The organism is Salinibacillus kushneri (assembly GCF_900111405.1).
Classification (GTDB): domain Bacteria; phylum Bacillota; class Bacilli; order Bacillales; family Alkalibacillaceae; genus Salinibacillus; species Salinibacillus kushneri.
In genome coordinates, this window is sequence record NZ_FOHJ01000004.1 from 115,343 (window position 1) to 230,685 (window position 115,343).

General features: G+C 36.9%; 120 protein-coding genes and 1 riboswitch (2 of these 121 running past the window's edge). Of the genes, 83 read left to right on the forward strand and 37 right to left on the reverse strand.

Annotation, left to right across the window (positions count from 1 at the left end; translation table 11 throughout):
* The 20 genes from BMX63_RS07175 to BMX63_RS07270 form a co-directional block, all read left to right on the forward strand.
* On the forward strand, window positions 1-1,128 hold the 3' portion of the coding sequence (locus tag BMX63_RS07175) for a long-chain-fatty-acid--CoA ligase (protein ID WP_093133426.1). The gene continues 456 nt to the left of window position 1, outside the view; only the last 1,128 of its 1,584 coding nucleotides appear in the window; its start codon lies beyond the left edge, outside the window; it ends in the stop codon at window positions 1,126-1,128.
* A gap of 58 nt (window positions 1,129-1,186) precedes the next feature.
* Window positions 1,187-2,362 (forward strand): acyl-CoA dehydrogenase family protein, encoded by a 1,176-nt coding sequence (locus BMX63_RS07180; protein WP_093133428.1) that lies wholly within the window; start codon window positions 1,187-1,189, stop codon window positions 2,360-2,362.
* A gap of 45 nt (window positions 2,363-2,407) precedes the next feature.
* Window positions 2,408-3,172, forward strand: coding sequence for a 3-oxoacyl-ACP reductase FabG (fabG, locus tag BMX63_RS07185; protein WP_093133431.1), 765 nt, complete (start codon window positions 2,408-2,410; stop codon window positions 3,170-3,172).
* A gap of 26 nt (window positions 3,173-3,198) precedes the next feature.
* Window positions 3,199-3,648 carry a MaoC family dehydratase N-terminal domain-containing protein gene (locus BMX63_RS07190; protein WP_093133434.1) on the forward strand — a complete coding sequence of 150 codons (450 nt, stop codon included), beginning with the start codon at window positions 3,199-3,201 and terminating at the stop codon, window positions 3,646-3,648.
* Window positions 3,645-4,046, forward strand: a complete 402-nt coding sequence (locus BMX63_RS07195) for a MaoC/PaaZ C-terminal domain-containing protein (protein ID WP_093133436.1) — start codon at window positions 3,645-3,647, stop codon at window positions 4,044-4,046. The genes BMX63_RS07190 and BMX63_RS07195 overlap by 4 nt, the downstream gene beginning before the upstream one ends.
* Before the next feature lie 103 nt (window positions 4,047-4,149).
* Window positions 4,150-5,355: an acyl-CoA dehydrogenase gene (locus tag BMX63_RS07200; protein ID WP_093133439.1), complete on the forward strand. Its 1,206-nt coding sequence runs from the start codon at window positions 4,150-4,152 to the stop codon at window positions 5,353-5,355.
* Window positions 5,356-5,375: 20 nt separating this feature from the next.
* Window positions 5,376-6,149, forward strand: a complete 774-nt coding sequence (locus tag BMX63_RS07205; protein ID WP_093133441.1) for an SDR family oxidoreductase — start codon at window positions 5,376-5,378, stop codon at window positions 6,147-6,149.
* Between the two features lie 44 nt (window positions 6,150-6,193).
* Complete coding sequence (locus tag BMX63_RS07210; protein WP_093133444.1) at window positions 6,194-7,366, forward strand: thiolase family protein; 1,173 nt, start codon at window positions 6,194-6,196, stop codon at window positions 7,364-7,366.
* A 20-nt stretch (window positions 7,367-7,386) separates the two neighbouring features.
* Window positions 7,387-8,442, forward strand: coding sequence for a phosphotransferase family protein (locus BMX63_RS07215; protein ID WP_093133447.1), 1,056 nt, complete (start codon window positions 7,387-7,389; stop codon window positions 8,440-8,442).
* Window positions 8,443-8,464: 22 nt separating this feature from the next.
* A complete protein-coding gene (locus BMX63_RS07220; protein ID WP_093133449.1) occupies window positions 8,465-9,235 on the forward strand; it encodes a 2-phosphosulfolactate phosphatase in 771 nt (256 codons plus the stop codon).
* On the forward strand, window positions 9,222-10,004 hold the full coding sequence (locus tag BMX63_RS07225; protein ID WP_093133452.1) for an enoyl-CoA hydratase/isomerase family protein: 783 nt from the start codon (window positions 9,222-9,224) through the stop codon (window positions 10,002-10,004). Before BMX63_RS07220 ends, BMX63_RS07225 begins: the two co-directional genes overlap by 14 nt.
* 116 nt (window positions 10,005-10,120) lie before the next feature.
* Window positions 10,121-10,984 carry a branched-chain amino acid ABC transporter permease gene (locus BMX63_RS07230; RefSeq protein WP_093133456.1) on the forward strand — a complete coding sequence of 288 codons (864 nt, stop codon included), beginning with the start codon at window positions 10,121-10,123 and terminating at the stop codon, window positions 10,982-10,984.
* Window positions 10,984-11,970, forward strand: coding sequence for a branched-chain amino acid ABC transporter permease (locus BMX63_RS07235; protein ID WP_093133459.1), 987 nt, complete (start codon window positions 10,984-10,986; stop codon window positions 11,968-11,970). The genes BMX63_RS07230 and BMX63_RS07235 overlap by 1 nt, the downstream gene beginning before the upstream one ends.
* Before the next feature lie 14 nt (window positions 11,971-11,984).
* Window positions 11,985-12,749 (forward strand): ABC transporter ATP-binding protein, encoded by a 765-nt coding sequence (locus BMX63_RS07240; protein WP_093133460.1) that lies wholly within the window; start codon window positions 11,985-11,987, stop codon window positions 12,747-12,749.
* Window positions 12,742-13,449 (forward strand): ABC transporter ATP-binding protein, encoded by a 708-nt coding sequence (locus BMX63_RS07245; RefSeq protein ID WP_093133463.1) that lies wholly within the window; start codon window positions 12,742-12,744, stop codon window positions 13,447-13,449. Before BMX63_RS07240 ends, BMX63_RS07245 begins: the two co-directional genes overlap by 8 nt.
* A 60-nt stretch (window positions 13,450-13,509) precedes the next feature.
* A complete protein-coding gene (locus tag BMX63_RS07250; RefSeq protein WP_093133465.1) occupies window positions 13,510-14,679 on the forward strand; it encodes an ABC transporter substrate-binding protein in 1,170 nt (389 codons plus the stop codon).
* A gap of 221 nt (window positions 14,680-14,900) precedes the next feature.
* Entirely contained in the window at window positions 14,901-15,470 is a 570-nt protein-coding gene (locus BMX63_RS07255) for a DUF4256 domain-containing protein (protein WP_093133467.1), read from the forward strand.
* Between the two features lie 131 nt (window positions 15,471-15,601).
* Window positions 15,602-16,177 carry a histidine phosphatase family protein gene (locus BMX63_RS07260; protein WP_093133469.1) on the forward strand — a complete coding sequence of 192 codons (576 nt, stop codon included), beginning with the start codon at window positions 15,602-15,604 and terminating at the stop codon, window positions 16,175-16,177.
* A gap of 34 nt (window positions 16,178-16,211) precedes the next feature.
* The gene (locus BMX63_RS07265) at window positions 16,212-16,736 is read left to right on the forward strand and encodes a GNAT family N-acetyltransferase (protein ID WP_093133471.1); all 525 of its coding nucleotides are present in this window, start codon (window positions 16,212-16,214) and stop codon (window positions 16,734-16,736) included.
* A gap of 365 nt (window positions 16,737-17,101) precedes the next feature.
* Window positions 17,102-17,908 carry a glycosyltransferase family 8 protein gene (locus BMX63_RS07270; protein ID WP_093133473.1) on the forward strand — a complete coding sequence of 269 codons (807 nt, stop codon included), beginning with the start codon at window positions 17,102-17,104 and terminating at the stop codon, window positions 17,906-17,908.
* 37 nt (window positions 17,909-17,945) lie between these two features.
* Here the strand turns inward: BMX63_RS07270 and BMX63_RS07275 are convergent, their stop codons facing one another.
* The gene (locus tag BMX63_RS07275) at window positions 17,946-18,953 is read right to left on the reverse strand and encodes a metallophosphoesterase (RefSeq protein WP_093133476.1); all 1,008 of its coding nucleotides are present in this window, start codon (window positions 18,951-18,953) and stop codon (window positions 17,946-17,948) included.
* A gap of 146 nt (window positions 18,954-19,099) precedes the next feature.
* Between BMX63_RS07275 and BMX63_RS07280 the strand changes: the two genes are divergently transcribed.
* On the forward strand, window positions 19,100-20,356 hold the full coding sequence (locus BMX63_RS07280; protein ID WP_093133478.1) for an NAD(P)/FAD-dependent oxidoreductase: 1,257 nt from the start codon (window positions 19,100-19,102) through the stop codon (window positions 20,354-20,356).
* Window positions 20,357-20,738: 382 nt separating this feature from the next.
* Here the strand turns inward: BMX63_RS07280 and BMX63_RS17995 are convergent, their stop codons facing one another.
* Window positions 20,739-20,936: a hypothetical protein gene (locus BMX63_RS17995; protein WP_177167232.1), complete on the reverse strand. Its 198-nt coding sequence runs from the start codon at window positions 20,934-20,936 to the stop codon at window positions 20,739-20,741.
* 99 nt (window positions 20,937-21,035) lie between these two features.
* Here BMX63_RS17995 and BMX63_RS07290 point away from each other — a divergent pair, with 99 nt between their 5' ends.
* The 5 genes from BMX63_RS07290 (at window position 21,036) to BMX63_RS07310 (ending at window position 24,924) form a co-directional block, all read left to right on the forward strand.
* Entirely contained in the window at window positions 21,036-21,914 is an 879-nt protein-coding gene (locus BMX63_RS07290) for a gamma-glutamylcyclotransferase family protein (protein ID WP_177167233.1), read from the forward strand.
* 204 nt (window positions 21,915-22,118) lie between these two features.
* Window positions 22,119-23,102, forward strand: coding sequence for a ring-cleaving dioxygenase (locus tag BMX63_RS07295; protein ID WP_093133482.1), 984 nt, complete (start codon window positions 22,119-22,121; stop codon window positions 23,100-23,102).
* 33 nt (window positions 23,103-23,135) lie between these two features.
* Window positions 23,136-23,300, forward strand: a complete 165-nt coding sequence (locus tag BMX63_RS18000) for a hypothetical protein (RefSeq protein ID WP_177167234.1) — start codon at window positions 23,136-23,138, stop codon at window positions 23,298-23,300.
* Window positions 23,301-23,318: 18 nt separating this feature from the next.
* Window positions 23,319-23,654, forward strand: a complete 336-nt coding sequence (locus BMX63_RS07300) for a redoxin domain-containing protein (RefSeq protein ID WP_093133485.1) — start codon at window positions 23,319-23,321, stop codon at window positions 23,652-23,654.
* Between the two features lie 610 nt (window positions 23,655-24,264).
* Complete coding sequence (locus BMX63_RS07310) at window positions 24,265-24,924, forward strand: DUF3889 domain-containing protein (RefSeq protein ID WP_143060125.1); 660 nt, start codon at window positions 24,265-24,267, stop codon at window positions 24,922-24,924.
* 40 nt (window positions 24,925-24,964) lie between these two features.
* Here the strand turns inward: BMX63_RS07310 and BMX63_RS07315 are convergent, their stop codons facing one another.
* Window positions 24,965-25,585 (reverse strand): trimeric intracellular cation channel family protein, encoded by a 621-nt coding sequence (locus BMX63_RS07315; RefSeq protein WP_093133487.1) that lies wholly within the window; start codon window positions 25,583-25,585, stop codon window positions 24,965-24,967.
* Between the two features lie 204 nt (window positions 25,586-25,789).
* On the opposite strand from BMX63_RS07315, the gene BMX63_RS07320 reads away from it, so the two are divergent.
* Both BMX63_RS07320 and BMX63_RS07325 read left to right on the forward strand, forming a co-directional pair.
* Entirely contained in the window at window positions 25,790-27,922 is a 2,133-nt protein-coding gene (locus BMX63_RS07320) for an ATP-dependent Clp protease ATP-binding subunit (RefSeq protein WP_093133490.1), read from the forward strand.
* A gap of 120 nt (window positions 27,923-28,042) precedes the next feature.
* Window positions 28,043-28,336 carry a DUF3219 family protein gene (locus BMX63_RS07325; RefSeq protein ID WP_093133492.1) on the forward strand — a complete coding sequence of 98 codons (294 nt, stop codon included), beginning with the start codon at window positions 28,043-28,045 and terminating at the stop codon, window positions 28,334-28,336.
* Between the two features lie 249 nt (window positions 28,337-28,585).
* On the opposite strand, the gene BMX63_RS07330 is transcribed toward BMX63_RS07325, so the two are convergent.
* Window positions 28,586-29,086, reverse strand: coding sequence for a hypothetical protein (locus BMX63_RS07330; RefSeq protein WP_093133495.1), 501 nt, complete (start codon window positions 29,084-29,086; stop codon window positions 28,586-28,588).
* Window positions 29,086-29,556, reverse strand: coding sequence for a hypothetical protein (locus BMX63_RS07335; RefSeq protein WP_093133498.1), 471 nt, complete (start codon window positions 29,554-29,556; stop codon window positions 29,086-29,088). The genes BMX63_RS07330 and BMX63_RS07335 overlap by 1 nt, the downstream gene beginning before the upstream one ends.
* 161 nt (window positions 29,557-29,717) lie before the next feature.
* Between BMX63_RS07335 and BMX63_RS07340 the strand changes: the two genes are divergently transcribed.
* Complete coding sequence (locus BMX63_RS07340) at window positions 29,718-30,509, forward strand: GNAT family N-acetyltransferase (RefSeq protein ID WP_093133500.1); 792 nt, start codon at window positions 29,718-29,720, stop codon at window positions 30,507-30,509.
* Between the two features lie 43 nt (window positions 30,510-30,552).
* On the opposite strand, the gene cypC is transcribed toward BMX63_RS07340, so the two are convergent.
* The gene (cypC, locus tag BMX63_RS07345; protein WP_093133503.1) at window positions 30,553-31,809 is read right to left on the reverse strand and encodes a CYP152 family fatty-acid peroxygenase CypC; all 1,257 of its coding nucleotides are present in this window, start codon (window positions 31,807-31,809) and stop codon (window positions 30,553-30,555) included.
* Between the two features lie 130 nt (window positions 31,810-31,939).
* On the opposite strand from cypC, the gene BMX63_RS07350 reads away from it, so the two are divergent.
* Together BMX63_RS07350 and scpC are read left to right on the forward strand one after the other, a co-directional pair.
* Entirely contained in the window at window positions 31,940-32,602 is a 663-nt protein-coding gene (locus BMX63_RS07350; RefSeq protein WP_425441462.1) for a LytTR family DNA-binding domain-containing protein, read from the forward strand.
* Window positions 32,603-32,731: 129 nt separating this feature from the next.
* A complete protein-coding gene (gene scpC / locus BMX63_RS07355) occupies window positions 32,732-34,243 on the forward strand; it encodes a succinyl-CoA:acetate CoA-transferase ScpC (protein WP_093133508.1) in 1,512 nt (503 codons plus the stop codon).
* A 93-nt stretch (window positions 34,244-34,336) separates the two neighbouring features.
* On the opposite strand, the gene BMX63_RS07360 is transcribed toward scpC, so the two are convergent.
* The gene (locus tag BMX63_RS07360; RefSeq protein ID WP_093133510.1) at window positions 34,337-34,786 is read right to left on the reverse strand and encodes an Lrp/AsnC family transcriptional regulator; all 450 of its coding nucleotides are present in this window, start codon (window positions 34,784-34,786) and stop codon (window positions 34,337-34,339) included.
* Window positions 34,787-35,092: 306 nt separating this feature from the next.
* On the opposite strand from BMX63_RS07360, the gene nikB reads away from it, so the two are divergent.
* From nikB to BMX63_RS07535, 35 genes are all read left to right on the forward strand, one after another.
* The gene (gene nikB, locus BMX63_RS07365; protein WP_093133513.1) at window positions 35,093-36,034 is read left to right on the forward strand and encodes a nickel ABC transporter permease; all 942 of its coding nucleotides are present in this window, start codon (window positions 35,093-35,095) and stop codon (window positions 36,032-36,034) included.
* A gap of 51 nt (window positions 36,035-36,085) precedes the next feature.
* Window positions 36,086-36,949, forward strand: a complete 864-nt coding sequence (locus BMX63_RS07370) for an ABC transporter permease (RefSeq protein WP_093134069.1) — start codon at window positions 36,086-36,088, stop codon at window positions 36,947-36,949.
* Between the two features lie 19 nt (window positions 36,950-36,968).
* Window positions 36,969-38,507 carry a glutathione ABC transporter substrate-binding protein gene (locus BMX63_RS07375; protein WP_245732765.1) on the forward strand — a complete coding sequence of 513 codons (1,539 nt, stop codon included), beginning with the start codon at window positions 36,969-36,971 and terminating at the stop codon, window positions 38,505-38,507.
* 7 nt (window positions 38,508-38,514) lie between these two features.
* Complete coding sequence (locus BMX63_RS07380; RefSeq protein WP_093133515.1) at window positions 38,515-39,516, forward strand: ABC transporter ATP-binding protein; 1,002 nt, start codon at window positions 38,515-38,517, stop codon at window positions 39,514-39,516.
* Entirely contained in the window at window positions 39,491-40,462 is a 972-nt protein-coding gene (locus tag BMX63_RS07385; RefSeq protein WP_093133518.1) for an ABC transporter ATP-binding protein, read from the forward strand. The genes BMX63_RS07380 and BMX63_RS07385 overlap by 26 nt, the downstream gene beginning before the upstream one ends.
* Window positions 40,463-40,501: 39 nt before the next feature.
* Complete coding sequence (locus BMX63_RS07390; RefSeq protein WP_093133520.1) at window positions 40,502-42,115, forward strand: gamma-glutamyltransferase family protein; 1,614 nt, start codon at window positions 40,502-40,504, stop codon at window positions 42,113-42,115.
* Between the two features lie 89 nt (window positions 42,116-42,204).
* Window positions 42,205-42,816 carry a chromate transporter gene (locus tag BMX63_RS07395; RefSeq protein ID WP_093133523.1) on the forward strand — a complete coding sequence of 204 codons (612 nt, stop codon included), beginning with the start codon at window positions 42,205-42,207 and terminating at the stop codon, window positions 42,814-42,816.
* Window positions 42,813-43,343 (forward strand): chromate transporter, encoded by a 531-nt coding sequence (locus tag BMX63_RS07400; protein WP_093133526.1) that lies wholly within the window; start codon window positions 42,813-42,815, stop codon window positions 43,341-43,343. The genes BMX63_RS07395 and BMX63_RS07400 overlap by 4 nt, the downstream gene beginning before the upstream one ends.
* Window positions 43,344-43,500: 157 nt before the next feature.
* Window positions 43,501-44,745 carry a TolB family protein gene (locus BMX63_RS07405; RefSeq protein ID WP_245732766.1) on the forward strand — a complete coding sequence of 415 codons (1,245 nt, stop codon included), beginning with the start codon at window positions 43,501-43,503 and terminating at the stop codon, window positions 44,743-44,745.
* A 176-nt stretch (window positions 44,746-44,921) separates the two neighbouring features.
* Window positions 44,922-46,073 carry a lactate 2-monooxygenase gene (locus BMX63_RS07410; protein ID WP_093133529.1) on the forward strand — a complete coding sequence of 384 codons (1,152 nt, stop codon included), beginning with the start codon at window positions 44,922-44,924 and terminating at the stop codon, window positions 46,071-46,073.
* Window positions 46,074-46,176: 103 nt separating this feature from the next.
* Complete coding sequence (locus BMX63_RS07415; RefSeq protein ID WP_093133532.1) at window positions 46,177-47,859, forward strand: long-chain fatty acid--CoA ligase; 1,683 nt, start codon at window positions 46,177-46,179, stop codon at window positions 47,857-47,859.
* 460 nt (window positions 47,860-48,319) lie between these two features.
* Window positions 48,320-49,420 (forward strand): D-alanine--D-alanine ligase, encoded by a 1,101-nt coding sequence (ddlA, locus tag BMX63_RS07420; protein WP_093133534.1) that lies wholly within the window; start codon window positions 48,320-48,322, stop codon window positions 49,418-49,420.
* A gap of 121 nt (window positions 49,421-49,541) precedes the next feature.
* Window positions 49,542-50,474, forward strand: coding sequence for an alpha/beta hydrolase (locus BMX63_RS07425; RefSeq protein WP_093133537.1), 933 nt, complete (start codon window positions 49,542-49,544; stop codon window positions 50,472-50,474).
* Between the two features lie 297 nt (window positions 50,475-50,771).
* Complete coding sequence (gene eutH / locus BMX63_RS07430; protein WP_093133540.1) at window positions 50,772-51,851, forward strand: ethanolamine utilization protein EutH; 1,080 nt, start codon at window positions 50,772-50,774, stop codon at window positions 51,849-51,851.
* A 164-nt stretch (window positions 51,852-52,015) separates the two neighbouring features.
* A complete protein-coding gene (locus BMX63_RS07435; protein WP_093133543.1) occupies window positions 52,016-52,516 on the forward strand; it encodes a GNAT family N-acetyltransferase in 501 nt (166 codons plus the stop codon).
* A gap of 17 nt (window positions 52,517-52,533) precedes the next feature.
* Complete coding sequence (locus tag BMX63_RS07440; RefSeq protein ID WP_093133545.1) at window positions 52,534-53,088, forward strand: histidine phosphatase family protein; 555 nt, start codon at window positions 52,534-52,536, stop codon at window positions 53,086-53,088.
* A 16-nt stretch (window positions 53,089-53,104) separates the two neighbouring features.
* A complete protein-coding gene (locus BMX63_RS07445; RefSeq protein WP_093133548.1) occupies window positions 53,105-53,305 on the forward strand; it encodes a hypothetical protein in 201 nt (66 codons plus the stop codon).
* Window positions 53,306-53,416: 111 nt separating this feature from the next.
* Complete coding sequence (locus tag BMX63_RS07450) at window positions 53,417-53,740, forward strand: hypothetical protein (protein ID WP_093133551.1); 324 nt, start codon at window positions 53,417-53,419, stop codon at window positions 53,738-53,740.
* Window positions 53,741-53,798: 58 nt separating this feature from the next.
* Complete coding sequence (locus BMX63_RS18835) at window positions 53,799-53,996, forward strand: DUF2197 domain-containing protein (protein WP_093133553.1); 198 nt, start codon at window positions 53,799-53,801, stop codon at window positions 53,994-53,996.
* A 434-nt stretch (window positions 53,997-54,430) separates the two neighbouring features.
* Window positions 54,431-54,820, forward strand: coding sequence for an NUDIX hydrolase (locus tag BMX63_RS07460; RefSeq protein WP_093133556.1), 390 nt, complete (start codon window positions 54,431-54,433; stop codon window positions 54,818-54,820).
* 80 nt (window positions 54,821-54,900) lie between these two features.
* The gene (locus BMX63_RS07465; RefSeq protein ID WP_093133558.1) at window positions 54,901-55,275 is read left to right on the forward strand and encodes a nuclear transport factor 2 family protein; all 375 of its coding nucleotides are present in this window, start codon (window positions 54,901-54,903) and stop codon (window positions 55,273-55,275) included.
* Window positions 55,276-55,509: 234 nt separating this feature from the next.
* Complete coding sequence (locus tag BMX63_RS07470; RefSeq protein ID WP_093133561.1) at window positions 55,510-56,193, forward strand: response regulator transcription factor; 684 nt, start codon at window positions 55,510-55,512, stop codon at window positions 56,191-56,193.
* Between the two features lies 1 nt (window position 56,194).
* Window positions 56,195-57,199, forward strand: coding sequence for a sensor histidine kinase (locus BMX63_RS07475; protein WP_093133563.1), 1,005 nt, complete (start codon window positions 56,195-56,197; stop codon window positions 57,197-57,199).
* A gap of 439 nt (window positions 57,200-57,638) precedes the next feature.
* Complete coding sequence (locus tag BMX63_RS07480; protein WP_093133566.1) at window positions 57,639-58,322, forward strand: ABC transporter ATP-binding protein; 684 nt, start codon at window positions 57,639-57,641, stop codon at window positions 58,320-58,322.
* Window positions 58,319-60,901: an FtsX-like permease family protein gene (locus BMX63_RS07485; protein ID WP_093133570.1), complete on the forward strand. Its 2,583-nt coding sequence runs from the start codon at window positions 58,319-58,321 to the stop codon at window positions 60,899-60,901. Before BMX63_RS07480 ends, BMX63_RS07485 begins: the two co-directional genes overlap by 4 nt.
* Before the next feature lie 676 nt (window positions 60,902-61,577).
* Entirely contained in the window at window positions 61,578-62,120 is a 543-nt protein-coding gene (locus BMX63_RS07490) for a site-specific integrase (protein WP_093134077.1), read from the forward strand.
* Window positions 62,121-62,187: 67 nt separating this feature from the next.
* Window positions 62,188-62,295, forward strand: a riboswitch (TPP riboswitch).
* A 91-nt stretch (window positions 62,296-62,386) separates the two neighbouring features.
* Window positions 62,387-63,079, forward strand: a complete 693-nt coding sequence (gene tenA / locus BMX63_RS07495; RefSeq protein WP_093133573.1) for a thiaminase II — start codon at window positions 62,387-62,389, stop codon at window positions 63,077-63,079.
* Window positions 63,080-63,117: 38 nt separating this feature from the next.
* Window positions 63,118-63,738 carry a thiazole tautomerase TenI gene (gene tenI / locus BMX63_RS07500; RefSeq protein WP_093133576.1) on the forward strand — a complete coding sequence of 207 codons (621 nt, stop codon included), beginning with the start codon at window positions 63,118-63,120 and terminating at the stop codon, window positions 63,736-63,738.
* Window positions 63,735-64,859: a glycine oxidase ThiO gene (gene thiO, locus BMX63_RS07505; protein WP_093133579.1), complete on the forward strand. Its 1,125-nt coding sequence runs from the start codon at window positions 63,735-63,737 to the stop codon at window positions 64,857-64,859. The genes tenI and thiO overlap by 4 nt, the downstream gene beginning before the upstream one ends.
* Window positions 64,860-64,871: 12 nt before the next feature.
* On the forward strand, window positions 64,872-65,072 hold the full coding sequence (gene thiS, locus BMX63_RS07510) for a sulfur carrier protein ThiS (protein ID WP_093133582.1): 201 nt from the start codon (window positions 64,872-64,874) through the stop codon (window positions 65,070-65,072).
* 1 nt (window position 65,073) lies between these two features.
* Window positions 65,074-65,841 (forward strand): thiazole synthase, encoded by a 768-nt coding sequence (locus tag BMX63_RS07515; RefSeq protein WP_093133584.1) that lies wholly within the window; start codon window positions 65,074-65,076, stop codon window positions 65,839-65,841.
* Complete coding sequence (locus BMX63_RS07520; RefSeq protein ID WP_093133587.1) at window positions 65,838-66,860, forward strand: thiazole biosynthesis adenylyltransferase ThiF; 1,023 nt, start codon at window positions 65,838-65,840, stop codon at window positions 66,858-66,860. The genes BMX63_RS07515 and BMX63_RS07520 overlap by 4 nt, the downstream gene beginning before the upstream one ends.
* Window positions 66,861-67,700: 840 nt before the next feature.
* Window positions 67,701-68,237 (forward strand): RNA polymerase sigma factor, encoded by a 537-nt coding sequence (locus BMX63_RS07525; RefSeq protein WP_093133590.1) that lies wholly within the window; start codon window positions 67,701-67,703, stop codon window positions 68,235-68,237.
* A complete protein-coding gene (locus tag BMX63_RS07530; RefSeq protein ID WP_093133592.1) occupies window positions 68,213-69,550 on the forward strand; it encodes a DUF4179 domain-containing protein in 1,338 nt (445 codons plus the stop codon). Before BMX63_RS07525 ends, BMX63_RS07530 begins: the two co-directional genes overlap by 25 nt.
* A 152-nt stretch (window positions 69,551-69,702) precedes the next feature.
* Window positions 69,703-70,248 carry a hypothetical protein gene (locus tag BMX63_RS07535; RefSeq protein WP_220083819.1) on the forward strand — a complete coding sequence of 182 codons (546 nt, stop codon included), beginning with the start codon at window positions 69,703-69,705 and terminating at the stop codon, window positions 70,246-70,248.
* Window positions 70,249-70,298: 50 nt separating this feature from the next.
* Here BMX63_RS07535 and BMX63_RS07540 read toward each other — a convergent pair whose 3' ends face one another.
* A complete protein-coding gene (locus BMX63_RS07540) occupies window positions 70,299-70,553 on the reverse strand; it encodes a DNA alkylation repair protein (RefSeq protein WP_093134079.1) in 255 nt (84 codons plus the stop codon).
* Window positions 70,554-70,738: 185 nt separating this feature from the next.
* Between BMX63_RS07540 and selD the strand changes: the two genes are divergently transcribed.
* The 4 genes from selD to BMX63_RS07560 all read left to right on the forward strand — a co-directional run bounded on the left by selD (window position 70,739) and on the right by BMX63_RS07560 (window position 75,888).
* On the forward strand, window positions 70,739-71,788 hold the full coding sequence (selD, locus tag BMX63_RS07545) for a selenide, water dikinase SelD (RefSeq protein WP_093133597.1): 1,050 nt from the start codon (window positions 70,739-70,741) through the stop codon (window positions 71,786-71,788).
* A gap of 308 nt (window positions 71,789-72,096) precedes the next feature.
* Window positions 72,097-73,008, forward strand: coding sequence for a phosphate/phosphite/phosphonate ABC transporter substrate-binding protein (gene phnD / locus BMX63_RS07550; RefSeq protein ID WP_093133600.1), 912 nt, complete (start codon window positions 72,097-72,099; stop codon window positions 73,006-73,008).
* A 192-nt stretch (window positions 73,009-73,200) separates the two neighbouring features.
* Complete coding sequence (htpG, locus tag BMX63_RS07555; RefSeq protein ID WP_093133604.1) at window positions 73,201-75,084, forward strand: molecular chaperone HtpG; 1,884 nt, start codon at window positions 73,201-73,203, stop codon at window positions 75,082-75,084.
* Between the two features lie 147 nt (window positions 75,085-75,231).
* Window positions 75,232-75,888, forward strand: coding sequence for an NUDIX hydrolase (locus tag BMX63_RS07560; protein WP_093133606.1), 657 nt, complete (start codon window positions 75,232-75,234; stop codon window positions 75,886-75,888).
* Here the strand turns inward: BMX63_RS07560 and BMX63_RS07565 are convergent.
* The 4 genes from BMX63_RS07565 to BMX63_RS07580 all read right to left on the reverse strand — a co-directional run bounded on the left by BMX63_RS07565 (window position 75,876) and on the right by BMX63_RS07580 (window position 79,504).
* Window positions 75,876-76,700, reverse strand: coding sequence for an MBL fold metallo-hydrolase (locus BMX63_RS07565; protein WP_093133609.1), 825 nt, complete (start codon window positions 76,698-76,700; stop codon window positions 75,876-75,878). The two genes, BMX63_RS07560 and BMX63_RS07565, sit on opposite strands and share 13 nt — an antisense overlap.
* A gap of 137 nt (window positions 76,701-76,837) precedes the next feature.
* Window positions 76,838-77,764: an ectoine hydroxylase gene (gene thpD / locus BMX63_RS07570; RefSeq protein WP_093133612.1), complete on the reverse strand. Its 927-nt coding sequence runs from the start codon at window positions 77,762-77,764 to the stop codon at window positions 76,838-76,840.
* A 269-nt stretch (window positions 77,765-78,033) separates the two neighbouring features.
* The gene (locus tag BMX63_RS07575) at window positions 78,034-78,480 is read right to left on the reverse strand and encodes a YndM family protein (RefSeq protein WP_093133615.1); all 447 of its coding nucleotides are present in this window, start codon (window positions 78,478-78,480) and stop codon (window positions 78,034-78,036) included.
* 58 nt (window positions 78,481-78,538) lie between these two features.
* Complete coding sequence (locus tag BMX63_RS07580; RefSeq protein WP_093133617.1) at window positions 78,539-79,504, reverse strand: S8 family peptidase; 966 nt, start codon at window positions 79,502-79,504, stop codon at window positions 78,539-78,541.
* A 183-nt stretch (window positions 79,505-79,687) separates the two neighbouring features.
* Here BMX63_RS07580 and BMX63_RS07585 point away from each other — a divergent pair, with 183 nt between their 5' ends.
* The 3 genes from BMX63_RS07585 to BMX63_RS07595 all read left to right on the forward strand — a co-directional run bounded on the left by BMX63_RS07585 (window position 79,688) and on the right by BMX63_RS07595 (window position 82,504).
* Window positions 79,688-80,248 carry an AAA family ATPase gene (locus BMX63_RS07585; RefSeq protein WP_093133620.1) on the forward strand — a complete coding sequence of 187 codons (561 nt, stop codon included), beginning with the start codon at window positions 79,688-79,690 and terminating at the stop codon, window positions 80,246-80,248.
* 25 nt (window positions 80,249-80,273) lie between these two features.
* Window positions 80,274-81,200, forward strand: coding sequence for an aminoglycoside phosphotransferase family protein (locus BMX63_RS07590; RefSeq protein WP_177167236.1), 927 nt, complete (start codon window positions 80,274-80,276; stop codon window positions 81,198-81,200).
* 527 nt (window positions 81,201-81,727) lie between these two features.
* On the forward strand, window positions 81,728-82,504 hold the full coding sequence (locus BMX63_RS07595; RefSeq protein WP_093133625.1) for a formate/nitrite transporter family protein: 777 nt from the start codon (window positions 81,728-81,730) through the stop codon (window positions 82,502-82,504).
* 53 nt (window positions 82,505-82,557) lie between these two features.
* Here the strand turns inward: BMX63_RS07595 and BMX63_RS18650 are convergent, their stop codons facing one another.
* From BMX63_RS18650 to BMX63_RS07615, 5 genes are all read right to left on the reverse strand, one after another.
* Entirely contained in the window at window positions 82,558-82,689 is a 132-nt protein-coding gene (locus tag BMX63_RS18650) for a hypothetical protein (RefSeq protein WP_281242735.1), read from the reverse strand.
* Window positions 82,690-82,706: 17 nt separating this feature from the next.
* Entirely contained in the window at window positions 82,707-82,928 is a 222-nt protein-coding gene (locus tag BMX63_RS07600) for a heavy-metal-associated domain-containing protein (protein WP_177167237.1), read from the reverse strand.
* Window positions 82,929-82,944: 16 nt separating this feature from the next.
* Window positions 82,945-83,436: a helical membrane plugin domain-containing protein gene (locus BMX63_RS07605; protein ID WP_093133633.1), complete on the reverse strand. Its 492-nt coding sequence runs from the start codon at window positions 83,434-83,436 to the stop codon at window positions 82,945-82,947.
* On the reverse strand, window positions 83,411-86,401 hold the full coding sequence (gene fdhF / locus BMX63_RS07610) for a formate dehydrogenase subunit alpha (RefSeq protein ID WP_093133635.1): 2,991 nt from the start codon (window positions 86,399-86,401) through the stop codon (window positions 83,411-83,413). The genes BMX63_RS07605 and fdhF overlap by 26 nt, the downstream gene beginning before the upstream one ends.
* Before the next feature lie 298 nt (window positions 86,402-86,699).
* Entirely contained in the window at window positions 86,700-87,497 is a 798-nt protein-coding gene (locus tag BMX63_RS07615) for an HAD family hydrolase (RefSeq protein ID WP_093133638.1), read from the reverse strand.
* A gap of 251 nt (window positions 87,498-87,748) precedes the next feature.
* On the opposite strand from BMX63_RS07615, the gene BMX63_RS07620 reads away from it, so the two are divergent.
* Window positions 87,749-88,138 (forward strand): ACT domain-containing protein, encoded by a 390-nt coding sequence (locus BMX63_RS07620; protein ID WP_093133640.1) that lies wholly within the window; start codon window positions 87,749-87,751, stop codon window positions 88,136-88,138.
* Between the two features lie 367 nt (window positions 88,139-88,505).
* Here the strand turns inward: BMX63_RS07620 and BMX63_RS07625 are convergent, their stop codons facing one another.
* Window positions 88,506-89,645: an MFS transporter gene (locus BMX63_RS07625; protein ID WP_093133643.1), complete on the reverse strand. Its 1,140-nt coding sequence runs from the start codon at window positions 89,643-89,645 to the stop codon at window positions 88,506-88,508.
* Window positions 89,646-89,748: 103 nt separating this feature from the next.
* On the opposite strand from BMX63_RS07625, the gene BMX63_RS07630 reads away from it, so the two are divergent.
* The 5 genes from BMX63_RS07630 (at window position 89,749) to BMX63_RS07650 (ending at window position 96,392) form a co-directional block, all read left to right on the forward strand.
* Window positions 89,749-90,624, forward strand: coding sequence for a LysR family transcriptional regulator (locus BMX63_RS07630; RefSeq protein WP_093133645.1), 876 nt, complete (start codon window positions 89,749-89,751; stop codon window positions 90,622-90,624).
* Window positions 90,625-91,080: 456 nt separating this feature from the next.
* A complete protein-coding gene (locus BMX63_RS07635; protein WP_093134082.1) occupies window positions 91,081-91,515 on the forward strand; it encodes a cell wall hydrolase in 435 nt (144 codons plus the stop codon).
* Window positions 91,516-92,000: 485 nt separating this feature from the next.
* Window positions 92,001-92,570: an SGNH/GDSL hydrolase family protein gene (locus BMX63_RS07640; RefSeq protein WP_093133648.1), complete on the forward strand. Its 570-nt coding sequence runs from the start codon at window positions 92,001-92,003 to the stop codon at window positions 92,568-92,570.
* A 459-nt stretch (window positions 92,571-93,029) separates the two neighbouring features.
* A complete protein-coding gene (locus BMX63_RS07645; RefSeq protein WP_093133651.1) occupies window positions 93,030-94,229 on the forward strand; it encodes an MFS transporter in 1,200 nt (399 codons plus the stop codon).
* Between the two features lie 216 nt (window positions 94,230-94,445).
* A complete protein-coding gene (locus tag BMX63_RS07650; protein WP_093133653.1) occupies window positions 94,446-96,392 on the forward strand; it encodes an AMP-binding protein in 1,947 nt (648 codons plus the stop codon).
* A 31-nt stretch (window positions 96,393-96,423) separates the two neighbouring features.
* Here BMX63_RS07650 and BMX63_RS07655 read toward each other — a convergent pair whose 3' ends face one another.
* The 13 genes from BMX63_RS07655 to BMX63_RS07715 form a co-directional block, all read right to left on the reverse strand.
* Window positions 96,424-97,197 carry a class I SAM-dependent methyltransferase gene (locus tag BMX63_RS07655; RefSeq protein WP_093133656.1) on the reverse strand — a complete coding sequence of 258 codons (774 nt, stop codon included), beginning with the start codon at window positions 97,195-97,197 and terminating at the stop codon, window positions 96,424-96,426.
* A gap of 173 nt (window positions 97,198-97,370) precedes the next feature.
* Window positions 97,371-98,900 (reverse strand): acyl-CoA carboxylase subunit beta, encoded by a 1,530-nt coding sequence (locus BMX63_RS07660; RefSeq protein WP_093133658.1) that lies wholly within the window; start codon window positions 98,898-98,900, stop codon window positions 97,371-97,373.
* Window positions 98,901-98,913: 13 nt separating this feature from the next.
* Window positions 98,914-99,693: an enoyl-CoA hydratase gene (locus BMX63_RS07665; RefSeq protein WP_093133661.1), complete on the reverse strand. Its 780-nt coding sequence runs from the start codon at window positions 99,691-99,693 to the stop codon at window positions 98,914-98,916.
* Window positions 99,694-100,605, reverse strand: a complete 912-nt coding sequence (locus BMX63_RS07670; protein WP_093133665.1) for a hydroxymethylglutaryl-CoA lyase — start codon at window positions 100,603-100,605, stop codon at window positions 99,694-99,696.
* A gap of 44 nt (window positions 100,606-100,649) precedes the next feature.
* Window positions 100,650-100,862: an acetyl-CoA carboxylase biotin carboxyl carrier protein subunit gene (locus tag BMX63_RS07675; RefSeq protein ID WP_093133667.1), complete on the reverse strand. Its 213-nt coding sequence runs from the start codon at window positions 100,860-100,862 to the stop codon at window positions 100,650-100,652.
* A 25-nt stretch (window positions 100,863-100,887) separates the two neighbouring features.
* On the reverse strand, window positions 100,888-102,027 hold the full coding sequence (locus tag BMX63_RS07680) for an acyl-CoA dehydrogenase family protein (RefSeq protein WP_093133670.1): 1,140 nt from the start codon (window positions 102,025-102,027) through the stop codon (window positions 100,888-100,890).
* 92 nt (window positions 102,028-102,119) lie between these two features.
* Window positions 102,120-102,731 carry a TetR/AcrR family transcriptional regulator gene (locus BMX63_RS07685; RefSeq protein ID WP_093133673.1) on the reverse strand — a complete coding sequence of 204 codons (612 nt, stop codon included), beginning with the start codon at window positions 102,729-102,731 and terminating at the stop codon, window positions 102,120-102,122.
* A gap of 119 nt (window positions 102,732-102,850) precedes the next feature.
* Window positions 102,851-103,630: an enoyl-ACP reductase FabI gene (gene fabI, locus BMX63_RS07690; RefSeq protein ID WP_093134085.1), complete on the reverse strand. Its 780-nt coding sequence runs from the start codon at window positions 103,628-103,630 to the stop codon at window positions 102,851-102,853.
* Between the two features lie 356 nt (window positions 103,631-103,986).
* The gene (locus BMX63_RS07695; protein WP_093133676.1) at window positions 103,987-104,529 is read right to left on the reverse strand and encodes a 2'-5' RNA ligase family protein; all 543 of its coding nucleotides are present in this window, start codon (window positions 104,527-104,529) and stop codon (window positions 103,987-103,989) included.
* Window positions 104,530-104,555: 26 nt separating this feature from the next.
* Window positions 104,556-104,738 carry a hypothetical protein gene (locus tag BMX63_RS18005; RefSeq protein WP_093133679.1) on the reverse strand — a complete coding sequence of 61 codons (183 nt, stop codon included), beginning with the start codon at window positions 104,736-104,738 and terminating at the stop codon, window positions 104,556-104,558.
* Between the two features lie 155 nt (window positions 104,739-104,893).
* Window positions 104,894-107,347: a DNA topoisomerase IV subunit A gene (gene parC, locus BMX63_RS07705; RefSeq protein WP_093133682.1), complete on the reverse strand. Its 2,454-nt coding sequence runs from the start codon at window positions 107,345-107,347 to the stop codon at window positions 104,894-104,896.
* A gap of 37 nt (window positions 107,348-107,384) precedes the next feature.
* Window positions 107,385-109,334, reverse strand: a complete 1,950-nt coding sequence (gene parE / locus BMX63_RS07710; RefSeq protein ID WP_093133685.1) for a DNA topoisomerase IV subunit B — start codon at window positions 109,332-109,334, stop codon at window positions 107,385-107,387.
* Between the two features lie 218 nt (window positions 109,335-109,552).
* Window positions 109,553-109,972: a CoA-binding protein gene (locus BMX63_RS07715; protein ID WP_093133688.1), complete on the reverse strand. Its 420-nt coding sequence runs from the start codon at window positions 109,970-109,972 to the stop codon at window positions 109,553-109,555.
* Between the two features lie 229 nt (window positions 109,973-110,201).
* Here BMX63_RS07715 and plsY point away from each other — a divergent pair, with 229 nt between their 5' ends.
* The 4 genes from plsY to yidD all read left to right on the forward strand — a co-directional run bounded on the left by plsY (window position 110,202) and on the right by yidD (window position 113,391).
* On the forward strand, window positions 110,202-110,783 hold the full coding sequence (plsY, locus tag BMX63_RS07720; RefSeq protein ID WP_093133691.1) for a glycerol-3-phosphate 1-O-acyltransferase PlsY: 582 nt from the start codon (window positions 110,202-110,204) through the stop codon (window positions 110,781-110,783).
* A 94-nt stretch (window positions 110,784-110,877) separates the two neighbouring features.
* Complete coding sequence (locus tag BMX63_RS07725) at window positions 110,878-112,053, forward strand: CapA family protein (protein ID WP_093133694.1); 1,176 nt, start codon at window positions 110,878-110,880, stop codon at window positions 112,051-112,053.
* Between the two features lie 144 nt (window positions 112,054-112,197).
* Entirely contained in the window at window positions 112,198-113,127 is a 930-nt protein-coding gene (gene folE2, locus BMX63_RS07730) for a GTP cyclohydrolase FolE2 (RefSeq protein ID WP_093133696.1), read from the forward strand.
* 21 nt (window positions 113,128-113,148) lie between these two features.
* Window positions 113,149-113,391, forward strand: a complete 243-nt coding sequence (gene yidD, locus BMX63_RS07735; RefSeq protein WP_093133699.1) for a membrane protein insertion efficiency factor YidD — start codon at window positions 113,149-113,151, stop codon at window positions 113,389-113,391.
* Window positions 113,392-113,566: 175 nt separating this feature from the next.
* Here yidD and BMX63_RS07740 read toward each other — a convergent pair whose 3' ends face one another.
* From BMX63_RS07740 to BMX63_RS07755, 6 genes are all read right to left on the reverse strand, one after another.
* Entirely contained in the window at window positions 113,567-113,866 is a 300-nt protein-coding gene (locus BMX63_RS07740) for a hypothetical protein (RefSeq protein ID WP_093134087.1), read from the reverse strand.
* Between the two features lie 4 nt (window positions 113,867-113,870).
* A complete protein-coding gene (locus BMX63_RS07745; RefSeq protein ID WP_093133702.1) occupies window positions 113,871-114,293 on the reverse strand; it encodes an acyl-CoA thioesterase in 423 nt (140 codons plus the stop codon).
* 185 nt (window positions 114,294-114,478) lie between these two features.
* Window positions 114,479-114,709, reverse strand: coding sequence for a small acid-soluble spore protein Tlp (gene tlp, locus BMX63_RS07750; RefSeq protein WP_093133704.1), 231 nt, complete (start codon window positions 114,707-114,709; stop codon window positions 114,479-114,481).
* A gap of 18 nt (window positions 114,710-114,727) precedes the next feature.
* Window positions 114,728-114,868 (reverse strand): small acid-soluble spore protein N, encoded by a 141-nt coding sequence (gene sspN, locus BMX63_RS17715; RefSeq protein WP_143060126.1) that lies wholly within the window; start codon window positions 114,866-114,868, stop codon window positions 114,728-114,730.
* 133 nt (window positions 114,869-115,001) lie between these two features.
* The gene (locus tag BMX63_RS17720) at window positions 115,002-115,148 is read right to left on the reverse strand and encodes an FbpB family small basic protein (protein WP_143060127.1); all 147 of its coding nucleotides are present in this window, start codon (window positions 115,146-115,148) and stop codon (window positions 115,002-115,004) included.
* A 57-nt stretch (window positions 115,149-115,205) separates the two neighbouring features.
* Window positions 115,206-115,343 carry the final stretch of a redoxin domain-containing protein gene (locus tag BMX63_RS07755; RefSeq protein ID WP_177167239.1) on the reverse strand. It continues 462 nt past the right edge of the window, so 138 of the gene's 600 nt are visible here — the last part of the coding sequence; its start codon lies beyond the right edge, outside the window — the gene reads right to left on this strand; its stop codon occupies window positions 115,206-115,208.

Consider the following 115,343-nt stretch of genomic DNA (forward strand, 5'->3'; position numbering starts at 1 on the left):
GATTGCAAATTTAATGAATTGCTGGCAGATAGGCAATTACATGTCCCGGATATTCAAATTGATCCAAAAGAAGATATTGCCGTACTGCAATATACAGGAGGCACAACAGGGCGTTCAAAAGGCGCTATGCTTACACATTATAATTTAGTGGCCAATACCTTACAAAGTGCTGCGACTTCTAAAGTAAAAACAGATGAAGGCGAAGAGAGAATACTGGCTATTTCACCATTGTTCCATGTTTACGGAATGACTAGTGCGATGAATTTGAACTTTCACATTGGCGGAAACTTGATTTTAGTACCTAAATTTGAAGTCGAACAAGTAGCACAAATAATTGAGCAGTCAAAACCAACGATTTTTCCGGGTGTGCCTACCATGTACAATGCTTTACTAAATTACTATAAAGAGCATCATTTTGATTTAAGCGTTTTAAAAACGTGTATTAGTGGGTCAGCCCCTCTTCCAGTGGAAATGTTGAACAGTTTTAATGAATTGAGTGGAACAACGGTTGCAGAAGGATATGGTCTATCTGAAGCCTCACCTGTTACTCACCGAAACCCTATTGCTGGTTTACAAAAAGCAGGAAGCATCGGAATTCCAATTCCAAATACTGATGCTAAAATAGTAGATTCTGCTACTGGTGAAGAATCAGTACCTATTGGAGAGGTTGGAGAGTTAGTCGTAAAAGGTCCGCAAATTATGAAAGGTTATTGGGGAATGCCGGAGGAAACGCAGCAGGTGTTGAAAGACGGATGGCTTTATACAGGTGATTTAGCAAGGATGGATGAAGACGGTTTCTTCTATATTGTTGGTCGGAAGAAAGAGCTGATTATTGCCAGTGGCTACAATGTGTATCCAATCGAAGTAGAGGATGTGCTTTATACACATCCAGGTATACTGGAAGCTGCTGTTATTGGTGTTCCGGATAAATATAGAGGAGAAACAATCAAAGCAGTTATTGTTTGTAAAGAAAATGCGTCTCTTACTGAAGAAGAAGTAATAGCACACTGTAGAAATAAACTTGCAGCTTATAAAGTACCACGAATTGTCGAGTTCACAGACGAATTGCCAAAAACAGCAGTAGGGAAAATTCTAAAAAGGGCTTTAAAGGAAGAAGCAAACATGTAATCTTTTTATCATACTAACTAGTTAGTATTTTATAAATATAAAACAGGGAGTGAATTAAATGGATTTACGATTAACAGAAGAGCAGAAGATGGTACAGGAAACGATTCGAAAGTTTGTGGAAAAGGAATTAATGCCGCTTGAAAATGAGGTATTAAAAAATGAGCGGGAAGGAAGACCAAGTATATCCAAAGAGAAAGAAAAAGAATTGCAATTAAAGGCAAAAGAATCAGGATTCTGGGGAATTAATACCCCTAGTGAATATGGTGGGGCCGACCTTGGACAAATGATGCAGGCGATCGTAACTATGGAAGTGGCAAAAACTTTTGTTCCATTCAGCTTTGGTGGATCTGCTGATAATATTCTTTATTACGGAAATGAGGAGCAAAAGGAAAAATATCTCATCCCAACGATTAATGGGGATAAAAAGTCCTGCTTTGCGATGACAGAGCCTGATGCGGGTTCGGATACAAGAAATATTAAAACAACAGCCATCAAAGACGGAAATGAGTGGGTCATCAACGGTGAAAAAACCTTTATCACAGGCGGAAATGAAGCTGATTTCGTAATGGTTATTGCCATTACTGATAAAGAAAAACACGCAGAAACCGGGCGTGAGGGTGTTACCTGCTTCATTGTTGACCGGGATATGGGCTGGAAATCTGAGTATATTCACACAATGGGTGAATGGGGGCCAGCTAGTCTTATTTTTGATAATGTTAGAGTTCCTGAAGAAAATATTTTAGGAGAATTACATGGAGGTTACAAGCTAGGATTAGAGTGGATCGGTTTTGCCAGATGGATTGTTGGTGCTCGAGCAGTTGGAACAGCTGAGCGTTTACTGCAAATGGCCATTGATTACGCAAAAGATCGTAAAACCTTTGGAAGGCCAATTGCTGACAGACAGGCAATTCAGTGGCAAATTGCTGATTCAGCCGTAGAAATTGAAGCAGCAAAATGGCTAGTCCTAAATGCAGCATACACATTGGATAATGGAGAAGATAATCGTCATCTCGCTTCAATGGCTAAACTCTATGGTTCAAATATGGGAAATCGTGTGGTAGACCGGGTCCTTCAAATTCATGGCGGAATGGGTTATACACGAGAATTACCTATAGAACGTTGGTATCGTGAAGCCAGATTATGGCGCATTTATGATGGTACAGATGAAATTCAACGACTCATTATATCTAGAAATCTATTAAAAGGCCATGTAAAAATTGGAGATTTCATATAAAATTAAGAATAGAACGAATATTAAAAATAGATAGGAGGAATCAAAATGAGTAATCGATTTGATGGAAGAGTAGCATTTGTAACAGGAGGCAGTCGCGGAATAGGGAAGGGGGTTGCTACGCGATTTGCTGAAGAAGGAGCAAAGGTTGCCATTATTGATGTAAATGAGGATGCATTAAATGAAACCTATAACGAGTTTCAGGAGAAGGGCTATGAGATCTATGCCAAAAAGGCAAATGTAGTCAATACTGATGAAGTAGAGTCTGCAATGGAAGAAGTTGTTTCCAAATTTGGTTCCCTTGATATATTGGTCAATAATGCGGGGGTTATTCGTGATAATCTTCTCTTTAAAATGACAGATAACGATTGGGAACAGGTCATGGACGTCCATTTAAAGGGATCTTTTAATGCTGCTCGTGCAGCACAAAAATATATGGTTGACCAAAAGTATGGCCGCATTATTAATACCTCTTCAACTTCAGCACTAGGTAACCGCGGCCAAGCCAACTATTCTACAGCGAAGGCAGGTTTACAAGGGTTAACTAAAACGTTGGCTATAGAACTTGGTAAATTTGGTATTACGGCTAATGCAGTAGCTCCTGGATTTATTGAAACGGATATGACAAAAGCAACTGCAGAAAGAATTGGCATCTCCTTTGAAGATTTAGTTCAGGCAAGCGTAAGTCAAATTCCTGTTGGCAGAAGTGGAAAACCAGAAGACATTGCTAATGCTGTTGCGTTTTTTGCTGATGAGAAATCTTCATTCGTAAATGGTCAGGTGATTTATGTAGCGGGCGGACCAAGAGACTAATGAATAATGGAAAGGAGCGCTGAGAAATGCTCAAAGATTACATTGGAAAAACCTCCAATAAAGTAAAAAATACAGTAGAACGTGGTATGGTAAAAAGGTTTGCAGAGTCTATCGGTGACTCACATCCAATCTTTGTTGAAGAAACATATGGTAAAAGGTCAAGGTCTGGTCAAAATATCGCACCTCCAACCTTCCCACGTGTATTTGAGTATGGGGAAATTGAAGGATTGCCATTGCCTACTAAAGGACTCATTCATGGCGAGGAGACCTTTCATTATGAAAGACCCTTATTAGTTGGGGAAGAAATCTATTGTTATTCAGAGGCCAAAGACTACTATGAGAAAAAAGGCAAAAATGGGCTAATGGGGTTTTTTATTTTAAAACGTTACGGTGAAGATTCTGCTGGTAAAGTCATCTTTACCGAGGAACAAACAGTCATTATCACGGAGGCTGTAAGAAAGGCGATGACCGTATGACTAGTATAGTAGAGTTAAAACCAAATGAAGCTTTGGAAGGGGTTACATTAGAGCCGGTATCAAGATTAGATCTCATAAAATACGCCGGGGCATCCGGTGATTTTAATCCTATTCACACCATTGATGAAGAGGCAACAAAAGCAGGACTTCCCGGGATTATAGCTCACGGAATGTGGACGATGGGAAACTTAGGAAAACTATTTACTCCTTATTATGAACAAGGATTTATACAGGATTTTCAGATTCGCTTTTCTGGTATGGTTTTTTTAAATGATGTCATCACTTTAAAAGCAACGGTGGAAAATCAAACGGATAAACATATGGATTTTCATGTAGAAGCCGTAAATCAGGATGATAAAGCGGTCATTAAAGGCAAGGTTCGATTTGTGACCTATTAAAATTCAACTACTCTGGCTCTTGACCTCTTATTCAAGTTATCCAGAAATCAAAAATGAATAAGGGGTCAAAGCTGAATGAAAAAATGATGCAGGAGTGTGGTTTATGAATTTTGAATATTCCGATAAAGTGAAAGAATACGAAGTGAAATTGAATGATTTTATGGAAGAGTATGTTTATCCCAATGAAAACATCTACAGTGAACAGCTGAATGAACAGAATCGATTTGCGAACATTCCCCCCATTATGGAGGAATTAAAGCAAAAAGCAAAAGAACAGGGATTATGGAATCTGTTTTTGCCAGAGAGTGATTATGGTGCCGGACTTTCTAACCTTGAATATGCTCCGCTCTGTGAGATTATGGGCCGGTCAGCGATAGCTCCTGAAGTTTTCAATTGTGCAGCACCTGATACGGGTAATATGGAAGTGCTGGTTCGCTATGGGTCACAAGAACAAAAAGATAAATGGTTAAATCCTCTTCTAGATGGTGAAATTCGATCCTGTTTTTCCATGACAGAACCTGATGTGGCATCATCTGACGCAACCAATATTCAGTCGAGTATTGTCCGTGATGGTGATCAATACATCATTAATGGGACTAAATGGTGGTCATCAGGAGCTGGGGATCCACGCTGTAAAATTGCGATTGTGATGGGTAAGAATGACCCGCAAGCTCCTAAATATAAACAACAATCTATGATTCTAGTTCCACTTGATACACCTGGAGTAAACGTCAAACGAACCTTACCTGTCTTCGGATATGATCATGCTCCACATGGTCATGCGGAAATCGAGTATAACAACGTCAGAGTACCAGCTTCCAATATGATTTTGGGTGAAGGCAGAGGCTTTGAAATTGCTCAAGGAAGGTTAGGACCAGGGCGTATACATCACTGTATGAGAACAATTGGCGCAGCTGAGCGAGCGCTGGAAATTTTATGTAATCGGGTGCAAAGCAGAGAAACGTTTGGAAAAAAACTTGCCCAGCAAGGGGTTATCCAAGAATGGATAGCAGATGCCAGAATGGAGATTGAACAAGCGAGATTATTAACATTAAAAGCGGCCTACATGATGGATACTGTTGGAAATAAAGAAGCGAAGGCTGAGATAGCTATGATTAAAGTGGTAGCACCTAATATGGCTTTGAAGGTGATTGATCACGCAATCCAGGCTCTTGGAGCTGCAGGTGTAAGCGAAGATTATCCACTGGCAGCAAGCTGGGCAAATATTCGTACGTTGCGTTTGGCGGATGGACCGGATGAAGTACATCTTCGTACAGTAGCAAGACAGGAATTGAAAAAGTACCAATAATTCAACGGGAGGATAAACCCATGCATGTAAATGAATTGTTTGATTTAACGGGTAAAACGGCTATTGTTACAGGTGGCGGCCGCGGATTAGGGCAACAAATTGCTCAGGGTTTTGCTGAAGCGGGTGCAAATGTTGTGTTGTGCTCAAGAAGGGTTGAAAACTGTGTAGAAATAAGTGAAACACTGCAGAAAAAAGGCATAGATACAATGGCGTTAAAATGTGATGTTACAAATTCTGACGATATCGAACAAGTGGTTAACAAAACATTAGAACGTTTTGGCAGAATCGATATTCTTGTTAACAATAGCGGAGCATCGTGGGGCGCACCTGTTGATGAAATGCCGTTAGAAGCCTTTCACAAAGTTTTGAATGTAAATGTTGTCGGAACCTTTTTGATGTCACAGGCTGTTGGCAAGGTCATGACTGAGCAGAAGTATGGAAAAATTATCAATATAGCATCCGTAGCCGGTTTACGTGGATCAGATCCTAAATTCATGGATGCCATTGGCTATAATTCCAGTAAAGGAGCCGTTATTACTTTTACAAAAGATTTGGCTGTGAAATGGGGTCCTAGAGGAATTTTTGTCAATGCCATTGCACCAGGCTTTTTCCCGACTAAAATGTCAAAAGTACTTATCGAGCACGGTGGGGATGAAATGCGGAAACGTACCCCGTTAAGAAAATTTGGTGGAGAAAATGATTTGAAAGGCGTTGCATTATTTTTAGCGTCAGCTGCTTCTGATTTTGTAACAGGTGAGACAATTGTTGTGGATGGAGGAACGAATGCGATGTAACTCTAAAGTCAATACCACGACTTTTTCAAAGGAGAGGGATAAAAGTGAAAAGAGATGCAGTGATTGTTTCAGCAGTCCGCACACCAATCGCAAGACATGGAGGTGCATTAGCTTCTGTTCCCGCTCATGTGTTTGGAGCAGAGGTCATAAAAGAAGCTATCAGCAGAGCTAATGTTAAGGCTGAGCAAATTGACGATTGTATTATAGGAAATGTTTTAAGCGGTGGTGGAAATATTGCCAGATTAACAGCTCTCCAAACGGGCCTATCATTAAATATCCCAGGATTAACGGTTGATCGACAATGTGGGTCAGGTATTAATGCGGTAGTTCTTGCGTCCCAGGCTATTCAGGCAGGGTCAGGAGATATTTATGTGGCTGGGGGAACAGAAAGTATGAGTCGGGCTCCTTATCTTATGGACCGACCAGATAGAGCTTACAGCCCAGTTCCGCCTAAAATTCGAAAGTCCCAGCTTTCCCCTCAAGAAATTGGTGATCCTCCAATGGGGATAACGGCAGAAAATTTGGCGGAAAAATATCATATTAGTCGTGAAGAACAGGATGAATTTGCCCTTCGAAGTCAACAACGAATGTCTCGTGCAATGGAAGAGGGGCGATTTGATGAACAAATCGTACCCATTGAAGTACCTGTAAAAAAAGGAGATGCTTTCGTATTTGAGAAGGATGAACATCCTCGACCAGAAACAACATTAGAAGGGCTTTCCAAATTAAAACCCGTCTTTAAAAAGGAGGGAACAGTTACTGCCGGCAGTAGTTCAGGCTTAAATGATGCAGCATCTGCGCTTGTTGTGATGTCAAGAGAAAAAGCAGATGAGCTAGGATTAAAACCATTAGCAACAATTCGTCAAGCTGCTGTAGCTGGTGTAGACCCCAATATAATGGGGATTGGCCCTGTCCCAGCAACTCGGAAAGTTTTAGAAAAGAGTGGCTACAGATTGGATGATATGGATTTAATAGAACTAAATGAAGCATTTGCTGCTCAGGTACTTGCTGTAGATCGAGAACTAAAGATGGATCCGAATAAATTAAATGTCAATGGTGGAGCAATTGCTCACGGTCATCCACTTGGAGCAACAGGAGCTATTTTAATGACTAAAGCCGTTTATGAATTACAGAGATCTAATGAGAAACTTGCTCTTATAACAGCATGTATCGGTGGAGGGCAAGGGATTTCTGTCATTATGGAACGAGAAACATAATAAGGAAGAGGAGGTAAAAGATGTCTGAAACGATCCCCATTCGCAAGGGAGAAGAACTGGATAAAGTGATTATTGAACCCTTTTTACGCAAACACATTCCAGATTTACCAGATGCTCCCTTGGAGATTACACAATTTAGTGCCGGCCGTTCGAATTTGACCTATGCTTTAAAGATTGGAGATTGGGAAGGAGTTCTTAGACGTCCTCCCCTGGGTCCTGTTGCACCAAAAGCACATGACATGGAGCGAGAATATACCATCCTTAAAGAAATCCATCCATATTTTTCACCCGCACCTAAACCATTCGTCTTAGCAGATTCCACAATAATTGGAAGACCCTTTTTTGTAATGGAAAGAAAACATGGCATAGTATTAGATTCCCACTTTCCTGAAGGTGTTGAGGTTACAGAAGAGCTTTGTAAACAAATATCAGAAAAAATGGTAGATACTTTGGTAAATCTTCATAGCATTGACTACAGGAAAACGAGATTAAAAGAAATGACAAAACCAGAGGGATTTTTAGAAAGGCAGGTTCATGGATGGATTAAACGGTATGAAAGGGCCAGAACAGATGAAATTGAAGGAGTGGAACAATTAACGAAATGGATGTCAGGTCACATTCCTGTCTCCCCGGAGCCAGCCATTATTCATTATGACTTTAAGTTTAATAATTCCATGTTTAACGAGGATTTTAGTGAAGTCATTGGAATATTTGACTGGGAAATGACGACAGTAGGGGATCCATTAGCAGATTTAGGCGTTGCTATGAGCTATTGGATTGAAGGGGATGATTCAAATCTATTAAAACGAGGATTAGGTGATGAGCCGATAACAGCATATCCAGGTTTTATGACTAGAAGAGAATTTATGGAGTCTTATGCAAAAAAGAGTGGTCGTGATGTTACACATATGAATTTTTATCTGACTTTTGCCTATTTTAAATTAGCTGTCATTTGCCAACAAATCTATTATCGTTATAAGAATGGTCAGACTCAGGATGAAAGGTTTGCAAATTTAAACCTTTTTGTTAAAAATTTAATTCATTATGCTTCTGAGATGGCAAGTAAGAAAATTTAAACCTGAAATTGAGGTGCTTTAAATGGGGAAAATTCATGTTTTGTTAAAAAAGGAAGAATTAAATAAAGAAAAACTGCAAGGGGATAAACTTGTTGTTGTTTTTGACGTTTTACTTGCCACCTCAACCATTACAACAGCACTACAATACGGAGCCCGTAATGTTATTCCAGTATTAAACGGGGAGGAAGCCAAGCGGGTTGCTCGTAGTCAAAAGAAAGATTCATACCTTCTTGTAGGTGAATATGAGGGATTGCCTTTAGATGGCTTTCATTCCCCGAATCCAAATGCCTTAAGAGGGAAAGTTTATGATAAGACTATGATTTTATCCACTACAAATGGGACAGTAGCTATTCGAAATTCTATTTCAGCTAAGTTTGTTTTTGTTGCTTCCCTATTAAACTCCAGATATGTAGCTGAACAATTAATCAAACATTTTAAAAATGAAACGATTATTCTGGTATGTTCTGGCTCATCAGGGTCATTTAATGCGGAGGATTTCTATGGAGCCGGGCATTTTATCCATTCACTTCATGAACAATCACATATGAACTGGACTCTATCTGATTCTGCATTTGCTGCGTATGAATTTTATAAAGGCAAACAAAATGTGAGTAAAGAAGTTCTTAAAGCATCAAGGGTAGGTCAAATGTTAACGAGATTTGGGTTTGAAGAGGAATTAGCATTTGTCTCTCAACAAGATGTTTTCCCCGTGGTTCCTTATGTTAACGATGATACGTTTGTGGTAGCGGAGCAATATCAAAAGAAAAGGAGAGAGATTCATGGTACAAACTGAAACGAAACATTTATTAGTTCAAAAATTTGATGGGGTAATGCAGCTTACGCTTAATCGACCTGATAGCTTAAATGCCTTTAGTCCTGATATGATGCTAGGCCTCAAAGAGTCAATGGAAGAAGCAAAAAATGACGATTCCATTCATGTGATTATTCTTTCTGGCGCTGGGCGTGCTTTTAGTGCGGGTGGAGATGTAAAAACAATGGGAACCAGTAATCCACTCGCAACTTATAATCATATCGGAAATCTTAATGAGCTGATTTTAACTATGAGGAATCTGGAAAAACCCATTATTGCTGCAGTACACGGCTATGCTGCAGGGGCAGGATTTAATCTCGCGTTAGCTTGTGACATGATTCTAGCAGCCGAAGAAAGTAAATTTGTCTTAAGCTTTTCTAAAGTTGGTCTCAGTTCAGACGGGGGAGGGCTTTATTTCCTTCCGCGATTAATAGGTCCTTATTTAGCTAAGGAATTATTATTTACTGCAGAACCAATTACTGCAGAGAAGGCACATTCTTTAGGGATTGTAAATCACACGTATCCCTTAGAAGAATTTAAAGATCAGGTTGAAAGATTTGCAAATAAAATTGCTGCTGGGCCATCTGAGGCATATCAATTTATTAAAAAGATTGCCAACCAATCCTATCATTCAACTTTAGATGAGATTCTGGAACTGGAAAGAATCTCACAGGCAACGATTGTTACAACAGACGGCCATAAAGAAGGTGTTCAAGCTTTTAAAGAGAAAAGAGAGCCAGATTTCAACTAGAAATGATAATTTAACACATAAATGGAAGCGTTTGCAAATAAAGAGTTAAGAATAGTTAGAGTTATACACTCTGGCCATATGCCTCCATTTATGGATAGAGAAAGGGGAGAGGTGTTTTGGATGTACTCCTTCAACAGCTTTTTAATGGGCTGACGATTGGAAGTGTTTATAGCTTAGTCGCGTTAGGATTGACTCTTGTTTATGGAATTTTACACATTCCGAATTTTGCCCATGGTGCTTTGTATATGGTGGGGGCTTATATTACCTATACGATTATGACCTCCTTGGGATTACATTATTTACTTTCAATCCTTACTTCCATTATTGCAGTTGGAATGATTAGTGTGTTAATGGAAAGACTGGTTTTTCATCCTTTAAAAGATTCAACGCCCATCCAGCATAAAGTTGCAGCGATAGGTATGCTCCTATTTCTAGAGTCGTTTGCTCAATTGATTTGGGGGGCAGACTATCAGCAAATGGAAACCCCTTTTGGGCAAGTTATTGACTTTTTTGGATTAACGGTAACGATGCAGAGGCTGATTATTGTAATTACGGCTGTAGTCGCGATGATTTTACTTTATTTATTTCTCAAAAAAACATTTACAGGAGCTACAATCATTGCGATGGCTCAAAATCGGGAAGGGGCCCATTTAGTTGGAATTAATACGAATAAGGTTGCCATGCTAACCTTCTTTATTTCAGGTGTTTTAGCTGCGCTTGGCGCTTCCCTAACCTCACCTATTAACCTAGTATTTCCGAGTATGGGGCATCTTGTGATCTTAAAGGCTTTTGTGATTATTATTATTGGGGGAATGGGCAGTATTCCCGGAGCCATATTAGGCGGTTATATCATAGGATTTAGTGAAAGTATTGGGGCAACCTATATATCGAGTGACTATAGCGATATTATTTCCTTTGCACTGTTAGTCATTATTTTAACCATTAAGCCTCAAGGGATTTTTTCAAAGGGGGGAGTATAATGGCAGCATTTTTTAATAAACGAAATATCGTTGTTGGATTCATTTTACTGGCCGTCATCTTCCCGTTTATCACCAGAAATGATTATTTTCTTCATGTTATGACGTTAGCATTTATTTGGATGATTGCCGTTTACGGATTGAACTTATTGGCTGGATATACAGGATATTTATCGTTAGCTCATGCCGGATTTTTTGCCATTGGCGCTTATGCGTTTGGTTTATTGACTGTAAAAGCAGGTTTTGGCTTTTGGCCTGCCTTTCTTTTGGCACCAATTATTACGACTGCAATGGGATTTTTGATTGGTTTAATCGCCCTTCGAACCAAAGAACACTTTTTTGCTATCTATACACTTTGCGTAGGTTATATTATTTATTTAGTAATTGATAAATGGGAGGGATTAACAGGGGGTGTAAGAGGACTTATAGGTATACCGGCTCCTTCAAGCATTGGACCTCTTACTTTATCTACTCCAATAGCTCAATACTACTTTGTTTTTGTCATTCTATTACTTGTGATTTTTGTCATTTACCGCATCATCCATTCTTTGACCGGACGCACCTTTATTGCGATCCGTAATAGTGAAGAATTAGCGCTGTCATTAGGTATATCAACTACTAAAAATAAATTAATATCCTTTGTTCTCTCCACCTTCTTCGCAGGAATAGCTGGTGTCTTGTATGCATGCTTTATTCGCTTTATTGGTCCCGATATTGGAAATCTTAACATTACCTTTGACTTGCTTACCTACATGATTGTAGGTGGAATTGGTACGATGTCAGGCCCGATTGTTGGAACCTTGTTAATTGTATGGCTATCGCAAAATCTGCAATTTTTACAGGATTACCGCATGCTTATTTTTGGACCGCTTTTAACGTTAATGGTTATTTTCTCACCGAGAGGAATCTCGGGACTCTTTGCCTTATGGTCTGCCAAACGAACACGTAAGCTAAAACCAAAGACTTCAAATGTAGAAGAACAAGCTTAACAGGAGGTGTATAGATGTTTCTTGAAACCAAACGCTTAACCAAACAATTTGGTGGGTTATTCGCAGTGAAAGATGTGGATTTCTCAATTGAAGAAGGTAAAATTAATGCCATTATTGGACCTAATGGAGCTGGTAAATCAACATTCTTCAATTTAGTAAGCGGGTTATATCGTCCTACTTCAGGGCAAGTTCTTTTTAAAGGGAAGGATATTTCAAACTTAAAGGCTAATAAAGTTGCAAAATTAGGTGTAGCAAGAACCTTTCAGACCACTCATTTATTTGAACAGGCAACGGTTTTTGATAACGTAATTGTTGGCCATCGCTTACGAACAAAAGCCAACCTGTTTGATTCGATTTTTCACACTAAGCGATTAAAACGGGAAGAGGAGCAATGTAAGGAAAAAGCCCTTGAGGTTTTACAATTTGTAGGACTGGAGCATGCTGTTGATCATTTGGTTGCAAATATTTCACAAGAAGAGAAGAAACGTGTGGCATTTGCTCTTGCCCTGGCTACTGATCCGGAAATTGTCTTTCTTGACGAGCCGACAGCAGGGATTAATCCTGACGAAACAGCAGAGTTATCTGAATTAATAGAAAAAATGGCTGAAAATGGTTTAACCATTTGTTTAATTGAACACAAAATGCAAATGATTATGAACTTAGCAGAACAAATTATGGTGTTAAACTATGGAGAAAAAATTGCTCAAGGAACGCCAGAGGAGATTAATCGTAATGAAGAAGTCATAAAAGCCTATTTGGGGGGGAGTACCAGTGCTTGATTTAAAGAATGTGTCTGTAAAATACGGAAATTTTACGGCTATAAAAGATATAAACATTCGAGTAGATAAAGGTGAAATTGTGGTACTTTTAGGTGCAAATGGTGCTGGGAAAAGTACAACGTTTCGTACCATAAGCGGCTTAAAAACACCTTTCAAGGGAAATGTGCTATTGGAAGATGACCTTATTGATAACAAGCCTCCTGATAAAATCGTAAAACAAGGAATTGTGCAATGCGCGGAGGATCGTAAGCTTTTTCCAGAAATGTCAGTGCAGGAAAATATGATGATGGGTGCTTATATACATCGTAAAAAGAAAAACAAAATTAAACAAACATTAAAAGAAGTCTATAAATTATTTCCGGTTTTATATGAAAAAAGAAAAAATCCAGCCGGATCTTTAAGTGGCGGGCAACAACAAATGCTGGCGATAGGAAGAGCGCTAATGTCTAAACCAAAGCTGATGCTATTAGATGAACCTTCTATTGGTTTAGCGCCTTTAATTGTGGAGCAAATGTTTGAAAGCATCAAGCAGATAAACAAGGAAGGTACAACGATTTTATTAGCTGAACAAAATGCTCACGCAGCGTTATCCATTGCCGACAAAGGTTATGTTTATGAAAATGGAAACATTGTAGTTGAGGGTAGTTCAAAAGAGTTGTTTGCCAATGAAGAAGTAAGAAAGGCTTATATAGGGGCTTAAAGAATCTACAACGACTTACCCTGAATAAGTTTTCTGAATATTAAAAATAGGAGGATTGTTATGAAGAAAAAGACAGGTTTTGGTTTGATTCTCTTTACCATTGTTTGTTTAATCTTGACAGCTTGTTCGGGAGAGGAAACAGGTGGAGATGGTGAAGCAGTAGTTAATATTGGCTATACCGGCCCTTTAAGTGGAGCAGCAGCCTATTACGGAGAAAATACGTTAAACGGTTTAAAAATGGCTGTTGAAGAAATTAATGAAGAAGGTTTTGAAGTGAATGGAACGACCTATACGATAAGCCTCGAAACTTTAGATGACCAGTATCTTCCGAATGAAGCTGCCGCAAATGCCAGACGCTTAGTACAAGAATATAATACTCCCATTATCTATACCCCTCATAGCGGTGGTGTAAATGCTTTGCAAGTGTTTAATGAACAGGAAAACTTTATTATTGGTGCTTACACGAGTGAACCTGCTATTACTGAAACAGGGAATACTTTAACTGTTCGAATACCACCTAGTTATGCAGGTTATGTTGAACCCTTTACTAAATATATGATGGATCGTTTTGGAAATAAATTAGCTGCATTGCCCCCAGTCACCCAGTACGGTAAGGATTGGGCAGAAGGACTAATCCCTCATTGGGAAGAGCAGGGGGGAGAAGTTGTCCATAATGCATCCATTGACTTCTCTAAGGATACAGACTTTTTCACCATATTAACAAATGCGCTCGAGAAGGATCCTGATGTTCTGTTAATAGGGGGAGCAAGCGAACCAACAGCAAAAGTAGCACAACAGGCACGTGAGCTTGGCTATGAAGGCGGGTTTATGATTATGGATCAGGCTAAATTAGATGAAATGAAAAAGGTTATGGGCGAAACCTATGAACCTTTGGAAGGCTCTATTGGTACCATGCCACTGATTAATGCAGATTACCCTGGTACTGATGAATTTGTTGAAAAATATAGAGAAAAATATGGTGAGGATCCTGGTTCTGAAGCCGGCTTTCACTATGTTTCGATGTACATCTTTGTAGAAGCAATGAAGGAAGCTGGTAACGTTGAAGATGCAAAAGTAATCTATGAAAATATTCAAGCAGGTTTAGACAGCTTACCAGAGGATAAAAAAGTATATAATATTCCAAATATCGATGAAAATGGTGGATTTGAAATCGATACACGTATCGCAGCCATTGAAGATGGAGAGATAGTACCAAAAGAAGTAGAATAGAATTTTTAAGATTGCCCAAAGCGGAAGTGGTTTTGATGATGAGGGCACTAAATGAAAGCAGGGATGCAAACGAATAATGTTTTGTATCCCTTTTTCTATATATTAGATTTATATAGTTTAATCCTTTAGAAAAATCGTTGGAATAATATGCTAAAATGGAAGGTAAGAATCTCTAACTAACGAACCAGTTTAATTAAAAAAATTAGGGATGGAGGATTAATATGACAAAGAGTAATAAAAAAGCCTTATCACAGGAACAACAAGAAGAATTACTCGGAGCATTGAAAGTCCGCTTTGAGAACAACATGAATCGCCACAAAGAGATTGAATGGGCTAAAGTCCAAGAAAAGCTGCAAGCTGATACTGAAAAACTATGGTCGCTAAAACAAATGGAAGCAACTGGTGGTGAACCGGATGTTGTTGGTTTTGATGAAAAGAAGAACGAATACATTTTTTGCGATTGTTCAACGGAAAGTCCTAAAGGTCGCAGAAGTGTTTGTTACGACCGTGAAGCGCTGGAGTCAAGAAAAAAACATAAACCTGAAAATAATGCTATTGATATGGCAACTTCCATGGGCATTGAACTTTTAACAGAAGAACAATATCGTGCGTTGCAAAACATTGAACATTTCGATATGAAAACATCGAGCTGGGTGCATACCCCCTCTGATATTAGAGAACGTGGCGGTGCCCTTTTTTGCGATAATCGCTACGGGCATGTCTTCGTGTATCACAACGGTGCCTCCTCTTACTATGGTTCCAGAGGATTCCGTGGCTTACTAAGGGTCTGAATTTTCACAAACAGCTAGGAATAGCTTTTATCTCATTCTTCTGCCCGTGCAAGTTTAATGAAGACTGTCATTTTTGTGTTAACAGAGGTAGTTTAATCAAAGAGTGATGCATTTATCAAAGGGGCGTTTTGATGGAGTTCGTATTTATAAGGCATGGACAAGGAGAACACGTTTTAAATTTACCTAAGAGTTTACATACTTCAGACCCTGCATTAACGGAGGAGGGAATCATTCAAGCCAAGAAACTAAAAAAACAGTTTCCTTTATTGCAAACAGATGTAATAGTAAGTAGTCCAATGAGAAGAACTTTACAAACAGTACAAATTTGGAGTGAAGGTATAAAATGTCAGAAAATCGTAAGCCCATTAGTATCACCACGAATGTTCCCTCAAAACCCAGAATGGCAGACACTACCTTGTGATGAAATTTTAACAAAACAAAAAGTAAAAGACGACTTTACTGATATTTACCTCGAAGAAGAACAATCAAACGAATGGTGGTTAAAAGGGATAAACACATTAACCGATAAAGAGTTTAAGGGTATAGCTGAAGGTTTTTTAAAATGGTGCAAACAAATGGGAAATAAAAGAATATATATCGTTTCTCACGATGGAACCATAACCTCGTATAAACAGTTTATTACCGGTCAAGATCTCACTAGAAATGATTTCCCTAAAGAAACTGGTTTTTTAAAAGTTAATTTCTAATATTAAAGATTACAGAACCAAAGAGGCGATTTGAATGTTACAATCCTTTGAGTCAGAAAGGCTAATTTTGCGTGAACGAACACTTGAAGATATAGAAAAATGTATTGAAATGGATCATGATCTAGAGGTAGTTAAGTATATACCGGAAATAGTCGAGCTTATAAATGGACCTCATGCAAGTTATAAAAAGCACAGAGAATTTGTAAGAAAGAGAATTGAAACTGTATACCCTAATGGATTGGGGTACTGGACGATAGAATTAAAAGACCATATTCGAGAATTTATAGGCTGGGTAATGCTCATTCCTATTGATAATATTGGCCCGGAAACTGAAATTGGCTGGAGACTAAAACGAAATCATTGGGGAAAGGGTTATGCTACCGAGGCTGCAAGAATCATTTTACAATATGCTTTTGATACCATTGAACTGGACAAAATAGTCGCTGATATCCATTACTTAAATCGAGGATCTATAAGAGTTGCTGAGAAGATTGGTTTAAAATTTGAAGGTTTAAATGATGATAATACGAATCATTATGTTAGATACTCCATCTATTAGAATTAATAGGTTTTATCTTAATTTTTGGTATTGCCCTTTCTGTGAACAGGAGGGCATTTTTAGCACCTAATGGAAGAGTGAAGTATATAATTCTAAGCTATCTTGACGTTACTTATTTTATATGAAATTTTTAACAGCAGCCTTTTGGTTGAAGAGAAGGTTAGTATTTAATTCAGGTTATTAATTCCCTATAAATCATACAAATGATGATAACCTTCAGTTTACTCGAAAATCTTGTACAGGATTGTCATATAAACCAACAGTTAAGAACTATAATATAATATAAACCTCTATTAATAAAAATCATTCGATTGGAATTGATTAGGCCTTTTTAAGTGGACAGGTATTGGAGACGTGAGGAATATATGAATATATTGGTTACCTTGAATAGAGCGTATTTAAAACCACTAAAAGTAATGCTGAAGTCTCTGTTTTTGAATAATCCTGCAGAAGCGTTTACTGTCTTTGTAATGCATACGAGTTTAACAAATGAAGAAATCAGAGGATTATCTCATTTTATAGAACAAAATGGTCATCACTTACAGGAGATTAAAATTAGTCATCATTATTTTGAAGACGCTCCTCTTATTAAACATTATACGAAAGAGATGTATTTTCGGATATTAGCTTATAAATTTCTACCCGAAGATGTGGAAAAAGTTCTGTATTTAGATCCGGATGTTTTAGTGATTAATGAAATTCGCAGCTTATACGATACGGATATCACGGATTATTTATATGCAGCAGCATACCACGACCGGGTTTCGGTAGCGCAATTAAATAAGTTACGTTTACTTCCTTACGATATTTATGCTTATTATAATTCAGGAGTTCTTCTGATGAATGTAAAATTACAAAGAGAAAAAATCGATGAGCAGGAAATCTTTGCTTTTGTTGAGCGCAACAAAATGAGGCTGATTCTTCCAGATCAGGATATCCTTAATGCTTTATATTCTAAAGATATAAAAGATATAAATGAAATCCATTATAATTATGACCCCAGATTTTATCGTTATTTTAAAGTAGCAAGTAATGGAGAGTATGATATGGATTATATTATGAAGCATACTCGTATCCTTCACTTCTGTGGTAAGAAAAAGCCCTGGGATAAAAAATATACGGGATACTTTCACGCTCTTTATAAGCATTATGAGAAAGTAGCCAATATTTGAAGATTTTAAGGCGGTGAAACAAACAAGCCAATCCTTCTTATTGGGATTGGCGTTTTTTTAATTTTAATCGGGTTTGTTCCACAAAGGATTGAATTTCCTTATCTGGTTCTATCTTTTTATGATAAGTCTTCACTACTTTCGCTTGTTTCTTTAACACATCTTTTGTTTTCAAATCAATTTGAATATCTACCTCAGAAAAAGCTTTCCCTTTTGCATAAGCTTCAACAATCAATTTATTGTCTACAACTGTATTAGCGTATTTATGATTGTGTCCGGCCAATATGACATCAATTTCATCATCTAGTTTTGGTGCCAGTTTAACGATTTCTCCAGAAGGATTTGACCCATCTTTTTTGGAAGCTGCTGATGCATGAGCAAGGACAACAATGGTTTTCACACCTTTTTCTTTTAGTTCGTGTACAGCTTTATTGATTGATTCCGTGATATTTTTAAATTTAATATCCTTAATATGTTCTTCATCAACGATTCTTTTTGTTTTAGGAGTCAAAACACCGATAAAACCAATCGGAATCCCTCTTACTCTTTTGATAATATAAGGGGGAAGAATTGGCTTTTTTGTATTTTTATGAAGCACATTTGCGACGGTATAAGGAAAATTTGCCCCTTTAAATTCTCCAGTTTGGCCATATTTACCCTCCTTAATTAAACCCATTAGTTGATTAACGCCTTCATCAAACTCATGATTTCCTACAGTGCCAACATCAAAGTGTAATTTATTCAAAAATTTAATGGTTGGTTTATCCTGTAATTTTGCTGAGATAGGTGGACTATTACCGACAGCATCTCCGGTATGAACCAGTAGTGTGTGCTTATTCTCACGTTGATACTGTTTTAAATAGGCAGAAAGATATGCAGCCCCACCAATATCTTCTTCATCGCTAGACGGGCTTTCTAATTGTCCGTGAAAGTCATTAATCCCCAATATTTTCACGGATATATTATGATTTGATTCCGCATAAGAACATATTTGCATGCCACATACTACAGTAAACGATAACATCATTACTTTTAAAAAATGTATCATTACTTACCCCCCTGGATATTGGGAATGTATCGCATTTTTAGTATGACAAATGGAGGGGACTGTTATGAAAAGATAGTGGTTTTGACTACAAAATATGTTCAATTATTGATAAAGTAATAATAGGGTTTTTTTATGAAAACTTTAGGATGATTCAAAGAAGTAAATCAAATGGAGGAAGGGGATTTATTTTGAGTAATCAGAAACCAAGAGTCGTCGTTCTGGGAGCTGGCTATGCTGGAATGATGACCACCAAAAAATTAACAAAGCTTCTACGTCCAGAAGAAGCAGAAATTGTTCTAGTCAATAAACATAACTATCATTATCAAACAACTTGGTTGCACCAGGTAGCAGCTGGAACCATTAATCAAAACCAGGTACGTATGATGATTAGTGATGTCATTGATACGAAAAATCGAGTAAAATTCATTCAGGATTCTGTAGTTGAAATTAAAAAAGATGAAAAGACGGTTATTCTTGAAAGTGGAGAATTACAGTATGACATTCTTGTTGTAGGTCTTGGATTTGAGAGTGCAACATTTGGTATTCCTGGAATGAAAGAAAATGCCTTTTCAATACAAACGATTAATTCAAGTCGTCTCATTTACGACCATATTGAATATCAGTTTTCACGTTATAAGAATGAAGAAGGCAATAATGAGGATTTATTAACCATTTTAGTAGGTGGATCAGGATTTACAGGGATCGAATATGTTGGAGAGCTTACGGAAAGTGTTAAAAAATTATGTAAGAAGTATGACATTCCTCGTTATAAAGCACGTATCATCAATGTTGAAGCAGCTCCAAGCATTCTTCCAGGATTTGATGAGGAATTGGTTTCTTATGCAAAAGCATCATTGGAAGCTCGTGGGGTTGAATTTAGAACAGGTACAATGATTAAGGAATGTAAGGAAGATGGCTTTGTAGTTGGTGAGGATGAAGAAAAAATCAAAGCTGGAACCGTGGTATGGACTGGTGGTGTACAAGCCAATTCCATATTGGGAGAATCAGGCTTCGAAATTACAAAAGGAAGAGTAACGGTCAATAATGATTTACGTGCCCCAGGATATAGAGATATCTTTATTTTGGGTGACTGTGCATGGGCAATGGATAAAGAAAATGATCGTCCATATCCCCCAAATGCTCAAAATGCTATGCAGCAGGCGGATACTGCAGCGTACAATATTAAATCCTTAATTTATGGTGGACCTATGCAGGAATATCAATTTGATAATAAAGGAACTGTTGCTTCACTTGGTGGATCTGAGGCTATTGGAACGGTATTTGATCGCCAGCTATTTGGTAAACCAGCCAAAACCATGAAAAATGTGGTAGATAACCGGTATTTATTCCTATTAGGTGGCCCACGATTAATACTTAAAAAAGGAAGGCTTAAACTCTTTTAAACTTAGACACAATATCTAGGAGGGAATAAAGATATGAAAGGGAAACGTACGTTTTGTTTAACATTGATTTCGCTGATTTCTACAGTCTTTTATGTACTTGTTTCTAGAGAAATCGAAAATAACAGGGATTTTCGTTAAATAAAAAAATACGCATACCATATTTTTCTGGTATGCGTATTTTTTTGGAATTTAATCGATGTAATTTACCAAAGTATGTATGATAAAACCAATATTAGAAAACCTAAAAAAGTAAATCAGATATTACTTAGGAGGTTTTCTTTTATGGCACAAAATCAACAACCACAAGCACAACAGGCTCAGCAGGCTGTGCAACAGGCTCAACAAGCTGTACAACAAGCTACCCAACAGGCAAATCCTCAAGCTATTCAAGCTGCCTAGCAACAGCTGCAACAAGCACAACAACAAGTTCAACAAGCTCAAGCATCAGCTCAGCCTCAACAGCAGCAACAATTTCAACAGGCTCAGCAGCAATTGCAACAAGCAACTCAACAGCTGCAGCAGGCCCAGCAACAGCAAAATAATCAACAACAATAAGTTGTCTATAACAAGGATGATTCAATTTCGAGTCATCCTTGTTTTTTTACATCAACTCCCTTGAATGTTTTCTGAAAATTGTCTATTATCCATATATATTAAAACATTTCACGGGGGTTTAGTTATGACAACTATGCATCATGTATTTGTTTACGGAACCCTTCGTAAACACGAACGAAATGAACATTATCTTTTAGGCGATAACTGTATAGCAACACAAGCATGGGTGTTGGGAAATCTTTACGATACCAAAAGAGGATATCCAGCTGTTATAAGAAACAGCCACAACAGAGTATATGGAGAAATTTATGAGGTTTCTTCAGATAAGCTGAAGTTATTGGATCAACTGGAAGGCTATGTAGGTAATGAGAGAGAGAATCATTACAATCGAGACACTGCAAAAGTCTATACCGATCAAGGTTCTATGAATGCCATTATTTATTTATATACAGAAGAACAGGGAGAAAAATTGGAAAAAATTGATTCAGGTAATTGGAAATGTCATCGCTTGTTGGAACATAGAAATGATTTTCTTTATTTGGCTTACGGGTCCTGTATGGACCATGAAAGATTTCAGATAGCCGGAGTCAATCATCTGTTCCAGGAAATCATGGGATGCGGAATTGCGAAAAATTTTACTCTGGAATACCGTATTCAGCGTCCTGATGGAGGAAGAGCTGATATGGTAGAAGTATATGATAACGATTGGGTTGAGGGAAAGGTTTATAAGATTAATCAACAAGCTTTACATTATTTAATGAAAAGAGAAGGGGTAGCATCGGGTTTATACAGACCAGCTTTTATTGATGTAGAGATTGAAGAGGTACTTTATCCGGATGTCTTAACATTTTTAGTCAGCAATAAAGAGTCAGAACTGGCTCCGCCTGAACATTACGCCAAAGAAATTCTCCGCGGGGCACATCCTTATGTCAGTAGAACCTATTTTAATAAACTTAATGATAGATTGAGGTCTCACTTTAATATGGATATACGAATGGAATAATTGATTATAGCTTGATTAAGAAAGAAATTAATAGAACAAACCTATAAGGATAAAGGACTGGTCAGAAAATTATCTGTATCAAAGAAACCGTAATGGTTTTGACACAATGAAGGAATCATGATATATTTATTTCGAATTAGAGATAATAGATTTTAAGATAGTAGGTTTAAATGATTATTAATGGTTTTAATGGGGGGTATAAGCATGAACGGTATAAAAGGAATGCACCATGTGACAGCAATTACAAGCAGCGCTGAAAAAAACTATGAATTTTTCACCTATGTATTAGGGATGCGGCTGGTCAAAAAAACAGTCAATCAGGATGATATTCAAACCTATCACTTATTTTTTGCTGATGATGAGGGGAATGCAGGTACTGATATGACTTTCTTTGACTTTCCAGGTATTCCAAAAGGGGTGCATGGAACAAATGAAATCTATAAAACGTCTTTTCGTGTACCTTCGGATAAGGCCTTGGATTATTGGGTAAAACGATTCAATCGCCTGGATGTAAAACATTCAGGAATTAAGAAACAATTTGGTGTGAAGACTCTTTCCTTTGTAGATTTTGATGATCAGCAATATCAATTAGTGTCTGACGAAAATCTTGATGGAGTGGAAGCAGGAATTCCTTGGCAAAAAGGTCCTGTTCCATTAGAATATGCAATCACGGGATTGGGGCCCATTCACGTACGTGTAGATCAGTTTGACTACTTTAAAAAGATGATGGAAAAAGTTCTTCTCTTTAAGGAAATTGATCAGGAGGGTTCGTTACATTTATTTGAAGTAGAAAAAGGGGGAAATGGAGCGAGAGTGATTGTAGAATATAACACTATTCTTCCTCAGGCAAGACAAGGTTACGGAACCGTTCACCACTCAGCTTTTCGTGTTGAAGATCGGGAAGTATTAGAAGAATGGATTGATCGTATGGGGAAATTTGGTTTCCGTACATCAGGTTATGTTAATCGTTATTTCTTTGAATCATTATATGCTAATGTAGCTCCGCAAATTTTATTTGAATTTGCTACGGATGGACCTGGGTTTATGGGTGATGAACCGTATGAAACGCTTGGAGAAAAACTTTCCCTGCCACCATTTTTAGAATCAAAACGGGAAGAAATTGAAAAAATGGTACGTCCAATAGATACAATTAGGAGTACGAAAGAATTTACAAAGGAGTATGAATAGTTTCCTATGACAGGAAGGGGGTATTTTATCGCAATGAGAAGGAAGGTAACTGCATTATTATTTGTAATCATAATGCTTTTAGAAGCATGTGCACCGGCAATTGATGATCCGATTACATTGCAAAATCATGCAAGCGAGGATGTGACGATTCCGGGAAACAAGCCTGTATTGTTTTTCTTTATAACCACCTACACCTGAGGACTTTGTCAACAGCAGCTGGTGCAGCTGCATAAAAACCTGGACAGACTTCATAATCTCGATATGAATGTAGACACATATATAATTAGTAAAGATACTGTTGAAGAGCAGAAGATTCTATACGATGAGATTAACCGAGTATTCGGTGAAAGCTTACCAATTATCTCAGACCCAAATCTGGAGGTTATTGATAAGATGGGAATGAAAAATGGGGATGTCGCTTATCGTGGTTATGGAATGTTAGATTCTGAAGGAAATGTTATTTTCCAGACAAAGAATGATCATTGGGGAGAAGAGATAGATCAAACCTTAAATGACATTGAAGAGCAATATGAAAACTTTACGGAAAAATAGTTGTACAAGTTCATAACAATATGAACCGTTTTTCAAGTGTCTTCGATTAAAGAAAACTGACGCGTTTTTATTTGCGTCAGTTTTTTTGTTTTTATATATTTTGTTGGTTGCTAAATCAATAAGCATCTATTTCTTTTTAAACTCAGGAATTAGAATTTTCGTAAATTTAGTAACAAAAGGGGGAGAGTATAAATGAAGGTGATTCATTTTGTTTTTATCATTTCGTGTTTCGGTCTTCTCGTCTCATTTAACTAGCGGGTTATAAAAAAGGAGATATTGTCATTGACTTTGAGGAACGGTATTTTAATCATAAAGAGTATATAATGGCTATTATCAATTTTTTGGAAGATGAGGGAAGAGAGGTTTATTACAAAGGAAACAGCATATTTACCATCGACAATCAAACGTATTTATTCATTGAAAGGAACGTTAGTGTGGGAGGAGTTCCACTTCAAAGAACTATACTCAGACTTAAAAATTAACCTTCACAATGTTTGGATACTTTCTGGCACTGTATTATTTACAAGAACTGCTAAATACCTGTCACAAGTCAAACACCCACATACATACACTAGAAAAGAGCAGAAGAATTACGACAGGAGGAGAAAATATGTATACAAATATTCCTTATCGATTTGTTCCTCATACTCATCCACACTATTATTCGTATCCTTATGCACCATCCCCGTATGATTCAATACAAAGTGTACCAGCCTCCTACATGAATATAGAACGGCAGCAAACTATCCAGGGACAGGCAACTTGGACAGACGGAGGACAGGTTACGAAGTGTGGCATTCCATGGTCTGCGAATGAGTATATGACTGCAGCAGTCAGTCAAAATTCACCCTATCGCTGTGGGCAAATGTTAAAAATCGTCAACCCAAATAATCAGAGACAAATAATTGTTACCATTGTTGACCAAGTTCAAGGGTATCCAGTGAATCGTATCAATCTCCATAGAAGAGCCTTTGAGACATTGGGAGCAAACCCTCAAGTAGGCGTTTTAGACATTCAGATCACACCTTCACCCCAGATAGAAGAGGAAAAATGGGGGAAATATTTATTAGAAGTGACACAGACTGCTTACCCAAACTATAATGTGACCGATTATCAATCAGTAGAAAAAACACAAATTTCCAATACACAAATAAGAGAAGTTTATGATTATTATCTGCAATCGCCGCAAGAATTGATAACAGTTCGAGGTACAGTTGTTTATAATCCCAATACCAACCGGGTAACTTCATTTGATATAAGGGAAATGTAAGAACTGAAAAAGCTTGATTCCCAAATTCGAATCAAGCTTTTCACATATTTACATCCTGCTGATTTTTAATTGTTCGGTGAGGAAGCTTCCAATTATATTTGACTGTTAACATCCTGAGTGTAACTACTGAGATAAATAAGAAATATATTCCCCACGTCTGGTTTACAGCACCAATACCAATTAATAGACCTGAAAGCATAGCCCATGCTCCATATATGTCTTCTCTTAAAACTACCGGTTTCCTTCCAGCTAGTAAATCCCGGATTATACCGCCTCCGCTTCCAGTAAGAAGGGAAGCCATAATGATGGCACTAAGAGGATGATTCATTTCCGTAGCGTACAATGCTCCTAAAATAGCAAAGGTGGATAGACCGATAGCATCTGTAAAGGTTCCCCATTTTCCCCATTGTTTTAAAGCACCCATAGGAAATAAAAAAACAAATGTAATAACCGTAATGGCCATTATAAACAAGGGGCCTTGATCCCAAATCTCTGAAACGGGAATACCTATTAATAGGTTACGGATGGTTCCTCCCCCAAATGCCGTTACCATTCCTAAAACATATACTCCTAAAATATCATACTCCTCTTCTAAAGCTACAATAGCCCCACTTATCGCAAAAGCAATAGTACCAATCGCATTAAATATCTCCCATGTCATTTTTATGAAGTCCTTTCTTAATTGATGACTTATTTATCGTAACACAGTGGTTATTCTCTTTACACTATTATTTTAAGAGGGACTTCCAGCTTTACAAAAATTTCCATAAACAAATATCTTGAAAGTCAAAAAAGGTCAAACTATAATAAAGGTGTAACGTCAAAAAAGGTCAAAGAAAAGAAATCTCAAAAGGAGGTTTTATTGATGCTTTGTGATATTTGTCAGGAAAATGAAGCAAAGATTAATGTCTATACACAAATGAATAATGAAAAGAAAACTATTAAAATGTGTCCATCATGCTTTGAAAAAGAAAAGGCAAAACATAAAATGCCATCAGACTTTGGAGGTGGCATAGGATTCCCATTTGATGAATTGTTCAAGGGAATGGAAAATGCAAATGGTTCATCCTTTGCTATGAAACAATCTGCCCACACTCAATCACAGAATGGTGGCAATGGTGTTCTTGATCAATTTGGTCGTAATGTTACCGATCAGGCGAAAAATGGAGAAATAGATCCAGTGATTGGTCGTAACAAAGAAGTTGAACGAGTTATTGAAATTTTAAATAGACGTAACAAAAATAATCCTGTACTTATTGGTGAGGCAGGTGTAGGTAAAACAGCCATTGCTGAAGGACTGGCTTTGAAAATGATAGAGGGTGATGTACCATCTAAATTATTGGATAAAGAAGTATACGTAATGGATGTTTCTTCCCTAACTGCTGGTACAGGTGTTAGGGGATCCTTTGAAGAACGTATGAAGGCAATCATTCAAGAATTGCAATCTCGTCAAAATGTGATTCTATTCATCGATGAAGTACACCAGATCGTCGGGGCAGGATCAGCTGAAGGTTCCATGGACGCTGGTAACATTCTAAAACCAGCACTTGCTCGTGGGGAATTACAGATTATTGGAGCAACAACTCTTAATGAATACCGCCAAATCGAAAAAGACCCAGCCTTAGAACGTCGTTTCCAGCCTGTTATGGTGGAGGAACCGTCTCTTGATGCAACGTTGGAAATTTTGAATGGTCTTAAATCACGCTATGAAGAGTATCATCAAGTGAAATTTACCGAAGAAGCGTTAGAGGCCTGTGCCAAGCTTTCAGATCGGTATATTCAGGACCGATTCCTTCCAGATAAAGCGATTGACTTGTTAGATGAAGCAGGTTCTAAAGTAAATCTCTTATCAGAAGGTACAGAAAAGACTGCTATTCAAAAGAAAATCAATACCATTCGTAAACAAAAGGACAAGGCTACGAGTGAAGAACGCTATGAAGACGCAGCAAAATTACGTGACCAGGAAGCTGAGCTTGAAAAGCAATTAGCAAATGATATTCAAGAGGCTGGTGTTGTTGATCAAGCTTTTGTTACAAGCCTAATTGAAGCCAAAACAGGCATTCCTGTTGGTAAACTTCAGGAAAATGAAAAAGTGAAAATGAAGCATCTTGAAGAGAATTTGCGTTCAAAAGTAATTGGTCAGGATGAAGCTGTACAAAAAGTAGCTAAAGCCATTCGTCGCAGCCGTGCAGGACTAAAATCACAATCCCGACCTATTGGATCTTTCTTATTTGTCGGTCCAACCGGTGTCGGAAAAACAGAGCTATCTAAATCACTTGCTGAAGAAATCTTTGGGTCAAGAGAAGCGATGATACGTCTTGACATGAGTGAATATATGGAAAAACACTCTGTTTCTAAATTAATCGGTTCACCTCCTGGATATGTTGGTCATGATGAAGCTGGTCAATTAACCGAACAAGTACGTCGCAATCCTTATAGCATCATTTTACTTGATGAAATTGAAAAGGCACATCCTGATGTTCAGCATATGTTCTTGCAAATTCTTGAAGATGGACGTCTTACAGATAGCAGAGGCAGAACCGTAAGCTTTAAAGACACTGTACTCATTATGACAAGTAATGCTGGTGTTACAGATAAGAAAGTCACAGTTGGCTTCAATACTGTAGGAGAAGATTTAGAAAAGGAAAGTCATATATTAGAATCACTAGGCTCATACTTTAAACCTGAATTCTTAAATCGATTTGATTCCATTGTTGAGTTTAATGAACTACAAACAGACCATTTATTAGCGATTTTAGACTTAATGCTAAATGATTTAAGAAATCAATTACAAGAACAGCAGGTTGAAATCAGTATGGACCAAATGGCTAAAGAAAAATTAATTGAATTAGGATATCATCCTGCCTTTGGTGCTCGTCCTCTTCGTCGAGTTATCCAGGAACAAGTAGAGGACAAAATAGCCGATGTACTCCTTGAAGAGAACGCATCAAAACAACTTACAGTAACTGTTGAGGACGATAAAATTGTTGTAAAATAAACTTGCATTAGAGGTTGACCCAAACCGGCGAGGGGAGGGTCAATCTCTTTTTTTATCGGCAAATTTGTGATATAAAAAAGAACATATAATGAGTATAATAGAATGGGAGTGAAGAAAAATATGAAAAAAGTTTTGCTTGATGACTTAATCCTAAATGCTGAAACACTACAATGTAAGAAGGTTCAGTTAAAGGGAAAAGAATTACATAAACTTATAGTGGATTTTAAAGTGAGAAGTGAGGATTATCATCACGTGACTACAAAACTTTATGAAAATGATTTTATAATAAAGATTCCGGAAGAAAAATTAGAGTTTTCCGGGACCATTCATAAGTATTCTACTTCAATCACAAATTTATATGAAGTGGGTGCGGTTGGAGACTATCATCTGGAATTAGTCGAAAAGCCCTCATAATGGTTGATGTAAGGAAGATTTTTAAGCCTTCCTTACATTTTTTAATGGAGGTTAGAGTAGTAAAAATAGCCATCCGAAGTATGCTCTGGGACAAACTTAAAAAAACTCTATTCCTTCCCAATTCAGAATCGTTCTATCGTTAAAACTTATTGAAGAATCAGACATTTGGTTTATAAATATCAAATAAAAAGTATAGATGTAAATGGAGGTACAGATTCTCCTATTTATAAAAGAGGCTGGAAAAATGACTCATTGTTTATTCTTTAAAAGATAATAATGGTGTTTGATAAAGTAATAAAATAACATAGTCATAATTTGTATAACAAAGTACATAGGAAAGGAATAAGTCAAACGCCATTCATGATAATTAAATACATCAAAATAGACGTTTACACTTTCAAAACCGATAGCTATAAAAGACCATAAGATTATATATCCAATCTGCCAGTAATCTCTTATCTTAAATTTTTCAAGGAAATAAACAAAAAAATAGGAAAAAGGAGCATAAAAGATATACACTAATAAATCAAATAGTTCATAACTTCCTGTATCCATTATGTCATAATAGTTTACAGCCGGAGAAGCCATCATATGATCGGTTACTCGGGCGCATATAATAGCAAATAACATGACTAAAATGACCATACTTAACGGAAATCGCTTAGGAAAAAGAATAACAAGTGTATAAGTTATGACAACTCCTATGATGATGAACCATTCATTCTGGTCAAAATTTTCTGGTAATGTCATTAAATAAATATTCCTTCCTTTTGTAATAGATGCTTAAACAGAAGATGAAGGAAACGAATGACAACTAAGAGGACCAAATAAGTCAAAATCGTTTGCCAATATGCCCACTTATTATAGGAAATAACATCCCAATAGATCATTACTCGCTGAATGATAAGTAAGACTCCTAAAAACAAGAGAAGAATAAGACTTTTTTTATAAAGAGAACGAAAAGTGTTCAACAAATTAAAATACCATAAGCAAATTAGCGGAATAATAAACTCATAAATCCGGTAAATAATAAACAAATCTGTCTCTTCCGAAATAGACCATACTTTTAGATTAATGTAATAAATGGCTGTATATCCTGTAACGCAGAAGAAAATCAGCATATAAAGGAAACTATTTTCAAGGGCATTTAATTTCTTTTTGGCAATAACAGAAGCCATTAGTAAAATAAGGGTAAAAATGATTGTTATAATAAGTTTCATATCATCAACTCACACTACAACATTATGTTCTCTATTTATAGTTTGTACGCCAGATTCATTTTATTCTCTAACGTAAATAAAAAATTCATAAATTCCCCTTGTAAAATATAGAAATTCTGGTAATATTAAAACAATTTAATTTAAAAAGGGGTGAGGAATCCGTGATACGGGCACTGACGGAAAAAGACAGAGATATTTGTTTAGCTTTTGTTAATGAAAAGCCGGCAGAAAATTTATTTATTATAGGGGATATTGAAGCATTTGGTTTTCAGGAAGAGTTTCAGGACTTATGGGGGGACTTTGATGAACAAGGTCACTTGCAATCTGTATTATTAAGATATCGACAAAATTATATTGTCTACGCTCCCGGTAAATTTGATGCGCAAGGAATTGCACGCCTAATTGATAAAGATAAGCGTCCTGATAAAATAGTTTCAGGAATATCATCTATTGTGGAGAAAGTGGTTCCTCACTTACAACAAAAACCAAATCAAACAAGGGAGACATATTATGCTAAATGTGAAGCGTTACAGGAAATACAAATCCCTGATGTTGAAGTGAAAAAGGCTAATATAAATGATGTCCCTCGTATCGTTGAACTTCATAGACAGATTGCTGATTTCCCTAATAGAGATCCAGAAGGAAAAAGTATTATTCAGAACATGGAAGCAGGGGTGTCCCGGACTTTTTATATTGAGAATAAAGACCATATGGTTTCTTCAGCCATGACAACGGCAGAGAACCAATTTTCCGCAATGGTCATCGGCGTTTGCACACTGGAAGGATACAAAAAAAGAGGCTATGCAAGTGCATGTATGACGGTTTTATGTAAAGAATTGCTAAGTGAAGGGAAGCATTTATGTCTTTTTTATGATAACCCTGAAGCAGGGAAAATCTATAAAAGACTTGGATTTGTTGATATAGGCAAATGGGTTATGAGTGAGTTTCGATAAAACGAATAAGGGCTGATATCTAAAAATCAGCCCTTACTGTTTGTTATTTCCTCCTTACCTTTGTCATAATAAATCCACTTTTGGGTAACGTTGGCATTTCATCTAATGAATAGTTTAAATCCTGAGCAGGAACTTCATAGTCGATTTTGTTGACTAAAAAGTCAAGGCTCACTTTCAACACTTCAATGGTAATACCTTCTCCAGGACACCGATGCCCATTAGCAGGGTCACCGCCACCTTGGGGGATAAAAGTATATGGGTTTTCTTCCCAATTATTAAAATGGTTCGGATTAAACTGATTAGGATTTTCCCATATTTGCTGATTATGATTGAGGCCATAAATGTCTAAAAGAACGAGTGTGCCTTTTTTAAAATCATAATTTTTCCAGGTGAAATCCTGTTTGACTCTTGCTCCGAGAAACGGTCCAAATGGATAAAAGCGTCGAACTTCATTGGTAAACATCTCGAGCTCTTTCATTCCACCTGACTGAAGCCAGTTTTTAGTTTCAGGATTTTCATGTAACGCAACAGCGGAGAAGGTAATATAAGTTGAAATAGCAACAATAGGTCGAATAACATTAAGCAGTTCGATAGCTGCTTTTTTAGAATGGACTATCTGGTCATTATGGTCTTTATAAAAGGCCATAGCATAAAGAGCTGACTGTGGTTCAGCAGTCAAGTTACCAGCCCGAACCTCATCAATGATTTTCTTCATCCAATTTTCTGTACGATTTCTTGCTGATCTTCCTTTCCAATGCTCTGGACCTACCCGGCCAAATGCATAAATCATCGCAATTAAATCATCGGCAATATCTGACACTTCCTCCTCTTGCAAAGGAACACCAGCCCACTGACAAGCTATCCGGCATAAGATCACCTTCATTTCCTCAAACAGAATGATTCTATCAGCTAACTCCCATTTTGATACCATTGACTGAAGTTCTTGCGTCATTAGTTCGGATATCCGTTTTTGCTCAGGAACGGTCATGAGAGAAAGATACTGATTTTTAAGCTTTCGATGCGCTTCACCATCCATTCCTTGTATAGCTCCTACCCCAAATAAGGTTTGTTGTATACGATAGGGGGCTGCCCATTTACGCTGAAATCGATTCGGATCATAAAAAACTTTGACAGCATCAGCCCCTGACATACAAACCACCTTTTTCCCAAGTATCCTTGTCTCGAAAATATCTGAATCATATTGCTCAACACGATTTTTAATGAAAAGATACCCATCCTGTAATAAGGAGAGGCTGTGATCAGGTCCTTGCTCTTTAGGGATATGCTCATTTGACTCCATGTTAGCTCGACTCCTTTTAAAAGTTTTTCTATTCATTAGCGTTTCCCAAATCTTTTCATATTTACGTTATAATAGGGATTAAAAAAAGCTTCTGGAATTTTTCCATTTGTAAACAATTAAAATGGACATCATGGAGGAGGAGATATACTTGGAAAAATTCACAATAGATTCACTGCTCAATGTTTTTGGTGAACTTTTTTCAGATGAAGTATCCATAGCGGTATCAAACACAAAAGAGTATATTTACTACCGGCCTAGTAAACGAATTGATTTAAAGATTTCTGCTGGAGATCCTATAAAAAAAGGAACGATAACCGATAAGGCATTTTCAACCGGACAAAAAGTTTCAGAATTTATAGATCGTAATGTTTTTGGTATTCCTTATCATGGTATGGCTGTACCTTATTTTGAAGGTAATGCTATTGTTGGGTGTGTAACAGCTATCTATCCCGCATTAACCGAGGGTAAATCTGTAATTACGGTCAAAACCCTGGATGGATGGAAGCCTATACCTTTTGCTGATGTGATGTTTTTAGAGGTTCGAGACAGAAAAACTTATGTATTTACTGATAAATTTACGGGCGTACATAATAAGGCTTTACAACAATTTGAATATATTCTGCCAAGGGAAACCTTTATTCGTTGTCATCGTTCTTTTATTGTTAATGTCCATCATATTAAGGAAATTTATCCAGATACACATTCGACTTTTGTTTTAGAAATGAAAAATGGTACTTCCATTCCGGTCAGTCAATCTTATTCCAGTTATTTTCGAAAACTTTTAGGATTTTAAAAATATTCTAGGTTAAACAAAAATCTTATGCTTTTAAACACGATTTTTCTGACCCTCTTCAAAAATCTCAATAAAGCCCTTTCATAAGTTAAAATATTCTTAAAGTTAAGACTGAAGGGGGTTGAATTCATGGAAAGCAACTATGAGCGCATAATGGATCCTCAGCTGCAAAAGAGAGTTGTTTCAGCAGATGAAGCAGCTTCCTGGATTCAGGATGGCATGACGCTTGGTTTGAGTGGTTTTACACGTGCTGGTGATGTGAAAGCGGTTCCGACTGCCCTGGTAAACCGAGCTGAAAAAGAATCATTTAAGGTTAATGTCTTTACAGGTGCATCTTTAGGTTCAGATATCGATAAACTTTTTGCTGAAGCTGGAATTATAAATAAAAGACTCCCTTTTCAAGCTGATCCAACTATGCGAAAGAAAATCAATCAAGGGGACCATTTCTTTGTAGATCACCATCTATCACATACTGCAGAATTCATTAGGGGGAATGTGATCGAAGCAATAGATTACACTGTTTTGGAAGCGGTTTCTATAGAAGATGGCATGGTGATTCCAACTACATCAATTGGAAATTCACAAATTTTTGCTGAGCAGGCTAAAAATATTATTATTGAAATTAATTTAGCCCAATCAGAAAAACTAAAAGGGGTACATGATATATATAGTTTAGAAAAACAGGGAGAACGTTCACCGATTCCATTAACAAATCCAAGTGACCGAATAGGGACAATCGGAATTCCAATTGATCAAGACAAAGTTAAGGGAATTGTTTTTACGAACCAAACGGACTCACCGTCTACGATAGTGGCACCAGATGAACATACCCAAGTAATGGCAAACCACCTAATAGCTTTCTTACGCAATGAAATTAAGGTTGGAAGATTAACCAATCGTTTAGCCCCCATACAGTCAGGAATTGGATCTGTTGCCAATGCCGTGTTACACGGTATGGTACATTCCGAATTTGAGAATTTAGAAGTTTATTCAGAAGTTTTACAGGATGCAGTATTTGATCTAATTGATGCAGGAAAAGTGAATATGGCTTCATGTTGTTCCATTACACTATCCGAAGAAAAAATGAAACATGTTTTTCATCATTTTGAGAAGTATCGTGACAAATTAATTATGCGCCCCCAGGAATTATCAAACCATCCTGAAATTATTCGTAGACTCGGCCTTATTTCCATTAATACAGCATTAGAATTCGATATTTACGGAAATGTAAATTCAACACATGTTTTAGGTACGAAAATGATGAACGGAATTGGGGGATCGGGAGATTTTGCAAGAAATGCTCGTTTAGCTATTTTCGTTACGAAGTCTATTGCAAAAGGCGGCGATATTTCTAGTGTTGTACCTTTTGTATCTCATGTCGATCATACAGAGCATGATGTTGATGTTGTGGTTACAGAGCAAGGCTATGCGGATTTACGAGGCTTAGCACCGAGAGAACGTGTGGAACTCATTATTGAAAGATGCGCACATCCAATGTATCGAAAACAGCTGTGGGATTATTATTATGAAGCCTTATCAAATGGCGGACAAACGCCTCATATCTTAGAAAAGGCTTTTTCCTGGCATACAGCTTTTGCGGAAAAGGGAACGATGCAGGAAAAAGTTAAAGAAAACGTGTAATTTCAGAAAACTGCCTGGTATCTTAAGATACCAGGCAGTTATGTTTTGATGAGAATAGTATGGTTTAGAAGGAACACAGGATAGACGGACAGGTTAAAGCTTAAGCCCATTTCTACTTTTAAAACGGCGTAAAAGGATATTACTTTCCACTCTTGTAATCCCTTTCAAACTATAAAGCTCCTCATTTATAAAATTTTCCAATTGGGTAAAATCATCTACTAAAACATGTGTATGTAAGGTACTGGGACCTGTCATTTGGTAACAGCTTGCTACGCTCGGGTTATTTGCTAAATTTTCCGCAACTTCTACCAGACTTCCAGGCTCACAATCTACCTCAAAAAAAGCTGAAACGGTTTTACCAACCTTTTCGCTATTTACCACACAAGAAAATTTTTCAATAATTCCCTCTTCGATAAGATGATTGACGCGAGAACGTACAGCTACACGGGAAATTTTAAGTTCTTTACCGATATCTGTGTAGGATCTTCTTCCATCAGCTATTAATAGGTCTAAAATTTGTTTATCAATTGTATCTAATTGCATTTTGTCCCCCCTTAATAAAGAACTAGACCATTGGTATGACAGATAAATTATACTAAAGATTTTGCTAATCCGTAAATAATTATTAGAAAACAATGAATTGGGCAAAAAATTATATTTTTTTGTAAAAAACCCTTTCATTTTTCAGAATATTGCATTATAATTTCAAATATTACATAATTATTCAAATGTTAAGTTAATTCAAATAATTGATTAACATTTGAATATATTAATACCTCGCTTTTAATGTAAAGAAATTAAAAACGAGAAAGCACTTACATATTTTATTCTAAAAAAGGGGGGGAGAATGTGCTTGGTCTGATTGTCAGAAGGTTTTTTCAACTACTTATTCTGCTGATTGGTATTTCTTTAATTGTTTTTATGAGTATGCACCTGGCTCCGGGTGATCCAGCTGCCATTATCGGAGGACCAACAGCAAGTGAATCGGACATGGAGGCTATTCGAGAAGATCTAGGTCTGAATAAACCAGTCCTTGTACAGTACTTTGATTATATGAAAGGAGTAGTACAAGGAGACCTTGGCTATTCCTACCAAACAAATCAGGCTGTAACAGCTGCTATTATTACCAGATTTCCAAATACCTTTAATTTAGCTATTGCCAGTATGATTGTCGCTGTTGTGATTGGTGTTATTGCAGGAATTATTTCAGCTATTAAGCAAAATTCGTGGTTTGATCTTTCAAGTACAACAATTGCTCTAGCTGGTATATCAATTCCAAATTTTTGGTTAGGTTCCATGTTAATTCTCGTTTTTTCTGTAACATTAGGATGGTTACCTGTTGGAGGATTAAATGCACCTTTTTATACGTTAGAGGGTATGAAGCAATTAATTTTACCTGCTATTACACTTGGTACAGCTTCGGCAGCTATGATTGCAAGAATGAGTAGATCAACGATGCTTGAAGTTGTTCGATCGGACTATATTCGAACAGCAAGAGCCAAAGGTGTTAAAGAAAAATCAGTTATATGGCTTCACGCGCTAAGAAATGCCATGATTCCGGTGATAACTGTAATTGGTGTGAACTTTGGATCCTTGCTGGGGGGAACCATTATTACAGAACAGGTTTTTGCCATTAATGGAATTGGGCGACTCATGATTGACGGAATAGCCTCACGCGATTTTCCGGTTGTACAAGGAACCGTGTTACTTGTCGCTGCGTTATTTGTCATTGTTAATTTAATTGTTGATATTGTGTACGCAATGGTTGATCCAAGAATTAGCTATGAGTAGAAAGAGGGTGAAAAAGTGGCATCAGAAATCGTAACGGAGCAACAAGTGAAAATGAAACCTAAAAAGAAAGAAAGTCAGGTTGTCCAGGTCTTTCGTAAGCTTATTAAAAATAAGCTCGCTGTCTTTGGTTTAATGATTATTACACTTCAACTATTAATGGCTATCTTTGCACCCTTTATTGTTGCCTATGAACCAGATGAACAAATTTTAGAGGCCACTGAATTACCTATAGCTTCAGAAGGACATTGGCTGGGAACCGACAATTATGGCAGAGATATGTGGACAAGGCTTGTATATGGCGCAAGAATTTCTCTTGTTGTAGGTATAATATCTGTTGTGATTGGTTTAGCTGGTGGTATTACTTTGGGATTACTTGCGGGCTATTATAAACGATTAGATGGAATAATCATGCGATTTGTTGATTTATTATTCGCATTTCCAGGTATTTTGCTGGCGATGTTAATTATCGCAATGTTAGGAACCAGCATAGTAAATGTTGTTATCGCGATTAGTATATGGTCTATACCGGGATGTGCGAGAATCGTTCGCGGCAGTGTATTGTCTGTAAAAAAGCAGGAGTACATTTTAGCTATGAAATCACTTGGTGCTAAAGATTCCCGAATCATTATAAAACATATACTGCCAAACTGTGCTGCGCCTATTATTGTTTTTGCAACAATGCGTATGGCAACAACGATTTTATCTACTTCCGCATTAAGCTTTTTAGGGCTGGGTGCTCAACCACCATCTCCTGAGTGGGGAGCGATGATTTCAGCTGGCCAGGATTATATGTGGACATCACCGCATATGACAATCGTTCCAGGAATTGCCATCATGCTTGTTGTTTTTGCATTTAATGTAGTTGGTGACGGACTTCGTGATGCATTAGATCCAAATATGGAATATCCGGAATAATGGAAGAGGGGGAATAACAATGAATAACAAAATGAAAGTATTCTTATTTATATTACTATCGGTTGTTCTCGTAACAGGCTGTAGTAATCCATCAAATTCAGATAACGCCAGTGAAAATGGTGAAAAAGCACAAGAAATAACCTATGCTAGTACTTCAGACGTTGTTGGGTTATCTCCAATCGATACCAATGATTCTGTATCGAATAATATGATTAAACAAATCTATGAAACCTTATTTACAAGAAATCCAGAGACAATGGAGATTGAACCACTATTAGCCGAATCCTATGAAAATCCAGATAAAAATACTTGGGTTATAAAATTAAAAGAAGGCATTACGTTTCACGATGGTACTGATTTTAATGCGAAAGCCGTAAAATATACATTTGATCAATTTGTTGATCCTGATCGTGCCGCACCCAGGGCATCTTTATTAGAACCAATAAAATCAGTAGAAGTAAAGGATAAATATACCGTAGTCATTCATACGAAATATCCATATGGCGCCCTGCTTGCAGCACTATCACATCAAAACGCAGCGATTGTAAGCCCACAAGCAGATAAAGAAGGCGATTTAAATAAGAATCCTGTAGGAACCGGACCATTTGTTTTTGAGGAATGGGTTCAAGGTGATCATGTCACATTGAAGGGAAATCCTGATTATTGGCAGGGACAACCAAAACTAGAAACCGTTACTTTAAAGGTTGTTCCTGAATACTCAACGGCTGTTTCTATGTTGGAGACAGGGGAAGTTGATTTTATTGATGGGTTGCCTTCTGAGCAATTATCGCGCATTCAATCTATTGAAAATGCAGAGATTCAAAAACAAGCCGGAACGCCTGTCTATTATTTAGGATTTAATATGGAAAAAGAACCATTTAATGATTTAGCATTTCGTCAGGCTATAGCTCACGCGCTTAATACCGACGTCTATGTGGAACAATTAAATGGTTTAGGTATTCAAAACGATAGTATTGTAGGCCCGAAAGTATTTGGCTATAAGGAAGAAGCTAAAGATGCAGGATATGATTATGATCCAGAAAAAGCAGAACAAATGCTGAAGGATAATGGTTATGCTGATCAGGAAATCACCTTATTGGCAGCAAATACAGGCAGCTATTTAAAAATGGCAGAAATTGTTCAAGCGCAGTTATCCGAAATTGGTTTAAATGTGAACATTGAACAAATGGAATGGGGTACATTCTTAGATACGACAAGAGAAGGTAATTTTGAAATAACCTTTATGGGATGGACGAACAGCACAGGTGATGGAAGCGAGTTGCTCTATCCAAATCTCCATTCTGACAACATAGGGGGGTCTAACCGCTTAAGATATAACAATGAAGAATTTGATCAATTAGTTGATGAATCTCGTACAAATGTTAATGAGGACGAGCGCTTGGAGAGTATTCACAAAGCTAACATGATTGCCATTGAAGATGCTGTGATGATTCCAATGAATCATGGCGTGGTATCAGCTGCTTATCTAGACGACGTTAAAGGCTTGAAAATAGATGCTACCGGACAATGGAAACTATATAGCGTTAGTAGAGAGTAGGGTTAGAATGGAACAATTACTGGATGTTCAAAACTTAAAGATTCAATTTCGAACAGGTGAGGGGAAACTCTCCCCTGTTCGTGATATTTCCTTTCAGGTTCATAAAGGGGAAACCCTCTGTATTGTTGGAGAATCTGGATGTGGAAAGAGTATTACCTCATTATCACTAATGGGATTATTGCCTGCTAACGGTGAAATCGCTGAAGAATCTTTCATTAAGCTGGATTCTGATGAATTAACCGGAAAATCACAAGATGAGCTTCGCAAGCTTCGCGGAAATAGGATGTCTATGATTTTTCAGGAACCTATGACCGCTTTAAATCCTGTGTTTACGGTTGGCTACCAGTTAAGAGAACCATTATATATCCATCAAAAGTTAAGCAGAAAAGAGGCGAACCAAAAAGCTGTGGAATTACTGGATAAAGTCGGCATACCTGATCCGAAAAAAAGGGTAAAGCAATATCCTCATGAATTAAGTGGTGGAATGAGACAGCGTGTTATGATTGCCATGGCTTTAGCTTGTAAACCTTCTTTATTAATAGCAGATGAACCGACGACTGCTTTAGATGTTACCATTCAAGCACAAATTCTTGATTTAATCGAGGATTTAAAGCAGGAAATGGATATGGGGATTATTTTTGTTACCCATGATATGGGAGTGGTAGCCGAAATCGCAGACAGAGTAATGGTTATGTATGCTGGAGAAGTGGTTGAGATAGGTGAAGTAGAAGAGATTTTTAATCATCCTAAACACCCTTATACTCAGGGATTACTGGCATCTGTGCCAAATGTTGAAGATGACGAACATACCCTTGAGTCCATTCCAGGTACATTACCGAATGTAAATGAAAAAATTGAAGGTTGCCGTTTTCATCCTCGTTGTCCATTGGCGACAGAGCAATGTCGCAAACAAGCTCCACCGATTTTCCATGTAAATGAAAATCATACTTCAAAATGCTGGTTACAAGAGGAGGCAAACATAAATGACAAGTCAACCACCACTTCTTGAAATTAGAGATTTGAAAAAATATTATCCAATCAAAAGCAGTATTTTAAAACGTACTTCAGGGAATGTCAAAGCAGTTGAAAACATAAGTCTTGATGTCTATGAAGGAGAAACGCTTGGCGTTGTGGGCGAATCCGGTTGTGGTAAATCGACGTTTGGACGAACAGTTCTTGGTCTTGAAGAATTAACAGAAGGAACGATTTCATTTAAAGGTGAAAATATCGGGGGACTGTCCGAAAAACAGTTAAAGAAATTTAAAAAAGAAATGCAGATGATTTTTCAAGATCCATTTGCCTCCCTCGATCCTCGTCAAAGAATTGGGGATGCGATTGAAGAAGCTTTCATTATTCATACAAATTTGTCTAAGAGAGAACGTGAAGAACGGGTTCGGAAGTTATTAACTGAAGTAGGATTAAAAGAAGAATATTATGAACGCTATCCACATGAGTTTAGTGGAGGGCAGAGGCAGCGGATTGGTATTGCCCGGGCTATTGCTCTTAATCCAACCTTTATTGTATGTGATGAAGCTGTTTCAGCCCTTGATGTGTCCGTTCAGGCTCAAATTATTAAACTATTAAAGAAATTACAAGAGTCTCATCAATTGACCTATTTATTTATAGCTCATGATTTGGGAGTAGTCCGTCATGTATGTGATCGTGTTCTCGTGATGTATTTAGGAGCTGCAGCTGAATTGGCACCAGCAAATCAATTATATAATAATCCTTTACATCCCTACACAAAAGCCTTGCTATCTGCTATACCCAGACCAATTCCCGGGAAAAAGAAAGAACGGATAAAATTAGAAGGAGACCTTCCTAATCCGTCTAATTACCCAAGTGGTTGTCCCTTTCACACACGCTGTCCTTTAGCAACAGCAAAATGTAAAAATATAATCCCTGAATGGCGTGAAGTGGAAAAAGGACATTTTGTTGCTTGTCATGAAGTGTAATATAGAAAGTAAACTTATTGCCAAGAAAGGAATTTGATGATGAAAGCATTTGATTATTTGAATTATCCCTATGCTTCTCAGCGTATGACAACAGTTGCCAATCGTGGTATGGTTGCAACATCTCAACCTTTAGCAGCTCAAGCTGGACTTGATATTTTGAAGCAGGGAGGAAATGCCATTGACGCAGCCATTGCCACAGCTGCCGCATTAACCGTCGTGGAACCGACATCAAATGGGATAGGAAGTGATGCCTTTGCTTTAGTATGGACTAAAGGGAAGTTGTACGGATTAAATGGAAGCGGGCCATCTCCTAAATCTATCTCTATTCAAAAAGTAAAGAAAAAAGGGCATCGTAAAATGCCTGCATATGGATGGATTCCTGTTACCGTTCCAGGAGCACCTGGGGCATGGGCAGAATTATCGGATAAATTTGGAGTATTGCCATTCAAAGAAATCCTGAAACCTGCCATCGATTATGCAGAAATTGGCTATCCAATCTCTCCAACCCTGGGAAAGTTCTGGAAAAAAGCTTATAAAAAATATAAAGAGGTACTGGATGGTGATGAGTTTAAACATTGGTTTGACACATTTGCCCCCAATGGAAAGGTGCCGGAAATTGGGGAAGTATGGCAATCAAAGGGTCATGCCAATACGTTAAAATCAATCGGGCAAACAAAAGCCAAATCATTTTATGAAGGGGAAATTGCCAATCAGATTTCAGCCTTCTCCGCAAAGCATGGTGGATTCTTAACCAAAGAAGATCTTGCTTCCTATCAACCAGAGTGGGTAAATCCGATTTCTGTAAACTACAGAGGATATGATGTTTGGGAGATTCCTCCGAATGGGCAGGGTTTAGTTGCACTAATGGCATTAAATATCTTAAAAGGATTTTCGTTTACGGAAAAAGAAGCTGCGGATACATATCATAAACAAATGGAGGCTATGAAACTTGCATTTACAGACGGTCAAACTTATATTACAGAAGAAAAGGATATGAAGCATTCTGTTAATAAGCTGCTAAATGATACATATGCGGAAGAACGTCGAAAATTAATAAGGAATGAGGCTATCACTCCAGAGCCAGGTCAACCACTTAAAGGAGGGACCGTCTATCTGGCAACAGCTGATAAAGAAGGAAATATGGTATCCTTTATTCAAAGTAACTATATGGGATTTGGTTCTGGTTTAGTTGTACCGAATACTGGGATTGCTTTGCAAAACCGCGGACATAACTTTTCGCTTAATCCTTCGCACGATAATGCATTAAAAGGAGGAAAAAGGACATATCATACGATTATTCCTGGCTTTTTAACAAAAAACGGAAATCCTGTTGGTCCATTCGGTGTCATGGGAGGTTTTATGCAGCCTCAAGGACATGTTCAAGTACTGATGAATACAATTGATTTTCATTTAAATCCCCAGGCTGCTCTAGATGCACCGAGGTGGCAATGGATAGAAGGGAAAATGATAGCCGTGGAATCTACTTTTCCATCCCATATTGCAGAATCCCTGGTTAGAAAAGGTCATGAAATTCAAGTGCAATTGGAGAAAGGGGCTTTTGGCCGAGGGCAAATGATATGGAAAGACAACGAGACAGGTACACTATACGGAGGGACGGAGTCCAGAACGGATGGCACCATTGCTTCCTACTAAGAAATACAATCTACCATCTATCGTCATTTCGAAATATAGTATCACAACTTGATGTGTGTGTCTAATTTGTTCGTTCGGAGGTTTTATTTATGACACAATGGCACCTTTTTTTAGCCTTTTTCCGTGTTGGAATATTCGGCTATGGGGGAGGTCCATCGTCCATTCCTCTTGTACAAAAGGAAGTTGTAGAAAAATATAAATGGTTGGATGATGAAGAATTTGCCAATATTTTAGCGTTAGGGAACTCTTTACCAGGACCTATTGCAACCAAAATGGCAGGCTATATCGGTTATCGGGTTTCTGGTATTTTGGGAATGGTTAATGCGGTTTTAGCGACCATCGTTCCTACTATCTTTTTAATTATCATATTGCTGACTTTCTTATCATCATTTAGTAATTTGGCCTGGGTAAACGGTATGACAGAGGCGGTAGTTCCTGTTGTAGGGGTAATGCTGGCATTACTAACCTATGGGTTTATTAAAAAATCCCATAAAGCAAACGGATGGCTTATAACTATAGGATTGCTTATCGCTTCTTTAATTCTTATTGAATGGCTCGGAGTTCATCCTGCTATTCTGATTGCCGTTATTTTGCTATATGCTCTTTTCAAACCAGCGAAACAAGAAGAGTCAGATGATAAAAAGGGAAAACAGGAAACAGCAAATGAGAATAAATCAGCAGAGAAAGGACAGTCTTCATGATCTTATGGGATATATTTGTAGCCTTTTTTATTCCCGGTATCCTTGGTTATGGTGGTGGTCCTGCATCGATTCCTCTTGTGGAAAATGAAGTGGTGGATCGATTTGGCTGGATGACAGTAAATGATTTTAGTGAAATGCTGGCTATGGCCAACGCATTACCAGGTCCTATAGCAACCAAGATGGCGGGCTTCATCGGCTTTAATCAGGGAGGAATTCCGGGAGCTATTATTGGTGTATTAGCTATCGTTGGTCCATCTCTTATTTTAATGATTACGTTACTCAATGTATTCGTAAAATTTAAGGATTCTCCTCGTGTAAGAAGGCTTACGGCATTAATTTTGCCGACGATTGCTATTCTACTCGGGATTATGGCCTTTGATTTTTTCCATACTGCTTTTGATGGGTCCGGGATATGGCATACACTATTTCTATCAATTGTAAGCTACATTTTATTGGAGAAGGTGAAGGTACATCCAGCCTTTGTTATTTTAGGGGCATTAGGATATGGGGCACTCTTTTTAGGATAGGCTGTTAAAAATAGGTAATGATTTCCGCTCCAGGCAACTTGGTAGAAAATCAAAAGGGAGGCTTTAACACAATACTGGGATAAAAGAATATACAGGTTTTAAAATCACCACCAATGATAAATACTTATAGAGAGTATCCGTTATAGGTGGTGATTTTTTGATTGGACGTATTTTGCTGATAACTTTCTTGATGCTACCTAATTTAACAACAGTTATTTCGGCTAATGAAAAAGCAGTCGATAAAGATATAAATGCAGCTTTTATTCGTGATAGCGATTTATGGCTTTATCAAGATAATAAGGAAATACAAATTACTGATACAGGAAATGTGTTTGGACCACAGTGGTCACATGATGGGAAATACATCCTTTATCAAAAATCTTCACAAACAGACCAAAATAATCGAACCAAGAATGAAATATGGGTTTATCATATTAAAACCGGAAAACAGAAAAAAGTTTTTTATGATGGACAAAATCCCAAGTGGGCACCACATAAAAATCTCATCGCCTTTCAAAGTGATGAAGTGTTAAACATTTCTGATCTGGATCGATTCTACAATATTGAGCTTGGGGTTAACAGCTATCAATGGTTGCCAGATGGAAGTGGTTTTCTTCTGTCATCACAGGCAGATTTATTACCAGATGGTTGGACCAGTCCGATTATTTATAAAAAGTATTTAACAAGGCCGTTAAGTAAAGTACAGATACATAAGGATATTGAACGATTATTAACTATCCCCAAAGAAATAGAGAAGGGTGGACAATCTATTTTATCGATTGGTGCGAACCACATTGCCTTTTCACCTAGTGGAAAATGGTCATCGATTATCATTTCTCCTACTGCATCATGGTCCATGGATAGCAATATGCTAACTTTGATGAATCGTAATGGATCTCATTTTGAAGTTCTTGATGAAGTCATACTTGGTGTTGGAAATCCGAAATGGGCACCAGCTGAAGACAGACTTGCGTATATTGCAGGTGGTGGCAGGATTGTATTAGGATTTAAGGATAAAGACTTAAAGATAAAAGAAATGCCTGTAAATCAGTCTTTAACACCCAAGAATTATGCGGAGCTTGATTTTACTTGGATAGATAATCAATCTCTTGTAACTTCCCGAGTAGAAGAAAAGGAATGGTCAAATGAACCACGAGAACATCCATTAGCCAAGCTTAACTATATTGATTTGAAGCAGGATCAACAAAAGACGTTGACAAATCCACCGGAAAAATATGGGGATTATAAACCTACGTATATCCCCTCTAAACAAACGCTTGTATGGTTTCGGGGAAAGTCATTAACCGACACAGATAAAAATGTCTGGCTAGCTGATCAAAAAGGGAAGAATCCAGAAATTTGGCTTGAAAATGTGGAAGATATAGCTATTTTTACCCCATAATGCCTGTTGCTTACTTTATAGCACAGGATACAACTGTTCGTGCATTTAGTGAGAATTTCTTAAGAAAGCGGAAATGTTTGTCGAAATATTCAAATATCAATTTGACTAAATTTCACTACCAGTGATAATATGAAGATATATGTAAGCGTTTTCTGAAAAGAGGGGGCCTTGAAGAAATGAATTTTGGTAATGAAGTTCAAGCTATGGTTTACCAACAAGCGGAAGAAAGTATTGTCCCGCCATCATATGAAGAACTTGAGCAAAAGGCAAGGGAACATTTAGATTCAAAGCCTTATGATTATGTGGCATCTTCGGCAGGCGCTGAAATAACGAAAAGACAAAACAATCAAGCTTTTGAAAAGTGGCAGATCGTTCCAAGAATGCTTCGCGATACATCCGAGCGAGATTTGAGTATTGAATTATTTGGCAGGAAATTACCCTTTCCTCTCTTGTGTGCACCAATTGGCGTTCAGTCCATTGTTCATCCTGAAGGTGAACTGTCCAGTGCGAAAGGGGCAGCAGCAATGAATATACCCTTTATTTCCAGTACAGCATCTACATATAGTCTTGAAGAAACAGCTGAAGTCATGGGGAATAAAGATAAATGGTTCCAGCTTTATTGGAGTCGTGACCGCGAGATTGCAGCCAGTATGGTAAAGCGTGCAGAGGAGGCTGGCTATAATGCTATCGTTATAACGCTGGATACCCCTATGATGGGCTGGAGAGAAAAGGATATTGATCATGCCTATTTGCCTTTTCTTCAGGCGAAAGGAATTGGAAATTATTTGAGTGATCCTGTGTTCTTATCAAGATTAGATGAACCTCCAGAAAAGGACATGATGTCTGCCATTATGCTATGGTCACAAATTTTTGGTAATCCTGCATTGACATGGGATGATTTAGATTTTATAAAAGCACAAACGACTCTGCCTATTATTTTAAAGGGAATTTTACATACAGATGATGCCAAGCTTGCTGTAGAACATGGTGTTGATGGAATCATCGTCAGTAACCATGGTGGAAGACAAGTGGATGGTGCAATTCCTGCGATAGATGCATTAGCAGAAGTTGTCGAAGTAGTAGGTGATCGTGTACCAGTTCTTATGGACAGCGGAATACGAAGAGGTTCAGATATGCTTAAAGCATTAGCACTAGGAGCAAAAGCAGTTTTAATAGGCAGACCCTATATGTATGGTCTGGCCTTGGCAGGGGAAGCAGGGGTTAAACAGGTTTTGCGTAATCTCATCGCAGATTTTGATTTGTCTATGGCGTTATCTGGGAAGAAATCGACTCAAGAATTAAATCGTGACCTGCTGAGGAAAAAATAGGAATGCCTTTCCTTTGGTTTTCGTACGTATATAAAAAGGGATTTATAAAGAGATAGATTCCTGTTTTATGATACTATAAAAAATATTTTAGAGAGGTGAGAGGATGTACCAAAACCATTTTAAATTTTGGCCCAGTCGCTTAACAACCTCATTAGATATTCCCCAAACAACACTTTATGAAAATCTGGAAATGACGGCAAAAAAATATCCTGACAAACCAGCATTTTATTATTATGGAGGTTATTTAACCTATGAAAAAGTACTAAAACAGGTATACGGTTTAGCAGGTTACTTAGAACAGAAATTAAACGTTAAACCAGAGGAACCCGTCCTTTTATTTATGCAAAATTCACCCCAATTTTTTATTGCTTACTACGCAATCCTACGAGCAAGAGGGATGGTTGTCCCCATCAACCCTATGAGCACTTCAGAAGAGCTTTCCTTTTATGTAAAAGATTGCAGCATTCAGACAGCTATTATTGGTCAGGAGCTGATAGAACAAGTAGATCCTTTACTTGATAGCACTAGTTTAGATCATGTAATCGTAGCTACTTATTCTGATTATATAGGATCCATAACTGACACAGAGGGAATCCCAAAAGAAGTATTGGCAGACAAAATACCCTTAACACGTGAATTTTACTCTGTGTGGAGCAGTGTATTAGAAGCTGGTTTTCAGCCATCAACCTATCAAGGAAAGCCAGATGAAAAGGTTGTACTCCCCTACACATCCGGGACAACCGGTCAACCCAAAGGCTGTATTCATACGAACGAAACGGTTCAAGCCAATACAATTGGCGCCTTTCATTGGGGAAATGTTACGAGCAATTCGGTTAGCTTAGTGACTTTACCACTATTCCACGTAACAGGTATGGTCCACAGTATGCATACTCCTGTATATGCAGGTGCTACCATGGTAATCATGACACGCTGGAATCGGGATAGTGCTCTTCAATTCATCCAAAAATATCGTTGTACCCACTGGGTTATTATTAGTACTATGGTGGTTGACTTTTTAGCCAATCCTGCTGTAGATGATTATGATATTTCCTCTCTATTAAGTATATCAGGCGGGGGCGCTCCTTTACCTGAAGCAGTTGGAGAAAAATTGTATGAGTTAACTGGACTATATTATGTTGAGGGATATGGTCTATCCGAAACGATATCTCAAACTCATTTTAACCCACCTGATCGTCCAAAACTGCAATGTTTAGGTGTTCCATCATTTGATGTGGACGCTCGAATCGTGGACACATCGACACTGAAGGAACTGAATACAGGGAAAATTGGTGAGATTGTGGTTCATGGTCCGCAGGTATTTAAAGGCTATTATAATCGCGAAGATGAAAATGAAAAAGTGTTTATTGAAATAGACGGCAAAACATTTTTTAGAACCGGGGATATTGGCAGAGTAGACGAAGAGGGTTATTTCTTTATAGTCGACCGGTTAAAACGTATGATTAATGCATCGGGTTATAAGGTGTGGCCGACAGAGGTAGAGTCCTTGCTTTATAAACATCCCGCTATACAACAAGCATGTGTAGTCGGCATTCCTGATGAAAGAAGAGGGGAATCAGTGAAAGCGTTTATCATTTTAAATGAAGAGTACAAAGAAAAGGTTTCTGAAGATGAAATCATGGAATGGTCAAAACAGCAAATGTCAGCTTACAAGTATCCTAGAGTGATTGAATTTACAGATTCCTTTCCAACCACCAGCAGCGGGAAAATTTTATGGAGAAAATTACAGGAAAAAGAATGGAAAAAGGTGAAAGGGGCTAAATCTTAGCGCCTGTTTATCAATAAAGAATGGAAAGCATGGATTGAGAAACGTCAATCCATGCTTTTTTAATGGTTATAAGGATGATAAAAGGGATTTTGGTAGATAAAGATAATTCAGGAATGGCTATGTCAAGCTCTATTGCCGGTCAAATAACGAGTGTACCGATTAAATAAATGATAATTTTTAAAAGTAACCAAAATTTTTTTGAATGAACGGTTCCTTCGTATCTTATTTTCAGTACTTTTGATAAAATAATGAATAAGGAACACGAAAAATAAATGATACATAAATAAATTATAAAAACATACACGACCTATTCAATATTATTCCGGTAAATGACGGTATTTATCTTCATTGAAGTGAAGAAGGATATAGAAGATTTATCATTTATAAACCATAAAATAAAGTCATTACCTATAAACGTATGTAAAATATGAGTTGTGTGTATGATGATGGAGGGAATAACATGTCTACAAAACGAAGAGTTGGAATTATTTTTGGTGGAAAGTCCGCCGAGCATGAGGTATCTCTGCAATCAGCCAAAAATATTGTTGATGCCATTGATCCTGAAAAATATAATGTAACACTTCTTGGTATTGATAAAGACGGGAAATGGCATATAAATGATCAATCTCATTATTTATTAAATGAAGAAAATCCGAAGCTTATTCAATTAAATAAATCCAATGAACATGTAGCCATTGTTCCAGGCGAAACCAATCAACAGCTCATTAACGCAAGTGGTGAAGTTAGTCTGGAACAGCTAGATGTTATTTTTCCGATTGTTCACGGAACTTTGGGGGAAGATGGAAGTTTACAAGGGATGCTTCGGCTAGCTAACATCCCCTATGTTGGCACGAATGTATTAGGTTCTGCACTCTGTATGGATAAAGATATTGCCAAACGTTTATTAAAGGATGCAGGTATTAATGTAGCAAAATCGATAACGGTTAAAAGACGTGAGAAAGAGGCACTTAATTTTCAAAACATTAAAGAAAAAATAGGATTGCCGTTTTTCATTAAGCCTGCCAATCAGGGCTCGTCTGTTGGAGTTAGTAAAGTGAACACAGAACAGGAATTTAAACAAGGCATGGAAGATGCTTTTACGTATGATCACAAGGTTCTGCTTGAAGAAAATATAGACGGAAGAGAGCTGGAGTGTTCTGTACTAGGAAATGACGATCCGGTGGCTTCACTGCCAGGTGAAATCTTACCTCAAGGAGATTTCTATTCTTATGAAACCAAGTATATTGATGAAAGTGGCGCTTTATTAGAAGCCCCAGCCAATTTAGCAGATGATGAGATTAAAAACATTAAAGAAACAGCAGTTCATGCATTTAAGGCACTTGAATGTGAAGGAATGGCACGAGTTGATTTCTTTATGCAGAAAGACGGTACATTAGTATTAAATGAAATCAATACTTTACCTGGCTTCACAAAAATTAGTATGTATCCAAAGCTTTGGGAAATTAGCGGCATCCCTTATTCTGAACTCATAGACCGTTTAATTGAATTGGCTATCGATCGACATGAGCAGGATGCACAACTAAAAAGCTCTATTGACTAATCAGTCAGGAAAGCGCGTTTCTCTAATCGAAGCGTGCTTTTTTAGATTCGAAATTAAAATTGCAATTTTTACATAAATCTGACAAAATATAGAGAAATATCATATGGTGGGAGCGAGTCAATTGCGGGAAGTACGCTTTGTAGAGTTACAAAAGAAACTATTTTATCATTTTGAAAAGGGAGACTTTGAACGTTCCTTGGAGATTATTCAAACAGCACACTCGGAATTTCCGGATCGGATTGATAAAACAAGTTTCTGGAAATGCTGTCTGTTATCTGTACAGGGAGATTTAGAAGGAGCGGTTGCAGAGCTTCAGTATGCCTTGAATAAAAACTATTGGTGGAACCCTCAACTATTGCTTCAATATCCTGATCTTAAGCCTCTTTATCATCATCGGTCATTCAAAAATATCGTAGAAGAGTGCCAATGTATTTTGGAGAGGGAGAGGGAGAAAGAAAAAGCTTCAGCAAAAATAATGACAATTGGTAATACCAAAGCGACCAGTAAACTTCTCATCCTGCATTGGCGAGGATCAAATATAAAGGATTTTTCACCTTTTTGGCTTGAGAGAGATGACATAACACATTATTCTTTCACCTTTCTACAATCTTCACAGCTTTTTGGTTATAACAGTTATTGCTGGGATGATTCAGCGATTGCCCGTTGTGATCTTCAACAGTCAATCGAAAAAATGGACCATAATGAAAATCCGGTAATTATAGGAGGAGCATCTCAGGGGGCAGCTTTAGCTATAGAGCATGCATTATTACAGGAATTATACACCTTTAAAGGTTTTATTGCCGTTGTACCTGCTATTAAGGATATAAATCGCTTTGAGGACATTTTAAAAAACCAAAGGCCAAACAATATGAAGGGTTTTATCATCACCGGAAAAAAGGATCATTACGTTGAAGCAACAAAAAAGTTTTGTTCGCTGTTAGAAAGGTATCATCTGCCTTTTAAACTTGTGGAAATCAAAGGATTGGGACATTTCTTTCCAGATAACTTTCAGAGTCTTTTAAGAGAAGCCATTGAATATATATCCAAGGAATGAGTGATGGCAACTTAAAAAATGGATCCGGAATCTATCAAATTCCCTGGAAAATCTATTATCACAGAAATTGATAGTATCAAGCTTAAATAAAAACTAACGGACTTTTATAAAACGCTTTCTTTACAACTTTAATATAGACAAATTAGGATTCAATTAAGAATAAGTATACAAACGTGTTTGAAGCCCTTCATAATAAATTCTATGAAGTCTAATTCAAAATGCTTGGTCCATGTTCTTGATAATATAATACTTTTAAAGAATTTTAGATTTAGAAAAATTAAGAAACGGAGAAACACAATGGGTATAAATGACATCATTGTAATCATCGTAGTCTGCTTTCTTATGTTAGGTGCAGTCGATCATATTATGGGAAATAAATATGGATATGGGAAGCAATTTACGGATGGCTTTATGGCCATGGGTACTCTTACTTTGGCCATGGTCGGCATTATCTCGCTTGCACCGGTAGTGACTAAAATATTAACACCTGTGATCACGCCGATTTATACATTTATTGGGGCCGATCCAGCTTCATTTGTAAACTCACTGCTTGCCCTTGATATGGGAGGCTACGCATTAGCGCAGGAAATGTCTCTTACTCATGAAGCAGAACTATTTGCCTGGGTGTTTTTAGGTACTATGCTGGGACCGACCATTGTCTTTACCATCCCTGTTGCACTTGGGATAATCAGGAAAGAGGACCATGCCGTATTTGCCAAGGGCATTTTAATTGGCATCATCACAATTCCAATAGGCAGCTTTACTGGCGCCACTGTTGCTGGATTAAATATGTCTATGATACTTCAAAACTTATTACCAGCGGTTATTCTTTCTCTGTTTATTGCTATAGGTTTATGGAAAAGGACGAATCAAATGATCAGGGGATTTAAAGTATTTGGAGAATTGATCAAAATCATGGCTATTGTTGGTTTAACAGCTGTTGCCGTTGAAACAATGACAGGCTACGTTATTATTCCCAATATGATACCGATCAGTGAAGGGTTCCAGATTGTCGGAACCATTGCTCTCTTCCTTGCTGGTGCCTTTCCTATGGTGACTTTTCTGCAAAGAGTATTAAAAAAGCCATTGGAAAAATTTGGTCATATTCTTGGTGTAAATGATACGTCCACAGCAGGACTCATTTCTTCTTTTGCCCATCACATTCCGATGTTTATGATTTTAAAAGATATGGATGAACGGGGGAAAGTAGTGAATGTTGCCTTTGCTGTCAGTGGTGCATTTGTGTTTGGTGGTCATCTGGGGTTTGTTGCTGGTATTGAGAAGGAAATGGTGTTTGCAATGATTGTTGGAAAATTAACGGGAGGAATTACGGCCATTATATTGGCGTTGTTGGTAATGAGAAAACAAACAGAATAATATAATGTTGTTTCAGCAGCCGTTAGGAATGGAATTAATCGTTCCAAGGTAGTAAAACTCCTTGAGAAACGAGAAGAAAAGGATGGAGAGAATCCGCAATCAGATAAAAAGCCGTCCTTTCTGGATAATGATTTAGATGATTAATAAAGACAGGGGAGATGAACATGTATAGCAGAACAATTCGTAATCAGGATGCAGAAAAGTTCATGGATTTAATGAGCAGAGTAGAGGCAGAATCCCTATATATGCTTTACGGAGCAGGAGAAAGAGAATTAAACCTGGCAAAGCAGAAGGAAATGATTGCATCCATGTTAAAAGCCGGAAATTCTACTATTTTAGTAGCTGAAGAAAACGGACAATTGATAGGTTATGCCATAGCAATAGGAGGAAGTTCACCCAGAAATCAGCATTCTGCCCATTTGGTTATTGGTATACGATCAGACCATCAGGGCAAAGGATTAGGTACTTATTTACTTGAAGAACTGGAGAAGTGGGCGGTTGATCATGGACTTCACCGTTTAGAATTAACGGTTGTAAACAAAAATACGTCAGCCATAGCTTTATATGAAAAAATGGGGTTTAAAAAAGAAGGAACAAAAATCGATTCCCTTCAAATTAATAGAGAATTTGTTGATGAATTCTATATGGCTAAAATTCTATCATAGTCGTTAGGTGATTTTTAATGGAGAAAAACATTTATGTAGTAAGACATTGTGAAGCTACAGGACAATCGAGTGACTCCCCATTAACAACAAGGGGATTTCAACAGAGAGAAGAGCTAAAATCTTTTTTTAAAGGAATACCAGTAAATCGAATTCTTTCAAGCCTTCTTTTGCGTGCCAGACAGTCAATCTCTCTCTTGGCCAGCGAACGAGATTTACCGCTCGAAATTGATGATCGATTAACGGAGCGAATCCTCAGCACAGTTTTTCTGAACAATTGGCTTGATAAATTAAAAGCAACTTTCTCGGACATGGATTTAGCGTATAATGGTGGTGAATCGAGTAAGGAAGCTATGAATCGTTCCATGGAAGTAGTGAAAGATGTACTTAATCGTGATGAGAAAAATACTGTGATTATCACCCATGGAAATTTAATGGCTCTCTTATTAAAAAACTTTGATTCAGGATTTGGCTTTGAAGAATGGAAGTCCCTCACAAATCCGGATATTTATCATCTTATTTTTAGAGATCAGAAAACGGAATTGAAACGTATATGGAACGGTTGGAATCTTTAACATAGGGGGTGATAAAGTGAAACATCTTTCTATTTTGGGCAAAATCAATGCAACTATAGGGATATTGTTTTTCACAGCAGGTATCATTATTTTAGTTATAGACGTAAACCAGGATACCTTCCTGCTTCATCAATCGATGGGGATTGCTTATCTATGTTTAGGTATATCTATCTTTTTATCTGGAAGCTTCTTTAAAAAGAAATCGAGACATAATTGAGGTGCTGTATGAAACTTTATGGAGAATTTACCAGCGAAGATTGGATGCGTATATTTGGCGTCAAGCAAAAAGATGTCCCGCACTCCTTTATATTACACGGTGAACGGGAACATGAGTGGAACCTCAATTATTGATTGGGATGATATAACGCCGAATGAAGATAAAGCTATAGATTACTCTGATTTATTATGGCCTTACTTTCAAACAAAAAGCTGGCCTGATTGGAATAGATTCATTACCAATATTACCGATAGTGAAAATAGTGAAAGATTAAATATTTACTTTAGAGCAAAGCTTTTTGATGAAGCCATTGATGTTCTGGCTGACTATATAGAAGCAGAAGAATTTAAAGAGGTGAAGGATCTTACACAGGAAAGAGCTAAGCGGTTCCACTTTAAAGCCTATCATGAATATAAAGAGTTCTATAAGACTTAGAGGAAGGGTTTTGAGTGTGACAGATTACATAGCGAAAAAATAGAAAGGTGGTGTTAATATGCTAAAAACGCAGTGCTTTTTCTGTAAAAAGGAATACACCATTGATTCCTATGACACACAATATAAGAAGTTAAAAAACAACCCCAAATCCTACTATGTCTGTAAAACCTGCAATCAATCGATGCAAAACGAAGCGAAAAAAGGCAGTGGAATCAATATTGATGACATTGATAAATATGACAAGTTTTTTCGTTAATGATCCTGATGGTACTAGATGCACGTTGGATGACTCCAAATGAATGAATACATATTTCTCATGTATCCCGAGGACTTAGAAGATCTCCTGCCTTTTTGTTAAGATAAACTGAAGAGCCATACCGACTTTTACATACTTCATTTTGATAAAAGGTGGTCTTGTAATACAGACATTTATATATATTTCTTTTCTTATTGCCTGGAGAAAATATAGGAAACATAACAGACCACGCAGAAATAAGCAGCAAAAAAGCCTAGAAGAGGCGAAAGCAGAAGAAAAGACAAAATCCCAGATTAAAATGAGTTTCGTTTCATCTTATGATTAGTATTGAATGTTAACATAGAAACGGATATTTATAAGTAAAGGAATGAGTTAATTATTCTATATAAAGGCAGGATTCTTTGATAATACTTAATAAATAAGAGGTTACAGTTATGCGAGATCGTGGCTCGGTAGTCATAATTGAAAATAAAAAGGTTGGACTTATAAAGAGAATAAGGGATGATTCTGTTTATTATGTTTTCCCTGGTGGTGGCATAAAAAAGGAAGAAACTCCAGAAGAAACCGCGAAGAGAGAAGCATTAGAGGAACTGGGAGTAGAAGTTAAGATCAAAGAATGTATGGCTAAGGTAGAACTCAACGGATCTCAATACTTTTTTCTGTCTGAGATAACAGGTGGAACTTTTGGAACTGGACAGGGAGAGGAATTTATAGACGATAATAAAGGAAAAGGAAAGTACTTACCTATATGGGTTGATGTTGAAAAGTTATCATCTATTAATATTAAACCAGCAGAAGTTGCATTAAAGATTCAATTTTTATGAAATGAATAAGGTAATTGCAAATAAAGTATTTTTACAAATGAGTATGTTAGAAGCTAAAGGAAATCGAAAGGGAGAAAATAATGAATAATGACCTAAAGAATCAACTAAAAGCGTTAGAAGAAACTCACATAAATTTGGAAGTACGTAAAAGCAGTGAAGAATTAGATCAATTGCTTGCGGATAATTTTTGGGAAATTGGGAGTTCAGGAAGGATTATTGGCAAAAAAGAGTGTCTTGAAAGTGGCGTTGTTTTAACAGAAATGACACTGCATAACTATGAAATATATCCACTGGCCTCCGATGTAGTATTAGCCACTTATTACATAAGCGATAAAACCAGGAAGCGCAACACCCTTCGAAGCTCAATATGGAAACGTATGAATGGAAGATGGCGGCTTTATTTCCATCAAGGTACGGTAACTGACATGGAATTAAGTGAAGTGTTGAATACATAATTTTTGGTGCCATCCGCTCGAGACTACCTCATGGTTGTAGCTATCATCGTTCTTATGCTCATCACAGGCCTTTTTGTTGAGAATACAAGTAAAAATAAATAGGTGTGAAAAATCGGTTATAAAGATTCTTGATGCATTATGAACAATGATGGGCTCATCTCATGACTTTTATGTGTATAATGGTCCATAAGAGGGGACTGACTCCAAAATAATAAACAACTCGGGGGCTGAATGATGAAATTATTACTTGTAGAAGACGATCGCACCATTGCCAATGGTCTTGAATATTCACTTCAGCAGGAAGGCTATGACACGATTCACAGATCCAATGCTATAAGGGCAAGGCAGGTATTATCCGAGGAGATCGATACGATAGATTTATGTTTATTTGATTTAGCTTTACCAGATGGAAGTGGGTATGATTTGTGTGAGTTTGTAAAAGGGAGAAGAGATATTCCGGTCATATTTTTAACAGCCTATGATGATGAGGTCAATGTGGTGATGGGACTTGATATGGGGGCAGACGATTATATTACTAAGCCCTTTCGTGTACGTGAGTTATTATCAAGGATTAAATCAGTTTTACGTAGATACCACAAGCAAAATCAGTCCAAGCGGGTTATAGAAATAGGTATGATTCAAATTAATACATTAGAGGGCAAAGTCTATAAAAATGCTAAAGAAATTTCATTAACTGCTTTAGAGTATCGTTTACTATTAATTCTTGCAAACCATGTTGGACAAGTTCTTTCAAGGGATCAGCTACTAGAAAAAATTTGGGATATAGCTGGTGATTTTGTGAATGATAATACGTTAACCGTCTATATTAAACGATTAAGGGAAAAGTTAGAGGATAACCCTCAATCTCCGAAGATTATTCAAACTGTTCGTGGCCTAGGATATAAGGTTGGTGATTAGGTTGTTAAGGAATAAAGAAATACAAATTTTCCTGGTTACGGTAGGTTTGATTAGTCTTCTGTCCATCGGAATAGCGGCATTCTTTTCGACTTTGACTAGTGTCATCCTCATTCTAATTACTTCTATTTTATTCATTAGTACTGCAATCATTTTTACATATTGGAGATACCGTGAAATTGAAAAACTTTCACAATACTTAAGGAATATAGGTAATGGTGACTATTCCCTCGATGTTCGTGACAATAGTGAAGGGGAACTTAGTATTTTAAAAAATGATATTTATAAAATGACCTTAATGTTATCTGAACAGCAGTCCCTACTTAAGAAGGATAAAATATTGCTTACTGATGCTATTTCAGATATTTCCCATCAGCTTAAAACACCCATTACCTCGATGATGGTCATGTCTGATTTATTAAGCGATGTTGACTTAAGTAAATCAAAGCGAAAGGAATTTACAAACAATATTCGCTTCCAACTAGAGAGGATAGAATGGCTAGTTTCCTCTTTATTAAAACTTTCTAAAATTGACGCAGGGACGATTTCATTTAAAAAGGAAAAAGTTGTTGTGAAAAATCTAATTCAAAAAGCAGTGGATCCTTTCTTAATTCCAATTGATATTAAGCAACAAACATTACAAATTTCTGGGGATGAACGTATTTCTTTTATCGGTGATTTTAATTGGTCAACTGAAGCGATTATAAATATTTTAAAGAATTGTGTGGAGCATACCGAGGAAAATGGAGAACTCCATATTTCTTTTTCAGAAAATGCTTTATACACAGAAATTGTTGTACAAGATAATGGCAAAGGTATACCTAAGGAAGATCTTCCGTATATTTTTCAACGTTTTTATAAAGGTAAAAATGCAGGCGATGATAGTATTGGTATCGGTCTTGCTATGGCCAATAGTATAGTTACTGCACAACAGGGAGATATTGAAGTAGAAAGTACTATTGGGCAAGGTACCACGTTTCGGATCAAATTTTTTAAACAGATTATATAGTCATGAAATGCATGAACAAAGGCGGAAGCACCCGTTTGTCCAGCTACGGCTCCTAGGTCAAGACGGATATAAGCCAAAGCCATTCGGTGGCCAAAATTATTTCACTCCATGTCTTCGTCTTATCCCGCATGACCTAAACAGTCACCTTCGCTTTTCTATTAGCGACGTACGGACTGGACTGAGCCGGAGGAAATAAAGGAAACACGACGAACCTGTGAGTCGATGTTGACTTATCGGACGGAGGTGAAGGAAGTATCGCTAGTCGCTGGGCGCTGGAGCCGGACGTGGCCTCTCCTTATTTTTTATCCACAAATCCGTGATTTTATAATTTCCTAGACATGTAGAAAGGAAGGTGACAAAATTGTCACCTTCTTAGTCACCTTCATGTCACTTTGGACAGGTATATTGATTGTAACAACAAATTTAGGAGGTTTTTAACGTGGAAATCTTGAAAATAGAAAATCTGTCTAAAGTGTACGGTAGAGGAGAAACAGCAGTAAAAGCATTGGATGATGTATCTTTTTCTGTTAATAAAGGTGAATTTGTGGTAATTATTGGACCATCTGGTTCCGGGAAATCAACGTTACTTCATTTACTTGGTGGAGTAGACCGACCAACAGAAGGTAATGTGATTGTTGATAATACAAATATTTACCAGTTAAACGAAACACAATTGGCGATTTTTAGACGAAGGCAAATAGGGTTGATTTATCAATTTTATAACCTGATCCCTATTTTAACTGTACAAGAAAACATCACTTTACCCATATTGTTAGACGGGCACAAAGTCGATGATCAGCATTTAAAAGAAATTGTTCAGACATTAAATATTGAAAATCGACTAACACACTTACCAAACCAACTTTCAGGTGGTCAACAGCAACGGGTTTCTATTGGACGGGCGCTGATTAGTAATCCCGCGATGATGCTAGCAGATGAACCAACGGGTAACTTAGATAGTAAAAACAGTAACGAAATCATCAATCTGTTAAAAATGTTTAACAAAAAATATAATCAAACATTAATTGTCATTACACATGACGAACGAATTGCATTGCAAGCAGATCGTGTGATTTCGATTGAAGATGGAAGGATTGCCAATGATGAGGTGATTCGTCCATGAATATCATCAACAAGCTAACGATCAGGCATTTAAAGGAAAACAAGAAACGAACACTTGTTACTGTCTTTGGCGTCATTATCTCTGTTGCGATGATTATGGCAGTTGCAACTTTGGCCGTATCATTTCTTGATTTAATGAAGAGACAAGTCATGGCTCAAAACGGAGAATGGCATGTTTTATATGAAAATGTTAATGAAGATCAGTTAGACGCTATTGAAAATGATGATGATACCAAAGAAGTTATTATCTCTAGAGACCGTGGCTATGCATTGTTTGAATCACAAAATGAATATAAGCCATATTTGTTTGTCAAGGAATATAATAAGAAGGGTTTTGATCATTTTCCGATTGAACTTAGTGACGGAAGACTGCCACAAGCAGAAAATGAAGTTGTTATTTCAGAACACATCGAAACAAACGGCGGTGTCGACTATGAAATTGGTGAACAATTAACACTTGACGTTGGACAACGTTTTTTAGCAAAAGGTAGCCAGGAACAGACATTTGGACAATCAGATGCTCTACAAACGGAAGAAGATGAAGTTACTGAAACAATACAAAATCAAGAAACGGAAACCTATACCATTGTGGGTGAGATCGAACGGCCGACATGGGAACCAACGTGGGCTCCGGGATATACAGTTATTAGTTATTTGGATGAAGGGACTATTAGCGCGAACGCGACTGTGAATGCGTCAGTCATTTTAAATAACGTTAATCATTCAATATTTGATGATGCGAAAGAATTTGCAGCTGAACACAATATAGACTCGGTTTCCTTCCATAATGAATTACTAAGATATTATGGGGTGACAGACGATAGTGGCTTAAGAACAATGTTGTTTTCACTATCTGGGATTATTATTGCACTCATTGTAATCGGCTCAGTGGCTTTAATTTATAACGCATTTGGGATTAGTGTTTCAGAGCGTGCCCGTCATTTAGGTATGTTAAGCAGTGTAGGTGCAACGAAGAAGCAAAAACGAAATTCCGTTCTGTTTGAGGGGCTTGTTGTTGGTACGATTAGTATCCCTATTGGAATTGTAGCTGGCCTTGTTGGTATTGGGGTTACGTTTACGTTCATTAATTCACTTATTGAAGGTGCGCTAGGAATTGAGCAAGGACTGCATCTAACGGTCACACCAATATCGGTATTAATAGCATGTAGTGTTTCGTTGATTACGATTCTGATATCCAGTTATTTACCGGCTCGTAAAGCATCACGCATTTCTGCGATTGATGCAATCCGTCAAACACAGGATGTGAAACTTTCCGGTAAAAAAGTAAAAACGTCTAAGCTAGTACGAAAGCTATTTGGCATAGAAGCAGAAATTGGGTTAAAAAATTTAAAACGCAATAAGAAGAGATATCAGGTTACTGTATTTTCCCTTGTAATTAGTATTGTGCTGTTTTTATCTGTAACCTATTTTACGGATAACTTGAAAAAATTGATTGAGATTACACAAAGTGGGATTAACTATGATATTTCAGTATCTACCAGCCAGGGAAGTGAAGAGAATAATAAGCTGATGAAGTCTTTTGCGAAACTGCCTAATGTAAAAGACTCTGCGATAATAAAACAGGTATATCTTTCTACATGGATAGACGAGAAAAGAATTGCTGATTCTTTGCAGGATACAGCAAAAGAAAATCCAGATATGCTTAAGAATGACAAATTTAATTACAAGGTAAAAGTGGTAGGATTAGATCAAAACAGCTTGGAGGATTATGCAGAAAAAATTGGGGTGAATGCAGAGGAATTACAAGATTCAGAAAATCCATCTGCCATTGTAATTAACAAAATTAATTATCGAGACCCAACTAAAAATAAGTTTGTAGAAACGAAGTCTATCGATGCTGAAGTTGGGCAAAAACTTGAATTAATATATGCAGGTGACCAATCAGGAAAAAGAACAGTGGAAATTGGAGCATTGACTGGCGAACTTCCAATGGGTGTTGATACTGGCGGGTTAGGAAATTTAACGATTATTGTATCTGGTAACGAAATGGAAAAAGTTATTCCAGATAATTTCACTGGACAGCCTAGAACTAACCTTTATCTAACATCGTCAGATCCGATGGCAACACAGAAGCAAATGGAAGAACTGAATACGACCAATATGCATATTTACAACGTATACCAGAGTAGACAGCAGGAAGAACAAATGACGTTATTGATATCTGTATTTACCTATGGATTTATTGCACTAATTACGGCCATATCTGTTGCCAATATTTTCAATACAATTTCCACAAGTGTTGCTCTTCGCACACGTGAATTTGCGATGCTTAAGTCAATTGGTATGACACCAAAAGGTTTTAATAAAATGATTAATTATGAGAGTATTTTTTACGGAGTTAAAGCATTACTATATGGCATTCCTATTAGCATAGCTGTTATGTATTTGATCTACCGGTCATTGATGAATACCTTTTCCTATGGATTCACGCTGCCGTGGCTTGACATACTATTTGTCATAATAGCAATTTTCATCATCGTAGGTGTCACCATGTTATATTCAAGTGCAAAAGTGAAAAAGCAAAATATTATCGATGCATTAAAACAGGAAAATATATAAAGAAAAACAGGCCCTATGGCAGGGTCTGTTTTTCTTTCTTTACGAAAGTATTGACAAGTATTTCCCCAGAGCCTGCATTTTATCGAATAATGAAGAAATTGAGCAGGATATTTATAAATGAAAAACAGAGCACACCCAAATGGGTATATGTAAACAACAGCATCCTTCTATCTAAAATCGTTCCCCCTATCACTGTTGGTAAACATATTATGTAATGAAACAAAATCCTTATTATGTTTCATCATGAAAACAGAATGAAAGCTTTATATAGCAATACTTCATGGCCATTATCATAAAATAGGATAATATGGTATAATACATATTGAACAAATACGTTCATCAAATTTATGGTAAATAATTGATTGTTAATAGCTCAAAATTACCAAAAATAAATAGTTTTATAGAAGGCGATTCTAAGAAAATGAGACGGATAACTGCACGGGAAGGATTCATTCATTTTCGCTGAGAGCTTACATATAATGGGAGTGTTAGAATGAACAAAAAACCATATGCCGAACATGTCTATCTGTCTGATGGAGAATACATGTATTTAGTAAAAAAGTATGGTGAATATGAATTACAGAAAAAAATTAGGGAATTGAATCAATCGAAATTACGGAATCCGAAACGAATAGGAGACATTAAATCCGATTTTCACGCAATCATTAGCAAAGGGATGCAAACCGTCGAACCTATTCGGGATCGATTTTTAATTGAAGAGATGAAACGGGAATTGAAAAACAACTCAGAACGAAACTATTTTTTATTTGTTATGGGTATTAATACAGGTTTGCGCATTAGTGATTTGCTTCCACTTCAAGTAAAGGATGTAAGGAATCAAACCCATATTACATTAAAAGAAACCAAAACCAGGAAGAATAAACGATTTTTATTAAATGCGGAATTACGGGGGATCATTGCAAGCTATATTCAAAAGAAGAATGATGAAAATTATTTATTTCCCTCTCACAAAACCGATTTACCTTTACAGCGAATCCAGGCCTATAAAGTATTAAATCAGGCAGCCAAAAAAGTCGGAATCCAAAACTTTGGCACACATAGCCTACGGAAGACATTTGGTTTTTGGCATTACACGATGAATCGAAATGTTGCTTTATTACAGGATATTTTCAATCATTCTTCACCTGAAATTACCCTTCGATATATCGGGATTAATCAGGACATCGTTGATCAAAGCCTGGAACATTTTAGTTTGTAAATGTTTGAATTGTATTGACAACTTTAAAAAGCATCGTTAAGATGAAATTAAATTGAATATGATTTTTACGAACCACTAGGGGTGCCTTATAAAGGCTGAGATTAAAGTGAGAACTTTAAGACTCTTAGAACCTGATCTAGTTCATACTAGCGTAGGGAAGTGGAAAGGCTTGCATTTATCATACGTGTACGCAACCACTTTCTTTACGTTTAGGTAAGGGAAGTGGTTTTTTTGTTAAAAAATTTATTTCAGAGAGGAGTAATTTTGTGAAGTTTTCAGAACAAGTAAGAAAAGAAGCAAACCGTTATTGGGAGGCAAGCTTTGAGCATCCTTTTGTAACAGGAATCGGGGATGGCACTTTACCATTGGAAAAATTCCGTTATTATGTCATGCAAGATTCTTATTACTTGTCCCATTTTGCCAGAGTTCAATCACTCGGAGCAGCAAAGGCACCTGATTTATACACAACAAATCGCCTTGCTCACCATGCGAGTGGAACCTATGAAGCAGAACTTGAGCTTCATCGTACCTTTTCTGATTTATTGAATATCACAGAGGAGGAGCAGCAACAATTTGAACCCTCACCAACAGCATATGCCTATACATCCCATATCTACCGTGCTGCGTATAATGGACACCTGGGCGACACCATCGCAGCCTTACTCCCGTGCTACTGGCTTTACTACGATGTAGGTGAAAAGTTAAAGAACTGTAAGCCGAATGAACCGGTGTATCAAAAGTGGATTGAAGCCTATGGTGGTGACTGGTTTAAAAGCCTAGTAGAAGAACAGATTGTACGTCTGGATAATATCGCTGAACAATGCACAAAAGAGGACCAGGAACGAATGAAAAACGATTTTGTCATAAGCAGTGCCTATGAATACTTATTTTGGGAAATGGCTTACAAAGAGGAACAGTGGCCTTTACAAGCAAGTGTATCTTCTAATGAACAACGATAAACATATAAATGTAGTAACTGATGGATAAGGAGAAGGAAATGAAACGAGAGATACATGCCATTTCGACGGGAAGGCAGTCCATAGAAAGCCTCACAACCATCGTAGAAGAGATTCATCCTTTTGTTGATGCAATACATATTCGGGAAAAATCCAAAACGGCTTCGGAAATCTATCAAATTGTACAAAAACTACTAGAGAATGAGGTCCCACTAGACAAAATAATCATAAATGACCGTGTTGACATTGCTTATGTCTGCAAAGTTCAAGGGATACACCTTGCCCATCATTCCCTTCCTGTTTATGCTGTAAAAAATGAATTTCCAGGCTTACGCATTGGGTACTCCTGTCATTCACTAGTGGAAGCGAGGAAAGCTGAAAAAGAGGGAGCAGATTATCTATTCTTCGGCCATGTATACGCAACGACATCAAAACCAGGACTTCCACCAAAAGGACTCAAACAATTAAAGAACATTTGCAGAGGTGTAAATGTGCCCGTCCTAGCAATTGGTGGGGTAAAGCCTTCCAATATACCAGATATCCTTCAAACGGGAGCAAATGGCATTGTGTTAATGTCAGGGATTTTTGAAGCAGAAGATCCTAAAGGGGCCGCAAATGATTTGGTCAAAAAAGTAAACAAGGGAACAGGGGGATATACATGACAAACCAATATGATGTGATTGTGGTAGGCGGGGGTGTTATGGGTGGTTCCACGGCGTTTCAGTTAGCGAAGCGGGGGTATAAAATATTACTTTTAGAAAAAGAGCAAATAGGGGGAAAAGCCTCTTCATCTGCAGCGGGCATGATTGGCGCTCAAGTAGAGTTACATGCGGATAATCCGATGTTTCAATTGGCCAGAGAAAGTCGTAAACAATTCCCTGCTTTAGCTAATGAAATTAAAGAATTAACAGGGATTGATATTGAATATAGAAAAAACGGGATGTTTAAAGTCGCTTTAACAAAAGAAGAACAAAGAGAATATCAGCAAGTGATTGAGACTCAGAATCGATTAGGCGAACAGGCGGATTGGATTCCGGCTGAAGAAATCCCAAAACATGAACCCCTTTTATCCGATCATCTTTTAGGAGCCATGTACGTTAAAGGGGATGGGCAAGTATCTGCACCGGACTTAACCAAGGGTTTGTTAAAATCGGCTGCTGCTTTGAACACAAATATTAAGGAATATTGTGAAGTGAAATCTTTTTTGCAAGAACAAGATCAAATCATTGGTGTGTCAACAAGTGAGGGCAACTTTTACAGCCAATATGTTGTTGTGACTGCCGGTGCCTGGACGACTCAGCTGATTCATGAATCAGGTATTGATCTAAAAGGCTATCCAGTGAAGGGTGAATGTTTTTCTGTCATTACCCACAAACCGCTCATTTCCCGCACGATTTTCAGTGAGTCCTGTTATATTGTTCCGAAAAAGGGTGGACGATTGATCGTTGGAGCTACAGTTAAACCATATTCTTTCAGTCAGAAGATAACGGTTCAGGGAATTGCATATTTGTTGGATAAAGCCAAATCCATTTTACCGTCGATTGAAAAAGCCCAATGGGACAAAACATGGGCTGGTATTCGTCCGCAATCGGTGGATGGTTTACCCTATTTAGGGGAACATCCCGACTATCAAAATCTATTCATTGCCAATGGTCATTTTCGAAATGGCATTCTGCTCTCTCCGATTACAGGATTAATCATGGCTGATCTGATAGAAGGTAATAAGCCAACTATTGATGTCGATCCATTTCGAATTGACAGGATGTTTCAGCAAGTTAAGTAAGGAGGGGATTATTTGAATCTATTGATTAATGGCGATTACGTGAATATCCCATCCCACATTCAATCGGTAGAAAGCCTATTAAATCATTTTAAGCTAGATCAACAGATTGTTGTTGTAGAGCTTAATGGTACGATTCTTGAAAAAGACAAGCAGAATCAATACCTCACTGATGGGGATAAACTGGAACTAGTACATTTTGTAGGAGGCGGTTAATATGTTAAGGATTGGTCCATATGAATTTACATCAAGGCTGTTATTGGGGACGGGGAAATATCCTGATTTTGATACTCAAAAAGAAGCTGTAAAGGTATCAGAAACTGAGATACTTACCTTCTCAGTGAGAAGAATGAATATATTCAAACCTGATCAGCCAGATTTTTTAGAAAAATTAAATGTAGAAAAATACCATTTACTACCTAATACAGCTGGTGCAAAAACAGCAGAAGAGGCTGTAAGAACAGCCAAGCTAGCCAAAGCCAGTGGATTGTGTGATATGATTAAGGTAGAAGTCATTGGGGATGAAAAGACATTGCTGCCTGATCCTATCGAAACTTTAAAGGCATCTGAAGAGCTACTGAAAGAAGGTTTTATTGTCTTACCTTACACTTCAGATGATGTGATGTTAGCTCAACGACTTGAAGAGATGGGCTGTCACGCCATTATGCCAGGTGCCTCTCCAATTGGTTCTGGGCAGGGGATCATCAACCCATTATATTTAAGCTTGATTATGGAAAAAGCAAATGTTCCTGTTATTGTAGATGCAGGAATTGGCGGTCCTAGGGATGCAGCTTCAGCGATGGAACTTGGAGCAGACGGAGTTCTGTTAAACACGGCAGTATCAGGAGCGGATAACCCTGTAAAAATGGCAAAAGCGATGAAACTTGCTATAGAAGCTGGACGTTTAGGGTATGAAGCAGGGCGCATTCCTAGAAAACGATATGCAACAGCAAGCAGTCCAACAGAAGGGATGAGTATTGGGTGACTGAACGATATTCGCGTCAGGAAATTTTTACCCCAATAGGGAAAGCAGGTCAGGAAAAAATTCGAAAAAAACACGTACTTGTCATTGGTGCTGGTGCACTTGGAACAGCCAGTGCTGAAGCTTTAGTTCGTGCAGGTGTAGGAAAACTAACCATCGTTGACCGGGATTATGTAGAATGGAGCAACTTACAACGGCAGCAGCTTTATGAAGAGAAAGATGCGGAAGATCGATTACCAAAAGCCATTGCAGCTGAAAAACACTTAAAACGAATGAATTCTGATGTTGAAATAAAAGCACATATCATGGACGTTTCTCCAGAAGAACTCGAACAATTACTTGAACATAATGTTGATTTAATCATGGATGCAACGGATAATTTTGATATTCGCATGATGATTAATGATATATCGCAAAAAAAGCAAATACCCTGGATTTATGGTGCATGTGTAGGGAGTTATGGGATAAGTTATACGATTTTACCTGGAGAAACACCTTGTCTGCACTGCCTGCTTGACAACGTCCCAATGAGTGGGATGACCTGCGATACGGCAGGTATCATTAGTCCGGCTGTTCATATGGTGGTTTCCTACCAGGTCACAGAAGCTATGAAAATACTTGTAGAAGATTATTCTGCTCTCAGAAAAAAATTAGTCTCTTTTGATTTATGGCATAATCAGCATACTTCGATTAATGTCGATAAATTAAAAAAGGATAGTTGTTTATCCTGTGGGAAGGAGCCAACTTATCCCAACTTATCCTATGAAAATCTTACAAAATCAGCCGTTTTGTGCGGTAGGGATACGGTTCAAATTCGTCCTTCTGTAAAAACGGAACGAAACCTAGATGATTTATATAATCGTATAGCTGATCATGTAGAAATTCAGGCAAAAAACCCTTATCTATTATCTATAATAAAGGATAACCATAGAATCGTATTGTTTAAGGATGGCCGTGTCCTTATTCATGGAACAAAGGATATCAAGGAAGCTAAGAGTATTTATTATCGATATTTAGGATAATTTGACGGTTTCAATCAAACGTTTGTTTGAATTTGTCGAAAAAGATTTGCAAAGGAGTCAGAAGATCAAAAAGTAATCTATCACAAGTACAATATAGCATGTATTAACAAACGAAAATCCCCTTAAATTAGGGGATTTTCTTTAGGTGGGTAGTTCTAATTCGATCTTATAAAGAAGTATTACGTTTACAAGGTGAATCGATTTTAACCTATTTCTAACAGGTTAATAAGCCCTTTCCTCTAATTCTTTAATGGGCAGTTAGTGTTTTCTGAATTTCCATAAGTGGTACATATAGAAAGGATCCACCTTGTATAAGAATAATAAATAACGATTACTAGTACTTACTTTGCTTATAAAATTCAATTAATTCTTGTACGGAAGAAAATATTTCTGTGAACTGAAATGTAAACAATGATAATGCGGATAGCGAAAAGAACACGATAGGGATATAACGTAACCAATGCATATTTATCACCCCATTACATAATTTTATAACTGAAAATGAAGGTTATAATCACAAAATTCAATACAATCTATATTTATGGTAATACGAAACTAAATATCATTCAATAAATTAACACATTCCTTAGAATTTTTACTGGAAGGGTTATGCTTACAAGTAATAATAAAATTATTGGCTCCCAGTACCTATCTAAAATGTATTTTATAGTAAAATGGGATCGATCCTTTCTCTTGAAATTTTCAGCAAAAAAGATTTAACTTCTTCGCTTCTTGCGCTACTTTAAAAGTAGTGTTTTTTATTTATATATAACTTTTTGAAACTTATATCACTTCTGAATTCTCTAATGATTGACGTATTAATCAGAAAGGAGGCAGGTAATGGACGTAATAAAAGAAGTAAAAAAAGCACGAAAAGGACATAAAGCAGCCTTTGAAAAGCTCATTTTCGAGCATGAAAAAGTAATGTACAGGGTTGCAAAATCCATATTAAAAAAAGATGAGGATTGTGCAGATGTGATTCAGGAAGCCATAATAAAAGCCTTTACAAACATCCAACAACTAAAGGAACCTCATTATTTTAAAACCTGGCTTATACGAATTGTGATGAATGAATGTTATGCTGTTTTGCGAAAGAGAAAGAAAATCATTGATATATATGAATTGGATAGCGCTACAGAAGATTCAGGTTATCGTTCTGTTGAGCTTAAACTGCTGTTTAACCAGTTACCTCATAATCAGGCTGAAATATTATCACTTTTTTACATAAAGGATCTTAGTATTAAAGAGATTGCTGAAATCCTTAAAATCCCTGAAAATACAGCGAAAACCAAAATAAGGCGGTCAAGAAATTATCTGCGCCATCTGTTAACTCAAAAGGAGGGAGATTCAGATTGGACAAGTGGGAGAATGAAATAAAAAAAATGCATAATGAAGAAGTACCTAAGGTTGTGCAGAAGCGTATGCAGGAGACCGTAAAATCACTTCCAGAGCGTAATAACATGAAAAAATGGAGATATTTAGCTATTTCTGCAGTTCTAAGTCTTTGCATTATGAGTGGGATGTCTTATTTAAGTCCTGCATTTGCTCAAACGCTGAAGTCTATTCCCGTTATTGGTTCTGTAGCAGAGTATATTGGTGATTTAGGTATGAAAAACGGGTATGAGAAAGGAGTTGGAGTGTCACTTCAGGAAGAATCTGAACTAGATAATAAATCCGAAATTTTTACCGATGACTTTATTGACTCCGTAAAATTTACAGAAAGTTACTTTGATGGAACGAGTATATACTTGGGATTTTTGCTTAGAACAGAAGATATAGACCGTTCCCAAATCGACAAAAATGATTTGATCAAAAATCTTCGTTTCAGTGGAATTACTATCAACGGAACTCGATCTGGTTATGCAGGTGGTGTAAAAGATTTACAGAGAATAACAGAGAATACGTATGCAGGTGCATTTAAATTTAACATGATCAACAACCAGCAAGTAACAAGTCCCTTTAAGTTAGGATTCCATCTGCAGGATACATTAATTGATATAAAAGTTCAACAAAGTGGGGAAATAGAAAGATATCCAATAACGGTGTCAAGTGAGAACCAGTCTCTAGAGTTAAATTTTAAAGAAGTTTCCTTTACTCCTTTGATGACGAAAATATCTATTGAATCAATTACGGATAAAACCAGTCAGCAACCACTACCTCGATATCATTTACTAGTTCAGGATGAAGCAGGTAGAGTATTAAAGCAAATTGATATGCTACACCAGGCCGATGGTACTCAACTATTGGATAATGGGGAGAAATCTGTTTATGATTTTCATTTTGAGCCAATAGATGAGGTTCCACAATCCTTAACGGTTATCCCGTATACCCGTTCAGATAATGAGGGAGAAGCAACCGTTCATCGTGATTCCTGGAATGGAACTTCTTTAACATTATCGCAGGGACCAATGGGAAACATCATAATTCAAAATGTAGTTAGAAAAGATGATAATGTAACAATCAGATTCAAAACAACAGGAAAAAATCCATTTCATCAAATGGAATACTTTAATATAGAAGATAATGAAGGAAATAACTTTGAATATCTCACACCTAATCGAATGGGGAAACAAACATTTGAACAAACCTATTTAGATTTTCCTAAGAATTCAAAAGTACATTTCCGTGTAACCGAACAAGATGAGCATCGTTATTTAACGGATTTAAAAGCTAGTTTACCAATTAAATAAGGAGATTTCTATTTTTTATTGTCAATCAACTATTTATCAGAAAATTTAAATTAGTAAAACATTTCGCCAAGTTGTTTACTTTTGGAATTCGAACCGCTAAACTTCAGTGTGGATACAAAAAATAGGGGGTACAATTAATGAAAAAATTATTTTTGCTTTTAAGTCTTACACTTGCTTTAGTGGTAGCTACTGCGTGCGGCAGTAATGATGAAAATACATCAGAGACAAGCAACGCTTCTGAGACGAATGAAACTTCTGAAGATAATTCAACTGAAGGAGAAAGCGATGACAAAGCTGCATTACTTAAGAACCATGTCGAATTAGCGAATACGCTTCGTTCACAGTATTCAGCTATCAATGACTATATTGCAGCATTAGATGAAGAAGATACAGATGAAGAAACCTTAGAAACATTAAAAAACGATGCCATTACTGCTGCAGAAGAAGCAATTAACACCTTAGATTCTTATGAGCTTGTCCAAACTGATAAACTTACTGATGAAACTGCATCCACTTTTGAGGAAGCAATTGGTGATGTTAAAGGGGCATTTGAAGCTTATAAGTCCGATTTAGAAGCTGATTCTAATGATTTTACAGCAGCAGAAGATAAGCTTTCTACTTACAGTGAAAAAGTTACACCATTATTTGAAGATGCGGGTCTAAGCAGCACTCCTGACTTAGCAAGTGAACTTCAATAATAGATTTTGAAGAAGAACAAGCCTTAATTTTTCAGGCTTGTTTTTCTTTTTTATAAATGTTTTTGTTGATATTCTGCATGTTTGATAAACGTATGTTCATCCTCAATTAATCCGCATACTCCGCATTGCACTTTATAATCCGGACCATTATAAGCTACATGCATAACCCCTGTATCTTGATTTGTATATTGCTCAATTACTTCACCTGATTGTGGGTCCAATTTAATCGGTGTAGCCACTTGTTCGATAAGGTTAAAACGTGATTTGTTCGTTTTACAATTTGGGCACAAATATGGACCAGTCATTTTATCAACCTCCACAAGATATAATCCCCTAAATATTAGGTTTTATGTGTTACAATAATCAAGTATATTTAATGATGTTTACAACTCATGAAATAAGGAATCCTATATTATAAGCATTTCAGTTGAAAGTAAAAGTAAGTTTTGTGAAAATAAGTAGGATTGCTTTCATAGAATGGAGGGATAAGATGGCTGATAAAGAAATGATAAAATTAACTTCTATGACCACAAAAGGTGGATGAGGATGCAAAATCGGTCCAGAAGACCTGTCGCAAGTTTTGCGGCATATACCAAAGTCCGAACCTAATCCGAACCTGTTGGTAGGGTTGGATACTTCAGATGATGCTGGGGTGTATCAAATAAATGAAGAAACTGCATTAGTTCAGACACTTGATTACTTTACACCTATTGTAGACGACCCATATATGTTTGGCCAAATTGCAGCAGCCAATGCTCTAAGTGATGTTTACGCAATGGGAGGAACGCCGATAACCGTAATGAATATTGTTGGCTTCCCAGTGAACAACTTAGACAAAAGTATTTTAGCAGATATTCTTGCTGGGTCCTCTGATAAAGTACGTGAATCAGGTGCTGCTTTAGCGGGTGGCCATTCTATTGATGACCAGGAACCAAAATTTGGTTTATCTGTCACAGGCACAGTACATCCTAAGAAAATTCTCGCCAATGTAGGTGCGAAACCAGGAGATAAGCTCATCCTGACAAAGCCTATTGGAGTTGGTATTTTAACAACAGCAATCAAGAGGGATTTGCTGGATAAGGAAACAACAGACCATGTGATGAAAGTGATGGCTACCTTAAACAAGAAAGCACAAGAAGCTATGGAACCTTATAATGTTCATGCTTGTACAGATGTAACCGGTTTTGGTTTATTAGGACATGCAAGTGAAATGGCAGAGGGCAGCCAAGTAGGTATGACTTTAAGATATAATCAAATTCCCATTCTACCTCAAACCAAAGAACTCGCCGAGCAAGGTGTAGTACCTGGTGGTTCTAAGAAGAATCATCAATGGTTGGCTGATCGGGTTGAATACAGTTCATCTATTAGTGAAGTTGAACAGATTATGCTTTGTGATGCTATTACTTCAGGAGGATTACTGATTGCTGCCCCTGAAGAGGATGCAAAAGCTATTCAGAATAAACTTGAAGATACAGACATACAATCAGCAATTATTGGGGAAGTAACAGAATCAAATCCAGGAAGTATAAAAGTTATTTAAATAGAGGCTGGGACATGACAACGGTGCTTAAACCAAAGAAGAACCAAGAACGATTTTAGCGAAGAAAATATATCTAGACTCCTCAATGTTCTCGTGTAAGGTGAAATCACCTAAGCCTTATTATCCTCCGGCGATAAGGTTTAGGTGAGACTTCACAGTAAAAAGACCAGTGGAGTCTCACCAACTCGATGAAATCGATGGAGAATTCTGTAGGGGCTATATGCTCCATCTACAATTTTGTTGAGATTTTTCTTGGATGATTGATAACTTTGTCCCAGCCTCATTCTATGTGCAGGGAGTGATTGTGAATGAAGAAAAGTCTGTTATTTATTGGTTTAACCTTGGCTGTTCTGTTATTATCTGCTTGCGGTACAAATAATAATGAAAATGAATCTAGTGATCAAAACTCTGATGATGAAAAGCAGGATGTATTTACAATTGGCGTAATTCCGGCCCAAACAGAAGGACAGATGGAAGGAGCTATGAATAAATTACAAACTGTACTTTCAGAGGATTTAGATCGAGAGGTTAAGGTTGATGTCTATCCTGATTATAACGGCGTAGTAGAGGCGTTAAATTATGATCAGATTGATATGGCATATCTTGGACCGCTTACATATGTCATAGCTCATGCTAACAGTGGAGCAAAAGCCATTGTTACTCAGCTAATTGATGGTGAGCCTTTTTATCATTCATACATTATTACACATAAAGATAATCCTTGGGATTCTTTGGATAGCTTATTGGAAAAACCTCAGGAAATTGATTTTGCCTTTGGTGATCAAAGTTCAACCTCGGGCTCCTTAATTCCTAGTATTGAACTGCAGGAACAGGGAGTTTATGTTGATGAAAATGAGCATGAGTTTAATTCTATTCAATTTACAGGATCTCATGATGCAACTGCATTAGCCGTACAAAACCAGCAAGTAGATGCAGGAGCAATTGATAGTGCGATTTATCATCAGCTAGTAGATTCAGGGAAAATTGATGGAGATCAAATTAAAAAAATCTGGCAATCTGAAAAACTTTTCCAATACCCGTGGACCGTTCATAAGGATACGGATGAAGAAACCATAGAAGCTTTACAGGAATCCTTCTTAAATATAGAGGATCAGGACATTTTAGATGCATTTGGTGCAAATGGCTTTACCAAAGCAAATAATGAAGATTATGAAAGCATCAGGCAAGCAGCCGTTAAACAGGGAATCATCGAAGAATAAAACAGCCATTCAAAAAACATCTATCCCCTTTTAAGGATAGATGTTTTTTCCTTCTAAAGCCGTTATAGAGAGCACTTCATATTGACAGGGTGAAAAAATTATGATATTAAATGATTGTTAGCACATCAAGCTATTGAGTGCTAAAATTAAAGGGATACATGATCTTTTTGAATACAGAAGGAGGAGAGAAAAATGGAAAAGAAACAGTTTCAAGCTGAATCGAAGCGATTACTGGAAATGATGATTAATTCGATTTATTCCAAAAAAGAGGTGTTTCTTCGTGAGTTGATTTCCAATTCCAGTGATGCTATTGATAAAATCTATTACAAGGCTTTAACCGATGATTCATTAACATTTGAACAAGATCAATATTACATAAAGATTGAAGCCGATAAAGACAATCGAACATTGACCATTAGAGATACTGGAATCGGAATGACGAAGGAAGAACTGGAAAATAATTTAGGAACCATTGCTGAAAGTGGTACTTTACATTTTAAAAATGAAACTGAGATTGAAGATGGTCATGATATCATAGGACAGTTTGGTGTAGGCTTTTATGCAGCTTTTATGGTTGCAGATGTTGTAACAGTGATAACCAAATCCCTTGAAAGCGGACAGGCATATAAATGGCAGTCTGAGGGAACTGAAGGATATACAATGGAAGAATATTCAAAGGATGACATTGGCACAGAAATTACGTTGCAAATAAAAGAAAACTCGGAAGATGAACATTATGATGATTTTCTCGATCAAAATCATTTAAAAAATATTATAAAGAAATACTCAGATTTTATCCGATATCCTATTAAAATGGATATAACCGAACAGAGGCCTAAAGAAGACAATGAGGAGGAACTGGAAGAATATACAGAAGAGCAGATCATTAATAGCATGGTTCCCATTTGGCGTAAAAATAAGAATGAACTGACAAAAGAGGACTATGACAATTTTTACAATGAAAAACGCTATGGTTTTGATAACCCACTGAAGCATATGCATATTCAAGTAGATGGCGCCATTCGTTTTAACTCGATTCTTTATATTCCGGAAAATATCCCATTTGATTACTATTCACAGGACTATGAAAAAGGCCTCGAGCTTTATTCCAATGGCGTTCTAATCATGCATAAATGTGCTGATTTACTACCTGATTACTTCAGTTTTGTAAAAGGATTAGTAGATTCTGAAGATTTATCTTTAAACATCTCCAGAGAAATGCTTCAACAGGATCGCCAAGTCAGACTGATTGCTAAGAATTTGAATAAAAAAATCAAAAATGAATTAAAGAAAATGCTGAAGAATGAACGTGAAAACTATGAAAAATTCTTTGAATCCTTTGGCAGACAGCTTAAATTTGGCGTTTATAGTGACTTTGGTCAAAACAAAGAAACGTTACAGGATTTGTTACTATTCTATTCTTCCAAGGAGAAAAAGCTTGTTAGTCTTGATGAGTATGTTTCAAGAATGCCAGAAGATCAAAAATACATTTATTATGCAACAGGCGATTCGATAGATCGTATCGAAAAGTTACCACAAACTGAACTAGTGTTGGATAAAGGTTATGAAATTTTATATTTTACTGAAGAAGTAGATGAATTTGCGATTAAAATGATGAGAACCTATAACGACAAAGAATTCCGGTCTGTTTCAAGTGGTGATTTAGGTATTGAAGATGAAGAGGCGAACGAGCAAAAGGAAAGTGAAGAAAAAGAAAACAAAGAACTCTTTGATAAAATGAAAGAAATCCTCTCTAATCAAGTAAAAGATGTAAAAATATCTAAACGGTTAAAATCCCATCCAGTCTGTATAAGTGCAGATGGAGAAGTGTCTATTGAGATGGAAAAAGTCATTAATCAAATGCCTGATAATCAAAATATAAAGGCCGACAAGATTTTAGAAATCAACGCAAACCACGACGTTTTTAAATCGCTGCAAACAGCCTTTGACAACAATGATGAAGAAAAACTGTCATTGTATACAAATCTTCTTTATAATCAAGCTTTGTTAATTGAAGGGTTACCTATTCAGGATCCTGTTGAATTCACCAATGATATTTGTAAAGTAATGGCTTAAAATGAAATAAAAGAGGTCCTCATGCTTTTAAATAGGCGGAGGACCTCTTTTGTTTTGTTAATAAAGGGATACGTATTTTTATGTTGAATACATATAGTACAAAACGTTTTGATTAAATCGCTATCGTCCATAAAGGAGAGATAAATAGTGCCGGTAAAACCAAAACCTGCTTCTACAGTCATACTCATGGATGAAGTCAATCATAATGTCTATTTAACAAAACGACCAGATACAATGAAATTTTTAGGAGGGTTTTATGTCTTTCCAGGTGGTGCTGTAGAAAAAGAAGACAACCCATCCAATGAATGGTCTTATCGTAAAAACGAATATGAACACTTCCCTCCAGCTCATTATATAGCAGCTGCCAGAGAGTTGTTCGAAGAGGTTGGTGTACTATTAGTAAAAGAAAAAGGGCCATTCGTTTTTCATCACCACTCGAAAGATGAATATCGTCAATTGTTAGTAAAAAGTGAGATTTCTTTTTTAGATATGTTAGAACAGGAACGTTTGCAATTCGATTTATCCTCTTTACAATATTTTGGTCATCGAATTACTCCAGAATCAAGTCCTATACGGTTTGATACCCGTTTTTTTATTGCCAATCTACCAAAAGGACAAACTCCAGATCCTGATTGGAATGAAATCGATTATGCTGTCTGGAGCAGCCCGCAGGAAGCACTGGAAAAAAATCAACAAGGATTACTGGCCATGGTTTCACCTACAATTACATCGCTTGAGACCATTGTAGGATATTTTAATGGAGGACCGTTAATAATGCCCAGGCAGGAAAATCAAAGAGAATAATGGTCATGATGCTTTTTAACCACACCTTCCTGTTTCAATTTGATTAAATGAGCTTCTATGGTTCGTTTCGCAACTTCAAATACACTAGAGTCAATTTTATTTTCATAAATAAGTTTCGTTAAATCATCCAAGGTTAATGCTTTTCGTCCTTTCAGTAAATCTTTAATTTGCTTTTCTCTATGTAATCTGCGGTGAATGACAAAATCAATTTTGTCATATGGCTGATATACCCATTCCCCGTGTCCTGGTCCTATTTTTTCAATATCTAACGTTTTAAAGCGTTGTAAGGTTTGTAAAAAATCATTCATATCTCCATCTGGTGGCCCAATCCATGTAGTGCCCTCTGATACAATCGCATCTCCGGAAATCAACACTTTTTCTGACGGTATATATAAACTTACGTGACCCGCAGTATGACCTGGACTATGGAGGATTTGAATATCCCTTTCAGCGACTTTAAGAATGGTACCATCCACCAGCTGTTCTATTTCCTGAATAGGTGATATAGCTGTTTTTATTTCATTAAACTCTTTAACATGACAGTATGCTTTAGTTAAAATGTGGTTTAATTGACGAACTCCCGGCGCATGATCCTGATGATAGTGAGTCAACACAACAGAATGGGGAGGAGCCATTTGATGCTGTTGAATGGTATTTTCAATTGCTATTTTGGTTTCAGCCATATCATAACCTGCATCAATGAGTAAGGTTTCTTTTTCATTCCCAATCAAATAACTATTTGAGTCTGTGTTTGGCCATAAGGTAGGGGCTTTGATTGGGATTCGCACAATCTTTATAGACTGTTCTGTCATTTAAAATCATCCTCCTTAAAGTTCTTATTATTCTTATTCATCAATGACGGAAATAATCCCTTTAATTCCAGTAAAAAACAGGCTGTCGAAATGTTTCAACAGCCTGAAGAAAGGTAAAAAGTGTTCCTTTATAATGATTAGAATTGAACAAGTTTTTTAGTTAAATCAAATGGCTTTGGTTGTATAGGTTTAATGTTTTCGCGGTTAGCTAAAAACTCAGGTCTTGGATTTAAATCTGAGAATGGTTGTTTCAGCTTATTTTGAATACTATTAAACACAAAGAATACATTGCTACGTGGATAAGGGGATATGTTCCCACTCGAACCATGCATTATGTTACTTTCAAAGAATAGTACAGAACCTGCTGGACCAGTTGCACGGTCAATTCTTCCCTCACTTTGATCCACTAACCACTTCAAGCTCTTCTGGTCAGGTGTCCCAAATTCCTGTTTCTTCAAGGACTGTTCAAAGTGACTGTCAGGAGTACCACTTGGGCATTGTACATAATAATTTTGAGAACCCGGGATTAACATAAGCGGTCCATTATATTCATAGTTATCGGTTAAAATAATGGAACAGCTTACAGCTCGCATTCGTGGCATTCCATCTTCAACATGCCAGGTTTCAAAATCGGAGTGCCAGTAAAATTCTTTTCCTTTAAACCCAGGTTTAAAATTAATTCTTGATTGATTAATGTAAACATCATCTCCAAGTAATTGCTGGGTGATATTTACAAGACGTTCATGTGAAGACAGCTTTTGAAAAAACTCCGTGTTTTTGTGTACTTCAAAGATTGAACGGATTTCATCACTGCCTTGTTCACGAACTACATAAGGTTTGTCAACAGATTTATGGTTATTCATAGTCTGATGTAATTCTTTGCGAAGCATCTCTACTTCATCATCTGCAAACAATTTTTCAAAGAATATGTAGCCGTTTTGTTTATAAAAGTCGAGTTCTTTGTTGTTTAGAGGTCCATCTGCCTTAGATCCATAAACGACCGGATCCTTCCTTTCCATTATTGAAGGTAATGAGCTTACTCTAGATGGATAGAAGTCTGTCATACGATCACTCCTCCTCTAAAACCATTTTTAAAACCCTTTACACTGCACATTGTATGAATTAAGCGGCCGACACTCAAGCCTGCTAATAGCCGATGTGCCCTTTCTACAGCTCGTGTAATCAGATGTAATGTAACATTAATGGATTTATCTAATAATTTTGCATTTTATCCCTTTTTTGCTTGATTTAACAAACCCTATAAAGCAAATGGGTAAAAACTAAATAGAAAAAGGTGCAATTCAACAATATTGAACTGCACCTCATTTAGCATTTATTTAGTTTCATCCTCATTATTATCTAAATCGGTTAATTCTTCTGAAGTTTCCGTTTGATAACGAAGATTTCCCTCTTGGCCAATTTCATCCCTCTCCTGGTCATGAACAATCGTACGATCAACATATTTGTGAAAAAAGTATTCAAATATCCCAACACCAATAGCTGCAATTAAAGAGGGGAAAAACAAATTATTTACAGTAGTAAGGTTTGCAGCCATCCACCAGACAACGACGAAAGCCAGTCCCAAATCGGCCATTGTAGCCATCGTATTATTGGTTCGGGGAAGAATGAACATATCACCTAAAATATAGGAAACAATCCCTAATACAACCGTAATAAGGAAGATATCTCCAAAGGAAATCCCGTATATCCAACCCATAATAACCGATAGGAGTATGAAACTCGATATCCCTTTTATTAGTAAAGCCATTACATGGTTCATATAGACAACTCCTTTTTTTAACTATGTTCTCCTAAAAGGAATTGTCTATTCACAAGAATTAATTTGGTAAAGGTTTTCGAATTTGAACGTTTAAATCGTCATAAACACCTTGGATATAGTCAAGTAAAGGTAAATATATTAAACCGTTTCCCTCAAGCTTTGGTGAAAATCCTAATGGCACAGTCCGTTTAATAAGCTGTGCATACAATTCTGCCTCTGTTAAATTCCGTTCAAAATTATTGGTCTCAATACTTTTTATAAGGGCTAAAGAACCGGTTATATGAGGTGTAGCCATCGATGTTCCACTTAATGTTGCATATTGACCATCCAAATAGGTTGATGTGATTTGTTCACCAGGTCCTACTAAATCCACTTGTTTATTCGAATTGGTAAACTCAGAGGACTCTCTTTGTAAATTTACGGCGCCTACACTGATGACTTCATTGTAAGAACCGGGATAAGATCGTTCTCTTGTCGTATCATCTCCATCTCCCTCATTACCAGCTGCACAAACGACAGATATATCGTGATTCACCGCTTTTTTAATGGCATCATGAAGTTCTGGAATATCTTCTGGACCACCTAAAGACATGGAAATGATATCGACATTCTGTTCAATAGCATAATGAATCCCTTCAATAATCCAATCATACTGTCCTGATCCATTTTCATTTAATACTTTTAGTATCAGTAGTTTGGACTCTGGAGCAACTCCGATTACACCATCTCCATTTTCTGCTGCTGCAATGGTTCCAGCGACATGTGTACCGTGACCATTATAATCTTCAAAGATTTCCGGATTTCCATTATCATCGGTTGTAAAGTTACGACCACCTATAATATTTTGGTTTAAATCCCTATGATCAGCACACCCGGTATCTAAAACAGCAATCGTTTGATCTCTACCCTTTGATTTCCCCCATACTTCTGAGGCTTTAATCAGACGAACTCCCTTAGGTACTTCATTGGTTTCATCCAGTTGTTCCATTACTTGATAATCAATCAGACGAACCTGTTCCAACATAAAGAGAACCTCCTTAAATGAATTGTCAGGATGGGTAGTTCTAAGAAGTTATCAGCCATTTTACCAGATGACAGAATATTATAACAGTTTCAAATGATTTATTTTTATAGAGGAATATGGTCCTATGTTATAGAAAGGTGTATGTTATCAGGATTGTAAAGGAAATGGAGAAGGAGAGAGGGTATGAAATTCGTATTACTTTTTGGACCACAAGCTGTAGGAAAAATGACTGTAGGACATGAATTAGCTAAACTTACAGAATACAAGCTGTTTCATAATCATATGACAATTGATTTAGTGCTGAATTTCTTTGAATTCGGGAGCAAATCTTTTAACCGATTGAATAATATGTTTCGGTATGAAATATTTAAAGAAGCTGCCCGGAGTGATCTTAAAGGTCTTATTTTCACCTATGTATGGGCGTTTAGTGAACAGGAAGATTGGGAATTCGTTGAGGAAATCTGCTCTATTTTTGAATCTGAGGGTGGAGAGGTTTATTTTGTAGAATTGGAAGCAGATATGGAAGTAAGGGTTGCACGTAATAAAACCCCTGATCGTTTAAAACAAAAACCGACAAAAAGAAATATCGATTTTTCAGAGCGTGAGTTAAAGGAATCCATGAATCAATATCGTTTAAATTCAAAACCAGGAGAAATAAAACGAAGTCCATATATTCGAATTAACAATACGGATAAACGTCCTGAAGACGTGGCCCGTATAATAAAGGATCAACTTCAATTATAAGAGAAGGGGAAGAGGAGGGGTTATGTTGCCATTACCTGCTCAGTTTATAAAGTCTGTACAATTTCATTTTGGCGAAATAGGTGAGAAATGGTTAAAACAATTACCAGAACTAATCGGTTACTGTGAACAGAAGTGGAATGTAAAGATAGAAGAGCCAATTTCTCTGTCGATTAATTACGTAGCACCTGCTGTGATGCAGGATGGGTCTTCTGTTTTCATCAAAATAAGTATTCCTGGAGAGGAATTTAGGAATGAAATCAAAGCCCTCGACCTTTTTCGTACAAGAAAGATGGTTAAACCAATCGATTATGACTTGAAATGTGGCATTCTTTTGCTAAAGAAATTAGTACCTGGAGATTCTTTGGCTGAATTATCAAATGACGAACTACGAACTCAAATTGCAGCCGAAGTACATAACAGCCTTACCTATCCTTCACAAAACCAAATAACCTTATTACCAACAACAAAATCGAGAGAAGGACAACTGCGGAAAATTCTTCAGACAAACCCAAACGGCATAGGACCATATTCCCGGTCCATTCTCCAAAAAGCTTTATCCTTATTTGCTTATCTAAACGAAACGGCAAAACAAAACTGGATTTTACATGGTGATTTTCACCATGAAAATATTCTCCGGGATAAAGGGGGATGGGTAGCTATTGATCCTAAGGGGTTAATTGGGGAAAGGGAGTATGACTTTATACAATTTTTGCTCAATCAACTACCGAAAGAAAATGTAGAACAGACTATAAATAAGCGCATTGAGATTCTGGCAGAGCAATGCCAATTGGCTAAACACCGACTTATTAAATGGGGATTTTGTCATTCTGTACTAGCCACATGCCAGACCAGTGATGACAAAAATCACTATAATGAAGACTTCTATCAAGGAAGTAAAGCTTTTTTTCATTTATGTAAGCAAATCGACGCATTCGGGGCAACCAATTTTTAAGGTTGTCCCTTTTTATTCGTAAAACATACAATGATTAATGATTATATCGCCCCTATGTAAGGAGGATAATTCACAGCAAAATTCGGTATAATCCGGTTGTGTATTGATTTCATGGGAACAATAAAAGTCTTCATAAGGCACTGGGGAAAATAATGGGGGATGAGCAAAAAATGATATTTCGTTAACGAATAAAGTGATTGTTTATCGTGGAAGAATATAATCAGAAAATGTATTAAAAGTAACCCAAAAAAGGCTGTGTTAAAACTTATTGTTGATTTTCTACCAATTTGATTGAGAGGAAGTGCACTAGACCCCTGAGGACTGATCGCGGAAAGCGAATGCACTGGAGAGGATATCAACACTTAGGTTTCACAAAGTCTTATAAAAGTCCATTCCAATAGCATTCATGTTAAAGCTTGCAGGTCATACACGAATGACAGGTGTAAGTTTTTCTCCTCACCACAAATAAAGCTTTAAACACAAACGGTTTGAATCAAGCAAATAAAAATGTATAGGTGGTTATGTATATGTCCTTTCATCCTCCTAAGAAAACAGCAGAGCTAGCCAGAGATCATGGTGTAAAGAAAGCGCATTTACCTTTATCCACAATGCTTGCATTAGGCTTTCTGGCTGGAGCATTTATTGCATTCGGATTTTTATTAGACATTCGAGTAACCGGCAACCTTTCAGATGAAATATGGGGTTCCATGGCAGCTTTTATTGGCGGAGCAGTCTTTCCAGTTGGACTAGTATTCGTCTTAATAGCAGGGGGTGAGCTGTTAACAGGAAATATGATGGCTGTAGCAACAGCACGATTTTCCGGAAAAGTAAAGACCAGTCAAGTGGTAAACAATTGGATTATCATCACAATAAGTAATTTTATTGGCTCCATATTTGTAGCTTACTTTTTTGGTCATCTTTTAGGCCTGACAGAAACAGGATCTTTCCTTGATAAAACAGTAGAGATAGCTGGTGCCAAAATTGAAGATAGCTTTTTTCAAGCCTTTGTATCTGGAATTGGTGCCAATTGGTTGGTCTGTTTAGCTGTCTGGCTTAACTATGCTTCAGATAATGTTGCTGGTAAGATTTTGGGTATATGGTTTCCGATTATGGCCTTTGTTGCCATTGGGTTCCAGCACGTGGTTGCTAATATGTTTGTTATTCCGGCAGCCATATTTGCCGGTTATTATACATGGATAGAGTATCTTGAAAATTTTGTTGCGGTTTTTTTCGGAAATGCTGTAGGCGGAGCTGTATTTGTTGGAGCGTTTTACTGGTTTGCTTATTTACGCAACGATGTTTAATATTACATGAAAAAGAAGGCTTTAGCCTAAATTAATGGCTAAAGCCTTCTTTTTTACTCTTCATTTTCTGAAAAAGGATGGACTAAATGATCGGTACATTCTGGGCATACATCTAATATATCATAAGGAAACTCTTCATGTTCCACATCATCCACGCGTCCGCATATTTCACAAATCCTCGGCAATGTTTATACCTCCCTTATCAGATCTCTTCATCATTAGGATTGGCTTCATAGCCTACATCAATAATGGCTTGTTGAAAATCTTGTAAGGACCCAGCATCCTCGTCATAAGATATAATCGCTTCATTGGTTTGTGTATTAATTTTTACATTGCGGATTCCCCAAACATCGTGTAAAGCCTCACTTATTCTTCGTTCATCTTCTTTTTTTAAATTGGGAATTGATAACTTTTGTGTAATCATTTTTGCACCACCTGTGTTAGTGAGTTTCACTACTCTTAAGTCCACTTCCCATACCATTTAAAAAGTTGACCATTGTATTCATAGACGTTCTAACGTTTGGGTCTCTCATCGACTTCATAAGCCCCCATATCCCCATTTCTTCTTGTTTCTTTGTGCTTTCGGCTGCTTTTTCTAGCCCTTGATTTAAACCACCAAAGATGGCCTGAAGCTGGTCAGGGTCCATTTCCGAAAGAAGTCCTATCGTGTTCATGCCATTTTTAATCATGTTATGCATTGCTGGCTGATTTAGCTGTTCTATCGCTATTGCTCCAACTTTTTCTCTTGTTCGCAGTAATCCTTTTAACATATCAAGAACCCCAGTGTTATGGAGTTCTTGAAGGATAATTAAGGTGTCCTGTATTACTTCCCGATTATCTGCAATTTGATCCACAATAGCGGCTAAATCTTCCGCTCGTTCTTCCTGAATATTTTTCTGATTCTTTTCAATTTGCGTGATTGCTTTTGCCATGATAAGATCCCTCACTTTTTAGCGTTTCCGGAACCGAAGTAAAATCTTTTCTGTTCCATTTTTTCTCAACCTCTACACCAATATGAGGCTGAGGATTTCCAAACCGGTGATTGTGGGCAGGTAGAGGAGGTTCGCCCGCTTTTTCGAGCAATTCCATTCGGACTTGCGTCTCCTTATAGTTTGGTGTATGAGTGTCCTTATCATAATAGCTGCTGGTTAATTTATTGACCGCTTTTATATTTTCGGTTGTATTCATTGGCAAATAGAGCTCATTACCCGTAACCCGGTTCGTTACTAAAACACGAACCTTAATTTTTCCATAAGGAGAAGTAAGGCGAACGAGTGAACCTGACTCCAGATTTCGTTCCTTTGCTAACTCGTGAGATACCTCAAGCCAAGGGTTTTTCACTTTATGATTAATTCCCTCTGATTTATTTGTCATATTCCCCTCATGGAATTGTTCGAGTAACCTTCCGTTATTTAAGTGAAGGTCAAATTCATCTCCCATTTCAAAAGGAGGGGTCCAATCAACAGGGTATAAACGTGCTTTACCATCAAGAAATTTAAATCGTTCTGTATATAAAAGAGGAGTGCTTTCACCATTAGGCTTTACAGGCCAAACCTGACTATCCCATCCTTCCATGCGATCATAGCTTACGCCGGCAAATACCGGGGCGAGCTTTGCCACTTCATCCATAATGTCAGAAGGATGTTCATACTTCCAGTTAGCGCCCATTTTATTGGCCATATCCTGGAAAATTTTCCAATCCGGTTTACAATCATCAAGCGGATCTAGCACTTGGTAAAAGCGTTGAATTCTTCTTTCTGTATTCGTAAAGGTTCCTTCTTTTTCCAGGCTTGGTGCGGCTGGAAGCACAACATCGGCAAACTGGGCCGTTTTTGAAAAGAAGATATCCTGAACAACGAAAAAGTCAAGTTTCTCAAAAGCTTCATGAACATAGTTAATATTGGAATCCACCAAAGCCATTTCTTCACCAAATAGATACATCCCTTTAACACTACCGTCTGTAATGGCTTCAACGATTTGATGGTTGTTTAATCCTGGATGTTTAGGGATACTGGTTCCCCACGCTTGTTCGTATCGGGAACGTACTTCATCATTCTCAACCGGTTCATAACCAGGGAGGAAGTTTGGCATTGTTCCAAAATCACTGGCTCCTTGTACATTGTTATGACCACGAAGCGGATATGCTCCTGCACCTGGTTTACCAAAGTTGCCTGTTACTAATAAAAGGTTTGCAATCGCTGTACTAGTATCCGTTCCGCCCATATGCTGGGTAACACCCATAGCCCAAAGAATACATGTTCCATTCGATTCGTGAATCATCTCCGCTACTTTTATTAAAGTATCCTTTGATAACCCTGCATGTTCCTCAGCATATTCCAGCGTAAACTTTTGAAGAGACTGTTTAAATTCATCTACATTATTCACGCTCTCTTCTAAAAAATCTTTTGATTCCCATCCTTGATCTATAATGTATTTGGTAACGGCTGAAATCCACACGAGATCTGATCCTGGTTTAGGATGGAGATACAGGTCTGAACGATCTGCCATTTCATTTTTTCTTAAGTCCGATACAATCAGTTTTTGACCATGAAGTTTATGTGCTCGTTTAACTCTTGTGGCAAGCACTGGATGGGATTCGGATGGATTCGCACCAACAACCATAACTAAATCAGCTGTTGCAATATCCTCGATTGTACCTGAATCCCCGCCAATCCCAACCGTACGCATGAGACCTGCAGAAGCAGGAGTTTGACAATATCTGGAGCAGTTGTCGATATTATTTGTCTGGAATACTGAACGAGCTAATTTTTGGAACAGATAGTTTTCTTCATTTGTACATTTGGAGGAAGCGATAAATCCTAAGGAATCAGACCCCTCTTTTTCTTTGATTTCTGTAAACTTATCTGCCATAAGGCTTAAGGCTTCATCCCAGGTCGCTTCATAGAATTTATCTCCTTTACGAATAAGAGGTTTGGTCAATCGCTCTTCGCTATTGACAAAATCCCATCCAAATTTTCCTTTTACACAGGTAGAAATCCCATTTACCGGTGCATCACTTGATGGTTGAACCTTCAGGATGTCTCGTCCTTTCGTCCATACTTCAAAGCTGCATCCTACACCACAATACGTGCAAACGGTCTTGGTTTTGTTAATTCGTTCCTCACGCATCGTTGCTTCCACATTTGAAATCGTAAAAATTTCCTGATAACCAGGTTCAACCTCTTTAGTTAAATCAATCATAGGTTCTAAGATGTTTTTAGGGATATCTGTCATATAACCGGCTTCTCCAAGCATGGATTTCTCCATTAAAGCATTACATGGGCAAACAGATACACAATGACCACAGGAAACACAGGAGGACTGATCGATTGGCACATCATCATCCCAAATAACTCTTGGCTGCTCCCGGTCCCAATCAATACTTAATACTTCACTGACTTGAAGATCCTGGCAAGCTTCTACACACAAACCACATAAAATACACTGATCAGGTTCGTAACGGTAGAAAGGGTGGGAGTTGTCCGGTGGATAGGGCTTTGGTGTGAATTCATATTTCTGATGATCAAGCTCTAAATATTCTGCTGTATTATGTACCACACAGTTTCCGTTATTGTTGTCACAAACTGTACAGTAAAGCTCATGGTTTTTTAAAATCCGTGACATTCCTTCTAACTGAGCTTCTTTAGCAGGTTCAGAAACAGAATTCACAACCATATCAGGCGCTGCATCTGTTGAGCAAGCCCTCTTCAATTCACCATTCACTTCCACAAAACACGTATCACAGGTTTGAATCGCTCCAATCCCTAAATCTGGTTGAGAGGAGCAAATACCAGGAATATACATATTATTTTCCAATGCCGCTTCTAAAATGGATTGTCCTTCAATCGCCTGAACTTCCTGGTTATTGATTTTCAAAGTAAAGCGATTTTCTTCCATAGAAAGATACACCACCTCTATTCATAACTTCATAATCATTATTTACCAATTTTGGATTTTGTATTACAACTATAAGAATAAAACTATAAAAAAGGGAGAGTAGACCCTTAATCCCTTTATTCAAATGCTGAAAAGAAAATAATTAGTGGCTAAATTATAGAAGAGAGGGATTATTTTGATACAACGTGCATGGTGATGTGGTAATAAAAGAGGGGAGGTTACATTGTTGACAGGCATAGATTTCACAAATAACCTGCTCCTGTCAGCATTGATTTCAAAAATCAATCGTAATTTAATTCTAAATCACAAACGATTCATAAGATATATGAAGATAGTGTTCGATAAACTCAGCTAACCCGTCATTTTCGTGGTGCCCTGTAACAAAATCAGCAGCTGCTTTAACTTCATTGCTCGCATTCCCCATAGCAACACCTGTACCTACATGACGAAGCATCTCTATATCATTTGGACCATCTCCAATCGCGACAGCTTCATTTGGGCTAATGCGAAATGGATGTAGTATGCTTTTTATAGCCTCCCATTTGGAAACATTAGGAGCCATAATTTCAAAACCATCATTCCATTCGACAATTCTTGCTTCCTTTTTAAACTGGGCGGATAATTCAGGACTTTGTGTACCTGTTCGAACACTATATTTAAGAACATCCTGATAATCGGCATGTCTTAAATCTCCAATATACCGTGGCGGAGTTTGCCCAACTTTTGTCCAATATTCAATTTCCTCATTAGATTTCTTACAATAAAGCCCTTTTGGGGTATGGATCAAAACATTACATGGATCATCCGCTGTCAGCTGGTGAAATTTGTCTTCGTTCAATTGGACAGGTTTTTTCTGTATGATTTTTCCGGTAACTGCATCGTGAATAGCAGCACCATTTAAACAAATCATCGGAGTTTTTAGTTCCATTTCCTTATGGTAGGGAACTGTTACCTCATAGTGCCGACCAGTAGCTAAAAATACTTTAACTCCCTGATTTATAAGTCTGTAAATAGCTTTCTTATTACGGCAGGAAATTGTGTTTGAAGGATTTAGTAATGTACCATCCATATCGATAAATAATGCGCGTACTTTCATTTAATTGACCTCCTTATTTGGTTGCTAAACTCATCATATCACTTGATTATTAAAGCTCAGTAAATACTGTGTATAATTTAAATGAAGTTTATGGAGTAACCGTTTATGGATGTTTAGTAGCTTTTTTCGTATATTTATAGTATCTTTATTCACAACTACTTTAAGAAAGTGTTAGTAGTCATGGAGCGGTTTAGTGGAATAAGAACTGGAAAGAAGAATGGTAAAATAATTATTTACAGAGGTGCTAAAAGATGAAATTAGAAATTTTAGATTCAACTTTCTCTATTATTAAAATCCCCCCAACTGAGGCAATACCGTTTTGGGCAACTAAGGGCGATATGTTTTCTATTACTCGTACTAATGAGGAACTTTCTATTTTATGCCCTTCAGATTGTTTACCTACTAGTGATGAAGTGATTCAGGAAGTTGAAAATGACTGGAAGTGTATAAAGATTATAGGGGTGTTGGACTTTAGTTTAACAGGGATATTAGCCTCTTTAGCTACTCCTTTATCAGATTATAAGATAAGTGTTTTTGCAATATCTACTTTTAATACAGATTACCTGCTTGTTAAAAATCATTCTATTGAAAAGGCAAAGTTAGTTTTAGAGAAGGAAGGGCATACATTTAGAAATATTTAAATAGACGATTACGCTATAGAAGGGCTTTTGACCATTAAATAAAGGAGCTAAAAAATTTGAAATGTTTTCTCATCTTCATTGCACTTTAAGCTAATATGGGATATTCGTTTTACTTATACGATATATTTTATGAAAAGCATGGGGATTAATAACTTCAAAAAATGGGAGATGAATATTTCAACCAAACGAATGCTTGATATGTTGTTACAGTGTTCAAATAAACAACAGTTTAATAAACGGTTTACCTGAACACCTATTCTAAAAAAAGTAGAGGGGGGTAAAAGTTTAAGAATACAGACTTACTAAAACTCTAGAGTAGAGACGAAAAATAATCTCATATGTACTTAATCCCAGAAATCTTCTTAGATCAGACCCTTTTTAAAAATACAAGATAATACAAAAGAATAATAATGGTGAATAAAGAAAAAATAAACCAAGCAAATGCTGGGTTTACACTATAAAGCATCCATCCGCCCAAAATACTACCTAAAGGTCTGCCGACTCCATCAGATAATTTACTTATACCAAAGTAGAGACCCATATTACCGGACCTATCAGAGTAATTTGCTATAGATGTTTCCATGATAGGTAATATCAAAATTTCTCCAATAGTGAAGAAAATAATAGAAATGAATAATACCATATAATTATGTAATAATGATAACGTAAGAAATGATAAAAAAATCATTGTAATACCCAGTATTATGAAAAATCCTGGTTTATTATACTTCGTCACGCATAGACCTGCCGGATATTGTAAAGCTAAACCTGTTATTCCATTAATTAGAAATAGTATTTGAATTTGATTTGTAAATTGTTTAGCGTAATCTGGTAGAGTTACAAATAGTTGTGCAAATAAAATATAAAACATAAGCATAAAAATCATTAGATGTATAAAGCCTTTATTGTGAAGAATTTCTGTTAGGTGTTGAAGTGATATTCTCTTAATTTCTGAAATATTTTTATAAGAATCAATACACACAACGATTAATAAAGATCCTAATAGATAAAGAATTCCCGCAAATATAAAAACAAAATCTAAATTTCCAGCCCATATAACGATACCTGATAAAATAGGGCCAAATAGTAATCCAGCGTTGGTAGCACTTGCTCTTAAAGAGGAAACCTTTGCCCTGTCTTCGTATTTAGAGCTTTTCATAATAAGGGATTGTAAAGAAGGAACTGCAAATCCTCCGCCTAAACCAGCAAAAGCAGAACAGATTAATAATGAATAGTAGTTGGAAACACATCCCACTCCGATAAACCCTATGCCTCTAATCATTTCACCTAAAATAGCTATCCTTTTGTAACCATAGAAGTCACCAAGTGGACCAAATAAAATAGGTGTTACTTTTTGAGTAAAAATATAAGTCGCAGTTAATGTACTTACTTGTGTTAAGTTAATACTATGTATATCTGTCAGCATAGGAAATAAAGGCATTGCTGTATAACCACCAGTTGATAGTATAAATATTAGAAATGTCAGAATATACGTTTGCTTAGTCATATGATTCCTCCTATAATTAATGATATCTGAAGAAAATTAATAATAGAAACGAATTATTTTCATACAATTAATCAAAAAAATTAATTAATAGAAGGTGGAGGGTATGGACTTTGAGCAATTAAAGACATTTGTATCTCTTGCTAACAGTAAGAATTTCACAAGAACAGCAGAAGAAATGAATGTTGTCCAATCAACGGTTACGGCAAGAATAAAATTACTGGAAGAGGAGGTTGGGGAAACTTTATTCATAAGGAAAACGCGTAATGTAGAAATAACCGATGCAGGAAAGACATTTTTGACTTATGCTAATCAAACATTAGAAATAATGAATGAAGGAATTGAGACTACCAGGATTAAGTCAAATTTTAATAATAACTTAGTAATAGGTGGAATGAATTCGCTATGGGATACACCCATTTTTGGTCAAATTAACGACTATCAATCTTGTAACCCCAAAACAGCGATACGTCTAATCACTGGACATTCCGATGATATTATAGAGAAAATCCAATATGGATTAATAGATGTTGGATTTGTCTATAATCCCCCTCATTCGTCTTTGTTTAACATCTATACCATTAGAGAAGAACCTATATTTTTAGTAGGCTCACCAGAGTTAGTTAGAAAGTTAGGTTCTGTTAAATCTGAAGCTATAAAAGACATTCCTTTTATTCATTATAATTGGGGGACAGAGTTCTCTGAATGGTTTGAGGCCGTGTTAGGAAAGCATGAAACAATGCGATACAGAGTTGATCATGCAGGAGTTGCTGTACGACTTATACTAAATGGAGAAGGTATTGGATTTATGTTGGAGAGCATTATTGAAAAGTATGAGAGAGAAAATTTAATTTCTCAAATACCTTTTTATCCACGAACAAGCATTCCCAAAAGAAAAGTATTTATGGTAAGTTCTAAAAGCGGACAGGGAATGGTAGACGCATTCTCACAATACATGATAGCTAAAAATAAGGATTATTAATAAAAGACACTAAAACTAAAGTGAATATGTGGAATAAATTTTACACCAGAAACCTTATCTCTGCTATGAAACCAACTATTAGAAAGTCACAAAAACTTACAAAACAGATGAAAGAAATATAAAAAACGTGAGTTGAGTAGACACATTATGCAGTACGCAAAACCCGTTTGTATCAAGGGGTAAGAAAGCTTGAGTTTTCCTACAGTCATTTTCTGATTTGCTGTGATTCGATTGTTTATTTTGGATGTTCAGAAGATGAGTTTAAAGTAGAGAAATGTAGGTGACTTTGGAATGACTCATCAAAAATACGAACCATTGTTTGCACCTATTCTCATTCGTAGGTTTACATATGCTGAGTGGCGTTTTTCAGGTTTTTACCATCCGGTATGTATTCGAACGCATAAATTTAATGACATTAATGTAGTGTTTTTTCATATAATATCTTGGGGTGAAAAAATGGCTATAGTAAAATACACAAGTTCGGACGTTGATTTAATAGCAAGAATGGTGAGGGCGGAAGCTGTAGGTGAAGGGAAACAAGGAATGTTATATGTCGGAAATGTAATAGTTAATCGTGCTAAAGCGGATTGTTTAGATTTTAGAGATGTAAGAACAATTCGAGAAGTAATTTTTCAAGTACAGGGAGGAAATTATGCTTTTGAAGCTGTTCAAAAGGGGAATCTTTTTTATCAAAGAGCGAGATCGGCTGAGAAGAATTTAGCAAGAAAGAACTTGAAATATTGGAGAGAACACCCAGCGAAATATGCCTTATGGTATTTCAATCCATATGGTCCATGTCCTCAAACATGGTATGGTGAACCTTTAACTGGTGGTTATAAAAATCATTGTTATTACGAACCAGCAGCAGGAACATGTGCAAGTGTTTATTAAATTATTGTACTTTTGCAACAAAAAATAGAACCTTGAAATCAGTTCTACGTTAACAGGGTTTATTTCATAGATCGACTATTTTTAGCATTGTTGAATAATGTAAGATTCAAGTGCAGGGTTATGTATGTTTGCCTTTCATTACTCTGCACTTGACGTTTTGATAAAAAAGACTTGTCAGACTCCCAAAAAAGAAGGAAATTTGGACAAGTATATTCTGAAGTTTTTGTGAAGCGTAACAAGGGAAGAGTTGAACAAGACTATTATCCAGGGTTGATTGTCTTTTTTATGAATTATTGGAATTGTGGATATATGTAATTATAAGGATTTATACTACCTAGAATAAAAGGTGGGGGGGTACTTCATTTATTTTTATGACTGCGATAATACCTTTTGAAATACATACAGGTACTTTAGAGCAAAGACACTCTTCTTATGTTGAAGATGTGAGGGTTCCAAATCAACATTGATGAGATTGGAGGAGTAGTATGCTTAGGCTGGTCTGTTTCGGGGATAGTATTACAGCACGAAAAGAAGGGTGTAGTAAACCTATGTTAACAACAAAACTATCTAGTGAATTAGAAAACTTTGACATAATCAATGCTGGTGTTTCAGGCGATAACACTTGTGATGCGTTAACTAGGATTGAGAAGGATGTCATAAAATTTAATCCCGATTTAGTTACTGTTTTATTTGGTGCAAATGATGCTGCAATTCATAAAATGTTTGACATATACACTTATAAAACAAATCTTTACAAGATAACACATCTTGTTAAACCACAAAAAATTATTTTCATAACACCATCACCTGTGGACGAAAATTCACAATTTGCACGAACTAATGATACGTTAAGTAAGTACGCATTAGTTGTTAAGCAAGTTGCAAATGATACAGGTAGCCAGTACATCGATTTATTTAATGAAATGATTTCATTAGAAAATTATCCAAAAATATTAAAAGGTTTAAGAGATGATGGTCTCCATTTTGGAGAAGAAGGTTATAATTTTCTTTCAGGGTTAATTACCAAGAAAATTAATGAGATGTTTCTGAGATAATACAGATTAGCAAAATTTCTTTTACCCTTGCACGTAAATATCATAGGAAGTATGCATCTATGGATAATTAAGATCGTAAATTCTAAGGGGGAAAGAGTAAGAGAAACAAGCTAATAATACCCAAAGTACAGATATAAAATCAACATAGGGAAAATGACCATTTTTATGTAAATTAATCTAGGTTTACATAATATAAATTATAGGAAGTAATGAAAATTATACTTTACATGTATCATAATCTAAGTATTCTTGGGATAGTGAGACAAAATAAAATTTTATCTGAAATGCACTACATAAATTATTATGGTTTTTTGATTTATTGTTTTCTTAGGTAACTTCACAAATTACCAGCAAAACAAATAATCACGTATCCTAGTCCTAATTTTCAAATAATCATTTCATATCTCTCTTCCCTCATGTATAATATACTTCGAGTATCGAAGAAAGGTGCGGCTCTTTATGACAGACCCTCAAAGTGTTTATTCTGACGGGAATCCAGATAAAATTTGGACCCGGGATTTTATCCGGATTTGTCTGGCTAATTTTTTTATCTTTTTAGGCTTTCAAATGACACTTCCTACTATACCTTTATTTGTGGAAAAATTAGGTGGAAATGATCAGCTAATAGGAATTATTGTTGGCGTTTTTACCTTTTCTGCGTTACTTCTTAGACCTTATGCAGGTCATGCGCTGGAATCAAGAGGCCGTCAATTTGTGTATATGATTGGCCTTGGAGTATTTGTACTTTCTGTAGGCTCTTATGCGTTTGCTACAAGTATTGTTTTCTTATTTATCATGCGGATTTTGCAAGGGATGGGCTGGGGTTTTTCAACCACTGCAGCTGGAACAATCGCCACAGATATCATTCCTCCTGCACGACGAGGAGAAGGTATGGGGTATTTTGGTTTATCCGGAAATCTTGCTTTAGCATTCGGACCTTCTCTTGGGTTAACCTTGGCGGGAGTCATGTCATTTACTTATCTGTTCTTAATTTGTGCTGCATTAGGCCTTATTGCTTTTTTATTATCGTCTAAAATACATTATAAAAAGGTTGAAAAATCACCGAATAAATCCGTTGCTATGAAAATGGATATTTTTGAAAAGACTGCATTACAGCCTGCTTATTTGTTGTTTTTTATCACCGTAACTTTTGGAGGAATTGCTTCATTCCTCCCTATTTATGCAGAGCAAAAAGGTATTTTCGGTATCGAATTTTATTTTCTTACCTTTGCTATCTTTTTAATGATTTCAAGAACTTTTTCCGGTAAGATTTATGATCATATAGGTCACTTATATGTTTTTCTTCCAGGAGCTTCGTTGATTTTTGTTGCCATGCTGCTGCTATCTTGGTTGCCAAGTACTTTTATCATGCTATTAGCTGCCTCCTTATACGGTTTAGGCTTTGGTTCGGTTCAACCCACGTTGCAGGCATGGTCAGTGGAAAAAGCTGCCGAAAATCGTAAAGGAATGGCCAACGCAACGTTTTTTTCATTTTTTGATTTAGGTGTTGGTTGTGGTGCAATTATTTTTGGCCAAATCGCTTTTATTTTTGATTACTACATGATTTATTTAACGGCTGCATGTTCTGTTTTTTTATCTATGATTTTATATTCATTTTATTTAGTTAAAGCACGAAAAAAATTAAAACAATCCCTTTAGAAAGAATCTCAAAGCAAAGAGTTTGCTGTTAAATCACAAGCTCTTTGCTTTATTACATAAGTTTACATAATATTATTATATTAAACTATAAATTGCTTCCCTTTTTTCCTTTGTATGTTCTTGCAGAAATATTTTGGTTTTAACTTCCTTTCCATTATATTATAATTGTTTTGTGGGGTTTTTCAGAATTTTCACTGATCTAAAAGGAGGCTTATCATGTCTGATATGGTTTGGAATCCAAGTGAGTCATTCAAGCAATCCACTCGATTATATAATTGGATGCTATCACTTGGATATCAGGATTATGAAGCGTTTTATCAACAATCCATCAACGATATTGAATGGTTTTGGGATCAAGCTGTTAAAGAACTGCGAATAAAATGGTTCGAGCCCTATACGAAGACACTTGATTTATCAAAAGGAATGATGTATCCGGAATGGTTTGTAAACGGAAAAATGAATGTTACATATAACTGCGTAGATAAATGGGCTGATAATGCAACTACATCCAAAAAACAAGCTTTAGTCTGGGAAGGTGATGACGGAGAAACGAAAACATTTACCTTTGCTGAATTAGAAAAAGAGACAAATAAAGTGGCAAACGGACTCGAGGAGTTAGGCGTCAAACCAAAAGATGTCGTCACCATTTATATGCCAATGATTCCTGAAACCGTCATCGCCATGTTAGCCATTGCTAAAATTGGCGCTATCTTCTCCCCTGCTTTCTCTGGTTATAAAGCTGATGCGGTGGCAAAAAGAATAAATGCTGCAAATGCTAAATGGCTAATCACAGCAGATGGTTTTTATCGCAGAGGTAAAGAGGTTCATTTAAAAGAAGAAGCTGATAAAGCTGTTTCTGAAGCTCCATCGATTGAAAAAGTAATTGTTGTTGATCGACTGAAGAATCAAAAAAACTGGAACCGCAATAAGGATATAGCCTGGAAGAATATTAGACATAATGAAAGCGATTACAACGTTAGGGAAACGTTTGGCAATGATCCTTTTATGATTATTTATACTTCAGGTACAACCGGTAAACCCAAAGGTGCTCTTCATACGCATCACGGTTTTCCAATTAAAGCTGGTTTCGATGCAGGTATTTGTATGGATGTTCAGCCAGAGGATACTCTTTTTTGGCATACCGATATGGGCTGGATGATGGGACCTTTTCTTGTTTTTGGTGGACTGATGAACGGTTCTAGAATTGTCCTGTTTGAAGGTACGCCTGATTATCCGAAACCGGACCGTATATGGCACCTTGTAGAAAAGCATCGGGTTACTCATCTCGGGATATCTCCTACTTTAATTCGTTCTCTTATGGGGCAAGGGGAACAATGGATTGAACCACATGATTTATCTACATTAAAGATGATAGGATCAACAGGAGAACCTTGGAATCCGGAACCTTGGATATGGTTATTCGAGAAAATATGTAAACGTAAAGTACCGATTTTTAATTACTCCGGGGGAACTGAGATTTCTGGTGGAATTTTTGGTAATGTCCTTGTTAAACCAATTGCCCCAGTTTCCTTTAATACTGCTTTACCCGGAATGGATGTTGATGTGTATGATGAGTATGGAAACTCTGTGATTAATGAAGTTGGCGAGCTTGTAATTAAAAAGCCCTGGGTAGGTATGACTCATGGATTTTATCAGGATAATGAACGATATGAAAATACGTACTGGAACCGCTACAGGGATACATGGGTTCATGGTGATTGGGTAGTCAAAGATGAAGATGGATTTTTCACGATTACCGGACGTTCAGATGATACGTTAAATGTTGCAGGTAAACGGATAGGACCAGCTGAAATTGAATCTGTACTGGTTCAACATCAAGATGTGTTGGAAGCAGGTGTCATTGGCGTCCCCCATGAAGTTAAGGGAGAAACACCCATTGCCTTTGTGGTATTAAACAATCATGATTTAAGTAAAAATTTAATGGAAGAAGAAATGAAAAATATAGCTGTAGCGAAATTGGGAAAGGCTATTTCCCCCAGTGAATTCTTTTTTGTTCAGGATCTGCCTAAAACACGAAATGCTAAAGTAATGCGAAGAGCAATCAAATCCGCATATTTAAATGAGGATAGTGGGGACTTATCAGCACTCGAAAATCCTTACTGCCTGGAAGAAATTAGACAGATTGCTAGTAAAAGTGGTTAATAAAGCCCCCTCTATCACCAGGGGGGTTTTATTATTGATGTTGTTTTTCAAATAAAGCCATCATTTCATCCACTTTAAGTGAAGTGATTTCGCCATCTTTTTGTTCAATACGAAAATAGTTAAGAGCTTTACTGGAGCCATTTAAGATAAAATCTTTAACTCTTTTTCGTTCTTCTGCCTTATCCGTTGTTCTTCTTACCCAGTTTGAAAATGGAAAGGTTTTTTTATGGATATTATTTTTCTGCTTGATTAATTGGTGCTCTTGGGTTAACTGCTCCCACTTCGATGCTGATAAGCATTTCACATGACTGTTATCCCGTAATTTTTCAAAGCCATTCATATATTTTGCGAGTTCTGGATCTTCAGGTGTTATATTGTCAATTAAGAGAAATTTACCACCTGGTTTAAGAACACGTGAGGTTTCTTTAATAAATAAATCCGGTCTTGGAAAATGATGAGGTGCAATCCGACAGGTGACAGCATCAAATGTATCATCCAAAAACGGGAGGTTCTCTGCATCGGCTAGCACAAAATAGATATTTTCATAATTTTTAAGATAGTTGGCTGTATTTTGAAGCATTTTTTTCGTGAGGTCCGTTGCGAATACTTGTTTCACATCAGGCGAAATGGTTTTCGCTACATGTCCCCCGCCAGTAGCAATATCCAGCACAATCCAATTCCTCCCAGGGTTTAGCCAATCTCTTATCATTGACAAATCCTTCCCCTCTGCATGAGATGGACTAGTTACATAGGAATTTGCATTTTTTGAGAATTGTTCAATTACTTTTGCCTTGTTCTCTTCCACTTAGTTCCCCCCCCCATGGTCTATAATTTATGGAATAGTTAAATAATACCATAAAATGTAATGTCATTCATTCAATCGTTCATTTAACTCAGAAATATTTTAACGTTTAAATTTCTAAGTTAATAGCAAAAAAGAGGATGATGAGTAGTCTCATATCCTCTAAATAAACGAATCTACACAGGATAGACTCCATGCTTTCTTTTACTAAATGTTAGCTTTTTTGTTTCATAGGCTGTAAACCGTTTCGTTAATTCATGACGTAATTGATCAGGCTGAATGATATCATCAACGACCATTTCAGAAGCCAGGCGGAAAATATCGATATTTTCCTTGTATTCTTTCTGCTTTTCTTGTATAAATGCTGCACGTTCCTCCTCAGGCAGATTAGCAATTTTATTAGCATAAACAGCATTCACGGCTGCTTCTGGACCCATGACCGCAATTTGCGCTGTAGGTAAAGCAAGACAACAATCTGGTTCAAAAGCAGGACCTGCCATGGCGTATAGACCTGCTCCATAGGCTTTTCGAACAATCACGGAGATTTTGGGAACTGTAGCCTCACTCATCGCCGCTATCATTTTCGCTCCATGTCGAATGATTCCCGCTTGTTCTACCTTTGTACCTATCATAAATCCTGGTATATCGGCAAGAAAAAGCAGTGGGATATGAAAGGCGTCACAGAGAGTGATGAATTTTGCAGCTTTATCGGCTGAATCATGGAATAGGACTCCACCTTTCATACGTGGCTGGTTTGCAATGATTCCTATGGATTGACCATCAATTCTGACAAAACCAGTAATGATTTCTTTGGCAAAGTTGCGTTTAACTTCACAAAAGCTGTCTTCATCAATTACACTATGAATGAATTCATACATATCAAAAGGTGCATTTTGATTTTCAGGAATGATTTCAGATATGGATTTTTGTGAAGGTTTGACGGGCTTAGATTCTATTTTTTCTGGTTTCAAGCTATAGTTAGGTGGAAAATAGGTTAAGTATCTTCTTGTATAGTTTATGGCATCTTCTTCTGAATTGACAAGAACATCACCAACTCCCGAAATGCTACAATGCATTTGAGCTCCACCCATTTCCTCTAAGCTGACTTTTTCCCCAATAACTTTTTCAGCCATTCGCGGAGATCCTAAATACATTGATGCATTTCCGTTAACCATTACGACAAGGTCACAAAATGCAGGTATATAGGCACCGCCGGCAGCTGAAGGACCAAATAATAAACATACTTGAGGAACCCGGCCCGAAAGTTTAACCTGATTGTAAAAAATTCTTCCGGCACCGCGCCTGCCGGGAAACATTTCAACCTGGTCCGTAATACGTGCACCTGCTGAATCAACCAGATATAGCATCGGAACTTCAAGCTTTTCTGCTGTTTCTTGTATACGAATTATTTTTTCAACCGTACGAGCTCCCCACGAACCAGCCTTTACCGTAGAATCATTAGCCATAACACAAACGGTTTCTCCATTTATTTTTCCTATACCGGTCACTACACCATCAGCTGGTAAGTTTCCGTCCATACAATTGGCAAAAAAGGCATCTTCTACGTCTAAATCCTGATCAAACAATAATTTAAGCCGTTCACGCACAAAACGCTTATTTTTTTCCTGATTTTTTTTGTGATATTTGTCATCACCTCCCTTTTTGATTTGTTCAGTAGTTTGATATAATTTTTCGTCGTTTGCCATCGTTCCACTCCTTTTACTTACCTTTATAATGGGGTTTCCTTTTTTCTTTAAAGGCTTTAATTCCTTCTATACGATCCTGGGTTGGTATGGTTTTTTTATAACATTGCTCTTCTATCTCTAATCCACTTTTCAGGTCCGTGTTGAGTCCTGATTGTATGGCTTCTTTCGCCTGCTGGACGCCAATGGGGCCATTTTCTGCAATGATAGATGCCTCGGCTAATACGGTTTCCACAAGCTTATTTCGATCGGCTATTCTTTCAATAATGCCGTACTTGTATGCTTCTTCAGCAGTTAAACGCCTGGCAGTAAATATTAAGTATTTCGCTTTTCCAGGACCTATTAATCGAGCTAATCTCTGCGTTCCCCCGGCTCCTGGAATGATGCCAAGAGAGGTTTCAGTAAGACCTAATAAAGCCTGAGTACTTGCGATACGAATATCACATGCAAGAGCAAGCTCCAGACCACCGCCAAAGGCTGCACCATTTATGGAGGCAATCACTGGTATAGGAAGTGACTCAATTCGATGAATCGTTTCTTTAATACGCTTAACCGTCTCCACGACTTTATCATCAGACATCTTTTCTCTTTCTTTTAAGTCAGCTCCTGCACAAAAGGCTTTTTCTCCACTTCCTTTAATAATCAGAACCCGAATATGGTCATGCTTTTCTATTTGATTTAAACAATCATTAAGATCCTTTAATAGCTCAACAGAAAATGCATTTGCAGCTTGTGGACGATTAAGGGTAAGAAGACCGATATAATCCTCTACCACATCAAATAACACCGTCTGCATTTATCCAACCCCCCTTCCTTGATTCATAATTTCCATTTGGTGACTCGAAAGGGACTTTTGAAGTTTTTGCTGAATATAAATAGCAGCTTCTTTTAACCTAGCTTCATCCACTCCAGTTGAAATTCCCATACCATGTAACATATAAATAAGATCATCCGTTGCCAGATTCCCTGAAGCTCCTCGAGCGTAAGGACAACCCCCAAGACCTCCTAATGAACTATCAAATGTATCGAAACCAAGCTGCATAGCAGTCAGGCAATTAGCAAGAGCTGTTCCCCTCGTATCATGAAAATGGAGTGCGATGTGATTTTGTTGAAAATGTTCTCGTATTTCGATTAAAACCCTTTCGACCTGTCTTGGATTGGCGACACCAATTGTGTCCCCTATAGATAACTCATCAATTCCCATATCAAATAAGGTTTTTGATATCGTTATGACATCTTTTACAGACACTTTTCCTTCATAGGGGCAGCCAAAAACAGTAGATAAATAACCTCTTACACTTTTATGATGTCTTTTAGCATTTTTAATGACCTCTTCTATAACTGGGTAGGTTTCTTTTATGGATTTATTGATATTTTTTTGATTATGGGTTTCACTTGCTGACATAAAAACGGAAACTTCATCGATATTTGCTGATAAGGCCCTCTCTAACCCTTTTTGATTTGGAACAAGTGCAGCATACGTAATATCCTTGTTCCTATGAATGCCTTTTGCAACCTCGAGAGCGTCTGCAAGCTGTGGTATCCACTTTGGATGGACGAATGAGGTGATTTCAATATAAGATAATCCTGTACTTGATAGATGATTTATCCATTCAATCTTATCCTGTGTTCCAATCAATTCGGGTTCATTCTGCAGGCCATCTCTAGGTCCAACTTCTTTAATCACTATCCCTTCTGGAAGCTTCATAACCGAACCCTCCCATCAATAATCATCCATTTTCGATCATCTATTTACTCTAAAACCGCCAGTGTATCTCCTTCATTAACAAAATCGCCTTCCTGAACTTTAATTTCTTTGACCATACCATTTGATTCAGATGTTATGGGGATTTCCATTTTCATAGATTCTAAAATAACAACGTCTTGATCAGATGTGATTTCTTCCCCTTCTTCCACAACAATTTTCCATACATTTCCTGCCATAGTCGATTTTATTTTTTTCATTTTGGATTCCTCCCTTTATTACCTTTTAGCAGCCCAATTGTCTTGCTATAACTAAGCGCTGAATTTCAGATGTTCCTTCACCTATTTCCAATAATTTAGCGTCACGTAAATATCGTTCAACTTCAAATTCACGCATATAACCATAGCCGCCATGTATTTGTATGGCTTGATTTGCTGCTCGAAAAGCTGTCTCAGTAGCAAATAGCTTTGCATATGCGGCTTCTTTTGTGAACGATTTATGCTGATCTTTTAGCCAGGCAGCTTTATAAACCATATTTCGGGATAGTTCAATTTCCATCGCCATATCGGCCAGCTTAAACTGAATAGCCTGAAACTTAGATATGGAATGGCCAAACTGTTCACGCTCCTTAGCATAGTCTAAGGCTTTTTCAAACGAAGCCTGTGCAATCCCAAGCCCCAGCGCACCAATAGAAATCCTTCCGCCATCTAAGGTATAAAGAAATTGTTTAAAGCCTTTCTCAGAATCACCCAATAGATTTTCCTTAGGTACTCGAACATCCTGTAGGATAATCTCAGCAGTATCAGATCCTCGAACGCCCATCTTGTCATACGGACTTCGAATGGTCAGTCCTTCAGAATTTGCAGGTACAATAAAGGCAGATACGGTTTTGCCCTTATCACCCTGACTGGTTACTGCTGTGACCGTAATCGTATCTGCATAATTGGCATTTGTGATAAAACATTTTTCTCCATTTATCACATATTCATCACCAATTAAATTGGCAGTTGTTTGAGTACCACCTGCATCAGATCCGGCATTCGGTTCTGTTAATCCAAAGGAACCTAAAGATTGACCTTGCGCGAGTGGGACGAGAAATTTTTGTTTTTGTTCTTCCGTACCGAAATAGTAAATAGGTGAGGCTCCCAGCGAAACAGCAGCAGCATAGCTTAAACCGGTACTTCCGCATATACGCCCAATTTCCTCAACAGCTAAAGCATACATAAGGGTATCTCCGCCAGATCCACCATACTCTTCTGGAAAGGGAATACCCAATAAACCTAACTCTGCCATTTCGTTAAAGACATCTTTAGGAAAGTGGGCATTCTTATCAATATCAATGGTTCTGGGCTGAATCACACGTTCCGCAAAATCTCTGACCATGTTTTTGGTCATTTCCTGTTCCTTCGTCAATTCAAACTCCATCAAAGTCCCCCTTTTTGAAATGAACTTCTTAATAGACCGACCAGTTGGTCTGTAACCGGCACAATTGAAAGCGCTTTAATTTTAGGCGGTTCTTATTTACAAATAAGCTTCAATTCTGGATTTTGTTTGGCAGATTCCGTTAAAATTCCTTGTAAGATTATATTTGAAAACGTATTTGCAATATCTTCAATCGACTTTTCCCCGTCTTTCCGATACCATTTATATGTCCAATTTACCATACCCAAAATCGACATAACTGTAATTTCCACCGGTAATGAGGAACGGAAATCTCCTGCCATTTGTCCTTCTTGAATTACACGAAAAATAAGTTGTTTAAATTGATCTCGTTTATGCTTGATAAGTTGGTCAAATTGAGGTTTTAAATAGTTGCTTTCCTGATAGAAGACTGATATGTGAGGTTTATAAAGATCAAATACTTTTACAAAAGACTGGATGATGGCGTGAAGTTGAAATGATGGTATTTCGTAAGTAGTTATTGCTTCATTTGCTTTTGTTAACACGTAAGTAATAAACGTATCATGAATCATAAATAATAGTTCGTCTTTAGATTGAAAATGATGATAAAAGCCACCTTTGGAAGTACCTGAATGCTGTACAATATCGTTCACTGTAACTCCGTGAAACCCGTATTTTTCAAACAAATATAAGGATGACTCCATTATTCTGTCTCTTAATTCTGCCATACATCATCTCCCATCCTTTCTTATATAGTTTAGTATAGCATAATATTTTGAATTTTTGAACAAAAATAAAACCTTGAACGACATAATCATTCAAGGCATAGATTAATTGTTTAAAAAAACTAAAGAATATTGTAACCAGAATCTACATAAATAATCTCACCGGTTACTCCTCGTGATAAATGACTTAACATAACAAGAGCCATATCGCCTACTTCTTCTTTTGTAATATTTTTACGTAATGGAGCTCTTTCTTCTACTTCATTCAAAATTTCATTAAAAGAAGAAATACCTTTAGCGGCTAGCGTTCTAACCGGTCCTGCAGAAATAGCATTAACACGAATGTGATCTTTACCGAGATCCTCAGCTAAATACTTTACTGAAGACTCTAATGCAGACTTAGCTATTCCCATCACCTTATATTCCGGAATAACTCGTTGAGCACCTAGGAAGGTCATTCCAATGATAGATCCACCCTCTGTCATATAAGGTTTTGCCTCCCGTGCTACAGCAATAATAGAGTATGCACTGGTATCTTGTGCATAGGCAAAGCCCTCTCTAGAGGTTTCTACAAAATCTCCCTTTAAATCCTCACCATGAGCAAAAGCGATAGAATGTACAATGCCATGAATAGTACCGACCTTACCGCCAATTTCCTTGAAGGCTTGAGCAATGCTTTCATCACTATTGACGTCACATTGTATGACCAGATCCGTATTATACTCATGCTTCTCCAAAAGTTTTGTAAGCTTTTTTTTAGAACGTTCCTGACGATATGTAAAAATCACATTTGCACCTGCCTGGTATAATGACTGTGCCACTCCCCAAGCCAGACTCCTTTCATTAGCCACACCCATCACGACAATATTTTTATCTTTTACCCTTAATAAGTCCACGGTAATCCTCCTAAACACATATTACTATCTAACCTTAGTACCTGGTTCTAATATACATGATTTACAGTTTCAGTTCAATTTCTTTCTTTACCTAAGGCTGCATTATCATCATTTGCTGTTAAATCCGCACGTTTCGTTCTTAAGTACACTTAAGCAGAAAAAACCACCTTCATTAAAAATAAACCGTTCTGTTTTGGAGTACAAAATTACAAATAGAAGGTTAAAACGCACTATAATTAGCAACCGAAATAACAACTAAAATCACAATATAATTGGCACTAAAAAACGCTCAGAAATTTTTAATCTCTGAGCGTTTTTTTTATTCTTCAACTAACGCACCCGTTTGTTGAATAAGACATCTATTATTTTCCAGACAACTTAAACCGTTCAAGCAAACTTACATTTACAACATCATTTGATTTTCTTTCCAAAGAATAAACTGAAACCGTATCAAGAATGAATTCCTCGCTAATTTCCTTTGATAATAATTCTTGAGTTTCTATATCTGTTAGAGATGGATTGTTACATAATGTGCAATGTGGCTTATAAGGAAATGGATTTTCTAAAAATTTTATATCCGATTTTACAAGTTCTTTGTGTAATTCTCGAATAGGACCTTCATCTTGTAAGGTGAAAAAGAAAATATCTGTATTTGGAAAGCTACTTACTTCTCCGAAATTACATTTAATCGGTTTTATTCGTGAGGTTACATCTCTAATAGTTGAATAGACATTACTTGGATTTTGTTTATACTGTAATACTCCTATTCCACTTGACCCAGTAACCGTTATTTCGGCGGGCAAAGACATTGTATAGCGATGTTCAGACCTTATCTTCTTTACTTTATCAGCAATTTTTTTAGGTAAATCCAATACTATGTAAGTATCTTTGTTAAAATCCTCCATTTTAAGTCCCCCAAACCTTTATTAAACTATTCTGCCTCGTTAGTTGAATAGCGTTCTCCCATGATTTTAACATAAATATACATAATACCATTCTTAAATACTAACTTTAACCATGTAAATAACATTTGTTTTAACACATGAACTCGATGGATGACAATAAGTTGTGTCACTTCACTAAAAGCGATGTGAATTCCAATGTTAATTTGCATTTATTTAATTGAAAAACCCCTTTAAATCAATAAAAATAAGCAGCCCAATTTGCCTGTTAATTGGACTGCTATTTGGTATGTTATTTCGTGTTTTGTACTCCAAAACCGAACCCGTTACATTAAAAAGGGCCTGCTTATAAAACAGACCCTTTCCTTCATTCTTCTTCTTTTGATTCAAATGGTTTTATATACTGTGGCTTTTTCCACGTGCGAACTACTTCACCGGTTATATCCGTATCGACTACAAAAGAACCATTACTATAACGATCATGCTTCTTCAACTCTAATGGATATAACTCATGAATCTCACCATTTTCCGTTTGAAACTGAACGAATTCTTCTTCTTTCATAATGTTTAAACCGACGACTCGATGTGGTTTGGATTTCAGCTCCTTAAGCATGACCAAACCTCTTTTGGCACGGGAGGATTGTTCAAAATCGGACAATACCATCCGCTTACATGCTCCTCGTTGCGTCATTAACACAATAGATGGGCTTGCTAATTCATCAAAGCATTCCCCGCTTACGACAACTTCATCCTTCTTCAGTTGAATGGCTTTAACACCAGCTGCTCGTTGACCTACAAGTTTAACTTCCGACTCATGATACCACAACCCATAGCCTTTATTAGAGGCAATAAACAGATCCTGATTACCATCTGTTTGATGCACACTTACCACTTCATCATCATCTTTCAGATTAATTGCGACTAGTGGTTTTGAACGTCTTTGAGCATCATATTGATTTAATTCCGTCTTCTTAACCATTCCATTTTTCGTAAAGAACAAGAGGTATTGATCATCAGCAAATTCTCTTACCGGAACGACTTTAATAACCTTTTCCTCAGGTTCTATAGAAACAAGATTAGCAACATGCTGACCTAAATCCTTCCATCTGATGTCAGGTAGCTCGTGAACATGGACATATAAGTAATTTCCTTTATTCGTAAACAAGAGGAGTTTATCTGTTGTATTGATTTCCTGAAGTGAAATTAGATAATCTCCTTCTTTTACAGGTAAATCACTCTCATTAGAAGCCGCATATGACCTAAGACTGGTTCGCTTCACATAACCATCTTTTGTAACGGAAACGAGGACATCTTCACTTGCAACCATCACTTCCAAATTGATTTTCAATTCTTCAATTTGCTCTTCAATTTTCGTTAATCGGTCTGTTTTATATTGCTTTTGAATTTGCTTTAGATCCTTTTTAATTTCTTTCAGTAATTTTTCCTCACTATTAAGAATGGCCTCTAATTCCTCGATTTGCTTTTGCAGCTCCTCCGCTTCTTCTTGTAAGGAAGTAACGTCTGTATTCGTTAAACGATATAGCTGTAACGTGACAATAGCCTCTGACTGCTTTTCAGTAAACTCAAACTGTTCCATCAGGCGCCGTTTTGCATCCTGTTTATCCTTAGATGCCCTGATAGCTGCAATCACGTCATCTAAGATAGAAATTGCTTTCATTAAACCGTCTACAATATGTGCACGATCTCTGGCTTTCCTTAAATCAAACTGCGATTGTCTAATCATGACATCACGCTGATGCTGTATGTAGGAATCTAAAATCGATGGCAGGCTCATTAATTGTGGGGTTTTATTATGGATAGCCACCATATTAAAGTTATACGTAATTTGTAAATCGGTATTTTTATAAAAGTAGTGTAAAACCCCTTCACTGTCAGCATCTTTTTTTAATTCAATAACGATACGAAGTCCTGTACGGTCTGTTTCATCCCGCACTTCTGCTATCCCTTCAACTTTGCGATCAAGTCGGTATTCATCAAATTTTTTAACTAGATTCGCTTTATTTACTTCATAAGGAAGCTCGGTAATAACGATTTGCTCTCTTCCGCCTCGAAGCTGTTCAATTTCCGCTTTGCCACGTAAAACTACTTTGCCTTTACCTGTTTTATAAGCCTTCTTAATTCCTTCAATCCCTTGAATGATTCCTCCGGTAGGAAAATCAGGTCCCTTTAATACCTTCATTAAATCTTCAACGTCTGCTTTAGGTTTATCAATTTTCATCACAACAGCATCAATAACTTCTTTTAAATTATGTGGTGGTATATCGGTAGCATATCCAGCTGATATTCCTGTGGAACCATTAACTAATAAATTAGGAAACTTCGCAGGTAAAACGACTGGTTCATAATCGGTATCATCAAAGTTAGGTATAAAATCTACCGTTTCTTTCTCAATATCACGTAATAATTGTGAAGAGATACTCGCTAAACGAGCCTCCGTATAACGCATGGCTGCTGGTGGATCTCCATCAATACTTCCGTTATTTCCATGCATTTCGACTAAAACATTTCGTACCTTCCATGTTTGACTCATACGTACTAAAGCCTCATATACAGATGAATCCCCGTGAGGATGATAATTACCGATTACGGTTCCTACTGTTTTAGCTGATTTTCGAAAAGGCTTATCATGCGTATTCTTTTCCTGGTGCATCGCATATAAAATACGACGCTGAACGGGCTTCAAACCATCCCTGGCATCAGGCAATGCCCGCTCCTGAATAATATACTTACTGTAACGCCCAAACCTGTCCCCAATTACCTCTTCAAAGGGAAGGTCCAAAAATTGTGCATGTTCAGTCAATGCCTTGTCCTCCTTTTTGCTATTCTCTTCATGACTATTAAGTATGAATTTTGTCGTTTTCTAAGATATTTTCATCGTCATCAAGGCTGAAGGCTACATTAGATTCAATCCAATTTCTTCGAGGTTCAACTTTATCGCCCATTAATGTAGTAATTCGTCGTTCTGCTCTGGCTAAGTCTTCAATCGTAACCCGAATTAAGGTACGTGTTTCCGGATTCATTGTTGTTTCCCAAAGCTGTTCAGCATTCATTTCGCCTAAACCCTTATAACGTTGAATCGTGTAACCGTTTTTGAATTTATTAGTAATCTCTTTTAATGCATCTTCTTCCCACGCGTACTCGGTTTTAGCCTTTTTACCTTTACCTTTTGAAACTTTATATAGAGGAGGAAGCGCAATATATACTTTTCCTGCTTCTATTAAGGGCCTCATATAGCGATAAAAAAAAGTTAATAAAAGGACTTGGATATGTGCACCATCTGTATCCGCATCCGTCATTATAATGATTTTATCATATTGAATATCCTCAATATTAAAATCTGAACCTACATCTGCACCAATCGTATGAATAATCGTGGATATCTCCTCATTTTTAAAGATATCAGAGATTTTCGCTTTTTCCGTATTAATAACTTTACCTCTTAGAGGAAGCACAGCTTGAAACCTTCTGTCCCTTCCCTGTTTAGCAGACCCTCCGGCTGAGTCACCCTCAACTAAATAAAGCTCATTTTTCTTAGCATTTTTAGATTGAGCCGGTGTCAGTTTACCGCTTAATAATGTGTCACGCTTTTTACGTTTCTTCCCATTACGGGCATCTTCCCGGGCCTTTCTTGCTGCTTCTCTAGCTTCTCTTGCTTTAATGGCTTTTTTAATAAGCTGAGTCGCCGTTTCAGGATTTTCTTCTAAGAAATAAGAAAGCTTTTCAGAAATGACATTATCTACTGCAGAACGTGCCTCTGAAGTTCCGAGTTTACTTTTTGTTTGTCCCTCGAATTGCAAGATTTCTTCCGCAATTCGGACAGAAACAATAGCCGTAAATCCTTCACGAATGTCGCTTCCATCTAAATTTTTATCCTTATCTTTTAACAAACCGTTTTTACGGGCATGATCATTTATGCTTCGCGTTAATGCAGAACGGGTACCTGATTCGTGCGTACCTCCATCCCGTGTACGGACATTATTTACAAACGATAACATACTTTCAGCAAATCCGTCATTAAATTGAAAGGCAAAATCGACTTCAATTCCTTGACTTTCCCCTTCAAAGGAAACGACAGGATGTAACGTGTCTTTCTCTTCATTTAAATAGGCTACAAAGGATTTTAACCCGTCCGGATACTGATAGGTTTCCGAAACATCATTTTGTTCATCAGATAAAACAATTTTCAAACCTTTCAATAGAAAAGCGGCTTCCCTCAACCTTTCAGCCAAAATTTCAAATTGAAATGATATGGTAGAGAAGATTTCAGAATCGGGTTTAAAACGTATTTCCGTTCCGGTTTTTCTTGTCCCGCCATGTTGTTCAAGGCTTGAAACCGGTTTACCTCCGTTTTCGAACCTTTGTTTATATATCGTTTTATCTCGATAAATGGTTACTTCAAGCCATTCAGACAATGCATTTACAACTGATGCTCCAACACCATGTAAACCACCACTTGTCTTATAACCACCTTGTCCAAATTTACCTCCTGCGTGCAGGACGGTTAAAATCACTTCAGGGGTAGGTTTACCCATTTTGTGCATTCCAGTAGGCATTCCCCGCCCATGATCGCGCACGGAAACACTTCCATCTTTATGTATCGTAACGTTTATTTCATTACCGAAACCAGCTAATGCTTCATCCACCGCGTTATCCACGATCTCAAATACAAGATGATGTAACCCACGATGATCTGTACTTCCAATATACATTCCTGGTCTTTTTCGAACGGCCTCTAAGCCCTCTAATACTTGAATAGAATCATCATTATACGAATTTTGGTTATTCAATTGCTTGTTCCCCTTTCAATACAAAAACAATTTCAATTCTATTTCCGTACTTTTCAAACCTTTAATCTACTTCTATTATAGAACAAGTGTTCCAATTATCAACATAAAGAGACATATACTCTATATTTTAAGCTTTTTTTTACGTTTCGCAAATAACCTTTTTCAACAAAAAATAAAAAATCCCTGCTCATACAGGGACTTTTATCTTAAATAACAGTTTATTTTCCTATTGTAACAGCATGGACAACCTTTATACAAGCATCCATAATAACCGTAAATTCATGCTCTTTTAAATAACTAAAGGCTTCTTCATTTTTTATACCTTGCTGCGCCCAGAAAATTTTAGCATCTGTTTGAACCGCCTCTCTTGCAATGTCAGGTAAAAATTCAGATCGTCGGAATACGTTAATAATATCAAAAGGAATGTCTATATCAGTTAAGTTAGGATAGGCTTTTTCTCCGAGTACTTCCCTTACTTTGGGGTTAACAGGAATAATACGATATCCGTTTTCTTGCATAATTTTTGCAATCTGATAGGATGTACGTTCCGGATTATTTGATAATCCCACGACAGCAATTGTATTTGACTTCTCCAATATTTCCTTCAGTTCATCCATATCTGGGTTTTGTATAGTCATTTATCAATACCCCCTTTCCTTTTATTTTATAGAAAAATTATATATAATGAAAGTGTTTACATATAAATCCTGATAAACGAAACGAAGGATTTTGAAATTCAAAAAAGTATTCTTCTTTTCATTGGTTTCGTGGTAGAATGGACTATGATCAGGTTAATAGGTATGGATGGGGCTGTGACGGAGGTTTCATGTTGTACCACATTCATTACAAAAGGGAGCAATAGAAATTATGATGTACATTATTTTTGGTTTGATCGCTTATTTGCTCGGCTCTATCCCATCTGCCTTGTTAGTAGGAAAGATTGGCTATAATTTAGACGTAAGAGAACATGGCAGTGGGAATTTAGGAGCAACGAACACTTTTAGGACACTAGGTGTAAAAGCTGGACTAATTGTTACCATTGCAGATATATTAAAAGGAACGTTGGCAGCTGCACTCCCTGTTTTGTTCGCTACATCAGCTGAACCTTTAATTATAGGGATTTTTGCAGTTTTGGGACATACATATCCGATTTTCGCTAAATTTAAGGGCGGTAAGGCAGTTGCAACATCAGGAGGCGTTGTACTGGCTGTGAGTCCTTTATTATTTGCTATTATGATCTTCTCTTTTTTAATAATTCTTAAGATATCCAAGTATGTCTCCCTATCTTCCATGATTACTGGGATTGTAGCAGTCATAAGTTCCGTTTTTCTCCAGCATATCGGTTTAATAATCATTACATCTGTTCTGACATTATTCGTCATCTACCGTCATTGGACGAATATTAAACGTATCATAAACAAAACGGAACCGAAAATTACATGGATGTAGGAAATATACAACACCTAAAATCCCAAAGGTGTTGTATTTTCTTGTACAGGGTTCTATAAAATAATACAGATGGAAAAATAAAGGAGTTATAAACATGAACAAGTGGTCCTGGGTATTAACCAGCATATTCGGAGTTATTATTCTCTTATTTATGATCTTTTTACTGACAATTGGAGACACGAACCATGAGTCAAACGAATTAACCGTTCATCAGCATCAAAAAGTTCAGTCTCAGGATATGAAAAGCAAAGAAATTCATTCAGAAATCACATTAGGAGCAGTTGGTGATATTCTTGTACATAACACCGTTTATGAAGATGCACGTACTTCAAATGGATTTGATTTTATGCCGATGTTTCATTCTATCAAAAATTCGATGAAAAAACCGGACATCATGTTTGCGAATCAGGAAACGATGATTGGTGGTCAGGAGCTCGGTTTGTCCTCTTATCCGCAGTTTAATTCTCCTTATTCTGTAGGAGATGCATTAAAGGATGCGGGTGTGGATGTAGTGTCTATGGCTAATAACCATACTTTGGATGCAGGTGAACAGGGCATTTTAAATGCTACAAGCCATTTCAATCAACTAAACATCTCTTATGTAGGTGCCAATCGCAGCCAGGAAGATCAACAGCGTGACCGTATTTTACATGCAAAAGGGATTTCTGTCGGCTTTCTGGCTTATACCTATGGAACGAATGGATTGCAACGACCGGCTGATAAGCCTTATCTCGTTCAATATATTGATGATGACACACTTATAGATGATATTAAAGAGTTAAAAACGAAAGTGGATTTTGTAGTCGTTAGTTTACACTTTGGTCAACAATATCAACGATTAGCCAATGATGTGCAAAAGATAGTAGTTGACAAGGCCAGTGAAGCAGGTGCTGATGTGATTCTTGGACATCATCCGCATGTTTTACAACCTGCTGAATGGATTACAAAGGAAAACGGTGAAAGAACTTTTGTCATTTATTCATTAGGAAATTTTTTATCCGGCCAATCTGAACTTTACCAGAGAATTGGCGGCATATTGCATATAAAATTAGAAAAATCCATTGACCAGAATAACGAAACCCAATATGGTCTTTCTGGTGCAAAAATTATGCCTACGTATATGTATCGGCCGAATTACAAGAATTACAAAATTATTCCTTTAAAAAAAGCTGATGAATATGGACTTCATGAAGCAAAGGAACTGTATCAGGAAATTCAGGAGCATATGAAAACATATACAGACAAAATTGAGGTTGTTTCTGATCTCTAGAGTTTTTTAAATTGAACAAAATAATAGGGATAATGTATACTTTTTTAAAATGCTTCTTTTATGAAAAGAATGAAGAAGCTTCACAGTAAAAAACACACAACACTATTATGGATATACTACTAGAGGCTGAAAGGAGTCTTTGATATGTCTAAAGTACAAAAACAAAAGAAACAACTACCTTCCAAAAAGGAAAGACATCAACTGTTTGGTTCAGTTCCTCCTGGTCCCAGAACAAAACCAACAGAAAAAGATAAAATGCCAGATCTCCAAAATACCAACAAAGATTTTCTTTTTGAATTAGATGCTGTTGGTATTCAAAATGTTAAGCATCCGATTGTGATTCATAGTAAAATGAAGCCGTATAACCAGACAACTATTGGAACTTTTACTTTTTCCTCCAGTATTCGTCAGGAAAGTAAAGGAACAAATATGAGCCGTTTTACGGAGCAATTAAATCGCTATTATGAAAATGGCTTTACCCTTGACATTAAAATGATGAAGAGCTTTACCAAAGAACTGGCCGAGCGTCTAAAGCAAAAGGATGCAACGATGGAGGTTACCTTCCCCTGGTTCTTTGAGCGTAAGGGACCTGATTCTGAACTTCCAGGAATGAATCATGCTACAGCTTCCATTCGAGTGGAATATCATGCTGAGGAAGATTTCGATATAAAAGTATCTTTAGAAGGAACCATTACTACTCTTTGCCCATGTTCAAAAGAAATTAGTGAATATAGTGCACATAACCAGCGCGGGAAGGTATCAATGGTTACGGATTTAACAGATGATTTTGACGAAGAGGAAATAGATTGGAAACAGGCCTTATTAGAAGCAGCAGAATCTAATGCAAGTGCCCGCATTCATCCAGTATTAAAGCGTCCGGATGAAAAAATGGTTACAGAAACAGCATACGAAAATCCGCGATTTGTTGAGGATATTGTTCGCCTTGTTGCTGCTGATTTATACGAAATGCCTTTTGTAAAAGTATTTGATGTAAAATGCGTGAATGAAGAATCCATTCACTTACATGATGCAATGGCGAGTATTCATTATGATAAAACAAAAATGATTGACTAATATCGTTAGAAGGTTCCTAATATGAAATATCTGTTTATGTCACTTATCAAATTTTATCGCAAGTTTATATCACCAATGAAAGCACCAACATGTCGCTTCCAGCCCACTTGTTCAGAATATGCACTGGAAGCTTATAAAAGATTTGGAGTCATAAAAGGTACTTATTTAACGATAAAACGAATTTTAAAGTGTCATCCCTTTCATCCGGGAGGGTTTGACCCAGTACCGGAAAAACAACACCGCAATTACAGGAAGATGAATTGATGAAGGTTATGTATAATGATTTAGATGAACCTGATATAGTAAAATAAAAAGCTATGTGTGATGACTTGACATCACACATAGCTTTTTTAAGTATTGGCTGTGTTCATTAAAAGCTTATTGTTGATATTTTACCAGGTTGACTAGTGTGGAAATCAACACCTATGTGCAACAGGGCCTAAATATTAAATCGTTTTATCTGTTCAAATTGTTTTTCAGCTGTTAAGATGTCCTTTTGGAATTTACCCATTAAATCAAAGTGAGGAAATTTTTCATCCTTATGGATCCATTCAGATTTTAAGCCATATTTTTTACCCCAGGACTTTAGCTTATGCAAATCTTTGCAGCCTGCTTTAGTAACTGTATCAGCATTTGGGAAACGATCATCCACCCAATAATGTGTAAGAAATGCGATTTCTCCTCTTTCAACGTCCTGTTTCCATTTCTTTAACTCAGTTCTTTTTACACCGAAAGCCATGGTATTACTCATCACCCTTTGCTTCTAAATATGCTTGATGTAAATCCGGAAATTTCTTACGTGTTGAAACGGGCTTGAAGGTGTCCTTCTTCACACATACATGAGTGGTTTTTCCAGTTACGGATATCTCACCACTTCCATTAAGAATTTCGTAGGCATATACAACTTTAAGCCCATCATATTCATGTATCCACGTTCTCACTATCGCCTTTTCTCCATATCGTACCGGTGTTTTAAACTGGATATCCGCATCTAGTACAGGTGCTACAATTTCCTCCTTTTCCATCTCATGATATTGAAAACCGAGCTCCTCAAAAAAGGCTGTACGACCAATCTCAAACCAAACTAAATAATTTGCATGATATACAACACCCATTTGATCGGTTTCCTGGTAGCGTACTTTTATATCTGTTTCAACTACTTTCATGTTTATTTCCTCCTGTAAGACAAGCTAAAGCTCATTTTATCATAACCATTTTATTTTATCAGGTTTTAAGATGAACAAAAGCAGAAGGCACCTGTTTAGCGATGTACGGACTGGACCCAGTCGATTTTGATCTATCGTACGTACCATAAAAAAACCTGCCATAAATGGCAGGTTTATAACCCAATTTATCGTTGTTGATTGTGTGCCTCATCTTTAATTTCATTTCTCATACTTTCGAGCGCTTCTCTTCTGCGTTCGTTTTTTGCCTCGATATCTTCACGATCATTACCTGATGCAAATTGTGCCGTTTCTTCAGCATCTTCCATGTTTTCAATCGTATTTTGAACCATTGCCTGAAGTTTCTCTACATTATCTGAACGATCATCTGGTTTTGGTTGATTGTCGCGATGACTCATCATCATACTCCTCTCTGTTTAATTGCCTTTGGGTTGAATCCAAACAGCTTCTTTGCCCTTGGTCTGGTATTTTCGACCTTTATTTCCATCAAAGCTCTTACTTAAATGCCCATGTTTATTTGGTTGGTACTGTTCGGAATTCTTTTTTGGATTTCCCATTTTATTAACCCCTTTTGAGAAGTATTACAAGCCTTAGGTTTTGTTAATGATGATGAAGTATGTAAAAAAGGGCAATGGTAAGATTATAGCTGTATACCAACGTTTGGTTACAAATGAAAAAGACAGCTACATATTAATCTTCAGCTGTCTCCACTGTACTTGACGTGAGTTTATCCTCAAGCTTTTGTTCAATTTTATCCATTAGTTCTGGATTTTGTCTGATTTCTTCCCGTTCTAACGCTAACATTTCAGCAAAACTAAGCTTTTGTTTTTTATTCATTGGAATATCTCTCCTTTATTTACAATATTTCCAACGAATAAAGAAATTATACATGAATTAGTTTAGCTGCTTCATTTTTTCTTCTAATGTTTCTAAAGTAATGGAACCAGAATACTTTTCCACAACTTCTCCTTTCGTATTGATAAAGAAGGTTGAGGGAAAATTAAATAATTGATATTGGTCTACACTCACCTT

Coding starts and splice junctions, on each gene's coding strand:
- BMX63_RS07180 (WP_093133428.1), top strand. CDS start 1,187: ATGGATTTACGATTAACAGAAGAGCAGAAGATGGTACAGGAAACGATT.
- fabG (WP_093133431.1), top strand. CDS start 2,408: ATGAGTAATCGATTTGATGGAAGAGTAGCATTTGTAACAGGAGGCAGT.
- BMX63_RS07190 (WP_093133434.1), top strand. CDS start 3,199: ATGCTCAAAGATTACATTGGAAAAACCTCCAATAAAGTAAAAAATACA.
- BMX63_RS07195 (WP_093133436.1), top strand. CDS start 3,645: ATGACTAGTATAGTAGAGTTAAAACCAAATGAAGCTTTGGAAGGGGTT.
- BMX63_RS07200 (WP_093133439.1), top strand. CDS start 4,150: ATGAATTTTGAATATTCCGATAAAGTGAAAGAATACGAAGTGAAATTG.
- BMX63_RS07205 (WP_093133441.1), top strand. CDS start 5,376: ATGCATGTAAATGAATTGTTTGATTTAACGGGTAAAACGGCTATTGTT.
- BMX63_RS07215 (WP_093133447.1), top strand. CDS start 7,387: ATGTCTGAAACGATCCCCATTCGCAAGGGAGAAGAACTGGATAAAGTG.
- BMX63_RS07220 (WP_093133449.1), top strand. CDS start 8,465: ATGGGGAAAATTCATGTTTTGTTAAAAAAGGAAGAATTAAATAAAGAA.
- BMX63_RS07225 (WP_093133452.1), top strand. CDS start 9,222: ATGGTACAAACTGAAACGAAACATTTATTAGTTCAAAAATTTGATGGG.
- BMX63_RS07235 (WP_093133459.1), top strand. CDS start 10,984: ATGGCAGCATTTTTTAATAAACGAAATATCGTTGTTGGATTCATTTTA.
- BMX63_RS07240 (WP_093133460.1), top strand. CDS start 11,985: ATGTTTCTTGAAACCAAACGCTTAACCAAACAATTTGGTGGGTTATTC.
- BMX63_RS07250 (WP_093133465.1), top strand. CDS start 13,510: ATGAAGAAAAAGACAGGTTTTGGTTTGATTCTCTTTACCATTGTTTGT.
- BMX63_RS07255 (WP_093133467.1), top strand. CDS start 14,901: ATGACAAAGAGTAATAAAAAAGCCTTATCACAGGAACAACAAGAAGAA.
- BMX63_RS07260 (WP_093133469.1), top strand. CDS start 15,602: ATGGAGTTCGTATTTATAAGGCATGGACAAGGAGAACACGTTTTAAAT.
- BMX63_RS07265 (WP_093133471.1), top strand. CDS start 16,212: ATGTTACAATCCTTTGAGTCAGAAAGGCTAATTTTGCGTGAACGAACA.
- BMX63_RS07270 (WP_093133473.1), top strand. CDS start 17,102: ATGAATATATTGGTTACCTTGAATAGAGCGTATTTAAAACCACTAAAA.
- BMX63_RS07275 (WP_093133476.1), bottom strand. CDS start 18,953: ATGATACATTTTTTAAAAGTAATGATGTTATCGTTTACTGTAGTATGT.
- BMX63_RS07280 (WP_093133478.1), top strand. CDS start 19,100: ATGATTCAAAGAAGTAAATCAAATGGAGGAAGGGGATTTATTTTGAGT.
- BMX63_RS07290 (WP_177167233.1), top strand. CDS start 21,036: ATGACAACTATGCATCATGTATTTGTTTACGGAACCCTTCGTAAACAC.
- BMX63_RS07295 (WP_093133482.1), top strand. CDS start 22,119: ATGAACGGTATAAAAGGAATGCACCATGTGACAGCAATTACAAGCAGC.
- BMX63_RS18000 (WP_177167234.1), top strand. CDS start 23,136: ATGAGAAGGAAGGTAACTGCATTATTATTTGTAATCATAATGCTTTTA.
- BMX63_RS07310 (WP_143060125.1), top strand. CDS start 24,265: ATGTATACAAATATTCCTTATCGATTTGTTCCTCATACTCATCCACAC.
- BMX63_RS07315 (WP_093133487.1), bottom strand. CDS start 25,585: ATGACATGGGAGATATTTAATGCGATTGGTACTATTGCTTTTGCGATA.
- BMX63_RS07320 (WP_093133490.1), top strand. CDS start 25,790: ATGCTTTGTGATATTTGTCAGGAAAATGAAGCAAAGATTAATGTCTAT.
- BMX63_RS07325 (WP_093133492.1), top strand. CDS start 28,043: ATGAAAAAAGTTTTGCTTGATGACTTAATCCTAAATGCTGAAACACTA.
- BMX63_RS07330 (WP_093133495.1), bottom strand. CDS start 29,086: ATGACATTACCAGAAAATTTTGACCAGAATGAATGGTTCATCATCATA.
- BMX63_RS07335 (WP_093133498.1), bottom strand. CDS start 29,556: ATGAAACTTATTATAACAATCATTTTTACCCTTATTTTACTAATGGCT.
- cypC (WP_093133503.1), bottom strand. CDS start 31,809: ATGGAGTCAAATGAGCATATCCCTAAAGAGCAAGGACCTGATCACAGC.
- BMX63_RS07350 (WP_425441462.1), top strand. CDS start 31,940: ATGGAGGAGGAGATATACTTGGAAAAATTCACAATAGATTCACTGCTC.
- scpC (WP_093133508.1), top strand. CDS start 32,732: ATGGAAAGCAACTATGAGCGCATAATGGATCCTCAGCTGCAAAAGAGA.
- BMX63_RS07360 (WP_093133510.1), bottom strand. CDS start 34,786: ATGCAATTAGATACAATTGATAAACAAATTTTAGACCTATTAATAGCT.
- BMX63_RS07370 (WP_093134069.1), top strand. CDS start 36,086: ATGAAACCTAAAAAGAAAGAAAGTCAGGTTGTCCAGGTCTTTCGTAAG.
- BMX63_RS07375 (WP_245732765.1), top strand. CDS start 36,969: ATGAATAACAAAATGAAAGTATTCTTATTTATATTACTATCGGTTGTT.
- BMX63_RS07380 (WP_093133515.1), top strand. CDS start 38,515: ATGGAACAATTACTGGATGTTCAAAACTTAAAGATTCAATTTCGAACA.
- BMX63_RS07385 (WP_093133518.1), top strand. CDS start 39,491: ATGACAAGTCAACCACCACTTCTTGAAATTAGAGATTTGAAAAAATAT.
- BMX63_RS07390 (WP_093133520.1), top strand. CDS start 40,502: ATGAAAGCATTTGATTATTTGAATTATCCCTATGCTTCTCAGCGTATG.
- BMX63_RS07395 (WP_093133523.1), top strand. CDS start 42,205: ATGACACAATGGCACCTTTTTTTAGCCTTTTTCCGTGTTGGAATATTC.
- BMX63_RS07400 (WP_093133526.1), top strand. CDS start 42,813: ATGATCTTATGGGATATATTTGTAGCCTTTTTTATTCCCGGTATCCTT.
- BMX63_RS07410 (WP_093133529.1), top strand. CDS start 44,922: ATGAATTTTGGTAATGAAGTTCAAGCTATGGTTTACCAACAAGCGGAA.
- BMX63_RS07415 (WP_093133532.1), top strand. CDS start 46,177: ATGTACCAAAACCATTTTAAATTTTGGCCCAGTCGCTTAACAACCTCA.
- ddlA (WP_093133534.1), top strand. CDS start 48,320: ATGTCTACAAAACGAAGAGTTGGAATTATTTTTGGTGGAAAGTCCGCC.
- eutH (WP_093133540.1), top strand. CDS start 50,772: ATGGGTATAAATGACATCATTGTAATCATCGTAGTCTGCTTTCTTATG.
- BMX63_RS07435 (WP_093133543.1), top strand. CDS start 52,016: ATGTATAGCAGAACAATTCGTAATCAGGATGCAGAAAAGTTCATGGAT.
- BMX63_RS07440 (WP_093133545.1), top strand. CDS start 52,534: ATGGAGAAAAACATTTATGTAGTAAGACATTGTGAAGCTACAGGACAA.
- BMX63_RS07450 (WP_093133551.1), top strand. CDS start 53,417: ATGAGTGGAACCTCAATTATTGATTGGGATGATATAACGCCGAATGAA.
- BMX63_RS18835 (WP_093133553.1), top strand. CDS start 53,799: ATGCTAAAAACGCAGTGCTTTTTCTGTAAAAAGGAATACACCATTGAT.
- BMX63_RS07460 (WP_093133556.1), top strand. CDS start 54,431: ATGCGAGATCGTGGCTCGGTAGTCATAATTGAAAATAAAAAGGTTGGA.
- BMX63_RS07465 (WP_093133558.1), top strand. CDS start 54,901: ATGAATAATGACCTAAAGAATCAACTAAAAGCGTTAGAAGAAACTCAC.
- BMX63_RS07470 (WP_093133561.1), top strand. CDS start 55,510: ATGAAATTATTACTTGTAGAAGACGATCGCACCATTGCCAATGGTCTT.
- BMX63_RS07485 (WP_093133570.1), top strand. CDS start 58,319: ATGAATATCATCAACAAGCTAACGATCAGGCATTTAAAGGAAAACAAG.
- BMX63_RS07490 (WP_093134077.1), top strand. CDS start 61,578: ATGCAAACCGTCGAACCTATTCGGGATCGATTTTTAATTGAAGAGATG.
- tenI (WP_093133576.1), top strand. CDS start 63,118: ATGAAACGAGAGATACATGCCATTTCGACGGGAAGGCAGTCCATAGAA.
- thiO (WP_093133579.1), top strand. CDS start 63,735: ATGACAAACCAATATGATGTGATTGTGGTAGGCGGGGGTGTTATGGGT.
- BMX63_RS07515 (WP_093133584.1), top strand. CDS start 65,074: ATGTTAAGGATTGGTCCATATGAATTTACATCAAGGCTGTTATTGGGG.
- BMX63_RS07525 (WP_093133590.1), top strand. CDS start 67,701: ATGGACGTAATAAAAGAAGTAAAAAAAGCACGAAAAGGACATAAAGCA.
- BMX63_RS07540 (WP_093134079.1), bottom strand. CDS start 70,553: ATGACTGGTCCATATTTGTGCCCAAATTGTAAAACGAACAAATCACGT.
- phnD (WP_093133600.1), top strand. CDS start 72,097: ATGAAGAAAAGTCTGTTATTTATTGGTTTAACCTTGGCTGTTCTGTTA.
- htpG (WP_093133604.1), top strand. CDS start 73,201: ATGGAAAAGAAACAGTTTCAAGCTGAATCGAAGCGATTACTGGAAATG.
- BMX63_RS07565 (WP_093133609.1), bottom strand. CDS start 76,700: ATGACAGAACAGTCTATAAAGATTGTGCGAATCCCAATCAAAGCCCCT.
- thpD (WP_093133612.1), bottom strand. CDS start 77,764: ATGACAGACTTCTATCCATCTAGAGTAAGCTCATTACCTTCAATAATG.
- BMX63_RS07575 (WP_093133615.1), bottom strand. CDS start 78,480: ATGAACCATGTAATGGCTTTACTAATAAAAGGGATATCGAGTTTCATA.
- BMX63_RS07580 (WP_093133617.1), bottom strand. CDS start 79,504: ATGTTGGAACAGGTTCGTCTGATTGATTATCAAGTAATGGAACAACTG.
- BMX63_RS07585 (WP_093133620.1), top strand. CDS start 79,688: ATGAAATTCGTATTACTTTTTGGACCACAAGCTGTAGGAAAAATGACT.
- BMX63_RS07595 (WP_093133625.1), top strand. CDS start 81,728: ATGTCCTTTCATCCTCCTAAGAAAACAGCAGAGCTAGCCAGAGATCAT.
- BMX63_RS07600 (WP_177167237.1), bottom strand. CDS start 82,928: ATGATTACACAAAAGTTATCAATTCCCAATTTAAAAAAAGAAGATGAA.
- BMX63_RS07605 (WP_093133633.1), bottom strand. CDS start 83,436: ATGGCAAAAGCAATCACGCAAATTGAAAAGAATCAGAAAAATATTCAG.
- fdhF (WP_093133635.1), bottom strand. CDS start 86,401: ATGGAAGAAAATCGCTTTACTTTGAAAATCAATAACCAGGAAGTTCAG.
- BMX63_RS07615 (WP_093133638.1), bottom strand. CDS start 87,497: ATGAAAGTACGCGCATTATTTATCGATATGGATGGTACATTACTAAAT.
- BMX63_RS07620 (WP_093133640.1), top strand. CDS start 87,749: ATGAAATTAGAAATTTTAGATTCAACTTTCTCTATTATTAAAATCCCC.
- BMX63_RS07625 (WP_093133643.1), bottom strand. CDS start 89,645: ATGACTAAGCAAACGTATATTCTGACATTTCTAATATTTATACTATCA.
- BMX63_RS07630 (WP_093133645.1), top strand. CDS start 89,749: ATGGACTTTGAGCAATTAAAGACATTTGTATCTCTTGCTAACAGTAAG.
- BMX63_RS07635 (WP_093134082.1), top strand. CDS start 91,081: ATGGCTATAGTAAAATACACAAGTTCGGACGTTGATTTAATAGCAAGA.
- BMX63_RS07640 (WP_093133648.1), top strand. CDS start 92,001: ATGCTTAGGCTGGTCTGTTTCGGGGATAGTATTACAGCACGAAAAGAA.
- BMX63_RS07645 (WP_093133651.1), top strand. CDS start 93,030: ATGACAGACCCTCAAAGTGTTTATTCTGACGGGAATCCAGATAAAATT.
- BMX63_RS07650 (WP_093133653.1), top strand. CDS start 94,446: ATGTCTGATATGGTTTGGAATCCAAGTGAGTCATTCAAGCAATCCACT.
- BMX63_RS07660 (WP_093133658.1), bottom strand. CDS start 98,900: ATGGCAAACGACGAAAAATTATATCAAACTACTGAACAAATCAAAAAG.
- BMX63_RS07665 (WP_093133661.1), bottom strand. CDS start 99,693: ATGCAGACGGTGTTATTTGATGTGGTAGAGGATTATATCGGTCTTCTT.
- BMX63_RS07670 (WP_093133665.1), bottom strand. CDS start 100,605: ATGAAGCTTCCAGAAGGGATAGTGATTAAAGAAGTTGGACCTAGAGAT.
- BMX63_RS07675 (WP_093133667.1), bottom strand. CDS start 100,862: ATGAAAAAAATAAAATCGACTATGGCAGGAAATGTATGGAAAATTGTT.
- BMX63_RS07680 (WP_093133670.1), bottom strand. CDS start 102,027: ATGGAGTTTGAATTGACGAAGGAACAGGAAATGACCAAAAACATGGTC.
- BMX63_RS07685 (WP_093133673.1), bottom strand. CDS start 102,731: ATGGCAGAATTAAGAGACAGAATAATGGAGTCATCCTTATATTTGTTT.
- BMX63_RS07695 (WP_093133676.1), bottom strand. CDS start 104,529: ATGGAGGATTTTAACAAAGATACTTACATAGTATTGGATTTACCTAAA.
- BMX63_RS18005 (WP_093133679.1), bottom strand. CDS start 104,738: ATGCAAATTAACATTGGAATTCACATCGCTTTTAGTGAAGTGACACAA.
- BMX63_RS07715 (WP_093133688.1), bottom strand. CDS start 109,972: ATGACTATACAAAACCCAGATATGGATGAACTGAAGGAAATATTGGAG.
- plsY (WP_093133691.1), top strand. CDS start 110,202: ATGATGTACATTATTTTTGGTTTGATCGCTTATTTGCTCGGCTCTATC.
- BMX63_RS07725 (WP_093133694.1), top strand. CDS start 110,878: ATGAACAAGTGGTCCTGGGTATTAACCAGCATATTCGGAGTTATTATT.
- folE2 (WP_093133696.1), top strand. CDS start 112,198: ATGTCTAAAGTACAAAAACAAAAGAAACAACTACCTTCCAAAAAGGAA.
- yidD (WP_093133699.1), top strand. CDS start 113,149: ATGAAATATCTGTTTATGTCACTTATCAAATTTTATCGCAAGTTTATA.
- BMX63_RS07740 (WP_093134087.1), bottom strand. CDS start 113,866: ATGGCTTTCGGTGTAAAAAGAACTGAGTTAAAGAAATGGAAACAGGAC.
- BMX63_RS07745 (WP_093133702.1), bottom strand. CDS start 114,293: ATGAAAGTAGTTGAAACAGATATAAAAGTACGCTACCAGGAAACCGAT.
- tlp (WP_093133704.1), bottom strand. CDS start 114,709: ATGAGTCATCGCGACAATCAACCAAAACCAGATGATCGTTCAGATAAT.
- sspN (WP_143060126.1), bottom strand. CDS start 114,868: ATGGGAAATCCAAAAAAGAATTCCGAACAGTACCAACCAAATAAACAT.
- BMX63_RS17720 (WP_143060127.1), bottom strand. CDS start 115,148: ATGAATAAAAAACAAAAGCTTAGTTTTGCTGAAATGTTAGCGTTAGAA.